Source organism: Leisingera sp. XS_AS12, from assembly GCF_041224635.1.
GTDB lineage: Bacteria > Pseudomonadota > Alphaproteobacteria > Rhodobacterales > Rhodobacteraceae > Leisingera.
Genome location: NZ_JBGFGM010000070.1, coordinates 1 through 109,454, shown reverse-complemented (window position 1 = coordinate 109,454; position 109,454 = coordinate 1). Strand labels below are relative to the sequence as shown.

Sequence of the window (109,454 nt, the reverse complement as noted above, 5' to 3'; positions counted from 1 at the left end):
GCTGCGGGTTCGAGGCTTGATCCACCCGACTTCGGCCGTTTGCGCGACGACAGACACCGCTCGGGGCGAAAAACGCTTGCCCAGCGAGCAAAATCAGGCGATCTTGAAGTCAAGCGGCAGGCCACTTGGGGAATGTCGGTTTACAAGGCTCATCGATGACACGCAGTTACCGTCCTGACCATGTTCTGTCGCGCAGCCCCTGTTGGGTCGGTGTGACCTGATGGTCATGCAGACCGAAATCGCCATCATCGGCGCAGGCGTTGTTGGCCTTGCCATAGCGGAACGGCTGGTCAGCGAAGGGCATGAGGTCGTCTTGATCGACCCAAATCCCGCCGGGTCTGGTGCATCCTATGGAAATGCCGGCACCATCGCTGATTATGCAGTGCTTCCGGTTGGCACGCCCGATGTGTTGCGCAACCTGCCATCGCTGCTGTTTGACCGGAATTCCCCCCTGTCGATCCGTCGCGCCGCCCTTCCCAGCCTTGCCCCTTGGCTGATCCGCTTTGCCTTTCAATCCCTGCCGGGGCCCGCGCGGCGCAACGCTGCGGCCATTGCCGACTTGCTGGCAGATGCGGCCGGGTTATGGGCAGGATTGGCCGACCGTATTGGTGGGCAGGACATCTTGCAAAAGCGGGGCTGCCTTTACGCCTATGAAACGCGCCGGGCCTTTCAATCCGCCAAGGCAGACATGGCCTTTCGGCGCAGTCTGGGCATATCGGTTGATCTGATCGGCCCAAATGACTTGCGGCAACTGGAACCGGGCCTGCCCGAGGTTGAGGGCGGCGCCGCGTTTTTTCCCAATGCCGTCTTCATGTCCGATCCGGGTGAGATGGTGGGCCGATTGGCGCGTGCGGTGGCGGCCCCAGTGCTGCCGCACCGCATCACCCAACTGCGCCGCGTGGCAGGCGGGGTTGAACTGGCTGGCGGCGACTTCCAGTTGAAGGCACGTAAGGTTGTGCTGGCCGCTGGAGCACATGCACGCGATCTGGCGCGGCAGGCCGGGGACCGCATTCCGCTGGACACCGAACGGGGGTATCACGTCGAATGGGATATGGATGTGCCCCGGCTAACCCGTCCAACCTGCCCGACCACACGCGGTTTCTATCTGTGCCCGATGTCCGGTCGCTTGCGGGTCGCAGGCACGGTCGAATTGGGCGGGTTGACCGCACCACCCTCGCCCCATCGGGTGGCCCGGTTGGTCGAAGGCGCGCGCGCCCTGTTTCCCGATCTGCCCGAACCGTCGCGCGATTGGATGGGGTTCCGTCCCAGTTTGCCCGACAGCCTTCCGGTCATCGGGCCGTCACGCGGCGGGGCCGATGTGATCCATGCCTTTGGTCATGGCCATATCGGGCTGACACTTGCCCCCATCACGGCCATGCTTGTGGCGGATGTTCTGGCCGGGCGAACACCTTGCCGCGATATCGCTGCGGTCCGGCCACAGCGTTTCGGGCTTTGATCCGCCCCTGACCCCGGCTAATCAAGGGTAAATACGCAGGAATTCGCGGGAAATCCCTTGCCGCAGAACTTGCCGATCCAACTCCTTATGGGGGAGATCGTGCTTCGCGCGCCGGACCGCCGGCGCGCGAGCAGGAACATGAGCCCGGCGAGAAGGAAGGCTCCGTAGCGCAGCGCCCCCCCACACCCACGGGCTGGCCGTGATCCTGCCTAGGAGGACGGCAGTCACCGCCGCCCCCGGCGCCAGTCGTCGAGGCGGGCATAGATGGTGACTGCGATGCCACAGAGTGCCACCGCGATGAACACCCAGCGCAGAGTGTCGAGATACGGCACCAGCGGCAGGATGGCGGATTGCGTCTCGGCCAGGACGCCCTGTGCCACCTCGACGCCCGCCGCGCCCAGCGTCGCCACGCCCGCCGTGCCACCACCCTTCATCGTGCGGCTGTCGGCCAGCACCTCGCGGGCGGGCGGCGCCTCGGCTGCGAATGCGGTCGCTCGGACCGGGAAACGCTCGCCCCACTGGCGTGCGGGGCCGAGGTCCACATGGATGAACCCCGTTGAGGGAGAAGTTCCAAACCCGCGTTTCTGGGTTCGCCGCCATCACACTATCGAGATAAGCCACAAAATCTTGAGGATCGACGAAGGCGCGCGAGCCCTTCTTGGCTACTGCTTGCACTGTACCGACTTGGCAGTAAAGCGGCGGCAAGGTCAGATTGGGGTCGTTTACGGGAGGGGGCGGAATCTTACGCTAAGGCTTTGGCCAACGATATTCTCCGGTGAGATTGATGTGCTCCCATCCTAGCGGCGAGACATGGACCAGCAGATCAGGTGATAGCAGCTTTCCATCGCGTTTGTGGTTGGCGACGACTTCGCCCAGCTTCATGGTGTTCCAGAAGATGATGATGGCGGCCTGCAAGCCAGTATAGCTGCATGTATAAAGCCCACCACAGCTATGATTAGCCTTTCGTGCGCCGCTCGCGCTTGGCCACGGCCACTGACAATTCCCGTCTAAAAATGCGGATCGAAATCCGCACGCCCCCTTTGCAACCCGTAAAAAGCGCACTATATAGCCCGTGTTCCCTCGTGGAACTATGGACATAAACGCGCTCGTAATAAGCGGATCGGACCCGGGGGCGGTACCCGGCGGCTCCACCAATATCCTTCGTTTGGGGATCATGGGGCCGAAATAGGATCGACGGACGTCTAAAGGAGTTAGCTTTGTCTCGGCTGTCTGCCACCGTTACCGGCGAAAACAGTACAATTGCAAACGACAATCGTGCTCCGGTTGCTCTGGCTGCGTAAGCAGTTCGAGTAATCGAAAACTAAGCCCTTGCGCCTAGCCGCGTAAGGCGGGGTTCGCAGGTACCTGGCAACAGAAACCTGCACTTTCCCCGAACGCGCCAATATTCTGTTCGAGGTATGCCGGACTGCCTCGTCGCGTTATCGTAATTCAGATGTTTTCAATCCGGCCTCGGCACTGTATGGCGACCGCCAAACTGGCAGAAAGCTGTTTGAACTGTGACCTCGCCCATGACCAAGACCGAAATCCTGCAAGCCTGGTACGACCAGGCCTGGAGCCGTGGCGACCTGAGCGATCTGGAGCGTTTTTACACGGCGGACGTCACCGCCACCGGTGTGGTCCCCTCCCTGCCCCTCAATCGCAACGACTTTCAGGATTTTGTGGCAGCTCTGCGCCATCAGGTTAAGCAGATCGCAATCTCGATCACCCAAGCTGTGGAACAGGGCGAGTGGCTGGCCGCACGCATTGAATTCAATGGCTGCTGCGCCGCGACGGACGCTCCCATTCAGACAACGGGACAGGTGATGATCCGGTTCAAGGACGGAAAGATGGCGCAATCCTACGGCCAATTCGACTACATCACCTTGTTCGAGCAGCTGGGACAATTGCCACAGGACACCATTGCCGCCTGTCTGGCGGGTCAGGGGCTGACATGGCGGTAAGAAAATCGACGGATCACGCGCAAAACGACCCCCCGGCGACGCAACGCGCCTTGTTGCTCGCGGCCTCGTTCGACCCTGAGCAGACCGCGAATATGCCGCTCACCGCGGTGATACAGCGCTGGTTCGACGAGGTCTGGTGCAAGGGCAACCTGAAGGCCGTCTCGCAATTCCTGACGCCGGAAACTGAAATCTCCGGTGCCGTGTCCGCGCTTGCAGAACCGGAAACGGAATATGCCGAAGTTGTTGCAGCGGTGCGCAATCTGCTGGGGCCGATCAGGGTCACGATCACCCATGCGATGGAGACAGAGGATTGGGTGTCCGCGCGCCTGATCGCCTCCACCAGCAATCCCGAAGACGGCACCCCCTTTGAAATTTCCGGCCAGGTCATGGCGCGGATCAAAAACGGCAAGATCGTCGAAATGCATTCCAACATGGATTACTTCCACATGTTTGAAATGCTGGGGCAATTGCCGCCGGACGCAATGGCGATCTGCATGACGGGCGAGCGTCTCAAGTAACCGGTACCGCCCGCCCGCTGCACCTCTCTTGACAGCCCCCTGCCCGCGTGGGACGCACGACAGCAGCTTCCGGTGACGGTGCCGGACATCCAGCGAGGCAGGCGCATCATGGTGGCACGGAACCAGGCGGAATCCCCCAACTCCCCCTCCGACAGGGCTTCCACCAATCCCGGCTGGGGCGAAATGCTGCGGGTCTTTGGCCGCATCGGCCTCCTCAGCTTCGGCGGACCCGCCGCGCAAATCGCGCTTATGCACAAGGAACTGGTCGAAGACCGCCCCTGGCTGAGCGAAGACAGCTTCCTGCGCGGCCTGTCCTTTTGCATGCTGCTGCCGGGACCCGAGGCGATGCAACTGGCCACCTACACCGGCTGGCGTATGCGCGGCACGCTCGGCGGACTGTTTGCTGGGCTTTTGTTTGTGATGCCGGGGGCCGTGGTGATCGGCCTGCTGGTCTGGCTTTACGCGCAGTTCGGCACAATGCCAGCGGTTCAGGCCGCGTTCCTGGGCATCAAGGCGGCGGTGGTGATCATCATCCTGCAGGCACTGCGGCGCCTATCGGCAAAGGCGCTGCACAATTCTCTCGACTGGATGCTGGCTGCCGGCGGATTTGCGGCCCTGTTCTTTCTGAACGTACCGTTCCCCCTTGTGGTTCTCGCGGCCGCTGTCATCGGCCTCTTGCGCCGCCCTGCCACCGACGCCGCCTCTGCCGCCACCCCGGCCCCGTTTCGCGCCGCCGCCACGCTGTCCACCGTTGCACTGTGGGGGGCCTTGTGGCTGCTGCCGCTGTTGGCGCTGGAGCTGGCAGGCGCGGATTTCCTGAGCGATCTGGGCTGGTTCTTTGCCAAACTGGCGGTGGTCACCTTTGGCGGTGCCTATGCGGTGCTGGCCTATATCAGCCAGACCGTGGTCAGCCAGTTCGGCTGGATTACCGCCGGGCAGATGATCGACGCGCTTGGCCTGGCCGAAACGACCCCCGGCCCGCTGATCCTCGTGACCCAATTCGTGGCAATGCTGTCCGGCCTCACGAAACAGGGCACCGCCCTTTTCCTCGCAGCCGGTGCCGTCGCGCTCTGGGCGACATTTGTTCCATGCTTCCTGTGGATCTTCGCCGCCGCCCCATACGTCGAGCGTATCGCCACGCACCCGCGGTTGGGACAGGCGCTGAAGGCCGTCACCGCCACTGTCGCCGGTGTCATCCTGAACCTGTCGTTGTGGTTCCTGATCCACGTGGTCTTTGAACAGACGCGGACATTGGAGCATGGGCTGCTGCATCTTCCAGTCCCGGTCTGGAGCAGCGTGGACCCCGTTGCAGCCGCCCTTGTGCTGTTGGCGCCCGCGGTCGGATGGATCTGTCGTGGCAACCTGCCGACGCTTCTGGTGGCGATGGCGGTCGCGGGTCTTGCCCTGGCGCAATTCCCGTTTGCAATCAGCTGACTGCACGGGACTAGCGAGCAATCGGACCGGGGCAAAAAAATCTCCGTCAGCGTCGCAGGCTGCCCTTTTGTTTCCGCCAAAATCTCTTATGCTTAACGCAAAATGAACAAAGGGTGACTGCATGTCCCGTGAAATTGACTATGGCAACCTGATGCATTCTGCGATGCGCGGCCTGATCCGGACCGTGCTGCAGGACGTTTCCGAGAACGGCCTGCCTGGCAACCACCATTTCTTCATCACGTTTGACACCGATCACCCGGACGTGGAACTGGCAGACTGGCTGTCGGACCGTTATCCGGGCGAAATGACGGTCGTCATGCAGCATTGGTTCGACAATCTTGTCGTCGATGAGGATGGCTTCGCGGTCACGCTGAATTTTGGCGACTCGCCCGAGCCGCTCTACATCCCCTATGACGCAATCCGCACCTTCGTGGATCCGTCCGTGGAATTCGGCCTGCGGTTCGAAAGCGCCGAAGACGAGGGCGAGACCCCGACCACACTCCCGGACTCCGAAGCGCCCTTCGAAAGCGAGCCTCCGGCCCCGGCGAGCGAAAAGAAAGACGCCGACGTGGTTTCGCTGGACAGTTTCCGCAAGTAAATCGACCTGCCGCACTTGCTGGGCGTCCCGATGGCGGTGGGCGCCGATGGCCCTGGTCAGACCGGGTCACAGGCAAGTGTGCGCACAGTAACCGGGCACCCACTGCCGCGCCAATGGCGGGCATCGGATCTCGATTGCCGCCACCGGCTGGTTACAGGCGGGTCAGAAATGCCTCTATTTTACGGCGGATTTCGCCGTTCAGCCGGGATACGTAGACCAGATCCAGTCCGCCTTCGGCCAAGGTCCTGTCATATTGCTGGATCTCGTAGTCGCCGTTGGGGTGGATGAACATCGAAAACACCGTCAGCGTGTCGCCGTCGATCCGCCCCCAGACAAAGGGCTCCCCCGCCATCGGGTCCAGCGGCACCGCGTGGCCAAAGACGTTGCGCCGCATCGCCGCCGAAAACACCCCGGATCGGTTGCTGGGCTGAAACTCGATCTCGTAGCTTTTGGTCTTTCTGCGGCCATCGCCTTTTTCCGTGGTCGCAACCCATTTCAGCACGAACCCCTTGGAGGTCTCACGGATCGTGACGCTGATGTCGCGCGGCACTTGCTGTCCGTCAGCAGCCTCGATCTCGACTGATCCCGAATATTCACCCGCGAACTGACCAATCTCGGCTGCGCAGACAGAAATCGGCGCCCAGACCACCACCAGCGCCATTACATGTGCCACGATGCGCAGGCGGATGGCCATGCCACGAGCCTTCAGCCACGAGCGCATGTTTCGAAGGCTCACGCACATCCGGGGGGACCCTGTCAAAGAACGTGGCACGTCAAATCCTTCCTCACCTTCCATAAGATACCCGCCGTTACATATTGCGCAGTGACAGGCATCAAGAACAGGGCTCTGCCCCCGCAGGCCCGATGATTATGCGAGATTTCTGAACATTTCGCAAAATGCGCGCCGCAAGGATCATAGCAGATACTCCCCGACTTGCAGGGGGTGCGATTGCGACAATTGCACTCTATACCTCGCGGGGCAAAACACTATGCTGCGCGCGACTGGCCAATTGCGCCTGTGCAGCGCGCAGGCTAAACGGCATACAGACGCATACAACGAGAGAGGCGACGGATGACCGGCACCCGTACCGAAACCGACAGCTTTGGCCCGCTTGAGGTCCCCGCAGACAAATACTGGGGCGCGCAGACGCAGCGCTCGATCATGAACTTCCCGATCGGCTGGGAAAAACAGCCCGTGGCCATCGTGCGCGCGCTTGGCGTGATCAAGCAGGCCTGCGCCATGGCCAACAAGGCGTCCGGCAAGCTGGACGCAAAGATCGCCGATGCCATCATTCAAGCCGCCAGCGAAGTTGTCGCGGGCAAGTTCGACGACAACTTCCCGCTGGTCGTCTGGCAAACCGGTTCGGGCACCCAGTCCAACATGAACTCGAACGAGGTCATCGCCAACCGCGCGATCGAGATCCTCGGCGGCGAGATTGGCTCCAAAGATCCGGTACACCCGAACGATCACTGCAACATGGGCCAGTCCTCGAACGACACCTTCCCGACCGCGATGCATATCGCCACCGCGATGATGGTGCGCGACGTGCTGGTGCCGGGGCTGACCAAGCTGGCGGAAGGGCTGGAGCGGAAGTCCGAAGAGTTCAAGGACATCATCAAGATCGGCCGCACCCACACTCAGGACGCGACCCCGCTGACGCTGGGCCAGGAGTTCGGCGGCTACGCGCATCAGATCCGCCAGGGGCTGGCACGGGTCGAGGCCGCAATGCCCGGCATCTACGAGCTGGCACAGGGCGGCACCGCGGTGGGCACCGGCCTGAACACCCAGAAGGGCTGGGCCGAAGAAGTGGCCGCCAACATGGCCGAGATCACCGGCCTGCCCTTCGTAACCGCTCCGAACAAGTTCGAAGCGCTGGCAGCGCATGATGCGATGGTGTTCCTGTCGGGCGCGCTCGCGACCATCGCGGGCAGCTGCTACAAGATCGCCAACGACATCCGCTTCCTCGGCTCCGGCCCGCGTTCGGGCCTGGGCGAGCTGATCCTGCCGGAAAACGAGCCGGGCTCCTCGATCATGCCGGGCAAGGTCAACCCGACCCAGGCCGAGGCGCTGACCCAGGTTGCCGCGCATGTCATGGGCAACGACGCGGCCATCAAGTTCGCAGGCTCCCAGGGCCACTTCGAGCTGAACGTCTACAACCCGATGATGGCGTACAACCTGCTGCAGTCGATCCAGCTGCTGGGTGATGCGGCCGACAGCTTTACCGAACGCATGCTGAATGGCATTCAGGCCAATGAGCCGCGCATCGAGAAACTGATGAAGGAAAGCCTGATGCTGGTGACAGCCCTGGCACCGACCATCGGCTACGACAACGCCACCACCGTTGCCAAGACCGCGCACAAGAACGGCACGACGCTGAAAGAAGAAGCGATCAAGCTGGGCTTCGTGGATGAAGCCACCTTTGACGCGGTGGTCCGCCCCGAACAGATGATCGGTCCCAAGGACTGATGGGCAAGCCGGTCAATCTGAACCGGTACAGAAAGACAAAGGCGCGGGCCGAGAAAAAGGCCCGCGCCGACCAGAATGCCGTGGAATTCGGGCGTTCCAAGGCGGAAAAGGATCTGGCCAAGGCGCGCAAGGCGCAGGACGTCCGCCGCCTCGATGGCCACAAGCGTGACGAATGACCGGGCGGCCGAAGAAACACTCGCTCACCCTGCGCGGCCATCGCACATCCGTGTCCTTGGAAGACGAGTTCTGGGACGCTTTCCGAGAAATCGCCGCGCAAGATGACCGTGCGATCAACGACCTGGCGGCTGAAATCGACGAAAGCCGCGGGGACGACTGTGGTCTGGCTTCGGCCATCCGGCTTTTCGTGCTGCGCCGACTGAGAAGCGGTTGAGACCGCGGGACTTCTGATCGTTACCCGCCTTTCCCGCCCCCTCATCTGTGTCCACCAGTTTCTCCGGCTTCTCCCGGCTCAGCGTTCTACAATCTCCAGCCAAATGCCGTTCTTGGACCGGACGGTCAGGTGGGCGGCGGGGATCGGTTCCCGCCCCGCCACGGTGCGAACGCGGAAATGGCGCAGGATCATCGACAGGATCAGCGCGCCCTCCACCATCGCGAACCCCGCCCCCGGGCAGACCCGCGGGCCGGCCGAAAACGGAATATAGGCGTCGCGTTGGCACTGCTTGCCGTTCGGTGTCTCCCACCGGGACGGATCGAAACCATCCGGGTTGTCCCACAGCCGCTCATGCCGGTGCAGGTGCCAGGGACTGAGCACCATCTGCGATCCCGTCGGGACGTCCCGGTTGCGAAAGCGCGCAGGACAGGCCGCCTCGCGCACCATCATCGGCACCGGCGGATAGAGCCGCAGCGCCTCACGAAAGACATCCCGGCTGCGTCGCAGCTTCGACACGGCCGCAAAACTGTCGTCCTCGAGCGCTATGGCCTCCTCCGACAAGACCTCCTGCCATTCGGGATACAGCGCCACGAGGTATAGCGCCCAGGCCAAGGCGGAGGCGCTGGTCTCATGCCCTGCCAGAAAGAAGATCGCCACCTGATCGACCATTTCCGCTGCAACAAACGCCCCCCCGGTCTCGGGATCCCGGGTTGTCATGATCTTGGTTGCAAGATCATCCGGCGCCTGTCCTGCGTGGATCGCATGCATCCGCTCGTCGGTGAGCTGCGCGATCAGCCCCCGAATGACCGCCGCGTTGCGCCGGGTGCCGCGACGAAAGAAGCGCGGCATCCAGCCTGGCAAGCGCACAAAGGCTGCAAGATTCAGGATCGGCTGGCTGCGCTGATAGTCGCGAAACCGGTGGAAGACCTCTGCGGCGACCTCGTGTTCGATGGGGATCGAAAAGAGCGTGCGAAAAATCACATCGGCCGCGACATGCGAAGCCTCGGCCTCGATCTCGACCTGCCCCTGCCGATTGCGCAGCCGTGCCACCATGGCCTCGGCAGCCGCGCGCATCGCCGGGTAGGTGTCCTTCAGCCTGCCACCCTCGAAGGCGGGGTCGATGATGCGGCGCTGACGTTTCCACTCCGCCCCGTTGGTCAGAAACACGGATTGACCCAACAGCGGTTTCAAGCCTTCCGCAATACGGTTCGATTTCGGAAAGTCCTCGGGGCTGTCCTTCAGCAGCCGTTTCACCAGTTCGGGTTCATTGACCAGGAAGCTGCGAAAGAAAGGCGTGCGAAACTCCGCCATCCACGCGCGATACAGGCGGGCCGGCTGCGCCGAAAGGATGTCCTGGCGAAACAGGCGCGCGTACCGCCAGAGCGACACGCGGTCCGCGCGGGCGGCGGGTTTGGGTGGCTGAGGCGCCGTCATCTGGCGGCCACAGAGGTGAACTTCGACACCGGCACCTCGATGCGCGAGCGAGAAGGTTTGCGGCCCTCGAAGCGCTCGGCCAGGGTCAGCGGCCCTGCCGTGATGCGGAAATAGTCGTAGTCACCGGGCTGATCGAAAGCACACAGGTACTGAAAATGCAGCCGAAAGAAACGCCAGCGCAGCTGTTTCCAACGCGCCGGGCTGAGCGTCTGGGTGAAGGCGGCAGAAATCACCAGTGGCCAGCGTTTCGCCTCAGGCGCGACACCGCTTACCGCGACCGGATCGCAGAGCGCAAAGGCGCAGCCATCGCCGGGCGCTGTGACATCGACCCACGTCAGCTCAGGTCGCTGCGACAGATATTGCAGATCGGCGCGCAGGCGCTGCGCGCGTGGCAGGAACGAAACCATCGGCACGACCTGCCCGAGGCTCAGGAACCCCAGGGCCGGGCCATCCTGCGGCCTCCCCGCCCGGAGCACGTCCGCCAGCACGGAGACCCCCACATGCGCGCCGGAGGAATGGCCGACCACCAGCACCTCATCCAGATCGGGGTCCTGCAGTGCGGCAGCGATCCGATCGCCGAACGCAGCCATTCTTTCTTCCATCTGCGGTGCAATCGCGCCCTTGTCGGCGGCAGAATGCGCATAGTCATGCATCAGGTAGTAGGCAAAGAACCTGCCGTCCTGCTTCTTGAACCAGCGTAGCAACACGTACCCTGCCGACAATCCAAGGCACCATCCCAACACCGCACTGGCGGTCCCATGCACCCCTACCGCCCCCGCCAGCGGCCCGATCGTTTGGGCGACGCCCCAAGCCAGCAAAAGCGCAAGCAGTGCCTGCAGCAACAGCATTCCAACAGGATAGAGCGCGGCGATCACCGGCCCCTTGCGCAGCCGCATCAGCCGCCGCAAGGCGCCCGTTGAGATATAGATCCAGGCCGTCTGCAAAAGTTGCCAGTACGTCCCGGGGATTGTCGCGGTCATGCTGTGGCGGACGATGTCCGACCAGACCAGAACCTCGACCTCGGCCGCGGTGACACGGCCATCGATCTCCGCCTGAACGTCCCAGCCGAAACCGCCGGGGCCGCTTTTCCCTTGCACCGCAAGGCGGTAGCCCGAGATCTTCGCCTGAGCGGCACCTTCCTTGCGGTAAAGCTCCCGGTAGCGACGCGGGTGAATAGGGTCATAGCCGGGAATGTAGAACACCCGCCGCCTGCGCACATGTTGCTGAAGGAAGCTGCCTTGATCCACGCCCTGCCCTGAACTCTTTTCGTTGCCCTAACTGCCTGCGCACCAGCCTAGCAGCGGTTTTCGGCAAGAGTAAGGCCCGCAGTGACCCGCGATGGCGCCGCGTCAGCCCAGAACTGCAAGTGCCGGGAACGTCTCCAGCAACCACCATGAAAAGGTGGTGAACAGGCCGGTGACCAGCATCACCCCGACAAACAGCAGCAGCCCGCCCATTGCCTTCTCGATAACACCCATGTGGCGCTTCATCCGGTTCATCAGCACCATCGAGCGGTTGAGGAATATCGCCGCCAGCAAGAACGGCACGCCAAGGCCTGCGGCATAAACGCCGAGCAAAATCGTGCCCCGGCTTACCGAAGCCTCGGAGGCAGCCAGCGACAGGATCGCCCCCAACTGCGGCCCAATGCAGGGGGTCCAGCCAAAGGCAAAGGCGAGCCCCAGGACGTAGGCCCCCAGTGCCGAACCGCCGGATTCGCCCGCCTCCATCCGCGCTTCGCGGTCCAGCAAGGGAATGCGGAAGACCGACAGGAAATGCAGGCCGAAGATGATCACGACAACACCAGAGACCTGGGCAAACAGTTCCTGGTTCTGCAGCACAAAGGCGCCGAAGGCCGAGGCCGTGAAGCCAAGCAGCAAGAACACCGTCGACAGGCCGAGGACAAAGAACAGCGCCGCAATGATCGCCTTGCGCCGGGCGGCCACGGTGCCCTGCATCTCGCCGATGGTCACGCCGCTCATGTAGGCCACATAGGGCGGCACGATCGGCAGCACGCAGGGCGACAGGAAACTGATCACGCCGCCCAGCAGCGCCACCAGCATGGCAGGGAGCAGCCCTGCGTCGATGATCTCGATTCCAAACATGCCCCGACTCTTATTCGAGCAATCGGCCAAGGTCACGCGACCGGTGGTCACATCCTTGTGGACAGCTTGAAACTTCCCGCTTATCTGGACCGCATGAGCGAGATCGAAGAAACCCTGGATGCCATCGGGCTGCTGTGCCCCCTGCCCGTGTTGAAAGCGCGCAAGCGGTTGAAATCCCTGCAGCCGGGTGCGGTTCTGCAAGTTCTGGCGGATGACCCGGCGGCGGTGGTCGACATGCCGCATTTCTGCCACGAGGCAGGGCATGAGTATCTTGGGCAAAAGGACGGCGGGACCCATCAGGTCTACCTGATCCGCAAAGGCGGCTAAAACCACCGCAAAGTCACAAAGTATGATTTGCGACCCGAGGTTCGAAGGCTTTGGGAACCAAACATCTGTGCGTCGACCAGAAGCGTCGCATCCGACGTCTGCGCCAAAACAATAGACCTCAACTATCGGCACAAAAAAGGCAGGCCCGCAGGCCTGCCTCTTTAACTCGACGTGGATCCGTCGACGGTCTAGCGATCAGCTTCCCATCGACCACCAGCCGCGGCGCTTGGGCTTTGGCGGGGTTGCCGGTTCGGCTTCCGCCCCCGCGCCTGCCAGTGCCGGTTCCGGCGCTTTTTCTTCCGCCTCAGGCTTGGCTTCAGGCTCGACGCTCTCAGCCTCAGTCGGAACACTGATGTCTTCTGCAGACGGCTGGAGCTCTTCTTCTGCCGCGGTCACCTCAACGGTTTCCTCGTCCGACGCAGCGGTCTCTACCTGCTCGGTCGCCTCAGGCTCAGCTGCCGTTTCTGCCTGCTCCGCCTCCGCGTCACCCGGCGTATCGCCGACCTCCGCGTCTGCACTGGCCTCTGCGGTTGGCGATGCCGTCGTCAGATCAGCGTCCTCGGCAGTTGCGGCCTCACCTTCCGAAGCCTCTGCAACTTCAGTCACCGGTGCCTCTTGTGCGACTTCCGCCTGCGAAGACGCATCGGCCTCTTCAGCCTGCTCGGACGGTGCGTCCGTAGCCGCCGCCTCGGTCTCAGCTTCGGTCGACTTCGGCTTGGACCTGCGCGACCGGGTCCGGGTGCGTGTCGGCTTTTTCTTTTCCTTCACCTCGTCGGCAGTCTCGCCTTCCGGGGCGGAGGTGTATTCAGCGGCCTGCGTCTCATCTGCAGCTTCCTCAGCGGAGCCCTCGGCCGTGTCGCCAGATTGATCCTGGCTTCCAGCGGCCTGATCGCCATTGCTCGCCTCACCGTTGCCGGACTTGCGGCGACGACGGCGACGACGCTTGCGCTTGGGCTTGTCTTCCTGCGCAGCCTCTTCCGACACCTCGGCCGCGGCTTCAACCACGTCTGCAGGTGCCTCCTCTTCCGCGCTGGAAGCCCCTTCGGCGTCGACCTGATCCATGATCGAGGTATCCACCGACACCACAGGTGCCGTTGCCGCCGGGACGGTGCGCGACGCGGTCTTGAACTTTTCAAGAACGAAGTCAGGGCTGACCAGATGCGGATCGCCTTCGATGCGCACGGACAGGCCGTAACGCGCCTCGATCTGGGCGATATGCTCGCGCTTCTGGTTCATCAGGAAGTTGGCGATGGACACCGGGCAGCGTACCAGCACCTCGCGGGAGCGGCGGCGGGTGCCCTCTTCCTCGATCTGGCGCAGGATCGACAGCGCCATGGAGTCGTCGGATCGGATCAGGCCGGTGCCGTGGCAATGCGGGCACGGCGCGGTGGTCGCCTCGATCATGCCGGGGCGCAGGCGCTGGCGCGACATTTCCATCAGGCCAAAGCCCGAAATCCTGCCTACCTGGATGCGGGCGCGGTCGGTCTTCAGCTTGTCCTTCATGCGCTTTTCGACGGCGGCGTTGTTCTTGCGCTCGTCCATGTCGATGAAGTCGATGACGATCAGACCCGCCAGGTCGCGCAGACGCAGCTGGCGCGCCACTTCTTCGGCAGCCTCCAGGTTGGTCTTGAGCGCGGTTTCCTCGATCGAGCCTTCCTTGGTGGCGCGACCGGAGTTCACGTCGATCGCCACCAGCGCTTCAGTCACGCCGATCACGATGTAGCCGCCGGACTTCAGTTGAACGGTCGGGTTGAACATGCCGGCCAAATAGCTCTCGACCTGATAGCGCGCGAACAGCGGCAGCGCTTCCTGGTAGTGCTTCACGTTCTTCGCGTGGGACGGCATGATCATCTTCATGAAGTCCTTGGCGATGCGGTAGCCGCGTTCGCCCTCGACCAGGACCTCATCGATCTCGCGATTGTAGAGGTCGCGGATCGAGCGTTTGATCAGATCACCCTCTTCATAGATCTTGGCGGGCGCGATGGACTTCAGGGTCAGCTCGCGGATCTGTTCCCAGAGCCGCTGCAGGTATTCATAGTCGCGCTTGATCTCGGCCTTGGTGCGTTTCGCCCCGGCCGTGCGAACGATCAGCCCCGCGCCGGTCGGCACGTCGAGCTCCGTCGCAATATCCTTGAGCTTCTTGCGGTCGGCCGCGTTGGTGATCTTGCGGGAAATGCCACCGCCGCGCGCGGTGTTGGGCATCAGCACGCAATACCGGCCTGCCAATGACAGGTAGGTGGTCAGCGCCGCGCCCTTGTTGCCGCGCTCTTCCTTCACGACCTGCACCAGCAGAACCTGGCGGACCTTGATCACTTCCTGAATCTTGTAGCGACGCGGACGCGGTTTGCGCGGCGGACGGATGTCTTCGCTGTCATCCTCGTCGGCAACGGATTCGATGCTGTCATCCTTGGTGACGGCATCGGCGCGCTGCCCTTCGGCGTCGTCTCCGACTTCTTCCGGGTCGACTACGTCGCCGATGACGTCATCGGCGGCAGGCGCAGCCTTGCCGCGCGACCTCGAGCGGCTACGCGACCGCCCCTTGGGCTTGGCCGCAACGGCCTCTTCGACCTGTGCGTCTTCAGCCGGTGTGTCTTCAGCCGGTGTGTCTTCAGCCTGAGCTTCTTCGCCCTCGGCCTCGTCAACCTGGGGCTCTTCGGCATCCGAAGCCGGGGCACTGTCAGACGCCGCCTTATCCTCGGCTTCGGCGACACTGGCATCGCCAGCCTCTTCGCCCGCCGGGGCGGATGCGTCGGAAGCCGCCTCGGCTTCGGCCGCGTCGGCGGTCTCCGCAGCGGGTGCGCTGTCCTCGCTCGGCGCGTCCACGCCGGTGTCCTCAGGCACCTCCGCCAGCTCCGCGGTCGACTCGTCAGCGGTTTCGGTGCTCTCGGTCAGGTCAATGGTTTCCATCCCGGCGATTTCAGCGCTGTCGCTGTCCGGGGTTTCCACGTCCTTCGTTTCCACCACATCGTCAGACGATGCATTGGCTGCCTTGGAGGCCGGTTTCGAGCGGCGGCTCCGCTTGGGCTTGGCGGGTTTGGTCTCTTCTTCCTCGTCGCGCGCGCGCATCGCCTCGGCATAGGCGCGCTCCTCTTCCATCAGCGCCTCGCGGTCGGCGACGGGGATCTGGTAGTAATCCGGGTGAATTTCGGAAAACGCCAGGAAACCGTGGCGATTGCCGCCATAGTCCACAAACGCCGCCTGCAGCGACGGTTCGACGCGCGTTACCTTGGCGAGGTAGATATTGCCAGCAAGCTGGCGCTTGTTCTCAGACTCAAAGTCGAATTCCTCAACCTTGTTTCCATCCACCACCACAACGCGGGTTTCTTCCGCGTGGGTGGCGTCGATCAGCATTTTCTTGGCCATTGGTCCTTGGTGCATCTACCCTGCGCGCCCGCAGGCCCCTGCTACCAGGTGGCCGCGCGCGTTTTGGGTGATGTCTTGTCAGGGCGATCTCGGACGGCGCGGTGCAGCAGGTGGTCCCGGAAACAATGCCCGGCCTTCCTGCCTCAGTGCTCTTCGCTCTCGCGCGCGTCATCGCGGTTCTTCTCCGGCAGGTGGGTCGTGCCCGGCCCTGCCACATTATCCCTTTGCCGGGTTTCCCGGCTTGGGCGTGAAACTGCCCTCTGCGTCAGAGGGCCAATCGGTCTGACAGTGGTGATCGCGGATTATGCCGGAGGACTACCAAAGTCAGCGAAACTCATCAGAACGGGGCGAACCTCGATGCGGTTCGCAGCCCGTTGGATCAGCATAAGGCCTGTGGATAGGTAATGACAATGGGCATTCGTCACCGGCAGTACTTAAAATGAAAACAGCCCATCCTTACCGGACAGGCTGTTAAAGTTTGCTCAATTTTCGGACCACTCGCCCGGCTACCCCTCCCGATTTGCGAAGCGAAGCAGCCGTGATGCCATCCGGGCGGCAGGCCTCGCGGCTCCCGCGACGCCTAGCCCAGGTAGTCCGACCGCTGCAGGCCGTATTTCGCCATCTTCTCGTTAAGCGTGCGCCGCGGCAGACAAAGCTCTTCCATCACGCTGGCGATAGAGCCCTTGTGACGGCGCATGGTGTTGTCGATCAACATCCGTTCGAACGCCTCGACATACTCCTTCAGAGGCTTGCCCTCGGTGGTCATCACCGGCTGCATCTCCTCGTGATCCGACATCAGAAGCGACGCGATGGTGCCCGAGCCCCGGCGCGATTGCAGAACCGCGCGTTCGGCAATGTTGATAAGCTGCCGGACGTTGCCCGGCCACGGGGCCTGCAACAGCTGTGCCGCCTCCTGGGCGCTCACCTGCGGCGCATCGCAGCCGTATTCATCTGCGAACTGCTCGGACAGGCGGGTAAACAGGGTGAGGATGTCCTCGCCCCGCTGCCGCAGCGGCGGCACGGTGATGCGCAGCGCTGCGAGGCGGTAGAACAGATCCGGGCGCAGGGCATCCTCGCAGGTCTTGCCAGCCTCCTGCAGGTTCGAGATCGCGATGATCCGGGTTTCCGCAGGCGTGCCCTGCTCGTTGATGACGCTCAGCAGGCGCGCCTGAAGGGTTTCCGACAGCGCTTCGATATCCTCCAGCACCAGGGTGCCCCCGCGGGCTTCTTCAATCGCGGGCAACATGCTGTCTTCCGGCTGCATGGGGCCAAACAGGCGTTTGGCCAAGGCATCTTCCTCCAGCGCAGCGCAGGAAATCAGCACGAATTTCTTGCCAGCGCGGCTGCCCACAGCGTGCAGGGCATGGGCCACCAGCGTCTTGCCGGTGCCGGTCTCGCCGTCGATCAGCACGTGGCCGTCGGCCTGGCCCAGATCCAGGATATCCTCGCGCAGACGCTCCATCACCGGGCTCTGGCCGATCAGCTTCTTCATGATCTGCCCGCCATCCGACAGCTCACGGCGCAGGGCACGGTTGTCCATGGTCAGCCGTCGCGCGCTGGTCGCACGTTTGGCCAGCTCCGACATGCGGTCGGGGTTAAAGGGTTTCTCGAGGAAATCGAACGCCCCGACCCGCATCGCTTCCACCGCCATCGGCACATCGCCGTGACCGGTGATCATGATTACCGGCAGCGCCGAGTCGCTGCCCATCAGCTTCTTCAGGAACTGCATGCCATCCATGCCAGGCATCTTGATGTCCGAGATCACGATACCGGGGTAATCGGGTCCCAGCACCTTCAGCGCCTCTTCGGCGCTGGAGAAGGTCTCGGTGTCGTATCCGGACAGCGCCAGCCATTGGCTGATCGACTGCCGCATATCCTGTTCATCATCGACGATCGCGATTTTCATAGCCTGTGCCATGCGCGTCCTCTCTCCATCTTTCTAGGCGCGGTCATTCCGCCGCCTCGATGCCGTCCACCAGGATCGGCAATTGCATCTCAAAAACCGCGCCGCCGTTCTGGCCGTTGCGGGCGGTCAGCCGTCCCCCGAGGTCGTTGACGATCCCCGAAGAGATGGCAAGTCCCAAACCAACCCCATCGCCGGGCTGCTTGGTGGTGTAAAAAGGCTCAAACAGGTTGTCGAAGTCCTTGATGCCCATCCCGTTGTCACGCACCGACAAGGTCGCGGTCTCGCCCGCGGCCAACAGGATCTCCACCTCCGGGTCGTCCACAGACTTGGTGGCGTCCAGGGCGTTTCGCAAGAGGTTGACCATTACCTGCTCCAGCCGCATCCGGTCCCCCATCACCATAACAGGTTCTTCCGGAAGAATGCGGGTGATCTTGACATGGCGCTGACGCAGCTGCGGCTCCATCATCGACAGGCTGGACGCCAGCGCATCCCCAAGATTTACAGGGCTGAACGTGTCTCCGCCCTTGCGCGCATAAGACTTCAGCTGACGGGTGATCGCGCCCATACGCTCAATCAAATCATCAATGCGCCCGAAGGAGGCCAGCGCTTCATCGGGGCGGTTGCGGCTCAGCAGCAACCGGGCACCGGCCAGATAGGTTTTCATCGCGGCAAGCGGTTGATTCAACTCGTGACTGACAGCGGCCGACATCTCGCCCAGGGCGGCCAGTTTCGAACTTTGAGCAAGGCTCTGTTCGGCCACTGCAAGGGTCTTTTGCATGCGTTCTCGCTCGGCAATTTCCCGCTGCAAGCGGGTGTTCAATACGCGAAGCTCTGCCGACTCGCGCTGGAACAGGGCCATCCGCAGCGCCGTCTTGCGGCTCAGGGCATAGAACGCCAGGGCCAGCAGAATGGCGAATCCCATGATTTCCAGCGCCAGCACCGCGTTCACCCGCTCCCGCACGGAGGAGTAGGTGGTGAAGGACGCCATCCGCCATCCCTGGAACGGCACGCGCGTCTCCAGGCGCATCACCGCTTCGCCCTGCAGATAGGCGTCGGGCGGCAGCGCGGTCCAATCGGTGGTTGCCCGGATCGCCCTCTGGATCGCGCCTTCCGGGGTTTGCAGCGTCAGCGCCTCCGCCTCCTTGAGCCCGCGCCAGCGCGCTTCGGTGGCAAGAATGATCGAGCCGGTGCTGTCGCTGACCAGAACCGCATCGGAGATACCCGCCCAGGCGCGCTCGAACTTTTGCAGATCGACCTCGACGACGATGGCCCCCAGCACCCCGGTGGCGTCGATCATGCGGCGTGAATAGGTGAAACGATAGCCGCCGACTTCGCGCGGGATAACGGAGAACACGGTGGATTTTGCCCGCACCGCATCGACGAAATAGGCAGCATTGCGGTGATTTTCGCCCAGCCGGTTGCGGTCGGTGGCCGCCACCGTGCGACCGTCACTGGCCAACAACATGATAGAGGCTGCGCCGATTTCGTCGACGAAGGAAATCAACCGCTGCGTCGACAGCGAAAAATCATTGGATTGCAACGCCGATATCAGTGTCTGATCCCGTGCCAACAGCTGCGGCACGATGGCATGCTGGCGCAGCTCGCTCAGCAAGTTGCCGGAATAGAGCGCCAACCGCAGTTCGGCGCGGTTGCGGGTGCTTTCGGTAAAGCGGTGTGTCAGCGCGCGGTTGGTCGTCCAGACGGTAACCGCCGCCGCGGCCATGAACACCAGCAGCGCAAGCCGCGCGCGCCACGAAATCGTGCGCGATCGGGCCTTGGATCTGGTCTGTTTCAAATCATTGCGCGGGGCGGACATAATCCATACCTATTGCGGCCGCCCCGCCTTCTCAAGTCACGCGGCAGCGACCATGCCCGCCAATGCGCGGAACATTGCTGCCCCGTCGGTGCCGCCATGGCCTTCGTCCGCGGCCCGCTCCGGGTGCGGCATCATGCCCAGAACTCGGCGGTTTTCCGACAGGATCCCCGCGATGTCCGCAACCGAACCGTTGGGGTTGTCTTCATAGGTGAAGGCCACACGATCCTGGTCCTGCAGTGTCTTGATGGTCGCCTCGTCGGCAAAGTAGTTGCCGTCGTGATGGGCGATCGGCACGCCGATAACATCGCCGGCGTTGTACCCTTCGGTAAAGACGCTGTCGGCGGTTGCGACCTTCAGATCCACGGTGCGGCAGATGTACTTCAGCCCGGCGTTGCGCAGCAGCGCGCCCGGCAGTACCCCGGTCTCGGTCAGGATCTGGAACCCGTTGCAGATACCGATGGCGTAACCGCCGCGCTCCGCGTGGTCGACCACGGCCTTGCAAATCGGCGATTGCGCGGCGATGGCGCCGCAGCGCAGGTAGTCCCCATAGGAGAACCCGCCCGGCACGCCGACGATGTCGACGCCTGCGGGCAACGCGCTGTCCTTGTGCCACACCATCGACACGTCGAAACCGGCCTGCTCGAACGCCACCGCCAGATCGCGGTCGCAGTTGGAGCCCGGAAAGACTACTACCGCCGCCTTCATCACTGCATCTCGATGCTGTAGGATTCGATCACGGTGTTGGCCAGCAGCTTCTCGCACATGGCAGTGACATCAGCCTCGGTGGCGCCCTCGGCCAGCTCCAGGTCGATCACCTTGCCCTGGCGCACGCCTTCAACCTTGTCAAAGCCCAAGGCTCCCAGCGCGTGGCGCACTGCCTCGCCCTGCGGATCCAGAACCCCGTTCTTCAGCATCACATGCACCCGTGCCTTCATCGCATCATCCCTCAGGTTTTCGATGGCGAAGCCCATGCGGACTTCATCTTTCCAGTAATAGTCAAAATCCCGCGGCGCGACCGGCGCAGCGGGATCTGTTTCGTTAGTTCACCAGCGTGGGCTTGCCCGGGGCCGGCGGGTTGTTGGGCATGACACCAAGGCGCCGCGCAACCTCCGAATAGGCATCGGTCAAGCTGCCGAGATCGCGCCGGAACACGTCCTTGTCCAGTTTCTGACCGGTCTTGATATCCCACAGGCGGCAGCTGTCGGGGCTGATCTCGTCCGCGACCACCAAGCGCTGGAAGTCACCGTCGTAGATACGACCGATCTCGATCTTGAAGTCGACCAGCCGGATACCGACCGCCAGGAAAACACCGGAGAGGAAGTCGTTGACGCGCAGCGCGAGGCTCAAAATGTCGTCCATGTCCTGCTGGCTGGCCCAGCCGAAGGCCGCGATATGCTCCTCGGTGACCAGCGGATCCCCCAAGGCGTCGTCCTTGTAGCAGTACTCCACGATCGGGCGCGGCAGTTGGGTGCCTTCGTCGATGCCCAGCCGCTTGGAGATGCTGCCCGCCGCGTAGTTGCGCACGATGACTTCCAGCGGCACGATCTCGCAGCTGCGCACCAGCTGCTCGCGCATATTCAACCGTTTCAGGAAGTGGGTCGGCACGCCGATCTGGGCCAGGCCCAGCATGAAAAACTCGCTCAGGATGTTGTTGAGAACCCCCTTGCCTTCGATCACGTCGTGTTTCTCGGCGTTGAAGGCCGTGGCATCATCCTTGAAATACTGCACGATCGTGCCCGGCTCGGGACCTTCATACAGTGTCTTGGCCTTGCCTTCGTAGATTTTCTTGCGACGCGCCATTGCAAACCTTTCGGGGTCAATGCCGGGAATCCGGCCCTGATATGTGCCGCCCTCATAAGCCAAGGGGGCCTTGGCCGCAAGCGCGCTGCATCGTCCTGCCCTTCCACGACTGCGGGAAACACGGAAGGACGGCGACGATGGTAGCCGCAACCGCGGCGCAACACGATATTCTTCTTGCCCTGCGCCCGTTTCAGGCTCCAATCTTATATATGTATATGTGTATACTTGGGTGAACTGGTAGATGAGGAACGGCCATGACGCTATTCGACGAACGTGAACAGGCCTTCGAAGCCAAATTTGTGCATGATGCAGACATGCGGTTTCGGATACAGGCCCGACGCGACAAGCTCCTCGGTCTCTGGGCGGCCGACCTGCTGGGAAAGACCGGGACGGAGGCGACCTCATATGCACAGTCCGTTGTATCCGCCGATCTGGAGGAAGCCGGCCACGAAGACGTCGTGCGCAAGCTGTCCGCAGATCTCGGCTCCCGCGTGAGCGAGGCGCAAATCCGCGCCAAGCTGCTGGAACTTCTGCCGCAAGCTCAGCTTGAGGTCATGCAGGAAGCCGACTGACGGAGACCCGGCCCATTCCCATGCGCGCGAGCGGGCATCCCCCCACCCGTTGCAACAGGCACGAGCCATATCGAAGAGCGCCGCCTGCCGGGCCCGCGGGACGGACGGCGTTCATAATGAAGATGAATAAAATGGAATTGCCCTTGCGGTCCCGTCGTGACACAGGGGCGGGATACCCTTTTACCGCCCGGCCCGCCGGGCCGGTTAACTGATACGGGAAGAGGCCAATGACCAATACTTTCACCAAGCTGCTGGAAACACACGACGTGCTGCTGGCGGATGGCGCGACTGGCACCAATCTGTTTGCCATGGGCCTGCAGTCCGGCGATGCACCCGAGCTGTGGAACGTGAGCGAGCCCAAGAAGATCATGGCGCTCTACCAGGGATCTGTCGACGCAGGCAGCGACCTGTTCCTGACCAACAGCTTTGGCGGCACCGCCGCGCGCCTGAAGCTGCACGATGCACAAAACCGCGTGCGCGAGTTGAACCGTGCGGCCGCGGAGCTGGGGCGCGAAGTCGCCGACAAGGCCGGTCGCCCGATTGCCGTGGCCGGCTCCGTCGGCCCCACCGGTGAAATCTTCGAGCCGGTGGGCGACATGTCCCATGCCGTCGCGGTCGAGATGTTCCACGAACAGGCCGATGCGCTCAAGGAAGGCGGCGTCGACGTCCTGTGGCTGGAGACGATTTCCGCGCCCGAGGAATTCCGCGCCGCGGCCGAGGCTTTCAAGTTGGCCGACATGCCCTGGTGCGGCACCATGAGCTTTGACACCGCCGGGCGTACCATGATGGGCGTGACCTCTGCCGATCTGGCCAAGCTGGTCGAGGAATTCGACAATGCCCCGCTGGCCTTTGGCGCAAACTGCGGCACCGGCGCATCCGACATCCTGCGCACCGTGCTTGGCTTTGCCGCCCAAGGCACCGAGCGCGCCGTTATTTCCAAGGGCAACGCCGGCATCCCCAAGTATGTCGATGGCCATATCCACTATGACGGCACGCCGGAACTGATGGGTGAATATGCCGTGATGGCCCGGGATTCAGGTGCCAAGATCATTGGCGGTTGCTGCGGCACCATGCCGGATCACCTGCGCGCCATGCGCGAAGCACTCGACACCCGGCCGCGCGGCGACCGCCCCGCGTTGGAAAAGATCGTCGAAGTGCTGGGACCGTTCACCTCCGAAAGCGACGGCACCGGAGACGACGACAACACCGGCGGCGAGCGCCGTTCCCGCCGCCGCCGTCGCGCCTGAGGCAGCGCGGCCCACAGAACAAGCGGCACTGCAAACTGCCTGCGGTGCCGCGTTTCTTTCCCGCAGCCCCTCCCCGCCTGCACCTTGCAATCCGGCTTGAGCGCGCTCAGCCGACTTTTGTGGCGGGACACCTAACGCAGGATCTGAAAGTCCTTCAGCTGCGGATCCGGCTCAACCTTTTCCGTTCGCACATCCGTGACCGAGGCCGCTCCCGGGCCACGCCCCATGCGTCTGACCATGTCCGCGACGCTGGCCGCTGGCCCGATCAGCAACGCCCGCACAGATCCATCCGGCTCATTGCGCACCCAACCCGTCAGCCCGTGGCGGAGCGCCTCCGCCCTGGCCCAGGCGCGGAAGGCCACGCCCTGCACGCGTCCGGTCACGCGCGCCTTTACTGCTACGGCAGACATAGCCCACCTTCCTTTCCACTAGTGACGCTGCATCATACCACGATCGGCCCGATTTTTCTGTTCCCGAAGCGTCAAAACAGCGCCAGTTGATCACCGGGCTGCGGCGGTCGGGAAAACAGGTCGCAGCGCAGCGGCGGCGTGCGCTCCTGCAGGCCGAGCCGCTTGCAGGCTGCCTTGAACCGCTGGCCAATCATTTCGGCATACCGCCCCTCGCCGCGCATGCGATGGCCCCAACGCGGATCGTAGTCGCGCCCGCCGTGCATTTCCCGCAACCGCGCCATGATCTTGGCCGCCCGACCCGGGACGTGTTCGGCCAGCCATTCCTGCCACAGCTCCGACACCTCGCGCGGCAGCCGCAGCATGATCCAGCTCGCCGCATCCGCGCCCGCCTCCGCACCGGCCGCCAGCAGCGCCTCCAGTTCATGGTCGGTCAGCCCCGGCACCACCGGCGAGGTCATGATCCGCACCGGCACACCCGCATCCGACAGACGCCGGATCGTTGCCAGCCGCCGGGCAGGCAGCGGCGCGCGCGGCTCCATCCGACGGGAGAGATCCGCATCCAGGGTCGTCACCGACACCCCCACCCGCACCAGCCCCAGGGCCGCCATGGGCGCAAGGATGTCGATGTCGCGTTCCACCAATGTGCCCTTGGTGACGATGGCCACGGGATGATTGAAATCGCGCAGCACCTCCAGGCAGGCGCGCATGATCCCCTGATCGCGTTCGCAGGGCTGGTAGGGATCCGTGTTGGTTCCGATGGCGAGCGTCGCGACCTTGTACTTCTGTGCCGACAATTCTCGCCGTAGCACCTCTGCCGCGTTGGGCCGCGCCACCAGGCGGGTTTCGAAATCCATTCCCGGCGACAACCCCAGGTAGGCATGGCTCGGGCGGGCAAAACAATAGATGCAGCCATGCTCGCACCCCCGATATGGGTTGATGGAGCGGTCAAACGGCAGGTCGGGCGAGCGGTTGTAGGAAATCAGGCTGCGCGCGGTCTCAAGCCTCAACTCGGTGGGAATCACCTCAGGCGCGTCGTCCCGCGACCAGCCGTCATCCACGTCCGCACGCCCCATATCGAACCGGCCTGCCGCATTACTGAGGCTGGCACGCGCTTTGCGGCGCATCGGAACGGTCACATCGATGTCTGTCATGGCCACAATATGCGCCATCAAATAGAACAAATAAAGAACAAATGAATGGAAACGAAGATTTCCATGCAAAATCCGAATTATCAAATCGTCATTTTTGCCTCTATACGTCGGTTCGGACTGTAGCAATGTCGCAAATAATGCAGTCGCATAGCGGCAATCTGTCACAAAAGTTCCAAAACTAGGCCAACACGGGGCGCAGCCCGTCAGCAAGGAATAGGCGCATGTCGGACGAAGAAGACATCATCCTCTCGGAACTCGATGACGAGGAGCTCGTTCAACAGATGTTTGACGACCTCTATGATGGTCTCAAAGAGGAAATCGAAGAAGGTGTGAACATCCTTCTCGAGCGCGGTTGGGCGCCTTACGACATCCTGACGAAGTCCCTGGTGGGTGGCATGACCATCGTCGGCGCCGACTTCCGCGACGGCATTCTGTTCGTCCCCGAGGTGCTGCTGGCCGCAAACGCGATGAAGGGCGGCATGGCCATCCTGAAGCCGCTGCTGGCCGAAACCGGTGCGCCGCGCGTCGGCTCCATGGTAATCGGTACCGTGAAGGGTGACATTCACGACATCGGCAAGAACCTGGTCTCCATGATGATGGAAGGTGCGGGCTTCGAAGTCGTCGATCTCGGCATTAACAACCCGGTCGAAAATTACCTGGAAGCCATTGCCGAGCACAAACCCGACATCCTGGGGATGTCCGCCCTCCTGACCACCACCATGCCCTACATGAAGGTGGTGATCGACACGATGGTGGAGCAGGGCCTGCGCGACGATTACATCGTGCTGGTCGGCGGTGCACCTCTGAACGAAGAGTTCGGCAAGGCCATCGGCGCGGACGGCTACTGCCGCGACGCCGCCGTTGCTGTGGAAATGGCCAAGGAACTGGTCGCCCGCAAGCACAACTCGATGAGCGCCTGATTTGGCACGCAAAGGACGCGCAGCCCGCTTGACCGAGCGGGCTGCCTTCCGCCCGCCGACCGGGCGAACACTTGAGGAAAGCTCCCTCACCGAACAGGGTCTGGCTGCCCCTGAGAAAAAGACTGGCCGCATCCTGCTGATCGCCTGCGGCGCGCTTGCGCGTGAAATCCTTGATATCAAGGATAAAAACGGGCTCGATCACATCGACCTCACCTGCCTGCCTGCCAAGCTGCACCTTTTCCCGGAGCAGATCACCGACGCCATCGAAGGCGCGGTGGCCAAGCATTCAGCGGTCTATGACAAGATCTACGTGGTATACGCCGACTGCGGCACCGGCGGCGCGCTGGAGCGCAAATGCGCCGAGCTGGGCGTCGAAATGGTGGCGGGCCCGCACTGCTATTCCTTCTTCGAGGGCAACGACACCTTTGCCCGACACGCCGAAGAGGGCGAAATCACCGCCTTCTACCTGACCGACTTCCTGGTCAAGCAGTTCGACGCCTTCGTCTGGCGCCCGATGGGCCTCGACAAGAACCCGGAGCTGCGGGACATGGTGTTCGGCAACTACACCAAGCTGGTCTATCAGTCGCAGACCAGCGATCCTGCGCTGGTGGAGAAAGCCCGCCACTGCGCCGAACGCATGGGGCTGGCATTCGAACACCGCCACACCGGCTACGGTGACCTGGAAGCCGCCATAACCCGCTGGGCCGAATAGCCGCCCGCATCTTTCCTGAAGTTCACCGCCAAGCACGAGGGGGTACCCCCCCTCGCCCGGCCTCCTCAGGCCTGCGCCATCGCGGTTTCCCGGATCCGCTCGATCATCGCGCGCAGTCCGTTCGAGCGCTGCGCGGACAGATGGTCGTTCAGCCCCAACCGCCCCAGCTCCGCCTTCGCGTCCACCTGGGGAACCTCGGCGACGGGCAACCCATTGTAGAGACTGCGCAGCACCGCGATCAGTCCCCGCACGATCATCGCGTCACTGTCGCCATCAAAGCGGAAGCGGCCACCCTCGACAACCGCATGCAACCAGACCTGGCTTGCGCAGCCATCGACCTTGGTCGCCGGGACCTTCAGCGCATCCTCCAGCGGCTCCATCGCTTTGCCCAGATCGATCACATGGCGATAACGGTCCTCCCAGTCCTCCATGAACTCGAAGTCTTCCACGATCTCTTCAAAGGCGGCTGCGGCCATTGTCGGTCCATCCTCAGTTGCGGCATTTATCGGGACTGTTCAGCACCTAAGCCCCTGCCCCGGCCTTTTCAACCGCTTTTCAAGCTGCACCCAATCGGGTACTTCCTAACAAACACATTTTGAGTAGGGCGGGACAGATGCAAAAACCCTTGGTTTTGACCTTGGCCGGTGCGCTGGTACTGGCGGGGTGCGGCTGGAAGGAGTCGCGGATCAATCCGGTCAACTGGTTCGGCAGATCGGAACCGGTTGAAGTGGTTGCAGCCGAGGGGACCAACCCGCTGATCCCCGAAGAAAGCCGCAAACGCGGCGTGTTCTCACGGCCCGAAGCGGTGGATCGCAGTGTGCTGGCAAATCAGATCACCGACCTGCAGATCGAGCCCACCCCCACCGGCGCCATCATTCGCGCCACCGCGGTCACCAGCCGACAGGGCGCTTATGACGTCGAGCTGCGCCGCGCAGGTGAAGCGACAGACGGTGTGCTCACTCTGGAATTTCGGGTGACATTCCCGCAGGGGCCGACCCCCGTCGGTCCAGCCGCCACCCGCACGGTTCATGCCGCCCGCAGCCTGTCTTCGCAGGAACTGGCAGCCATTCGCATCGTCAGGGTGAATGGCGCGACGAACGCGCGCGAAAGCCGCCGCCGCTGATGAAAAAACGGCGCCCTGACAACAGGGCGCCGTTTTCCTATTAAGTTTCCGCGTTTTACCTCGACGTGCAGGTCTGCACGCCCGCAGGATATTACAGCTCGACCACCTGCACGGCCTGCCCCTTTGCAGCCAGCGCAATTTGGCCCTCGCACAGCCGCAAGGCATCCTCTCCGAACACCTCACGGCGCCAGCCGCGAAGCGCCCGCACGTCCCGTTGACCGGCAGCGATCGCGTCCAGATCGGTGCTGGGGGCAATCAACTTGGCAGCGACGCCCTCGGCCTCGGTCTTGGCCTTCAGAAGGACCCGCAGAAGGTCGGCCAGCGCCGGGTTCACCTGCATCTTTTCCTTGCTGCGATCAGGCTTCGGATGGTCTTCCGGCGGGCAAGCCACACCCTTGGCGACCGCCGCGAGGATGCCCTCGGCAATCGCGCCCTTGCGGGCTTCACGCAACAGCAGACGGGAGCCGCCAAGCTCGGCCGGGGTGCGCGGCTTGGTCGAGGCCAGCTCCACCAGCGCATCATCCTTGAAGACCCGGTTGCGCGGTACGTTGTTGCTCTGGGCGTATTCCTCGCGGAACGCCGCAAGTTCCCGCACGACCGCCAGGAACTTGCCCGACGTCGTTCTGGTCTTGACCCGCTTCCAGGCTTCCCTGGGCTGGATATCATAGGTCGCAGGGTCGGTCAGAACCTGCAATTCCTCGGCCACCCAATGGGACCGGCCACTCTTTTTCAGCTCGGCTGCAAGGAATTCGTAGATCTTGCGCAGATGGGTCACATCCGCCAGCGCATAGGTCTTTTGCGCCTCACTCAGAGGGCGGCGTGACCAGTCGGTGAAGCGCGAGGTCTTGTCCAACCCCTGCTTGACGATCTTGCGAACCAGGGTCTCGTAGCCTGCTTGCTCGCCAAAGCCGCAGACCATCGCAGCCACCTGGGTGTCGAACAAGGGCTTGGGAAAGACCCCCGCATCGACCCAGAAAATTTCCAGATCCTGCCGGGCCGCGTGAAACACCTTGACCACATTTTCATCTCGGAAGAGATCGTACAGAGGCTCCAGCGAAATCCCCTCCGCCAGAGGGTCCACCAGCACGGCGTCGTTCTCGCCGTCGCCAGAATAGGCCAGCTGGATCAGACACAGCTTGGAGTAATAGGTGCGTTCACGTAGAAACTCAGTATCCACAGTGACATAGGGGTGCTGGGCGGCGTCTTTGCAGAACGCCTGCAATTCTTCGGTTGTGGTCAGAGTTTTCATCAATAACGACTTTTCAATCTCATCTGGGTCGGCATGTGATACGCGCTTGGCCACGGCAATGCAATCAACCCGGCCAATCGCCGCTCAGCCCAGCAGAACCGGCGTTCTGTCACCCGCCGCGTAACGCCGCAGCACCGCGGGATACAGAAGATGTTCCTGCACCAATACACGCGCAGCGAGCGTGTCCGGGGTGTCATCCGATTGCACTGGCACCCTTGCCTGACCGAGGATCGGGCCGTCATCCAGACGCGGTGTGACCTCGTGGACAGTGCAGCCATGCTCGGCGTCACCCGCCTCCAGCGCCCGGGCGTGCGTGTGCAGTCCCTTGTACTTCGGCAGCAACGAGGGATGGATGTTCAGCATCCGCCCTTCGAACTGGGAGACAAAGCCAGCCGTCAAGACCCGCATGAAGCCGGCCAGGCAGACAATGTCGGCTTCCGCCGCCAGGATCGGCTTTACCAGCTCCGCCTCGAATGCCTCGCGATCGCCCTTGAACGGCCGGTGATCCACCACCGCCGTCTTGACCCCTGCGGCGGCGGCCTTGGCCAGCCCGCCCGCATCGGCGTTGTTGGCCAACACCAGGCACGGGCGCGCGGCGTGGTCCCCGGTCATACTTTCCAGCAGCGACACCATGTTGGAGCCGCCGCCGGAAATCAGGATGGCAACCCGCTTGTGGCTCACAGCAGCTTGCCCGCGTAGCGCATGCCCGCGCCCTTGGTGACGGTGCCGAGGCGCACGACATTCTCGCCCTCGTCTTCCAGCACCTTGACCAGCGCATCCGCACGGTCGGCAGAGACCGACAGGATCATGCCGATGCCGCAGTTAAAGGTTTTCAGCATCTCGGCCTCGGCAATACCGCCGGTTTCGGCCATCCATTTGAACACGGGCGGCAGTTCCCACGCGTTCAGATCGATGTCGGCGCCCAGATCCTCGGGCAGCACACGCGGCAGGTTCTCGGTCAGACCGCCGCCCGTGATATGGGCCAGCGCATGCACGCCCCCTGCCCGCACCGCGGCCAGACACTGTTTGACGTACAGGCGCGTCGGCGTCAGCAGCGCCTCGCCCAGCGTGCCCTCGCCAAACGGGCAGTCTGCGTCCCAGCCAAGCCCCGAAACCTCGACCAGCTTACGCACCAGCGAATAGCCGTTGGAGTGTACACCGTCCGAGGCCAGCCCCAGAAGCATATCGCCCTCCGCCACGCCCTCGGGCAGAGCGGTGCCGCGCTCCATCGCGCCCACGGCAAAGCCCGCGAGGTCAAAATCACCTTCCGGGTACATGCCGGGCATTTCAGCCGTCTCGCCGCCGATCAGCGCGCAGCCAGAGCGCACGCAGCCCTCCGCGATGCCTTCGATGATGCGGGCGGCAGTTTCCGTTTCCAGTTTGCCGGTCGCAAAATAGTCGAGGAAGAACAGCGGCTCGGCCCCCTGGCAGACCAGATCATTCACACACATGGCGACCAGGTCGATACCGACGCCATCAACGTGGCCGGTGTCGATGGCAATGCGCAGCTTGGTCCCGACGCCGTCGGTGGCGCCCACGAGAATCGGATCTCTGTAACCTGCGCCCTTCAGATCGAACAGCGCGCCGAACCCACCCAGCCCGCTGGCCACGCCCGGGCGGTTGGTGCGCTTGGCAGCCGGTTTGATCCGGTCGACCAAAGCGTTGCCTGCATCAATGTCCACACCTGCGTCCGCATAGGTCAGGCCGTTCTTGCCGCTGGTCATCATCTGGCTCCTTCAACTGGGTTGCGCAGCCTTTAACGCAAGGCGCGACAGAAGGGAACAAGGGATTGTGCCACCCCCGCAAGGGTCGCATCAGGCCGGGGATGACGCCCTCCCAAGTGACCTAAAAGCCAAAGCGACACCGTCGGTGGTTGACAGGCTTTCCCATGGCACTCCACGCCCCCCCCACAGCGCAAGTCACTTTGTTTCGGTGCCACACCATGCCGACAGTCAGGCCAGCGTCAGCCAGCGGCGGCCTGCCCGCGCTCAATCACCGCTTGACCTCCCGCGCGGCATTCCCTAACCAGCAAGCGTGGCGGGCCTGTAGCTCAACGGTTAGAGCAGAGCGCTCATAACGCTTTGGTTGCAGGTTCGAATCCTGCCGGGCCTACCATTCCACTAAAACCAATTCACCTGGCCGCCGTCTCCGAAGCCTCGGCCTACGAGGGCCGAGACAGCCCGCATCAGCGCGCGATCACGATATCCGCCTGCAGCCCACCAAGTTCGGCACTTTCGCCCAGTCGCAAGGTACCGCCATGCGCACGCGCCGTATCTGCGACGATGGCCAGTCCCAGGCCAACACCGGACCCACGATCCTGATTGCGCGCCGGATCAAGACGCGTGAAAGGTCGCACCGCATCGCCTCGTTGCTCTGCCGGGATGCCGGGACCGTCATCTTCAACCCTGATGCGCATCGAGCGCTCCGTCAGCGTCAGGGAGACCTTTGCCTGTGAGCCGTACCGCACGGCATTGGAGATCAGGTTTTCCACCGCCCGGCGCATCGGCTGCCGCCGGAGCGTGACTTCCCCACCGCCGGACACCTGCGCCAGCACCACCGGTTTCTCCTGCCGTTGCCAGCCAGCCACGATCTCGGCCACGAAGGCTTCGGGATCCAGCTTCTCCGGCTCGCTGACAGCCGCGCCCCGGGTGAAATCCAGAAACGCATCCAGCAGCGCCTGCATTTCCTCGACGTCGCGCAGCATCGGTGCGGCGTCTTCCGGGTCCAGCAACGCCAATTCCAGCTTCATCCGCGTCAGCGGCGTGCGCAGATCGTGGCTGACCCCAGACAGCATCAGCGTGCGCTGTTCGATCTGGCGTTCGATGCGTGCCCGCATATCCAGGAACGCACTGCCCGCCGCGCGGACTTCCAATGCTCCGGCCGGTGAATACGGGACGACGCGCCCGCGACCAAAAGCCTCTGCCGCGTTGGCCAGGCGTTTGATCGGGCGCAATTGATTCCGCATGTAAAGGAATGAAATCAACATCATGACCAGGCCGAACAGCAACATTGTGACAATCAGCTGGTGTGGCGCTGCGGCTGTCAGGCGACGCCGGTCAAGCACCAGCTCTGCCGGACCATGAACGGTGTCGAAATAAACCCGCACGCGGTGTTCGGGGAGGAACTGTATCGCCAGGAAGGCGGGGAACGCCTTGCTCATCTCCTCTCGTACCACCCGGCCGGAAAACTCCGTCAGCCCGAATACGTCCTCGGGCGGCGCCGCACCGGGGGACAGAAACTGCAGCTGCATGTTCAGGGGATGCAGAATGCCCGAGGCCTGCGCCAAAGCAGCCGTACGGTCCGGCGCGGTGTTGAGGACCTGCTGAACCAGCCGCATTTCGCGCAGGATCGTAGCCGTCATCTGCACCGTGACATCTTCGAGATCGCGCTTGATGAACACGACCGATACCACGATTTGCAACGCCACCACCGGCACCACCAGAATCAGCGCGGCACGCGCATAGAGGCTGCGGGGCACGTATCGTTTGAGCCATTGGAAAATCATGGGCAGACCCTATAGGCTGGCAGGAAAATAGAAAAGACGAACCGGAGAAACGCCCTCCGGTATGCCAACAGCAGGATCAGGCCGATGCAGGCAGACGACGAATTCAACCCAACCGTGGGCACCGCAGAGTTTCTGGAACCCGGCCTGCGCCGCATTCTGGCGCCGAATCCATCCCCGATGACGCACCGCGGGACCAACACCTATCTGCTCGGACACACTGATCTGGCGGTTATCGACCCGGGGCCGCTTTCGGAGAGCCACCTGCAGGCGATTCTCGAAGCGGTGCGACCGGAGCAGAGGATCAGCCATATCATCGTCACCCACAGCCATCTGGATCACTCCCCCCTCGCCGCGCCGCTGTCACGGGCATGCGGCGCGCCGGTGCTGGCCTTTGGCGGCCCGCTGGCCGGGCGCAGCGCCGCGATGACGCGCCTGGCCGAAAATGGCCTGATGGGCGGCGGCGAGGGCATGGACGCCGACTTCTGCCCCGACATCACGCTCAGGGATGGCGAGGTCATAAAAGGCTCCGATTGGGAGCTGGAAGTGATCCACACCCCCGGCCACCTCGGCAACCACATCGCCCTTGCATGGGGGGACGCCTGCTTTACCGCTGATCATGTGATGGGCTGGGCAAGCTCTCTGGTGTCTCCGCCGGATGGCGATCTCACCGACTTCATGGCCTCTTGCCGCCGCCTGCGCGCCCGGGATTGGCGTGTCTTTCACCCAGGCCATGGCCGACCGGTCCAAGACCCAGCCAACCGACTTGACTGGTTGATCCAGCACCGCTTGAACCGCGAGGCCGCAATTCTTGGCGCGTTGAAACAGGGGCCAGCGACGGCCTCGGATCTGGCGCGAATGGTCTATACGGACACCCCCGCCGCGCTCCTGAAAGCCGCTGAACGCAATGTTCTTGCCCATCTTGTCGACCTCACAGGACGCGCTCTGGCGCGCCCGAAAGGGGCCCTGACAGCCGATGCTGTTTTCGAGTGCGCCGATCTCTGATTTTTTTGAAAAAACTTGCTCCTCCCCTCTGGACGACCCAGCGAGAGGCCGCTATACGGCACGCACCGTTCCGGCGTAGCTCAGCGGTAGAGCAGTTGACTGTTAATCAATTGGTCGTAGGTTCGATCCCTACCGCCGGAGCCAAAAGTTTCAAGGGCTTAGCGAACCATCGCTAGGCCCTTTTCCTTTTCTGATGCCTGAGCTGTTTCTGCCCTCCGACCTGAAGCGCTGCTCCAAAATCCCGCCATCGCGAGATCGCTGTTTCAACAAAACAGATGTTCAAGAGGTCGCCGCTCCCGATGCCTATGGCCCGGCACCCAACGGTCTTTGGGCTTGGCAAAAAATCTCGCGAAACCCGCAATTTTCCTCTGGACGCCAAAGAATGATAACTCTATATCACGCCTCACATTCCGGCGTAGCTCAGCGGTAGAGCAGTTGACTGTTAATCAATTGGTCGTAGGTTCGATCCCTACCGCCGGAGCCAACCCCTCTTCATTCGGGTTGGAAGAAAAAAACACCCCATCAGCACAAACATTTTGATCGCTCGCCGAAGGAAACGCGCCGTTACGTTCGCGGCATCGGTCCTGACTCGATCTCGTTGAACACCTCTCCCGTTACCATGCCTTCGTTGGCGGACCGCTAAAGGCAGGCAACGCAGTAAAATCCGATACGCCCCCGCCAGAAAGAAAAATGGAAGGCTTTCGCCTTCCATTTTCTGTTTCAGTCTGCGTCTGCGACACCCTTGGCGCGCAGCCGTGCCCGTCTGGCACGGTAGCTGGGCAGCACCACCAGGATCACTGCCAGCCCCAGAAGGCCAACCGTCATCGGCCGCTCGAGGATGAAGCCGAGCCCATCGTAGAGCTGCATCGAGCGGGCGAAGTTGTTCTCCAGCATCGACCCCAGGATGAAACCGATCAGCAGCGGTGCCAGCGGATAGTCGGCAAAGCGCAGCACGGTGGCGCAGATCCCCAGCCCCACCAGGATCAACAGCTCCGTGGCGTTGTTCTGGCCGATATAGGCCCCCATCAGGGTGAAGAACAGGATGAAGGGAATCAGGTAGTTGCGCGGCACCGCCAGAACCTTGGCGATGTAGGGGATCAACGGCAGGTTCAGGATCAGCAGGATCAGGTTGCCCAGATACATCGAGATGATCACCGCCCAGAAGATCTGCGGCTCATCCACCATCAGCCGCGGCCCCGGCGAGACATTCAGCGCGATCAGCGCACCCAAGAGGATCGCCGTGGTGCCGGAGCCGGGAATGCCCAGCGTCAGGAGCGGCACGAAAGACCCGGTGCAGGCGGCATTGTTGGCGCTTTCCGGCGCCGCCAGCCCCTTGACCGAGCCCTTGCCGAACTGCTCCTGCTCTTCCTTGGAGGCGATGTTGCGCTCCACCGCATAGCCCAGGAAGGAGGCGATGGTGGCCCCTGCCCCCGGCAGCACGCCGATCAGGAAGCCCTGGATCGACTGGCGGCCGATTACCGGGGTGATCGCCCTGGCTTCTTCGCGGGTGATGCGCAGGTCCTTGATCTCGTTGCTGCCGCCTTCGGTGTTGGAGCGCGAGGGATCGAGCACCAGGTACATCGCCTCCGGCAGGGCGAACATCGCCATCGCCAGGGTGATGAAGCCAAAGCCGGACTGCAGGTCCATGACGCCCATGGTGAAACGCGGCATGTTGAACAGTGCGCCCTCGCCCACCGTGGCCATGATCAGCCCCAGAAGCGTCATCAACAGCGCCTTGCCCACCTGACCGGAACCGGCGAAGGCGGCAATCGCCGACAGGCCCACAACCATCAACGCGAAATACTCGGCCGAATGGAACAGCAGCGCCACGCTGGCCAGCGCAGGGGCAAAGATCATCAGCAGGATCGCCCCGATTGTGCCACCGGAGAACGAGGCAATGGCGGCAACGGTCAGCGCCTTGCCCGCCTTGCCCTGACGCGCCAGCGGATAGCCGTCGAAGCTGGTCGCCACGGTTGAGGCAACGCCGGGCGCGTTGATCAGGATTGACGATGTCGAACCGCCGAAGATCGCGCCGTAGTAGACACCCGCCAGCAGGATCAGCGCGGCAGAGGGATCACCGATGGAGATCGCAACCGGGATCATAATGGCGATGATCGACATCGGCCCGAGGCCGGGTAGCATGCCGATAAAGGTGCCGATCAGGCAGCCGCCGATCACCATCAACAGGTTTGTAAGAGAGAAGGCCGTTCCCAGGCCAATCATGATACCTTCGAGCATGTCAGCCTCCGTTCATGAAAAATGCGGGCCAGGGGCTCAGGAAAATGCCCAGGACCTCCTGCACCAGATACCAGACCAGACCGGCCGCAGCGGCGGCAACGGGCAGCAGGATGTGCAGCTTGCGTTCGCCCAGCGCAACGGCGCCCAGCACCAGGAAGCCCACGGTCGAGGGCAGGAAGCCCGCCGGACGCAGCAGCAGCGCATAGGCCACCATCAGCCCCAGCAGCATCAGCGCCTGGCCCAGGTTGTAATCCGTCAGGCGGCGGTAGTTGATGTCCATCGGCTTGGGCTCGTCGGCGCCCTTCTCGAACCCCAGCAGGATGAACAGTGCGGCCAGAATGGCCATCACCGACAGGACCTTGGGGAAGGTGCTGGGCCAGATCGGGTTGTGTTTCATGAACGGCGGCAGCCCCGCGTCCATGGTGAAGAAGGCTGCATAGCCATAGGCTAGGCAGATCATCAGGATGACGAGGGCAATCCAGCGGTCGAGTGCCATTTGCGGCTCCTGTGGTGTATGTTTCGATCAGGCGGGGAGCGTAGCCCCCGCCGCGCGGAGCACGCGGCCCCCGGGAGATTTTTCGGCAATAGGAAAGGGTCTGTGAACCATGGCCTGCGGGACGTGCCCCGCGGCGAAGGCTGATGAGCCAAGGGCCGTATACGGGGAAGGCAGTGCCGTTATCCTCGGAAGGGAGGCCCAGGCCTCGCCTTCCTTTTGCTTTCAATACCCCGGGAGCACGAGGGCGATGCCCCCGCATGCCGCGGCAGCGTCGGGATGGGCGCTCAGAGGAAGCCGAGCTGCTTCATCAGATCGCCAATGACCTTTTCCTGCTCCTCGAGGAAGCTGCGGAAATCATCGCCCGAGTTGTGGATGTTGACCCAGCCGTTGCGCGCCCGGACCTCTTCCCACTCGGGGGTGTCATACATTTTGGCCAGCGCCTCCTGATAGGCGGCGAGCTTGTCCTCGGGCAGACCCGGTGCCGCGAAGAAGCCGCGCCAGTTCACGAAGGACGTGTCCAACCCCTGCTCTTTCATGGTCGGTGCGTCCGGATAGCTGTCGACACGCTCATCCGCGGTAACGCCGATGATCTTCACCTCGCCCGCGTTGGCCAGATCGATTGCCTCGGAGAAACCGGTCGACAGGGCTGCGATCTCGCCCGACAGCAGCGCTGCCATCGCCTTGCCGCCCGCGTCGTAGGGGATGTATTTCACCGCCGTCGGATCCTCGCCCGCGGCCTGCATCACCATCGCTGCGACCAGGTGGTCCATGCCGCCCGGAACCGAGCCGCCACCCACGGCCGTGCCGCGCGGGTCTGCCCGATAGGCTTCCAGCAAATCTTCCATCGAATTGATCGGGCTGTCCTTGCCCACAACGATTGCTGCGTAGTCACCGATGGTGCCCGCCACCAGTGTCAGGTCACGGAAGTTCTGCGGAAACACGCCGGTGAGCGAGCGGATCACGATCGGGGTGGAGTTCACCATCAAGGTGCCGTGGTTGCTGTCGGCGTTTTCGATCAGGTAGCCGATTGCCTTGCCACCGCCGCCGCCGGACATGTTTTCATAGGATGCCTTGCCCACCAGTCCGGATTTGGTCAGCGCCTCACCGGTGCCGCGCGCGGTTCCATCCCAGCCGCCGCCAGCGCCGCCGGGGATCAGGAAGTGGATGCTATCAACCACCTGCTCTGCCGCCTTCAGCGGGCTGCCGAATGCCAGTGCCGCCGCCGCGGCGGCCATCGCCACCCGGCGTGTAAGGGTAAATTTCGTCATTATGTCCTCCCATTTGACAAAGCGCGGTTTTGCCGCCCATGACTGAAAGGGAACACAGCAAGCTGACACAAACCTGTCACGGCGCGAAAGGAAAGGATCACCCGGCATGCGGTTTCTTCTGGTCGAGGATAACGAGAGCCTGGCCAGCGCCCTGCTGGACCGGCTGCGCCTGGACGGCCATGTGGTGGACCACGCCGCCGATGTCTCCACCGCGACAGCCTTTGTCGGCACCACGGATTACGATCTGATTTTACTGGATATTATGCTGCCGGATGGCGACGGCCGCAGCTTTCTGAAAGACCATCGCGACCACCGCAAGGAAACCCCGGTGATTGTGCTGACCGCCCGTTCCGAGATTTCCGACCGGGTCGGCATGCTTGATCTGGGCGCCGATGACTACATCACCAAACCATTCGATTTTGCCGAGCTGGAGGCGCGCTGTCGGGCGGTGCTGCGGCGGCGCGGCGGGGTCAGCTCCAACATCCGGCGATTCGGAAATCTGGAATTCGACCCGATGGCCGGCACGCTGACCGTGGCCGGAAAATCCGCCACCCTGCGCAACCGGGAGCTGCGGTTGCTGGAGGTCTTCCTGAACGCTCCAGACCAGATCTTCTCCAAGGCCAAGCTGGTCGATCGGTTGTTTTCCTATGACGAGGACGTCTCGGAGAATGCGATCGAGGTCTATGTCGCGAGGCTGCGCAAGCATCTGGCGGGGTCCTCGGCGCAAATCACCACCGTGCGCGGCCTCGGCTATCGGCTGTCGCTGGAATGAGCGGCACCGTCAATGTCAGCGGCTCGATCCGCCGCCGCCTGCTGCTGCAGCTGGTGGGCAGCGCGGCGCTGCTGGCCGCGCTGTTGTTCTTTGCGGTGCTGGGGTTCGTGCGCAACGTGGCGGAGGAAAGCCACGACCGCATCCTGCTGGCCTCGGCCAGTTCGATCCTCGATTCGGTGTCCGTACAATCCGGCGAAATCACCGCCGACATCCCCTACGCGGCGCTGTCGATGTTGGGAAATGTCAGCGACGACAGGGTCTTTTACCGGATTACCACTGCCGGGCGACTGCTGACGGGCTATGCCGATCTGCCGGTCGGCCGTTCCACCAACCAGGTTGCCCAGCCGCTGTTCCAGACCGCCGAATACAAGGAGGAGAGCATCCGTGTGGTCACTCTGTCGCGGCGACTGGCCGTCAGCGGCGCACCGGTGTTGGTGCAGGTCTCGGTGGCACAAACCCGCACCGGGCAGGACGTGCAGCTCAGCCAGCTGTTCCGCTCGGCGCTTCACCTGGGGGTGGCCTTCTTCCTGCTCGCCTCGGCGCTGGCCTATTGGTCCGCGCAGTCCAGCATCACGCCGCTGCGCGCGCTGACTGCGGCGATTTCGCGGCGCGGCCCAAAGGACCTGCGCCCGGTGACGCGTCCGGTGCCTTCGGAAATGGCCCCGCTGGTGGCGTCGCTGAACACCTTCATCAGCCGCCTGCAGACGTCGCTCAGCCGGTCCGAGGATTTCATCGCCGAGGCCGCCCACCGCGTCCGCACGCCGCTGGCCACCGTACGGACCCAGGCCGAGGTCATGCTGATGCGGGTCGACAAGGAGGCCAACCGGGTGGGTCTGCGCGAGATGATCCGCGCCATCGACGAAAGCTCGCGCGCCGCCGGGCAGCTTCTGGACCACGCTATGGTCTCCTTTCGCACCGACAGCCTGGAGCAGGATGACATCAACCTGACAGATCTGGCCCGCGAGCTGGCCGACAGGCTGCAACCGGTTGCAGAAATGAAGGAAATCACACTGCACTTCGCCGCAGAAACCGATGTTCGCGCCTGCGGCGACGGCATTCTGATCCAGAACGCGGTGCGCAATATCCTCGACAACGCCATCAAGTATTCGCCGCAAGACAGCCAGGTGTGGATCCGGGTGGAAACCCGTGATGGCCTCGCGCGGATCACGGTCGAAGACCAGGCTGGCGGCTTTGGCAAGGAGGACACCGAAGCGCTGACCCAACGCTTTGTGCGGGGCGCCAATGCCCGCGACACCATTGGCTCCGGCCTGGGGCTGACCATCGCCCGCGAGGTTGCAGAGGCACACGCGGGCCAACTCCTTATCAAGAATAGCGAAACAGGAGCAGGCGCATGCGTTACCCTGTGTTTTCCAGCCCCATGAAGCACCTGCAGAAGTTGATGACCTTGGCACCCCAGTTGTTGCTGGCGGTGTTTCTGTTCATCCATGCCCAGCCCGCTCGCAGCTTTGAAATCGAAGAACACCGATGGATCGGCCCGGCGGACGGCGTTCCGCTGCGGGTCATTTCAACCACCGACACGCATATTCTTGCGCCGCTAATCGACAGCTTTCTGCGCCGCAATCCGGGGACCGCGGTGGACTATACCGTGGCCAACAGCAGTCAGGTCATGAAAGCAATCCTGGAGGGCGAGCATCAGTTTGACGTCGCCCTTTCCTCCGCAATGGATCTGCAGACCAAGCTTGCCAATGACGGTTACACAAGGCCCTACCAGTCAGACGCAACCGCACGTATCCCGCCCTGGGGCGAGTGGCGCAGCCATGTCTTTGCGTTTTCGATGGAACCGGCCTCGATCGTCTTTTCCACCAAAGGGTTCGAGGAGCAGGAGGTTCCCCGCACCCGGCAGGATCTGGTCACCCTGCTGCGCGCCAAACCTGAGCGGTTTCGCGGCAAAGTGGGCACCTATGACGTGTCCCTCAGTGGCTTGGGCTACCTGTTTGCCACCCAGGATGCCCGCACGTCGGAAACCTACTGGCGGCTGATGGAGGTGATCGGCAGCTTGCGCCCGCAACTGTTCTGCTGTTCCGCCGCCATGATCGAAAGCGTGGCCGCCGGTGACATTCTGGTCGCCTACAACGTCCTGGGCAGCTATGCCCGGGCGCGCAAGGATCTGGCCGACAAGATCATCGTCGTGGATCCGGTCGATTATACCCATCTGATGATGCGCTCGGCGGTACTGTTGCGCGGTGGCGCTCAGCCAAAACGCGCAGAGGCCTTCGTTGATCACTTGGTAACCGCCGGCTGGTCCCGCCCGCTTGCCGAGGATTTTCCCTTCAGCCCGCCGCCGGAATCCCTGACCGACACCACCAGCGGACATCGCCCCATTCACCTCGGCCCCGGGTTGCTAGTCTATCTCGATGCGCAGAAACGGCGCCGTTTCATGGCGGAGTGGTTCAGCGCCGTGCGCAAGGAGGGAACGCCGCGCTGAGGTGGCAGATAGCGAGACCGGAGTCGGCCACATGCAGACATCTTGGGGTGACAAACCTTGCGCGACGCGATAGAAACAAACCATGAACACTCCGATCTCCAGCATTCGCAACCTTGGCCCGGCATATGAAGAGGCCTGCCGCGCCGCGGGTATCCACTCGGCTGAGGAACTGCGCGAAATCGGTGCCGATGCCGCCTACGCACGCCTGCTTCGCAGTGGCACGCGGCCGCATTTCATCGGTTACTACGCGCTGGTCATGGCCCTGCAGGGACGCCCGTGGAATGACTGCAAGGGCAGAGAAAAAGAAGAGCTGCGCAAACGCTTTGACGCGATCAAGGCCGACGCCCGCCCGCAGCACGACAGCAAATTCCTGGAAGAACTCGACGCCATTGGCGTGCGGGCCAGCGCCGCAGATCTGAAGGCGCTCTGAGCGGCACGTGACTGCCCGCGCCGCGGCCTGTCGCCCTTCTCTCAGCGCCTCTCTCCAGCCAGCCCTGCAGGCCGCCTCTGCCCGGGATGCAACCTTTTGCCGGTTTCAATCGTTGTCCTGACGAGTGCAACGCGAAGCAAGGAGACCCGGCATGGACCTGATCCGTATCATATTCGCCATCATTCTGCCGCCACTTGGCGTGTTCCTCCAAGTGGGTCTGGGCAAACATTTCTGGCTGAACATTCTGCTGACTCTGCTGGGTTACATCCCCGGTATCGTCCATGCGGTCTGGATCATCGCGAGGAGACCTGAACATGTCTGACCTTAGCCCCCTTCAGGAGCGCAAGCTCGAAACCCTGGATCGTCTTGCCCAGCGTATGGATCGCGCCTTCCGTATCCCCGTCTTCGGGGTACGGATTGGCTGGGACAGCATTGCCGGGCTTGTGCCGGGCGTCGGCGACGCTGTCGCCCTGATCCCCGCCGGATACATCCTCTACTCCGGCTACCGCATGGGTGCTTCCGCCCCGATACTGGCGCGGATGGCTGCCAATATCGGTGTCGATGCCCTCATCGGGTCGGTGCCGCTGGTCGGTGACCTGTTCGACGTGGCGTGGAAGGCAAATACTCGTAACACGGCCCTCCTGCGCCGCCACCTCGAGGAAACGCCGCCAAAGGAGCCGCTTCCTAAACGTTTGGGTCGCAAACCCTTTTCCAGCCTCACGCCGCCGCGCGAGCTGAAAATGGCCCCATCGTATGTCGGCATGCACCACCGTGGGAAGCCACGCAATCGTCCGGCTTGGCAGCATCCGCTGAGCCGCACATTGGATCGATGAAAGAAGGGGGCTGACAGCCAAAGCTGCAGCCCCCTCAAACCAGCTGAAATCAGCCAGTGTCTATGGCTTAGCCAACCAGCTCGATGCCGGAGAAGAAGTATGCGATTTCCGCAGCAGCGGTTTCCGGAGCGTCGGAGCCGTGCACGGAGTTCTCGCCAACGGACTCGGCGAACTCGGCACGGATGGTGCCCGGTGCGGCGTCTGCCGGGTTGGTCGCACCCATGACTTCGCGGTTCTTCGCGATGGCGTTTTCACCTTCCAGAACCTGCACGACAACCGGCGCGGAGGACATGAATTCGCACAGTTCGTCGTAGAACGGGCGCTCGGCGTGCACTTCGTAGAACTTGCCAGCCTGTTCCTTGGTCATGTGGATGCGCTTCTGCGCCACGATGCGCAGGCCGGCTTCCTCAAACTTGGCGTTGATCTTGCCGGTCAGGTTGCGGCGGGTTGCATCGGGCTTGATGATCGAGAAAGTGCGTTCCAGAGCCATTTGGCATTCTCCTGATTGATGGGCCTCGGGGGATGTCCCTAGGCCGGAAACTCCGCGCGCCGCCTAACATGGCTTGGCGCGCTTGGGAAGATGTTTTCAGAGCGCGCACACGCACGCGCGTATCCAGGAGCAAGGTTTTCGAGCCGCCCAAGGCGGCAGGCCGATTGACAGCCCCCGACGGCTGCGCCACACCGCTGCTCATGTTACGCATTCAGGACATCACATATTCGGTCGAAGGCCGCCCGCTCATCGAGGGCGCCAGCGCCAATATTCCCACCGGGCACAAGGTCGGTCTGGTCGGGCGCAATGGCACCGGTAAAACCACGCTGTTCCGCATCATCCGGGGCGAGCTGGCGCTGGAATCCGGCAGCATCACCCTGCCCTCCCGCGCCCGCATCGGCGGTGTCGCGCAGGAGGTGCCTTCGTCGGATGTCTCGCTGCTGAATACGGTGCTGGCCGCCGACACCGAGCGCGCCGCACTGCTGGCCGAAGCGGACACCGCCACGGACGCCGGCCGAATTGCCGAGATCCAGACCCGGCTGGCCGACATCGACGCCTGGTCAGCCGAAGCCCGCGCCGCCTCGATCCTGAAGGGGCTGGGATTTGACGATGCCGACCAGCAGCGCCCGTGTTCGGACTTTTCCGGTGGCTGGCGGATGCGGGTGGCCCTCGCAGCGGTGCTGTTTTCCCAACCGGACCTGCTGCTGCTCGACGAGCCCACCAACTACCTGGATCTCGAGGGCGCGCTCTGGCTCGAGAGCTACCTGGCCAAATACCCGCATACGGTGCTGATCGTCAGCCACGACCGGGGCCTCCTGAACCGGGCTGTGGGCGCGATCCTGCATCTGGAAGACAAGAAGCTCACGCTCTACCAGGGCAACTACGATACGTTTGCCGAAACCCGCGCCGCCCGGCTGGCGGTGGCCGAAGCCGAGGCCAAGAAGCAGGAGGCGCGGCGCGCGCACCTGCAAAGTTTTGTCGACCGCTTCCGCTACAAGGCGTCCAAGGCGGTGCAAGCGCAATCGCGGCTCAAGATGATCGCCAAGATGAAGCCGATCACCACCCCGCAAGAAGCCGCCCTGCGCGCCTTCACCTTCCCCGAGCCGGAGGAGATGTCGCCCCCGATCATCCAGATCGAAGGGGGCGTCACCGGGTATGGCGACACCGAGATCCTGAAACGGCTGAACCTGCGCATAGACCAGGACGACCGGATCGCCCTGCTGGGCAAGAACGGTCAGGGCAAATCGACCCTCTCTAAACTTCTCGCGGACCGTCTGCCGCTGATGGCGGGCTCGATGACGCGGTCCTCCAAACTGCGTATCGGCTATTTCGCGCAGCACCAGGTTGATGAGCTGTATGTGGATGAAACCCCGTTGGACCACCTGCGCCGCCTGCGCCCGGAGGAAGCACCGGCCCGGTGGCGCTCTCGGTTGGCGGGTTTCGGCCTTGGGGCTGCCCAGGCAGAGACCGAGGTGCGACGGTTGTCTGGCGGCCAGAAGGCCCGGCTCAGCCTGCTGCTCGCGACGATCGACGCTCCGCATATGCTGATATTGGATGAACCGACCAACCACCTGGACATCGAAAGCCGCGAGGCCCTGGTCGAGGCGCTGACTGCCTACTCTGGCGCCGTCATCCTGGTGAGCCACGACATGCATCTGCTGAGCCTGGTGGCGGATCGGCTGTGGCTGGTCTCCGACGGCACGGTCAAACCATATGACGGCGACCTGGAAAGCTACCGCGCGCTGCTGTTGGCGCGGGACAAACCTGCTCCCAAGGCCGACGCCGAGGCGATCAAGACCGCCAAACCGAAACGGGCTTCCCGCGATCAGCTTCTGGCGCTGCGCGCAGAGGTGCGCAAATCCGAAGCGCGCGTGGAAAAGCTGACCGACATGCGTGAAAAGCTTGACGAAAAGCTGGCCGACCCTAGCCTGTACGAGCCGGGCAAAGCAGCCGACATCGAGACCTGGCAGAAGAAACATGCCGAATGTATCGAGGCGCTGGCCCGGGCGGAGACCCTGTGGATGGACGCCCTTGAAAAGCTGGAGCAGGCCGAGGCGCAATGATCGACACCGCATTCCTGATCACCTCTTTCGTGACCCTGTTCGTCATTGTCGACCCGATCGGGCTGACACCGATTTTCCTGGCGCTGACCCAAGGCATGACCCCGCGCCAACGTCGCAGCATCGCGATCCGCGCCACCGTCATCGCCGCGGTTCTTCTGGCCTTGTTTGCAGCCCTTGGCGAGGCGGTTCTGGGCTTCGTCGGCATCTCCATGCCCGCCTTTCGCATCGCCGGTGGCGTACTTCTGTTCCTGACGGCGCTGGATATGCTGTTTGAACGCCGCAACAAGCGTCGCGAAGATCGCAGTGAAGACGACGACATTGACGACCCTTCGGTCTTTCCCCTCGCGATCCCGCTGATCGCCGGACCCGGCTCGATTGCGACGGTGATCCTGCTGACCGGCCAGAAACCGGGGTTCGCCGGTTTCGCAATGGTCATGGGCGTCGTTGTCTGCGTGCTGGCGATCCTATTGGTGATGTGCCTGTTTTCCGGTCTGTTCGAACGCCTGCTGGGCAAGACCGGCATCACCGTGGTCACCCGGCTTCTGGGCATGCTGCTGGCCGCCCTGTCGGTGCAATTCGTCCTCGACGGACTGCGCGCTTATGGTTTTGCGGCCTAGCACCACCGCCCTGCGCACCTACATAACAGGGGGGAGGTGCCGCGATGGGCGACTATGAAATCGGACGAGTTATCTATCTGGTGATCCTGCTTGTTGCGGTCGGGTCCTGGGTCTTTGTCCAGAACCGCAACTCCCTTGGGAAGGCCGCGCAAATGTTCGCGGTCTGGATCTTCATTTTTCTCGGCGTCATTGCCTCCTATGGGCTGTGGGATGACATCCGCCAGACCGTGCGCCCTCAACAAAGCGTCGCGCAAGAGACTGGCCGCGTCGAAGTGCCACGCTCGCGCGATGGGCACTACTACCTCACACTTGAGGTCAACGGCACGCCGGTCGAGTTCCTGGTCGACACCGGCGCCAGCCAGGTTGTCCTCAATGAGCGCGATGCAGAGCGCGCGGGCATCGACACCAAGGCCCTCGCCTATCTGGGACGCGCGCGGACCGCCAACGGTGAGGTGCGCACCGCCTCGGTCTGGATTGACGAAATTTCACTGGGCGGCATCACTGATCGCAACCTGCGCGTCTGGGTGAACGAGGGCGAGCTGGAGCAATCCCTGCTTGGCATGGGCTATCTGCAACGCTGGTCCAGCATCGAGATCCGCAATGGCGCCTTGGTGCTGACCCGCTGACCGCCGCCAGTCAGCCGCGACTCCACCAGCCGGGTGCGCGTGACAAGCAGACACCTTTGCCTGACGTAGCTGGAGACAAGCGTTGCCACCACCCCGCGGCCATGTAGCGCAAGGTCGGTTCAGCCCTTGCTGGCGGGCGGCAGGATAAAGCCGGTCACCGGATAGACCCGGCCGAGTGCGCCGGGGTTGCTTTCCAGTCGCACGGCGGACCAGTCGTTGTTCTTCGACACATCCACCACTGCCATGTCCAGAGACACCCGGTTCCGACGCCAATTGGCGTGGTTCACCCGAATCCGACGCGGCCCTTCGACCTCGGAGACGACAGCCACGTGACCCAGCGGATTGGACCTTGTGGCAGTGAAGGCCATAACGGCACCGGTATGCGGCGTCTTCTGGCGCTGGTACTGGCCTTTGGCCTGGTTCCACCAGGTTTTTGCATTGCCGTAGATCTCGATCCCGCTGGCGTTGCGGGCGAAAGGTACACACCAGACCCTCTGGCCCTTGGACCGCATCGTCTGCGCCACGTCGACGGCAAAGGTCAGCCGTTCCATGTCCACTTCGGCGCGACTGACCGAGCCGCTCTCCATGTCCGCGCAATTCGCAAGTGTCAGCAACATTGCGCCAGCAACAAATGTCAGGCGCGCTCGCCCAAGAACACCTCGTACCTTCATCCGTCCCTCGTGATCGACTTGTCCCAGCCTTACTGGCAGCAGGCATACTGTGGGTTGCACGCTCACGCGAGCAATTCCTGCACAATTGAAACAATCCCGTGAGGAACCGGCGAAAACTCGCCGACCAATCGGGCGGAGGCGCTATTTTTCCGCCTTTTTCTCCCACCGCCCGCTTTCTTCGGACCAGTATTGGGCAGAACAGCCCGCGTCGGTGAGGGACTTCCACTGAACACGCGCGTGCTGGACGGCGTCCGGATCGGTCCCATCGAAAAGGATGCACACCCGCTGCAGGCTCTGCACCTCTTCCGGGCTGACGGCGGCACCGTCCACCGCCATCACGCAGTCTGGCGCATTTGCCGCCTCGGCGGCCGTGGTCAGCAAAATCGGCTGCAACGCGTCATGAGGGCCACCCGCCAGGCCATGGGGCAGAAAGCTGTCAGCAGGCCCCTGCCACAGGCAATCGTCCAACCAGGCCAGTCGCTCCGGATCGCGCCCGCGCACCGCGATCCGCCATCCGGCGCCGCGGGCCTTGCCCAGCAGCACCGGCAGCGTCTCCTCCAGCGGCGCGCGCGTCAGGTGATAGAAATAGGCAGCCCCCATGCGTGATTATTCCGCCTCGAACTTGTCCGAGACCAGACGGTTCAGCGCCATCACGCCCCAGCCGGTTGCGCCCTTGGGCGCAAAATCGGTGTCCGATTTGACAGAGGCCACACCGGCAATATCCAAGTGAATCCACGGCACACCGTCCTGGATGAAGCGCTGCAGGAACTGCGCCGCGGTAATCGAGCCTGCGGGGCGGCCACCGACATTCTTCATATCGGCGATACGCGATTTCAACTGATCATCGTAGGCCTTGCCCAGGGGCATCCGCCAGGCGCCCTCGCCCTCCGCATTTGCGGCCTTGAGGAAAGCGTTGCACAGGGCATCATCGTTGGAAAACACGCCTGCATTTTCGTGCCCGAGACCGATGATGATGGCACCCGTCAGGGTCGCCAGGTCAATCACGGCCGCAGGCTTGAAACGTTCCTGCGCATACCACAGCACATCACACAGCACCAAGCGCCCCTCGGCGTCGGTGTTGATGATCTCGACCGTGTCGCCCTTCATCGATTTCACCACGTCGCCGGGGCGGATGGCATTGCCCGACGGCATATTTTCGACCAGTCCGACCAGGCCCACGACATTGGCCTTGGCCTTGCGCAGCGCCAGCGCCTTCATGGTGCCGGCAACAACGCCGGCGCCCCCCATGTCCATGGTCATGTCTTCCATGCCACCCGCCGGCTTCAGCGAGATGCCGCCCGTGTCGAACACCACGCCCTTGCCGACCAGCGCCAGCGGCGCGGCATCCTTGGCACCGCCGTTCCACTGCATCACCGCAACCTTGGAGGGGCTGTCGGACCCCTGCCCGACGCTGAGCAATGTGCGCATGCCCAGCTTTTCCAGGTCCGCCTCTTCAAGGATCTCGACCTCCAGGCCAATCGCTTTCATCTCGTCGATCCGACGGGCGAATTCGGTGGTGGTCAGCACATTGGCCGGTTCGTTGACCAGATCGCGTGTCATATGCACGCCCTCGGCCACGGCCAGCAACGGCGCGCAGGTCGCCTCCAAATCGGACGGCACCTTGCTGGCAATCGTCACCTCGGCCCGGGGTGCCTCGTCGGTGGCGGTCTTGTGGCTTTCGAATTCGTAGCCACGCAGGGCGATCCCCAGGGTCAAATCCGCCGCCTTGTTCATGTTTCCGACCATCACCGTCAGCGGCTTACCCGCTGCCACCGAGGCCAGCTTGGCCCCGGCCTTGCGCGCCTCCACCGGGGTCAGCTTGCGCGACAACACCAGCACATCCAAGGCTTCAGCCTGCATCCCGGCGGGCCAGGTAATGGAAACAACCTGCCCGGATTTCACCTTCTTGAAACCGTCCGATTCGATCAGGCGGGCAATGGCGCCCTTGCTCAACCGGTTGGCGGTCCGCGCCGCCTGATCCATGCTGCCCTCGGGCGTGACCAGCACCGCAACACGGCCGGTCATGCCGGACAGGGCCTTGGGGTCATAGTCTGCAAAATGGATCGGGGTGAGGCTGCTCATGCCACGTTCTCCTGCTGGGTCGGTTGCTTGTTGAGCAAACAGCTATCGCGCGCGGTCGCGCTTGACCAGACCTCGCTTCGGCCAGAGCCTGCGCGGATCTCGCATCAACGCCAGAATGCAGTTTTCCCCGCGCAGCAAATCCACTAAGGTCCGGCAAAACAACAATGGCAGGATCTGGGGGGATCGGGTGTCAAGATATGACAGATATGTACTGTCTCAGTACCTGCTGTTCTTCGGCTTCTTCGCGCTGATTCTGGTTGCGGTGTTCTGGGTCAATCGTGCGGTTGTGCTGTTTGACCGGCTCATCGGGAATGGCCAGTCGGCGCTGGTGTTTCTTGAATTCACCGCATTGACCCTGCCCAACCTGATCCGAATGGTGCTGCCGATCGCCGCCTTTGGCGCTTCGGTCTGGGTCACCAACCGCTTGAACAGCGAGAGCGAGCTGACCGTTCTGCGGGCAACGGGCACCAGCCCCTGGCAGATGGCGCGACCGGCTCTGGTGTTTGGCATCATCACGGCGCTCATGATGTCGGCGCTGACCCACTACCTGTTGCCGACCTCGATCAATCAGCTCGAGCGGCGCGAAAGCGAAGTCTCCCGCAACATCACCGCAAAACTGCTGAGCGAAGGGGATTTCCTGCACCCGGCCAACGGGGTGACCTTCTATATCCGCCAGATCGATCCTGACGGCACCTTGAATGACGTGTTCCTGTCGGACCGGCGTGACCCCGAGGTTACCGTCACCTACACCGGCGCGCGTGCCTTCCTGGTCCGGGACGAGGACAGTGCCCACCTCATCATGGTCGAAGGCATGGCGCAGCGTCTGACGCACCGAAACCAGCAGCTGTCAACCACGTTCTTTTCTGATTTTTCATACGATATCAGTGCCTTGGCAAACAAAGCTGAGAGTTCCGCACGCAATATCCGCGCCATCCCCAGCCTGGAACTGCTGCGCAACCGCGCGGAGGTACAGAAAAAGGACGGCCACAGCCCCGGCGCCCAGGCTGAGGAACTACACCTGCGGTTCGCCCGCGCATTGGTCTGTATCGCGGTTACCCTGATTGGTTTCGCCACGCTGATGCTCGGCACGTTCTCGCGGTTTGGCGTCTGGCGTCAGGCGATGCTGGCGTTTGTCATCCTGATCTTCATCGAGGGGCTGCGCGGCGTGGTGTCGGAACCGGTTGTGAAGAACCCCGACTTGTGGCCGCTGATCTATGCGCCGACCGCGTTGGGTCTGGCGCTCGCGCTGGTGTTCCTGATCCTCGCGGGTCGGCCCAAAAGGATCCTCGCCGCGACGCCGGAGGCCGCCGCATGACGCTCGATTTCTACTATGCGCGCCGCTTTGTTCAATGGTTCATGGTGATTGTCGCCGTGCTGATGACGCTGGTGCTGCTGATCGATCTAAACGAGCAAATTCGACGTTTCGATTCGGCCGATCTGAGCATGGCTCAGCTGATCGGCCTTACCCTGTTGAACCTGCCTGCGGCGCTCAGTGAGTTTTTGCCACTGATCATGATCCTCAGCACCATCGTGCTGTTTGTCGGCCTTGCCCGCAGCAGCGAACTGGTGGTGACCCGGGCAATCGGCCGCTCCGGCATCCGGGCCCTGGCCGCGCCGGTTCTCGTGGCCGCGGTGATTGGCGGGCTGGCGGTCAGCACGTTGAACCCGATCGTGGCGGCCACCACCAATCGCTACCAGGACCTGGCGGAGACCTACCGCAATGGCGGCCCCTCGGCGCTGTCGCTGAGCGGCGAGGGATTGTGGCTGCGTCAGGGCGGCAGCCAGGGCCAATCGGTGATCCACGCCAAGGGCTACAGCGGCGACGCTGCCGAGATCACTTTGCACGATGTGTCGATCCACAGTTATGCGCAGGACAGCGGCCCAGTCCGCCGGATCACCGCGGATTCGGCACGGCTGGAAGATGGTGTCTGGATCTTGAAGGATGTCAAATCCTGGCCGCTGGTGGCCGGTCTGAACCCGGAAGGTGGCGCCGTACGGCACGCCGAACTGCGCCTGCCGACGACGCTGACGACCGATCGCATCCGCGACACGCTGGGCACCTCCAGTGGCATCTCAATCTATGATCTGCCCGCCACCATCCGCGAACTCTCGCAGGCTGGCTTCAGCACCAAACGATACGAGGTGCTCTACCAGGCCCAGCTCGCCCGACCGCTGTTCCTGATCGCGATGGTGCTGGTCGGTGCTGCCTTTACCATGCGCCATGCCCGCTTCGGCGGAACCGGACTTGCCGTGTTGATGGCCGTCCTGCTGGGATTCGGGCTTTATTTCATCCGCAATTTCGCGCAAATCCTTGGCGAGAACGGGCAGATCCCGGTGGCCCTTGCGGCCTGGGCGCCCCCCGTTGCCGCGATACTTTTGACTTTGGGACTGCTCCTTCATGCCGAAGACGGGTAATTTGCGCCGCAGGCTGCTGCTTTCCGCCGTGTTGCCCTGGCTGGCGCTCGCTGACGCGCCAGTACAGGCGCAGGCAGTGTCACAGCAGGAGCTGTCCGCGCCTGCAATGCTGGTTGCCGACCAGTTGTTCATTACGCCGGACCGCACGCTGGTCGCCGAAGGCAACGTCGAAGCCTTCCAGGGCGACACCCGGCTCCGCGCCGCAAAGATAACCTTCGACCAAACCACCGGCACCCTCGATATCGAGGGCCCGATCCGCATCGACCAGGGCGATACGATCACCATTCTGGCCAGCGCCGCGGAACTGGACCGCGATCTGCGCAACGGTTTGTTGACCGGCGCGCGCATGGTGTTTCAGCAGCAACTTCAGCTGGCTTCGCTGCAGATGTCGCGTGTCGGCGGGCGCTACACGCAACTGTACAAGACCGCCGCGACCTCCTGTGATGTCTGCGATGACGGGCGCCCTCCGTTGTGGCAGATCCGCGCCGAACGTGTCACCCACGACCAACTCGAACGACAGCTGTATTTCGAAAGCGCCCAGTTTCGGATCCTCGATGTGCCGGTTTTCTATTTCCCGGCCCTGCGCCTGCCTGACCCGTCACTGGATCGGGCCACCGGTTTCCTGATCCCGTCGCTGCGCTCCACCTCCAACCTCGGAACCGGCATCAAGCTGCCGTATTTCTTCACGCTGGGCCCGCACCGTGACCTGACGTTGGCGCCCTATATCTCCTCCAGCACCCGAACGCTGGACCTGCGCTACCGCCAGGCCTTCCGCACCGGGCGGATCGAGTTCAACGGCGCCTATACCCGCGACGATCTCTACCGTGGCGAAGGCCGTGGATATGCCTTCCTCGAGGGGCGCTTTCAGCTGCCGCACGACTATCAGCTCAGCTTCGACTTCAAGACCGTTTCCGACGATGCCTATCTTGCTGACTACGGCCTCCCAGATCTCGACCGCTTGCGGTCTGACATCGTTCTGGAGCGGGCCCGCCGCGATCGTCTTCTGCGCGCATCGCTGACGCACTACAAGACGCTGCGGGACAGCGAAATTCAAAGCGAAATTCCCTCCGGCATCGCCGAGGTCTATTACCAGACCCGCCACCACCCGGCCCTAACAGGCGGCGAGCTGCGGCTGACGTTGCAGGGGCACGGCCACCACCGCAGCTCCAGCCGTGAAGGAACAGAGGAATTCAGTTATGGTCGCGACCTGACCCGGCTGACCGCCGACATCGAGTGGCGCCGCATCTGGCGCCTTGGCTACGGCATCCTGGCCGAGTGGGAAATTGGCGGGGCCGCCGACGCCTTCCGCTCCTTTGACGACGGCTTTTATACCGAAAGACTGACCCGGTTCACGCCGCGCAGCGCGGTAACATTCCGCCTGCCGATGACCCGCCAGGAGGCCTCTGGCGCCACCCAGTATCTGGAGCCCATCCTGCAGATTGGCTGGCGCAATGAAGGCAGCGGTGAGGTCGCCAGTGAAGAGAGCCGTTTCGTCGAATTCGATCAAGGCAACCTGCTGTCTCTGTCCCGCTTTGCGGAGGCGGATGCGCGTGAAGACGGGCTGACGCTGGTGTACGGGGCCAATTGGGCGCGCTATGCCCCCAGCGGCTGGCAGGCCTATGCCACCGCCGGTCATGTTCTGCGCAGCGAAGCTGACCCGCGCTTTACCAAAAGCTCGGGTCTTGGGGGCACGTCCTCGGACCTGCTGCTGGCCGGGCAGATCAAGTTCGGCAAAGGCCTGGCGCTGTCGACACGCGGGCTGTTGAACGGGTCGTTCAATTTCTCCAAGGCTGAGTTGCGCGGCGACTGGACCACCCATCGCTCCAGCCTGTCGGGCACCTATCTCTGGCTGGGCACCGACCCGGACGAAGAACGCGACGAAGAAACCTCGGAACTCTGGCTCGATGGTCGCTATGACCTCAACCCCAACTGGTCGGCCAGCGCCCGCTTGCGATATGATGTATCCGATGCCCGCGCCACCCGCGCAGGGCTTGGGGTGGCCTACAGCAACGAATGCGTGACGGTCGACGTTTCGGTCAACCGCCGCTATACCTCGACAACAAGTGTTGAGCCGACAACGGATTTCGGCTTTACCATCTCGCTGAACGGTTTTTCCGTGAACAGCGGCAGCAAACAGTACAGGCGGTCATGCAGCAAGACGTGAAATCCCGGTTCCCGGCATCCATCCTTTCCCGCGCTTTCAACACCGCAGCCGCGCTGACGCTGGCTGCCGGGCTGGCCTGGACCGGCCTGCCCGCCGCCGCGCAGAACCTGTTTGCCCCGGCGATCACGGTCAACGATGCGGTCATCACCCGCTACGAGCTGGAACAGCGCGCCCGCTTCCAGGCCGCCTTGCGGGTTCCCGGCGATCCGGTGGAGACCGCCCGCAAGGAGCTGATCAACGACCGGCTGAAACTCGAAGTCCTGAAGCAGGCCGGGATCCTGCCCAACGAGGAAGAAATCACCAAGGGCATGGAAGAACTGGCGGGGCGCGCCAACCTGTCCCTGAACGACTTTCTGACGGTGCTGCGCCAGAACGGTGTCGACCCGCAGACGCTGCGTGATTTCACCACCGTGGGCCTTGGCTGGCGCGAATACACCCGAGCCCGCTTCCTGTCCCGCGCCCGCCCCACAGCCGCAGAGATTGACCGCGCCATGGGGCAGGCCGGCAGCGGCACCGTGCAGGTGCTGTTGTCGGAATTCATCGTGCCGCTGACAGAACAGAACGCCGCCCAGGTCGAAGAACTGGTGGAGCACGTCTCCCGCCTCAAAGGGTATGACGCCTTCTCGGCCGCCGCCGCGCAGTATTCTGCCGCCGCCAGCCGCGACGAGGGCGGCCGGTTGCCATGGGTCACGCTGACCAAACTGCCGCCGCAATTGCAGGAAGTGGTACTGGCCCTGAAGCCGGGTGAAATTTCCGAACCGATGCCGCTGCAAGGCGCAATCGCGTTGTTCCAGATGCGCGGCGTGCGCGAAGTCGAAGGGGCAGCCCCCCGCTACACTGCCATCGAATACGCAACCTACTACCTGCCCGGCCCGCGCACGCCCGAAAACCTGGCCAAGGCGCGCAAAGTCGCCCAAAGCGTTGACACCTGCGATGATTTCTACGGGCTGGCGAAGGACCAGGATCCCTCCGTGCTGGAAATCCACAGCCTGCCGCCCGCCGAGATCCCAAATGACATCGCTTTGGAGCTGGCCAAGCTCGACAATGGTGAAACCTCGACCGCGCTGAGCCGCAACAACGGCGAAACCCTGATGGTGCTGATGCTCTGCGGCCGCACTGCGGATCTGGGCGAAGGCGCCACCCGTGAGGCGGTGGCGAATGCGCTGACAGTGCAGCGGATGACCTCGCTGTCTGACAGCTACCTGCAACAGCTGCGTGCGAACGCGCGTATCGAGATCAAATGACCCGCACCGGGCCGATTGCACTCAGCTGCGGCGAACCCGCAGGGATCGGCCCGGAAATCGCCGCCAAGGCGTGGGCGACCTTGCGCGACAGCTGCCCGTTCTTTTGGATCGGCGATCCCCGTCACCTGCCTCCGGGCACCCCCATCCGTGAGATCACCGCGCCGATGGAGGCCCTGTCCGCCTGCACGGATGCAATGCCGGTGCTGCGGCTGCCCTTTCAGGGCAGCGCGGACAAAGGTCAGGCCGACCCCGCAAACGCGGCAGGTGTGATCCGCGCGATCGAGACCGGGGTCCAGCTGGTGCAGGCAGGCGAGGCCGCGGCCCTGTGCACGGCCCCCATCCACAAGAAGGCGTTGATCGACGGCGCCGGTTTTGCCTATCCCGGTCACACGGAGTTTCTGGCAGCACTGGCGGGATGCGAGCGCGTGGTGATGATGCTGGCCAGCGCGCAGCTGCGCGTGGTGCCTGCCACCATCCACATTGCCCTCGCCGATGTACCATCCGTTCTGTCCCCTGCTCTCCTGCGCGAAACCATCGAGATCACCGCGCTCGGCCTGCAACGGCAATTCGGCATCGCAGCCCCACGGATCGCGGTGGCCGGCCTGAACCCCCACGCGGGCGAAGGCGGGGCCATGGGCCATGAAGAACTGGACTGGATCAATGACCTGGTCCGACAGATGCAGTCCGAAGGGCTGGCCGTTACCGGCCCGCATCCCGCCGATACGCTGTTTCACGCCGCCGCCCGCACGCGTTATGACGCCGCGGTCTGCATGTATCATGACCAGGCGCTGATCCCGATCAAGACGCTGGATTTCGATCGCGGCGTCAACGTCACGCTGGGGCTGCCCTTCATCCGGACCTCGCCCGACCACGGCACCGCGTTTGACATTGCGGGCAGCGGCCAGGCCAACCCGACCAGCCTGATCGAAGCATTGAAGCTGGCGCAGGCCATGGCTGCCAGCTCTTGATTCTTTGCCTGCCGGGACATATCCCCAGCCGCAACATCCCCTTCCCGCGCGCCCTGCGCCCTGCCCCAAGGTACCTCAGCCACATGAGCGCAATCGACTCCCTGCCCCCCCTGCGCGAAGTGATCGCGAAGCATCAGCTGTCGGCACGCAAGTCGCTGGGCCAGAATTTTCTCCTGGATCTCAACCTCACCGCCAAGATCGCCCGGCAGGCGGGGGATCTGTCGGGTTGTGACGTGCTGGAGATCGGCCCCGGGCCGGGGGGCCTCACCCGTGGGCTGCTGGCCGAAGGCGCCCGGCGGGTGCTCGCAGTAGAAAAGGACGCCCGCTGCCTGCCCGCGCTGCAGGAAATTGCCGACGCCTATCCGGGCCGGTTTGACGTCATCAATGGTGACGCGTTGGAGATCGACCCGCTGGCGCATCTGACGCCGCCGATCCGCATCGCCGCCAACCTGCCCTACAATGTCGGCACCGAACTGCTGGTGCGCTGGCTGACGCCAAAGGACTGGCCCCCTTTCTGGCAAAGCCTGACATTGATGTTCCAGCGCGAAGTGGCCGAGCGCATCGTCGCCCAGCCCGGCTCAAAGGCGTATGGCCGCCTCGCAATCCTGTCGCAATGGCGTGCCGATGCGCGGATCGTGTTGTCGCTGCCTCCCGGTGCCTTCACCCCACCGCCCAAGGTCTCCAGCGCCGTGGTCCATCTGGATGCCCTGCCCGCGCCACGCTTCGAAGCCGATGCGGCGGTGCTGAACCGCGTTGTCGCCGCCGCCTTCAACCAGCGTCGCAAGATGCTGCGCGCCTCGCTCAAGGGCATTTCTCCCGAGATCGAAGACCTGCTGCATGCGGCGGGCATCCCCCCGACCGAACGGGCAGAGCAAGTCAGCCTCGAAGCCTTCTGCGCGCTGGCACGCCACGTGGCAGCCGCGGCGCAACGCTGATCCCGGATGGCAGGCATGCAGCTCTCCGCCCCAGCCTCTCCGGAGGCAAAGCCGATCTCCCAGCTGTTCCAAACGGCCTTTACCGACGCTGCCACTGCAGAGGAAGGCACTCTGGTGGCAGGTTTGGTGACTGCTTTGCTGGCCGCGCCTGCAGAGGCCCATGTACAGGTCTTCACAGCCCAGCAGGACCAGGCTCTGACGGGCTGTATCCTGTTCTCACCGCTGCATTACCCGCAGGACACACGCCGCGTGGCCCTGCTGTCACCGGTTGCCGTGCATCCAGACTGGCAAGGCAAGGGCGTTGGCTCGGCCCTGATCCGATTTGGTCTGGAACAGTTGCGGCTGGACGGTACAGAAATTGCGGTCACCTACGGCGATCCCGCATACTACGGCCGGTTCGGCTTTCGTCAGGTGACGGCACAAGAGTTGCCGCCGCCGCACCCGCTCAGCCAGCCCGCCGGTTGGCAGGCAATGACAACGGCCGACACCTCAACGGATGCCGCCTCCTTTGCGCCGCTGCAGGGGCCCTGCACGTGCCTCCAGCCGTTCGACGACCCCGCCCTGTGGTAAGCGGAGTTCAGGCCAGACGACCCACTCAAGGCTCACCACCGGTCAAGCCTTTCCCTCACAGTTAAGACCTGCGCCCGTCGCGCGCCATCACGCTGCCCGGGCCGGAGCCAGATAAATAAGACCCCCGCAAGCCTTGGGCTGCGGGGGTCTTTTTATCGAGCGTACAGCCCTGATGTCATGGAGCGCCCAGGCTCGTGGCAATGGGTTTACTCTGCCGCTTCCGCCGGACCGTCCTCGGGCTTGGGCTTGGGTTTCGCCCGGGTGCGCGGCTTCTTGGCCGGCTTGGCCTCTGCGCTGCTGTCGGCAGCGGCCGCGCCGCCCTCGTCGGAGCCCGCCTGCGGCTGCGCGTCGGGCTGCGCTTCGCCCTTGGCGTCGGATTTCGCGTCGGCCTTGGCGGCAGGTTTGCGGGTGCGCGGCTTGCGCTGCGCTGGCTTCTTGGGTTGCGCCTCGGCCGCGGCATCCTCCTGGCCGTGGTTTTCCGGCGTTTCCACCAGACCGCTGCCTTCGCCGTTGCCGTTGTCACCGCGCGGGTCGATCACCTCGGGCTGGGGTGCCGAAGCCGGATCCGCCGGGGCGGCAGCTGCTGCCGCGGCCTCGCGCTCCTGGCGCTCCAGCCGTTCGGCGCGCTCGCGGTCACGCTCAGCCTGGCGTTCGCGGTTCTGACGTTCCTGCTCCTCGCGGCGCGCCTCGATCTCACGCTGCGCCTCGTTGAGCATGCGCAGGTAATGTTCGGCGTGCTGCTGGAAATTCTCGGTCGCAACACGGTCATTGCTCAGCTGGGCGTCACGGGCCAACTGGTTGTATTTATCGATGATCTGCTGCGGGGTTCCGCGCACCTTACCCTCGGGGCCGGAGCTGTCGAACACGCGGTTCACGACATTGGCGCCGTTCGGGCGGTTACGGTTCGACTTGGAACGTGAACGTGATTTGGAAGATCTCATCTGCCTAACGTCAGCCTTGAATTGATGCGCCGCAGACCCAAACATGCGCGCCTCAGCGCCGGATCATCAGCTATTTTGGGCTTGTAGCCGCGGGAACGCCTATAAGGCATTCTCCTCGAGCGGCTTTCTTTGAGTAACCCGTTTTTGGAGCCTCAGACAAGGGGCACAATGGGGTTTTCGGCGTTTTTTCTGACGAAAACCCTATTTATCGCGCTATTTTTCGCTGAAAGGCGGCAAATGCGCGCAGACAACCCGGTCCCGGCCATCAAGGTCCGGCAGAACGGTGATACCGCTCATCCCCGCCTCTTCGAGCAAAGCGCTGACGGCAGCGCCCTGCGTCGGGCCAATTTCCAGCAGAAGCCGCCCACCGGGCTCCAGATGCGCCGCGATACCCGCCGCAATCATCCGATATGCACCCAACCCGTCGCCACCATCGGTCAGCGCGATGTCAGGCTCATGCTCCCGCACCTCCCGCGACAGCCCCTCCATTTCTTCCAGCGCGATATAGGGTGGGTTGGACACGACCAGGTCAAAGCGCCCCTCAACGTCGGAAAACCAATCCGATTGGCGAATGTCCACACGCGCCTCCACCCGGTGCAGGATAGCGTTGGCGCTGGCCTGCAAACAGGCGGCCTCACTGATGTCGACCCCCAGCCCCGTTGCCTCCGGCCGTTCAGCCAGCAGAGTTACAAGGATGCACCCCGACCCCAATCCAAGGTCCAGAACCCGTGTAAAGGGCTGCGCCAGGGCGGCCTCGATCAGGATCTCGGTTTCCGGGCGCGGGTCGAGAACGTCCCGCGACACCTTGAAGCGACGCCCGTAGAACTCCCGTTCCCCCAAGAGGTGCGACACCGGCACGCGGATCGCCCGCAACGAAATCAGCTGTTCATAGCGTTCTGCAACTTCGCTCTCCAGCTCTTCCGGCGCGATCAGCGTGACCCGGCTGGCCTCGATCCGCGCCGCATGCGCAAGCAACAGCCGCGCGTCCCGCGCCGGGTCGGGTACCCCCGCCCCTCGCAACCGTGCCGTTGCCGCCGCCATCGCCTGTGCTGCGGTTTCCGCCATGGTCACTGCCCCATCTCGGCCAGAAGCCGCGCCTGGTTGTCCGCGGTCAGCGCGTCGATCACTTCGTCCAGATCACCGCCCATCACCTGCTCCAGCTTGTAAAGCGTCAGGTTGATGCGGTGATCGGTCATGCGGCCCTGCGGAAAATTGTAGGTACGGATACGCTCAGAACGGTCGCCCGAGCCGACCTGGCTGGCGCGGTCCGCCGAGCGCTCGCTGTCGATCCGCTGCCGCTCGGCATCATAGAGCCGCGCCTTCAGCACCTGCATCGCGATCTCGCGGTTGCGGTGCTGTGATTTTTCCGAGCTCGTCACCACGATACCGGTAGGAAGATGGGTAATCCGCACGGCGGAGTCGGTGGTGTTCACATGCTGCCCACCCGCACCGGAGGACCGCATGGTGTCGATCCGCAGATCATTCGGATCGATTTGAATGTCCACGTCCTCGGCTTCCGGCAGCACCGCCACGGTGGCGGCCGAGGTGTGAATGCGCCCACCGCTTTCGGTCGCGGGCACCCGCTGCACCCGATGGACGCCGGATTCATACTTCAGCCGGGCAAAGACATTCTCGCCCTTGATATGCGCCACGACTTCCTTGATGCCGCCCAGTTCGGTCGCCTGCTCTTCGATGATGTCGAACTTCCAGCCGCGCGCCTCGGCGTAACGCTGGTACATGCGCAGAAGGTCCCCGGCAAACAGCGCCGCCTCGTCGCCGCCGGTGCCGGGGCGGATCTCCAGCATGGCCGGGCGCGCATCGGCCGCATCCTTGGGCAGCAGCGCCAGCTGCAACGCGCGCTCAGCCTCGGGGATCGCGGCCTTCAGCGCCGGGATCTCTTCCTCGGCCAGATCCTTCATGTCCGGATCCCCCAGCATCGCTTCGGCCTCCGCCAGATCGCTCAGCAGCTTGCGGTAGGCGCTCACCTGCTCGGCCACCGGGCGCAGGTCAGAATACTCCTTGGCGAGGGCCGCAATGTCGCCGCCCCCGGTGCCATCCGCCATGGCAGCTTCAAGATACTGAAACCGTTGCAGGATTTGTTCCAGCCGTTCCTCGGGGATCATGGACGCGCCTATTCTTGTTCATGTTTTGGCAGTTGACCCCCATGTGATATGCTAGAGCCATGCGACATGCCAGAGTCCTTATTAGCACAATCTTCATGGGCCTGCCTTCCACAGCCGCGCTGGCGGATGTGACCGGACCGGGTGGCAAAACCATCGACTGCTACTGCACCGATAAATCCGGTGCCCGCGTCGAACTGGGCGAGATGCGCTGCCTGCAGGTGGACGGGCGCATGTTCATGGCGCAGTGCCAGATGTCGCTGAACGTGCCGATGTGGCGCGAGGTGCAAAGCAGCTGCCTGTCGGCCTCGCTGCCCACAGCCCCCTCGGCATCGCCCTCGCCGCCGGAACTGCCGCAGCTCGCGCCCTCTTCGCAGCCAGACCCGCGCCGCCTGTAGCGGGCGGGCAGAAGCTCAGCGGGGATGCCTTGGCTGCTCCCGGCATCCCCGCCCCGTCACTTTAGTCCACGAATGGGGTGGAGCCGTCCCAGACGCCGCTGCTTGCCCTCGGCACCGTTGTCGGCGCGGATGTGGTCGGCGGCTTAGCCACGATGTGGTCCTGGCCTGTGCCCGCGATGGCCGCGGCAGGTCCCCCAGCGGCACATCTGCCCGAAAATATCTTGTAATCCGGTGCGGTTGGCAGGACGGAGACTCGGAAGTCAGCAACCGGACGATTGCCGCACAAGGTGTTCGCGGCGTGGGAGCGGATTTCCTGCTCGGTCCAGTCAGCACCGGAACTACCGCTGAACCGGCCATTCCCGTCATAGTCGAACCGCAGCTCATTGCTCGCGGGGGCACCACCGCAGGCCGCCAACAGCGCGCAACAGGCCAGCGTCAACCCCGGCCCGGTAAACTTCTTGCTCATGGGAAATCCTCTTTATCCAATTAAAACAATGCTCTTGCGACTAGCCTACAGTCACCTCCCAGCGATGGAAAGCCCCGTCATTGCGTCGCGCAGCATCGGGTCAAGGGGGCGCAACCACCGCCCCCCAGCGCGGCTTGCCCTTGACGCGGAATGACGATCTCACGCGGGCCCACGTCCTAAGGGGAGCTCTGATCCCTGACACAGCACCGAAACACAGCCGCTTTCGTCGCGGGGAAGCGCCCGCACCGCGCCATTGCGCGGTGCCACGCCCAACGGTGAGAGGTTTTGCAAGAAACCCGCGAACCGGCGGGAGAACCACCGAGCAGATCAGGGCGCGTCCCACTCCATCTCGGCCAGCCATCGGTTGATGCGCTCGCGGTTGGCCCCCAGGTCAGAGCGGCCAAAGCGCAGGCGCGCGTAGACCTTCAGCAAATCGCCATCCTGCGCAGCCGTGGTGTAATCGGGGAAGCCCAGCACCTGGGTGCGGGTGATATAGGTCACCATGCCATCCTGCGGCCCGCCCGCCAGAACGCTGGTGCGCGGCGCCGAGCTGGCGATCTGGTGGAAACGCTCCAGCCCTCCAGGGCCGGTGCGCACCACGCGGAAGACGCCACCCTGAAACTCCTTATCCTCGGACAGTTCCGGCTGGGTGTTCCAGTCCAGGGGATCGCTCGGCGCCAAGCGGATAAAGCCCAGCACAGCGACAACTGCAGCCAGGGCCAGCCAGACCAGCAGCATCAGTCGCTTCATTGCGCAATCAAGGTCAAGCCCTGCCTCCTCCTCGCGCCCACCGCGGCGGCAGGTCCTGCCCAGCGCCGGTCGCTTACCTCGTCTTCACTCCCGGCAGCACGCACAACAGCTCATACAGCAGGTTGGCGCCAACCAGTGCCGTATTGCCCGAGGGATCATAGGGCGGCGAGACCTCGACCAGGTCACAGCCGACGATATTGATCCCACGCAGCGCACGGATCAGCTCCAGCGCCTGCGGCGTGGTCAGCCCGCCGATTTCAGGCGTGCCGGTGCCCGGCGCATAGGCCGGATCAAGGCTATCGATATCATAAGAGACATAGACCGGCCTATTGCCGATATCGCGACGAATTTCCGCACCCATCTGGTGCAGCGAGCGCCCCCACAACTCCTGCGCCGGGAAATGCTGAAAGCCCCAGCCCTGCGCCTCGGAGAAATCGGTGGCCGCATAGCCGGTGCCACGGATGCCAATCTGATAGGTCTTGTCGGGAACGATCAGCCCTTCCTCGTAGGCGCGGCGGAACACGGTACCGTGGGTTTCGCGCTCGCCGAACATCTCGTCGTTCACATCCGCATGGGCATCGACATGCACCAGCGCCACCGGGCCGTATTTGTCGGCAATGGCGCGCAGGATCGGCAGGGTGATCGAATGATCGCCGCCCATCGCCATCGGGATCACCCCACCCGAGAGAATGGCCTCATAGCTTTCCTGGATGATGCGCAGCGAATCCGGCAGCGAGAAGGTGTTGATCGCCAGATCGCCGATATCGGCCACGTTCAGGCTGTCAAAGGGCGCCGCACCAGTCGCCATGTTGTAGGGGCGCAGCATCGCGCTTTCGGCGCGGATCTGCTTGGGGCCAAAGCGTGTCCCCGACCGCCAGGAGGTGCCGATATCCATCGGCACCCCAAGAACCGCCACGTCCAGACCTTCCAGCGAGGTTGCCTGCGGCAGCCGCATGAAGGTGTTCGGGCCCGAAAACCGCGCCAGGTCATTTCCGCTGATCGGTTGATTGAACTCAGTCATTGTCCCTCATGTTCCAGCCCAGAAGGCAGATGATCTCCATCGCCACATGTGCCCCGGCAATAGCAGTTGCACCCGTGGTGTCAAAGGGGGGAGAGACCTCGACCACGTCGCCCCCCTTGAGATTGATGCCCGCAATGCCACGCAGGATGCGCGCCGCCTGGGCCGAGGTCAGCCCGCCCCAGACCGGCGTGCCGGTGCCGGGCGCATAGGCTGGGTCCAGCCCGTCGATGTCAAAGCTCAGGTAAGCGGGGCGCTCACCGACGATCTCCCTGATCCGCCGCGCGGTCTCATCCGGGCCGATCTCATGCACGGTGGGGGCGTCGATGATGTTCACACCCAGCGTGTCCTCGTTGGTGGTACGGATGCCCACCTGCACCGAGGTCGCCGGATCCACGATGCCCGATTTCACCGCCTTGTAGAACATGGTGCCGTGATCCACGCGGGAGAAATCGTCATCCGCCCAGGTGTCGGTATGGGCATCGAACTGCACCAGCGAGATCGGCCCGTATTTCTCGGCATAGGCCTTCAGGATCGGAAAGCTGATGTAGTGGTCGCCACCCAGCGTGACGGATGCGGTATCGGTCTCCAGGATGCCGCGGATGTGCTGGGTCAGCGTCTCAGGCAGGGCCGGCACATTGGCATAGTCGAACGCCAGGTCGCCATAGTCGACGATTGCCAGCTCGCTCAGCGGATCATAGCCCCAGCCATAGGGCGCATCCGGGCTTTGCAGCGCACTGGCCTCGCGGATCGCCCGCGGTCCCAGCCGGGTGCCGGGGCGGTTGGTGACGGCTTGATCAAATGGCACACCCGTCACCGCGATATCGGCATGGGTCAGGTCCTTGGTATACCGGCGACGCAGGAAGGATAGCGCCCCGCCAAAGGTATTCTCGAACGTCAGCCCTTTCAGGTCATCCCGCGTAAAAGCCTGGTCAACCTGCGTTTTGGCATCTTCCAGCGCCATGTCGTCACCTCTCTGCTGTGAACGCGGCCGGATGGCCGCCAGTAATTTGATCAAATACCGGCTTCCGGCGCGCTTGTCACCTCTCCGCGGCGGCTGCTGTTCAGCTCAGGGGCTGCGCGCGCTCCACCAGCCGGGCAAAGAAGGAGGCACCGATCGGCGCGATCTCATCGTTGAAGTCATACTTGGGGTGATGCAGCCCGGCGCTCTCGCCCTGGCCCAGGAACAGATAGGCACCGGGGCGGGCCTGCAGCATATAGGAGAAATCCTCTGCCCCCATCTCGCGGCCGCCGTCAGGTTCGACATTGTCGGCACCCGAAATTTCACGCGCGACCTCCACGGCGAACCCGGCCTTTTCCGCATCGTTGATGGTCGCCGGGTAGCCGACCTCATACTTGAGCTCCGCTTCGACGCCATAGCTGGCGGCCTGCCCCGCCACGATTTGCTGCATCCGCTGCATCACCATCTTCTGCACCTGCGGATTGAAGGTGCGCACGGTGCCGTTGATGTAGGCGGTGTCGGGGATCACGTTGTCGACGGTGCCGGTGTGGATCTGGGTGACCGAGACCACCAGGTCCTCCAGCGTGTGGTGGTTGCGGCTGACGATGGTCTGGATCGCCTGGGCGATGCCGCAGGCGGCCATCACCGGGTCGCGGGTCTCATGCGGCATGGCGCCGTGACCGCCCTTGCCCTGGATATGGATGTGAAAGGTGTCCACCGCCGCCATCAGCGCGCCCGGCGTGGTCAGGAACTGGCCGACCGGCAGACCCGGCGCATTGTGCAGCGCATAGACCTCGCCGATGTCGAAGCGCTCCATGATGCCTTCCTCGACCATGATGCGGGCCCCGCCAATGGCTTCCTCGGCAGGCTGGAAGATCAGCGCCACGCGGCCGCGGAAGCTGCGCGTCTCCGCCAGGTATTTCGCCGCCCCCAGCAGCATGGTGGTATGGCCGTCATGGCCGCAGGCATGCATGTTGCCCGCATGGGCAGAGGCATAATCGGCACCGGTTTCTTCCGGGATCGGCAGCGCATCCATATCCGCGCGCAGGCCGATGGTCGGCCCCTCACCCTGCCCGTTGATGATCGCCACCATGCCGCTGGTGGCAATGCCCTCGTGCAGCTCGTCCACGCCGATCTCGCGCAGCCGCTCGGCCACAAAGGCCGCGGTCTTGGGCAGGTCCAGCGCCAGTTCCGGGATCTGGTGCAGATGCCGCCGCCAGGTCTTCATTTCATCGGCATAATCGGCAATTCGGTTGACGACCGGCATGGGGGTGGACTCCTGTTCCAGACTCGGGATGATGCATCTGACACTGAACCAAGCTGAGCCGCAATGCCCGAAACTGACCTTATCCACAATGAGACCGCCGGCATCGAACGCCTGCTGGAAATCATGGCGCGCCTGCGCGACCCCAAGACCGGCTGCCCCTGGGATATCGAGCAGGACTTCGCCTCCATCGCTCCCTACACCATTGAAGAGGCTTACGAAGTTGCCGACGCCATCGAACGCGAAGCCTGGGATGAGCTGAAAGGCGAGCTGGGCGACCTTCTGTTCCAGTCGGTCTTTCACGCCCAGATGGCCGCCGAGGCGGGACATTTCACCTTTCAGGACGTGGTCACCACCATGGCCAACAAGATGGTCAGCCGTCACCCGCATGTCTTCGGCGACGAAAGCCGTGAGAAATCCGCCGAACAGCAGACCCGGGACTGGGAGGCAATCAAGGCGGCCGAGCGCGCCGAGAAATCCGAGACCGGCACGCTGGACGGGGTTGCCATCGGCCTGCCCGCCCTCTTGCGCGCCTACAAGCTGCAGAAACGCGCCGCGCGGGTCGGCTTTGACTGGCCCTCGGCCGACAACGTCATCGCCAAGATCCACGAGGAATGCGCCGAGCTGGTCGAGGCCCGCGACAGCCTCTCCCAGGCCGAGGTCGAAGAGGAATTCGGCGACCTTCTCTTCGTGATGGCCAACCTCGGCCGCCATCTGGGAGTGGAGCCCGAAGCCGCCCTGCGCGCCGCCAACGCCAAGTTCACCCGCCGCTTCGAGGGCGTCGAGGCCCGGCTCGCCGCCCGCGGCAAACGCCCCGAGGACAGCGACCTTGCCGAAATGGACGCGCTGTGGGAGGCGGTCAAGGCGGACGAGCGCGGCGAAGCCTGACCCGGCTTTCATCTTTCTTCAAATACTCAAAATCCGGAATCGCAACCCCGCACCGCCGCTGGCAGGAACACCAAGCCCCCGCCCCAGCCAGCCAAGGTGGATCAATCCGCCACCGCGGCCGCACCGATGGATGCCCAATCAACAGCGGAGAGGACCATGAGCCGCAGAAAGATCATCATCGACACCGACCCGGGACAGGACGACGCCGTCGCCATCCTGTTGGCGCTGGCCAGCCCCGAGGAGCTGGACCTGCTGGCCATCACCTGCGTGGCCGGAAATGTCCCGCTGCACCGCACCCAGACCAATGCCCGCATCGTGCTAGAGGCCGCGGGACGCACCGATGTGCCCGTCTACGCCGGCTGCCCTGCGCCGCTGCACCGTCCGCTGGTAACGGCAGAACACGTGCATGGGAAAACAGGCCTCGACGGCCCGGAACTGTGGGAGCCGCAAATGCCACTGGCGGAAGGCTCCGCGGTCGACGCCATCATCGATGCGCTGCGCAGCCACGACCCGGGCACCGTGACGCTTTGCACCCTGGGGCCGCTGACCAACATCGCCGCCGCCTTCAACACCGCCCCTGACATCATCAGCCGCGTGCAGGAAGTGGTGATGATGGGCGGTGCCTATTTCGAGGTCGGCAACATCACCCCCGCGGCCGAATTCAACATCTACGTCGACCCGGAAGCAGCTGAAACCGTGTTCAAATCCGGCGCGCCCATCACCGTGATGCCATTGGACGTGACGCACAAGGTGCTGGCCACCCGCCCGCGCATCGAGGCGATCCGCGCACTGGACAGTCGGGTTGGTCGCTTCACGGCCGAGATGCTGGACTTCTTCGAACGTTTCGACGTGGCAAAATACGGCTCCGAAGGCGGCCCGCTGCATGACCCCTGCGTCATCGCCTGGCTGCTGCGGCCCGAGCTGTTTTCCGGCCGCCACGTCAATGTCGAGGTTGAGACCCGCTCTGATCTCACTCTGGGCATGACCGTCGCCGATTGGTGGCGGGTGACGGACCGGACGCCCAACGCGCTGTTCATCGGCGACGCCGATGCAGACGGCTTCTTCGAGCTGCTGACACTACGGCTGGCGCGGCTATGAGCGCCGCCCTGCATCTCGCCAAGCCCGAGCACCTCGAACAGGTGTTGTCTCTGGTCGCCGCCTTTCACGCCGAAACCGGCCTGGACAGCAGCGATGAGCATCGCCGCGCCGGAATCGCGCCGCTGCTGGAGGGGCACCCCTACGGTGCGGTCTACCTAATCGGCCCCACCCGGGCACCGATCGGCTACATCATCATTACCTTTGGCTGGTCGGTCGAATTCGGCGGCATGGACGGGTTCGTCGACGAGCTCTACATCCGCCCCGCCGTACGCGGACGCGGCATCGCAACCGAGGTTCTGACCGAACTGCCGAAATCACTGGCATCCGCCGGTCTGAGGGCCCTGCATCTGGAAGTGGACCGCACCAATGAAACCGCCCAGCGGCTCTACCTGCGCACCCGGTTCCAGCCGCGCGCCAACTACATCCTGATGACCAAAGACCTCTGAGGGCGCGCCCCTGGCCACGGCGAAACAGGGGGCACAGCGGTTTTCCGCCTATTCCCGCCAGCCGTTCACTTTTTGCGGAACAATTCTCTCACAGCAAGAGTTCTACTGTCATCTGCGGCCCGACAGCGGGCTGCATGAACCTATGCAAATGGAGACTTTACATGACCTTCCGCTGGATCGCCGTTCTTGCAAGCACTGCTACCCTGGGCCTGGGCGCCTGCACCAACATGACGCCGGAACAGCGCACCGTGGCCGGTGTCGCCGGTGGTGCCGCCGCTGGCCTGATTGCCGCCGACGCGCTGAAGGCTGACGACGACTGGAAGCTGATCGCAGCACTTGGTGGCGCCGCTGCCGGCACCATGGTTGCGCAGAACAACCAGACCAAGCAGTGCGCCTATTCCCGCGGTGACGGCACCTACTACACCGCACCGTGCTGATCTGATCGCCCCCGCTGACGCCCTACCCCGGCCCGTTCAGGGCGTCAGCGCCACCGCGTCTTCGGCCTCGCGGTACTTACAGCCCCTGTGGCAAGGCCGTTACCGAAACGATATTCATCCGATGTACCGGATCAGTATCCGAAACCGGAGCGCCGCTGAACGGATAACTCCCGGTGTAACTGCATCCCAAAAGTGCTGAAAGACATGCACAGATTGCGACTGTGCGAAGCGTTCGCATGGTCATGGCCTGTTCCCCTTTCCGGCAACGTCAAAAGCGCTGCACACCGAAAATTTACCATAAAACCACCGCAACCTTCTGTGACCACGGCCACAGAAGGACAGGTTTTTTGGGGCAGCAGCCGCGCGCTCGCGAAAAACCCCGCCAGTTTCCTGACGGGGTCACGGCGGGAGCGAGCCCGCCGACGTCCTTGGGTCCTGCACTTACTTCAGGATGGAACGACCTGCGTATTCCGCAACTTCGCCCAGCATTTCCTCGATGCGGATCAGCTGGTTGTATTTCGCCAACCGGTCCGAGCGGGCCAGCGAGCCGGTCTTGATCTGGCCGCAGTTGGTTGCGACTGCCAGATCGGCAATGGTGGCGTCCTCGGTCTCGCCCGAGCGGTGCGACATCACGTTGGTGTAGCGCGCGCGATGCGCCATATCGACCGCCTTCAGGGTCTCGGTCAGGGTGCCGATCTGGTTCACCTTCACCAGCATCGAGTTAGCGACGCCACGCTCGATACCATCTGCCAGGCGGGCCGGGTTGGTCACGAACAGGTCGTCGCCCACCAGCTGCACCTTGCCGCCGATCTTGTCGGTCAGCAGCTTCCAGCCATCCCAGTCATCTTCGGACATGCCGTCTTCGATGGAGATGATCGGATAGTCGTTGACCAGCGCCGCCAGGTAGTCGGCGTTTTCTTCCGAGGTCAGGGTCTTGCCCTCGCCCGCCAGAACGTACTTGCCGTCCTTGTAGTATTCGGTCGCCGCGCAGTCGAGCGCCAGGTAGATTTCCTCGCCCGGCTTGTAGCCCGCCTTCTCGATCGACTTCAGGATGAAGTCCAGCGCCTCGCGGGAAGAACCGATGTTGGGCGCAAAGCCGCCCTCGTCGCCGATGCCGGTGCTCAGACCCGCCGCCGACAGCTCTTTCTTCAGGGTGTGGAACACTTCGGAGCCCATGCGCACCGCGTCGCGAATGTTTTCCGCGGCCACCGGCATGATCATGAATTCCTGGATGTCGATCGGGTTGTCGGCATGCTCGCCGCCATTGATGATGTTCATCATCGGCACCGGCAGAACACGGGCCGAGGTGCCGCCGATGTAGCGGTACAGCGGCTGCGAGGTGAAATCTGCCGCCGCTTTCGCCACCGCCATGGAGACGCCCAGAATGGCGTTGGCGCCAAGGCGGCCCTTGTTGTCGGTGCCGTCCAGCTCGATCATCGCCTGGTCCACCGCGACCTGCTCGGTCGCGTCAAAGCCCACCAGCTCCTCGGCGATCTCGCCGTTCACAGCGGCCACCGCTTCCAGCACGCCTTTGCCCATGTAGCGGGACGTGTCGCCGTCGCGCTTTTCCACCGCCTCATAGGCGCCGGTCGATGCACCCGAGGGCACCGCGGCGCGGCCCATGGTGCCGTCTTCCAGCACGACGTCGACCTCCACCGTCGGGTTGCCCCGGCTGTCGAGGATTTCGCGGGCGTGAATGTCGATAATGGTGCTCATCTGTCCATCCTTGATTGGGCCAAAAGCGGCGCGTTCCGTTGCCAGCGTCATAGCAGTCGGCGCGGAAAAGTAAACCGCCCTCGTTATCGCTAACGCACCTATTCTCGGGAGTTTAGGGCTAACATTTCACTGTTTGCGCCAACGGCCAGCGCAGGATGGGGATGCGGGCGTCAGGCCGTGGCGCGACCGGCCTGCAACTGCGCCGCCCGCCGCCGGGCCTGGCGCGCCAGCCGCTGTTCGCGCACGAAGGTGTAAAGCCCGGAACCGATGATCAGCGCCGCCCCCGCCAGGGTCAGCGCGTCGGGCCTCTCGCCAAAGACCACCACGCCCACGAGGATCGAGAACAGCAACCGCGTGTAGCGAAACGGTGTCACCGCCGCCGCATCCCCAACCCGCATTGCCACCACGATCCCGTAGTACCCCAGGACGCCGAACAGGCTGCCCCCCAGCAACATGCCCCATTCCACGCCCTCCAGCATCTGGGCATCGCCCGGCGTGAAGGTGAGCAACAAGGCGCCCGCCGGGATCAGCGTGATATAGGCCTGAAAGCTCACGACTGAAGACGGAACCGCGCTGTTCATCGTGCGCGTCAACAAGTCCCGGGCCGCCACGCCCAACACCGCAATCACCACCAGCAGGGCCGCGGGCTCAAATCCGTCCAGCCCCGGTCGGATGATCAACAGCACCCCGGCGAAACCGGTGCAGATCGCCAACCAGCGCCGCCAGCCCACGTCCTCGCCCAGAAATAGCGCCGCCCCCATCGTGATGACCAGCGGCGTCGCCTGGAACACGGCCGCAACCGTGGAAATCTCGACCCGCGCCAGCGCCGTTGCAAAGGCCATGGCCGAAACCATCTCGGTTGCGGCGCGCATCACCGGCTTCACCTGCCAGGCAGCCGGCGCAAACAGCGCCGCCCGCTGGGACTTGGCCAACAGTGCAAAGACCAGCGCGCAGATCATGCCCAGCAGCATCAGGATCTGGCCCACCGGCAGCGAGCCCGACAGGCGCTTGATGAACATGTCCTCAAGCGTGAAGAACGCCATCGACGCGATGACCAGCAGAATGCCATGCAGATTGTTCATTGAAGCGCGCTCCTGTTGCTTGCCGACGGGCGTGCCGGACGTCCGGGGACAAAAGCGACAATTCGGCGGCGCGACAACTCTGATTGCGACAGGCGCCCATGACTTGCTGTGAGGCGTCGCATCACCATTCGTGATGCAACGGCGCATTGTTCATGACCGCAAGCCCCCGGCTCGCGGCATCGCCCGGCGGGCAGTGCCGCTGACCTCAGTCCGCCTTGCGCGGCACCCCGTAAAGTTCCAGCTTGTGCCCGCGCAACTCGTACCCCAGCTTGCGGGCGATCTTTTCCTGCAACTCCTCGATCTCGGGGTCGCAGAACTCGATCACCTCGCCGGTGTTCATGTCGATCAGGTGGTCATGATGTTCGCGATCGGCGTCCTCGTAGCGCGCGCGGCCGTCGCCGAACTCCAGCCGCTCCAGGATGCCGGCTTCCTCGAACAACTTGACGGTCCGGTACACCGTGGCGATCGAGATCGCCGCATCCCGTGCGCTGGCGCGCGCGTAAAGTTCCTCTACGTCCGGGTGGTCGTCGCTGTCCTGCAGCACCCGTGCAATCACCCGGCGCTGGCCGGTCATCCGCAGCCCCTTGGCCTCGCATCGGGCGATTATCGTCTCTCGCATCGGTGTCCTCGCGGTCTTCTGGCCTTTCTCTTTAGCGGATGCGCCCAGCGCCGAAAACAGGCTTTTCGCCCTCATCAACAGTTGACATTCGCCTTATCCACAGCCATCTAGCGCAAAGGCATCCCTCCCTGCCGCGTGAGCAGAGACCAAAACCGGCCGCGCCTATCAGCGCTCAACCAATCGTCCGGGGTCTAGTGATATGCCGCCATTCCCAAAATCACGCGTGGGGATTTCAGAGGCCAGCAGCCTGGCATCCGGCCAGTGCACGCCCGAGGTCCCTGACCCGCAAGATACCACCGCGTTGCGGTGGATCCGGCCCGTGCAATCCGCAGGGCCGTGAAAGGACAATACGTGACTGAATTTTCGACCATGGGGCTGCCCGAGCAGCTCCTCGCCCGGCTCAAGGACATGGGCCTCAACGATCCCACCCCGATCCAGGCCCGCGCCATCCCCCATGCGCTGAACGGCAAGGACGTGCTGGGCCTGGCCCAGACCGGTACCGGCAAAACCGCCGCCTTCGGCGTGCCGCTGGTGGCACGGATGCTGGAATACGGCCGCAAGCCCGCCGCCCATACCGTGCGCGGCCTGGTGCTGGCCCCCACCCGCGAGCTGGCCAACCAGATCGCCGACACCCTGAAGGGGCTGACTGAAGGCACCCCGATGAAGGTCGGCCTGGTGGTCGGCGGCGTTTCCATCAACCCGCAGATCTCCCGCATCGCCAAGGGCACCGACATCCTGGTCGCCACCCCCGGCCGCCTGATCGACATCCTCGACCGCGGCGCGCTGGACCTCGGCTCCTGCGACTTCCTGGTGCTCGACGAGGCCGACCAGATGCTGGACCTCGGCTTCATCCATACCCTGCGCAAGATCGCGGCGCTGATCCCGTCCGAACGCCAGACCATGCTGTTCTCGGCCACCATGCCCAAGCAGATGAACGAGATCGCCAATTCCTACCTGCAACGCCCGGTCCGGATCGAGGTCTCGCCCCCGGGCAAGGCCGCGGACAAGATCACCCAGTCGGTGCACTTCATCGCCAAGGCGGAAAAGCTGAACCTCTTGAAGGAGCTTTTGGACACCCACAAGGACGAGCGCACGCTGGTCTTCGGCCGCACCAAATGGGGTATGGAAAAGCTGATGAAGACCCTGGACAAGGCAGGCTTTGCAGCTGCCGCGATCCACGGCAACAAGAGCCAGGGCCAGCGTGAGCGCGCCCTTGCCGCCTTCAAATCCGGCGACATCAAGGTGCTGGTCGCCACCGATGTGGCCGCCCGCGGTCTCGACATTCCGGATGTGAAGTACGTCTACAACTACGAACTGCCGAACGTGCCGGACGCCTATGTCCACCGCATTGGCCGCACCGCCCGTGCTGGCAAGGACGGCGCCGCCGTGGCCTTCTGCGCCCCGGATGAGATGGATGAGCTGAAGGCGATCCAGAAGGTGATGAAGCTGACCATCCCCGTGGCCTCCGGCCGCGCCTGGGAGGCAATGCCCGATCCCGCGGCCCCCGCCGGTAAACCGGGCGGCAAGCCCGGCGGACGTCGCGGCGGTCCGCGTCGCCGGGGCGGTGGCGGCCAGGGGGGCAACGGTGCCCAGGGCGGCCAGAACGCCAGACCGCAGGGCGCCAAGCCCGGCGGTCAGCGCCGCCGCAGCCAGAAGCAGCGCGCCCGCTGATCGCGCCCCATCCGCCAGCGCCGGGTCAAGGGTCCCGCAGGGACCGCGCGGCACGCGCGGCCTGCCCTTGACGCGGTGCTGGCGGATCACACACTTGCAATGGCGCTGACGGGCAGACCTGCCCGTCAGCGCCTCTCAGCATAAAATCCATGGCCAGATGAGCGGTGCGGAGCGGCGGCAATTGATCCGCAACCCGCCTCCTATGCCCCCCCTTGCGCTGCGCAGCAGCGCCGGGCCCAAGCCTGCCAGGGCGGTTCAGGCGCAGCCTGAAACACCCGCAGGCGCGGGAGCCCCTCTCCCCCGCCCCACACCGCCTTGAACGTTTCACACCGCCTGGAAATCCGCCCAGACCGGCAGATGGTCCGAGGCCACATGCGCCGGCCGTGCGCCATGCACCCCATGCGCCACCGCCTTCAGCCGGTGGCAATGGGCGATGCGGTCCAGCGCGCCCAGCGGCCGCAGCGCCGGAAAGCTGGCCTTGCGCGGCAGGAAGGTCAGGGAGGGCGCGATATGCTCCAGCACCGGCGCGCGGGACCATTCGTTGAAATCCCCCGCCAGCACCACCGCCGCATCATCGGCCTTGGCGGCGCGGGCCAGCGCGCGCATCTGCTCGCGCCGGGCGCGCCCTGTCAGTCCCAGATGCGCACCGATCACCCGCAGCGGTCCCAGCGGCGTATCAAACCGCACCCAGACCGCGCCGCGCGGCTCCAGCCCCGGCAGCGTGATGTGGCCCTTGTCCGTCAACTCGACCGCGCCGCGGTAGAGGACCGCATTGCCGTGCCAGCCTAAGGAGCCAGCACCGCCCAGGTCCGCCGCCTGCCAGCCGGTTTCCTCGACCAGGAACGGCGGCAGTGCCGCAGGCCGCGGCGGCAGCCGCTTGTCGGCCTCCTGCAGGACCGCGACCTGTGCGCCCAGCCGCTCCAGCACCTGCAGGATACGCTCGGGCCGCCGTCGCATGTCCATGCCGACGCATTTCTGAATGTTATAGGTCGCGATCCGCAACCCGTTCCGGGGTGGATGATCCGGCATCTGCGCCCTCCGCTGTCCTGCCGCCAGATTGACCCGTCCAGCGCCGCCTTACAAGCAGATCGCACCGCCTTGGCTGGCCCAGCTCCTGCGGCACCGCTGGACACGGACGGCGTTCCGGTGCAAGTCTGCCGTATGGATCCCACCGCTCAGACAACCGGCCCGAAGACCTGCATCCGAATTACCATCCCGGCCTGAACCGCCGGGCCGGGTCACCCTGTCTGAACACTTTTCTTCCCACCTCTCATACAAAGCCGGCGCACCGCGCCGCACGCGGGGTCCTTCCATGACTTCTTCCCACCCGACTTCCCACCCAACGCTCCACATGTTCTGCGGCAAGATCGCCGCGGGCAAATCCACCCTGGCGGCTCAGCTTGCCCGCCAGCCCGGCACGCTCCTGATCGCCGAGGACCGCTGGCTCGCGGCGCTGTTTGCCGGTCAGCTCCGCACCGGCGCCGATTACCTGCGCTGCAGCGGCCGGCTGCAATCCATCATGGCCCCGCACGTCGCGGCGCTGCTGGACAGCGGCCTGTCGGTGGTGCTGGATTTTGCCGCCAATACGCGCCAGCAGCGGCACTGGCTGCGCGGCCTTGCCAGCCGCAGCGGCCTGCGCCACCAGATGCACGTGCTGCTGCCGCCGGATGCGGTCTGCCTCGCAAGGCTGCGCAGCCGCAACGCAAGCGGGGATCACCCCTTTGCCGCAACCGAGGCGCAGTTCCACCAGTTTGCCAAGCACTTCCAACCGCCCGCGGCGGATGAAGGCTTTGAGCTTGTCTACCACGATCAGCCGGGCTGAGGCGGACCGGCGGCTCAGGTGCCGCAGAAGGTCGCCTGCACCACTTCCTCCGGCGCGGGCGGGCGCTGCAGGTCTGCGTGCTCCGGCTGCTCCTCATAGGGGCGCGCCAACACTGTAGTCAGCCGGTGGAAAGGCGCGAAATCCCCGGCCACCGCACTGGCAATCATCTCCTCGATGCGGTGGTTGCGCGGGATGAAGGCCGGGTTGGTGCGGCGCATCAGCGCCTGCGGGTCCGGCTCTCCCTCCAGCCGAGCCTGCCAGCCTTCGGCCCAGCTGTCGAAGGCCGCCGGATCGGTGAACTGGTCCCGCGCATCGCCCGTGCCCAGCGCCCGGAACGTGTTGGTGAAATCGCTCTGGTTCTGCGCCATCCGCTCCAGCAGGCCGGTGACCAGCTCCAGGTCGCCCGCGCGCGCCGAGGTGATCCCCAGCTTGGCCCGGAACCGCGCCAGCCAGGCCTCCTCCAGGAGCTTCGGCATCGCGTGAACGATCTCGGTGGCTTCCTCGACACCGGCCTGCGGATCTTCCAACTGCTGGATCAGCGCGGTGGCCAGTTGGGCCAGGTTCCACACGGCGATATTGGGCTGGTTGGCATAGGCATAGCGTCCGCCCCGATCGATCGAGGAAAACACCGTATTAGGATGATACACATCCATGAAGGCGCAAGGCCCGTAGTCGATCGTCTCGCCCGAGATGGAGGAGTTGTCCGTATTCATCACCCCGTGGATGAACCCCACCGACATCCAGGCCGAGACCAGCGTCACCTGCGCGTCACGCACCGCCCGCAGCAGCCCCATCGGCCCCTCGGCGTCCGGATAATGGCGGGCAATCGCATACTCCGTCAGCTGCCGCAGGCTGTCGGTGTCGCCGCGCGCGGCAAAGACCTGGAACGTGCCCACCCGCAGATGGCTGGCCGCCACCCGCGTCAGCACCGCACCGGGCAGGCCGCCCTCGCGCCACACGGTCTCGCCCGTGGCCACCGCCGCCAGCGCGCGGGTGGTGGGGATGCGCAAGCTGTGCATCGCCTCGCTTACCACGTATTCACGCAGCACCGGTCCCAGCCAGGCACGCCCGTCGCCGCCCCGCGAATAGGGCGTGCGCCCCGAGCCTTTCAGCTGGATGTCGCGGCGGATGCCGTCGCTCCCCACCACCTCACCCAGCAGGATCGCGCGCCCGTCGCCCAGCTGCGGATTGTAGGTGCCAAACTGGTGCCCGGCATAAAGCTGCGCCAGGGGCTCGGCCCCCTCGGGCACAATGTTGCCGCCAAAGACCTGCGCCATCTCGGCCGCGTCCCCGGCGCTGATGCCCAGCACCGCGGCCAGGTCTTCGTTAAAGGCCAGCAGGTCCGGCGCCTTCACCGGCACCGGCGGCAGTTTGCTGTGGAAGGCCCCAGGCAGGGCGGCGTATGTATTGTCGAACGGGATCATCAGTGTCATGGCCCAAACATATGCCCGGAACCGGGATTTACCAGCACCAAACGGGAGATACTCCAGATGACCGCGGACCAGATCATTGAGCACCTCGGCCTGCAGCAGCACCCCGAGGGCGGCTGGTACAAGGAAACCTGGCGCGCCGAAAATGACGGCCGCCCCACCGGCACCTGCATCTATTTCCTGCTGAAGGGCGATGAGCGCAGCCACTGGCACCGTGTCGATGCGGCCGAGATCTGGCTCTACCACGCCGGAGCACCGCTGGTGCTGTCGATGGCGGCAAGCGATGCAGGCCCGGCACAGGACCATCTGCTGACGCCCGATCTGACCAAGGGCGCACTGCAACTAGTGGTGCCCGAGGGCCACTGGCAGGCCGCCCGCAGCACCGGCGACTACACGCTGGTCAGCTGCACGGTTTCACCCGGTTTCCAGTTCGAAGGCTTTGAGCTGGCAGCGCCCGGTTTCGACATCCCGCGCTGACCTGTCGGCGGGCGCGCGCCCGTTACGCGGACCATGGCGAACTTTTCACAAAGCTCTCGCCCCAGCTGCCGCCTGTCACGCCTCGCCGGGCACGCTGACCACGCCGCCGCCGACGCAGGCGCTGACGCCCGTGGTGCCCGGGGCCGAGGTCGGCAACCCCCGCGCAACCCGCACCGCCAGATGGGCAAAGGCCTGCGCTTCCAGCATGTCACCGTCCAGCCCCACGCCCTCAACCGGCTTCACCGGGCAGTCCAGCGACACCCGCAGCATCTCCATCAACACCGGGTTATGTCGCCCGCCGCCAGTGGCCAGCACCATTTCGGGCGGCTCCGGGCAATGCTCCATCCCCTGCGCCACCCCGGCAGCGCACATCGCCGTCAGCGTGGCTGCGGCATCGGCATCAGACAGTTCCTTGACCAAGGAGACCATCTCGGCAAAATCGTTCCGGTCCAGCGACTTGGGCGGCATTCGCGCGAAATAGGGCTCGGCCAGGAACAGCTCCAGCGCGCCGGTTTCCACGGTGCCAGACCGCGCCACCTTGCCGTCCACGTCCCACGGGATGCCCAGCCGCTCCTGCACCAGATCATTGACCGGCGCATTGGCCGGGCCGGTGTCAAAGGCAATCAGCGCGCCCGCGTCTTCGGGACGTTCAAACCGCGGATCGACATAGGTGAGGTTGCCCACCCCACCGAGGTTCAGAAAGCACAACGGCCGGGTCGCACCGATGTATTTCGCGCAGGCGAAGTGAAAGAACGGCGCCAGCGGCGCGCCCTCCCCGCCCATCGCCACGTCATCGCTGCGGAAATCCCAGACCACGGGCTTGCCCAGCCGTTCTGCCAGCGCCGCGCCGTCGCCCACCTGCAGCGTGCCCTGGCGGCGCGGCGCATGGGCCAGGGTCTGACCGTGAAAACCGATGATCTCGGCCTCGCTGAACCCCGCCAGCACCTCCGCATGGACGCGGTCGCAGACCTCCGCCGCAGCCTCGACCTCCGGCCCGGTCCATTTGCCGAGACCCGCACGCAGCACCTCGCGCTCTGCCGCGGTGTATTCGCGGTAGCGGCTCTTGCCAAAGCTCTGGATGCGCTCGCCGTCGGTCACCACCTCAGCCGCATCCACCCCGTCCAGCGAGGTGCCGCTCATCGCGCCCAAGGCCCGCACCATCCCAGTCTTTGGGCCAGTCCTTGGGCCAGCCTTCGGGCCCGTCTTTGCGCCTGTCCTTGCGCCCGCTCTTGCGATGGCTCTGCCCATCCGCCTGCCCCTTCACAGCCTCCGGGCCTGCCCTGCCCGTTCGCGCGGATACTACCGCGCATAAATTGCCGGGAAAACAGGTTCCAACCCGCGCGGATGCGATTTATAGGGGCTAGGTGCAAACCAAGAGACCGAGGCATGTCATGACCTACACTCCCAAATCGGATTTCATCGCTGTAATGATGGAACGCGGCTATCTGGCCGACTGCACCGATTATCAGGGCCTGGACGAGGCGCTGCTGAAGGGGGTTCAGCCTGCCTATATCGGTTATGACGCCACCGCGCAGTCGCTGCACGTGGGGCACCTGTTGAACATCATGATGCTGCGCTGGCTCCAAAAGACCGGCCACAAACCGATCACCCTGATGGGCGGCGGCACCACCAAGGTGGGCGACCCCTCGTTCCGTTCGGACGAGCGCCCGCTGCTGGGCCCCGAACAGATCGACGCCAATATTGCCGGTATGAAAAAGGTCTTCGCCAATTACCTGACCTACGGCGACGGCGAAAACGACGCCATCATGCTCAACAACGCCGAGTGGCTCGACAATCTGAACTACCTCGAATTCCTGCGCGACATCGGCCGCCATTTCTCGGTGAACCGGATGCTGTCGTTCGAGTCCGTGAAATCGCGCCTCGACCGCGAGCAGTCGCTGTCGTTCCTGGAATTCAACTACATGATCCTGCAGGCCTATGACTTCATGGAGCTGAACCGCCGCTACGGCTGCATCCTGCAGATGGGCGGCTCGGACCAGTGGGGCAACATCGTCAACGGCATCGACCTCACCCGCCGGGTGATCGACCACGAGGTCTACGGCCTCACCTCGCCGCTGCTGACCACCTCGGACGGCCGCAAGATGGGCAAGTCCCAGGGCGGCGCGATCTGGCTCAATGGCGAGATGCTCTCGCCGTATGAGTTCTGGCAGTTCTGGCGCAACACCACCGACGCCGACGTCGGCCGCTTCCTCAAGCTCTATACCGAGCTGCCGGTTGACGAATGCGAGCGCCTTGGCGCGCTGCAAGGCTCCGAGATCAACGAGGGCAAGGTGATCCTCGCCAATGAGGTGACCAAGCTCTTGCACGGTCCCGAGGCCGCGGCGGCAGCCGAAGCCACCGCCCGCGAAGTATTTGAAAAGGGCGGCATCGGTGACGACCTGCCCACGCTGACCCTGTCGCCTGCGGATCTGGGCGACGGCATCTCGATCGTGCAGCTGATCGTGAAGTCGGGGCTGGCGAAATCCGGCAAAGACGCCAAGCGCCTGATCGCCGAGAACGGCGCCAAGCTGGATGACCAGCCGCTGACCGACGCAGGCCTGATGATCGACGCAGGCGCGCTCACGTCGCCGATCAAGCTCAGCGCAGGCAAAAAGCGCCACGCGCTGGTGCAGCTGGCCGACTGAGCCACCGACCTCACCACCCGTCAAAGGGAGCCTTCGGGCTCCCTTTTTTTCATGCTGTTCCAGCCCCTCCCGCCCATTCCAGTGCCATCGCAGATGGAACTTCATGGTTGGGCCGGGCAGCACGCTCCCGCGTGCTGCGGCAGCTCTGCCCTTTCAATGTCTCCGCCCACGGCAACGGACTCAGCGCCCACCCCGCCCAGGCCGGGTCAAGGGCGGCAAAGCCGCCGTGCGCAGCACGGTTCACCCTTGACGCGGCCAGGGCGAACATAAACTGGTACTGGCGCTGATGGGCAGACCTGCCCTTCAGCGCCTCTCAGCGGATCTTCCTGCTGCGCCAGCAGCCCGCCGCGCAGCGGCGCCCGGCCCAAGGCCGTAAAAGATGCTCTGGCGCAGCCAGAACATCTGCGGGCGCGGGAGCCTCTCCCCGCGCAAAGCAGTCACGCAGCGCCACCTAAAACAGCAGCCAATCCGCCAGCGTCAACAGCAGGAAAACCGGCACCGACAATGCCGCCGCCAGCAGCACCGCTGCCGCCCTGGTCACCCGCGGCGCCGGCGCAGACTGGCCCAGAACTTCACTTCGCTTTTTCATCGCTTTATTAACCATCATTTAGGTTTCCAGCGCGTTAATACGGTGCATGTTCGATCGCCCCCCGGAACCCGCCGCAACCACCACCGCACGTCCAGCCGCGCTGCAGCAATCCGCAGAATTTGCCCGCGCCCTCGGCGCCTGCGGCCAGACCCCGCTTTGGCTGGCCGGTACCCTGCATTCCCCCGACGTGCTGGTGCTGCGCCGCCGCTTTGCGGGCGGGCTCCACGCCGCCATGATCAACCGTGCACCAGTTGACGATCTGCCGGGACTTATCGCCCGGTTGCGCGCAACCGGCCTTGGCCGCACGCCACTGATCCTGACCCCCGAAACTGCGCCCCCGGACCTGGCCCACCACGGCGCCGTGCCGCTGATGAGCCCCGCCCATGTTGCCCTGCTGGACCTCACCCCGGATCCGCAGCAGCGCCGCGCCGCGCTGCATCAGAAATGGCGCAACCGGCTGAACCACGCCGCCGCCCAAGGCCTGCGCCTGACCCGCCAGAACATGCCGGACGACCCCGACCACTGGCTGCTCGCCGCCGACAGCGCCCAGCAGGCGGCGCGCGGCTACCGCAGCTGGCCGGTGCCGCTGACGCTGGCCTATGCGCGGCAGAACAAGGGCCGCGCCAAACTGTTCCAGGCCTTCGAGGGCCGCGAGCCCGTCGCCGCCATGCTGATCCTGACCCACGGCAGCGGCGCAAACAGCGCCGCCAGCTATCACATCGCCCATTCCACCGCCCGCGGCCGCCATCTCAGCGCCCATAACCTCCTGATGTGGGAGGCAATGTCCTGGCTCGCCGCCAAGGGCGTCCGCCAGCTCGACCTCGGGCTGATCAACACAGAGGACGCCGCTGGCCTTGCCCGGTTCAAGCTCGGCACCGGCGCGAGCCTGCACCGCCTCGGCGGCACCTGGGCGCTCTGGCCGCCGCTGGGCCGCCTGCTGCGCCCGCTCGCCGCGCTGGACCGACGGCTGATGCAGGCCTAGCGGCAAACCGCCGCGACGTGCCGTCCCGCCCCGCCGCGCCGCTGGACAGGGCCGCCTGCCCCGGATTATATGAACACACGTTCAGATAACCGGGAGGAGACCCGCCCATGAAACTCGCAGACACCGCCGCCGTCATCACCGGCGCCGCCTCCGGCCTCGGCGAGGCCACCGCCCGCCATTTCGCCGAACAAGGCGCGCAGGTCACCATTCTGGACCGCGACGCGGAGCGCGGCCCGCAGGTGGCTAGGGACATCGGCGGCCACTTCGCCCAGACCGATGTCACGGATGAAGCCTCGGTGCAGGCCGCCATCGCCCATGCCGCCGACAAGATGGGCAAGATCACCGCCTGCGTGAACTGTGCCGGCATCGCCATCGGCGCCAAGACCGTGGGCAAGGACGGCCCGCATCCGCTGGACGCCTACAGGCGCACCATCGACATCAACCTTGTCGGCACCTTCAACGTCGCCCGCCTCGCCGCCGCCGAAATCGCCAAGAACGCTCCCGACGCGGACGGCGCCCGCGGCGTCATCATCAACACCGCCTCCATCGCCGCCTTCGACGGCCAAAAGGGCCAGGCCGCCTATGCCGCTTCAAAGGGCGGGGTTGCGGGCATGTGCCTGCCGATGGCGCGCGATCTGGCCTCTCTGGGCATCCGGGTGATGACCATCGCGCCGGGCATCTTCATGACCCCGATGCTGGCCGGCCTGCCCGAAGAGGTGCAGCAGCAGCTCGCCGCCGACGTCCCCAACCCGGCCCGGCTGGGCGATCCGCGCGAATTTGGCCGCCTCGCCGGATTCATCGTCGAAATGGGCTATCTGAATGGCGAGGTCATCCGCATCGACGGCGCCCTGCGCATGCGCTGACGCGCCCACCGCTGGTTGCGGGTCAAGGGCGGCAAAGCCGCCGTGCGCAGCACGGGTTCACCCTTGACGCGCAATCAGCGGCACACACACTCGATATGGCGCCTTGCGGGGCACATTTGCCCCGCAAGCGCTTCTCAGCAGATATCTTCAGCGTTGCGCAGCAACGCCCGGCCCAAGGCTGCACAAAAGTTTTCCGGCGCAGCCGGAACACCTGCGGGCGCGGGAGCGCTGCGCCTGCGCCGACACCCCGCTCACCCTTGAAAGCCAAACTGTTGCGGCAACAGCGCCCGCCGGTGTTGCACGCGCCTGCGCGCCGCCGCCCGCGGATCCGTGCCAATGGTCCGCCAAAGACAAGAAGACAAACGCAAACCCCGGCGCCCGCGACGTTTACCCAGCAGATATGTTTATTGATAAATCACAAAGCCTTACGACAGTGTCTTTGACCCATTGTTTCGCGCGCGAAACAATGGGTCAGCCTTGCTGTCTTACCCGGCCGAGCGACATCAGCCCCCGGCCTTCTCCTCCAAGAGCAGCCATTCTTCCTCGGCCGCGGCCAGCTTTTCCTGCCGTTCGACCAAGGCCTCGGTGGCCTTCTTGAACTTGACCGGCTCGCGGGTGAACAGCTCCGGGTCCGCCATCAGCTCCTGCAGCTTGCCGATCTCCGCCTCCAGCCGCTCGATCTCGCCGGGCAGCGCGTCCAGCCGGTGTTTTTCCTTGAAGCTCAGGCCGTCCTTGGGCTGGCTCTCCTGCTTGGGCTTGGGCTTGGCGGGTTTTGCCTTCTCGGGCTTTGCCTGGCCCTCCAGCGGGCCGCGCTGCGCCAGGTAGTCGCTCCAGCCGCCCGCATAGGCGGTGACCCGGCCATTGCCCTCCATCGCGATGGTGGTGGTGGCCACCCTGTCCAGGAAATCGCGGTCGTGGCTGACCAGCAGCACGGTGCCGTCGTAGCCGTCCAGCAGTTCCTGCAACAGGTCCAGCGTCTCCACGTCCAGATCGTTGGTAGGTTCGTCCAGGACAAGCAGGTTCGAGGACCGCGCCATCAGCCGCGCCAGCAGCAGCCGCGCCTTCTCGCCGCCCGACAAGGACCGCACCGGCGCCCGCGCCTGCCGTTCATCGAACAGGAATTCCTTCAGATAGCCGACCACATGCTTGGGCTGGCCGCGCACCATCACCTGGTCGGCCTTGCCGGAAATCCCCAGCAGCGGGTCCGAGGTCAGGTTCTCCCACAGGCTCGCATCACCATCCAGCTGGTCACGGGTCTGGTCGAACAGCGCAATTTCCAGGTTGGTGCCCAGCTGCACCGCGCCCGCATCCGGCTCTTCCATGCCCAGCAGCATCTTCAGCAGCGTCGTCTTGCCCGCCCCGTTGGGGCCGACAAAGGCCACCCGGTCGCCGCGCTGCACCTTCAGCGAGAAATCCCTGACGATCTCCTTGTCGCCGAAAGCCTTGCTCAGCCCCTCCGCCTCGATCACCTTGCGGCCCGATTTCGGCCCAGCCTCAAGCGCCATCTCGGCGGTGCCCTGCCGCTTGATCTGGCTGGCGCGCTCCGCCTTCAGATCCTGCAAGGCCCGCACCCGGCCCATGTTGCGCTTGCGCCGGGCCGAGATGCCCTCCACTGCCCAGCGGCTTTCCGATTTGATCAGCCGGTTCAGCTTGTGGCGCTGCTGGTCTTCCTCTTCCCAGATCTTGTCGCGCCAGGCCTCGAAATGCTCGAACCCCTTTTCCTGGCGGCGCACCTGGCCGCGGTCCACCCACAGGGTGGCGCGGGTCAAGGCGCGCAGAAACGCCCGGTCGTGGGAGATCAGCACAAAGGCGGCGCGGGTCGATTTCAGCTCCTCCTCCAGCCAGGTGATCGCCTCGATGTCCAGGTGGTTGGTCGGCTCGTCCAGCAGCATCAGGTCCGGCGCCTCGGCCATCAGCTTGGCCAGCGCGGCACGCCGCCGCTCGCCGCCCGAGGCGGTCTCCACCGGCCGCGCCGGGTCGAACTTCAGCCCCTCGCCCGCACGCTCCACCTTGTAAAGCTCGCCCGGCTCCAGCCCGCTGGCGGCGAAATCACCCAGGGTAGCAAACCCCTCCATCTTGGGATCCTGCTCCATGTAGCCGACGGAGCGGCCGGGCGGCACCACGATCGAGCCACTGTCAGCTTCGACAATACCCGCCATCACCTTCATCAAGGTGGATTTACCCGATCCGTTGCGGCCCACCAGCGCCACCCGGTCGCCCGGCTGCACCACCAGATCAAGATCGGCGAAAACCGGATCGCCCCCGAAGGTGAGGGAAATGCCGGACATCTGCAAAAGAGGAATACGTGCCATGACAGGCTGCTACCCCGGCGGCAGAAACGCGTCAACGCCCGCCTTTCATCTTTCCAGAAATACTCAGCCCTGGCCGGCAACGGCCCGCAGCAGCCGCTTGCGCGCGGCGGGAATCGCGTTGATTTCCAGCCCGGTGAACACATGCAGCGTGTTGAGGTCCCGATCCACCACCGCGTGGTCGCTGACCCAGCCCCCCATCAACAGATAGGTCCGCAGCAATGGCGGCATCTGCAGCATCGCCCGCTTCACGTCGGGCCGTCGCTGCGGCCCCGTGGCAAAGCGAAAGACGTCGGGCGCCTTGCAGCCGGCCTGCCAGCGCCCCGGCGCCAGGTGGCGCTGCCGCAACAGCGCAAAGGCATCCAGATAGGGCAGCGGCGTCGTGCCCGCAAAGGACGAGCAGCCGAACAGCAGGCGCACCGCCATGCGGTCGACAAAGGCGGTCATGGCGCCCCAGGCAACCCGCAGAATATCAGGGTCGGACGATTCGGGATGGATGCAGAACCGTCCCATCTCGACCATGCGTCCGGCAAAGCCCTGCAGCGCCGCGAGATCATAGAACTGCGCCGCATAGCTCCGTGCGAGGCCGCTGCCATCTTCCAGCACCAGCAATCGAAAGCAGCAGACCAGCGCGCCGGTGTCGATGTCTTCGACCAGAACATGGGTACAGAGCGCATCATGCGCGTCGCGGTCCGGCTGAGCCGTTTTAAAACACAGGCTGCGCAGGGCCTGCGCCGCGGCGACATCCGCCGCCCCCGCCGCCTGCCGCGCCCGGTAACGCCCCTTGCTCAACGCGATCTGTGGTTCTGCCATCGCGGCCTCCCCGTGCTCCGGCTCAGCCCTTAGCATAGGCGCTGTGACAGCGCGGTGAAGACCTGCGCGCGGGGGCGGTGCAAGCGCGCACCCTGTTTCAGCCGTGTCAGTTGTCGCCGATGAACTGGTCGGGGCTGAAGTTGCCCAGATTGCCCAGCAACTGCCGCAGGAAGGTGGAATCCTGCACGCTCGAGCTGGTCACGCGGCGCTCAAGAGGCACCACCTTGCCGTCTTCGAGGTTGTACCGCTGAATTCCCTGCACAACGCCGGCGGTGTCAAAGCTGATCGCCACCAGATCTCGGGACACCGGCTTGGGCGCTGCGGCGCCATAATGGCGGAACCGGGTCGCGACATAGTAGTAGCCGCTGTCATTCAGCACGCCGGTCGAGGACGGCACGCCAATGGTCTCGGCCACGGAATCCCGCGTGTCGATCCCCGGCACCACCTCGGCCAGCTGATCCGGAGACGGCACGTAGCCATGCTTGCGGTAGGTCGCCGCGCAGGCGCTTAGCGCCACCCCCACGGCCACAAAAACCGCGGTGCGCAGAACAGGTTTAAGATCAAATCCCTTGGCAAACATCATGGCCCCCCGAGCCGCCGCCGCAACCGGCGGCTTGAATACATCTGGCAACCCGATTACCTAATGACCGCTTCCGGTTCAAGAAACGAAAGTTCCCGACCATGACTGACAGCACCGCCCTGCGGGTGGCCGATCTGCCACAGAACGCCCCCACCCCATTCGAGATCACACCGGACAAACCGGCGCTGGATGCCCTGGCGACGGAACTGGGCGTGACCGGACTGCGCAAGCTGCGCTTCACCGGCCAGATCCGCGCCATCGGCAAGGCTGACTGGCAGCTGACCGGCACCCTGGGGGCCACCGTGGTGCAGGACTGCGTCGTGACGCTGGAACCGGTCACCACCCGGATCGACGAGCCGGTGCAGATCACCTACCTTGCGCATTTCGAGACTCCCGACGAGGAAGAAGTCGAGATGCCGGAGGATGACACCACCGAGCCGCTCGGCAGCCATATCGACCCCGCCGCGGTGATGACCGAGGCGCTGGCGCTGCATATCCCAGCCTATCCGCGCAAGGAAGGCGCCAGCCTGGGCGAAGCGGTCTATGCCGAAAAAGGCGTCACGCCGATGCGTGACGAGGACACCCGCCCCTTTGCCGGCCTGGCCGCCTTGCGCGGGCAGCTGGAGCAAAAGGACGACACGCCGGAAGATTGACGCGCATTTTTCGCCGGCAGCTGAATTTCCGGCTGGAACCCTTGCGGGCGCTGCCCTAAAAAACCCCTTGCGCCGACGGAGATTCGCAGTATTTTCGCGCGCTCATCGGAATTTTTGGTTGGACAATGCTAAGGCAGACGCCTAAACGCACGTCAGACTGATCGAACAGAACGCAATCGCGCCGCGGGGCTGCCCCCAAGGCCCAAACAGACAAAGGTTGAGACATGGCCGTCCAACAGAACAAAGTATCCAAATCGCGCCGCAACAACCGCCGCGCGCACGATGCCTTGGTTGCTGCAAACCCGAACGAATGCGGCAACTGCGGCGAGCTGAAACGCCCGCACCACGTGTGCCCCTCCTGCGGCCACTACGACAACAAAGAGATTGTCGCAGCAGCTGACGAGATCGAGATCGACGAGGACGCGGCGTAAGCCACGGACAGGATTTGATGCCAGGCAGGCTTTCGCATGACGGGTAAACCCGATCACATTCAGGCAAAAGCCGGCCGCATCACCATTTCTGTTGACGCCATGGGCGGAGACGCCGGCCCCGCGGTTGTGGTGGCCGGCATTGCCATGTCTGCCGAGAAGAACCCCGATATCGGGTTCATTCTTCACGGTCCCGCCGACCAGCTGAAGCCGCTGGTCGACAAGCGGCGTGCCCTGGATGGCCGGGTCGAGATCCGCGACGTGCGCGATGTGGTCACCATGGAGGACAAGCCCTCCCAGGTGATGCGCAACGGCAAGGGCACCTCGATGTGGTCCGCGCTTGACGCGGTCAAGAATGGTGAAGCCGCCGGTGCCGTATCCTGTGGCAACACCGGCGCGTTGATGGCTCTGTCGATGCTGCGCCTGCGCAAACTGCCAGGCGTCAACCGCCCTGCCATTGCAATTCTCTGGCCGTCGCTGAACCCGCAAGGGTTCAACGTGATGCTGGACGTCGGCGCCGACGTGAAGGCGGATGCCGAGGATCTGCTGCAATACGCGCTGATGGGCACCTCTTACGTGCGCAACTCGATGGACATCGCCTGCCCGCGTGTGGGCCTGCTGAATGTCGGCACCGAGGAGCACAAGGGCCGCGCCGAACTGAAGGAAGCCTACGGGCTGATCGCCGAGAACGCGGCGCGGTCGCAGTTCGAATTCGTGGGCTTTGTCGAAGGCAGCGACATTCCCGGCGACATCGCCGACGTGATCGTCACCGACGGGTTCACCGGCAATGTGGCGATCAAGACCGGCGAAGGCACCGCCACGCTGATGCGCACCGCCCTGCGCGAGGCGTTCCAGTATTCCTTCCTGTCCCGGATTGCCGCGCTGTTGGCGATGACCTCGCTGAAACGCCTGTCGAAACGGCTGGACCCGCGGCGCGTCAACGGCGGCGTGTTCCTGGGCCTGAACGGCACCGTGGTGAAATCCCACGGCGGCGCCGATGCCACCGGAGTTTCGGCTGCCGTGAAACTGGCTTTCCGGCTGGCGCAGCAGGGTTTTGCCGAAAAACTGGCGGCACGGGTTGCATCTGCCGGTGCGCCTCCCCAAGATGACCCGGCTGACCGCGCGCTGCGGGCAGCCACAGATCAAGACTAACAACAAGGCAGGCACCGGATGACGCGACGTGCGGTAGTTGTAGGCACTGGCCACTATCTCCCCGAACGGGTTGTTGAAAACGCGGAATTCGAAGCAATGCCGGAACTGGATACCACGGACGAATGGATCCGTACCCGGTCCGGCATCGAGCGCCGCCATTTCGCCGCCGAGGGTGAGACGACCTCCGACATGGCCGCCAGGGCCGCGGAGGCCGCGCTGGCGGACGCCGGCCTGACAGCCGACGACGTCGATGCCATCGTGGTCGCCACCTCCACCGCCGACCTCACCTTCCCCTCGGCCGCCACCATGGTGCAGGCCAAGCTGGGCATGACCCGCGGCTTTGCCTTTGACGTGCAGGCGGTCTGCGCGGGTTTTGTCTATGCGCTGTCCAACGCCAATGCGCTGCTGGCCTCGGGCCAGGCGGAGCGGGTGCTGGTGATCGGTGCCGAAACCTTCAGCCGCATCATGGACTGGAGCGACCGCTCGACCTGCGTGCTGTTCGGCGATGGCGCCGGTGCGCTGCTGCTGGAAGCCCAGGAGCAAAGCGGCACCAGCGACGACCGCGGCATCCTGTCGACCGACCTCAACTCTGACGGGCGCTACAAGGACCTGCTTTATGTGGATGGCGGCGTGTCGACGCAATCCACCGGCTATCTGCGGATGCAAGGCAACCAGGTGTTCCGCCACGCCGTCGAGAAGCTCGCCTCCACCGCCACGACCGCGCTGGAGCGCGCGGGCCTGGCAGCCGAGGACGTGGACTGGATCGTGCCGCATCAGGCCAACATCCGCATCATCCAGGGCACGGCCAAGAAAATGGGACTGAGCATGGACAACGTGGTGGTAACCGTGCAGGATCACGGCAACACCTCCGCCGCCTCGATCCCGCTGGCCCTCTCCGTCGGCAAGGCGCGCGGCCAGATCAAGCAGGGCGACCTGATCGTGACCGAGGCCATTGGCGGCGGGCTCGCCTGGGGAGCCGTCGTGCTGCGCTGGTAGCAGATCCGCCAGAAAGACCACCCGCAATTCATTGATATTGACAGGGAAATTCTCTGCGCCCTATGCTTTGGGAAACAACGGGGAATGGTATGGGCGAAAAAACACTGACACGAATGGATTTGAGCGAAGCGGTTTTCCGCGAAGTCGGCCTGTCGCGCAATGAAAGCGCGCAGCTGGTGGAAAGCATGCTGCAACATATGTCGGACGCCCTGGTGCGCGGCGAACAGGTGAAGATCTCCTCGTTCGGGACATTCAGCGTAAGGGACAAGTCGGCCCGCGTCGGGCGCAACCCGAAGACTGGCGAAGAGGTGCCGATCCAGCCGCGCCGCGTGCTGACCTTCCGGCCGTCCCACCTGATGAAAGACCGCGTGGCAGAGGGCAACCGTAAGTAACGGGACCAAACAGCCATGTCGAAATCACCGGATGCCTTCCGCACCATCAGCGAAGTTGCGGAATGGCTGGGCGTGCAGGCGCATGTACTGCGCTTCTGGGAGAGCAAGTTCACCCAGGTCAAACCTGTCAAGCGGGCCGGCGGGCGCCGCTACTACCGGCCTGCGGACATGCTGCTGCTGGGCGGCATCCGCAAGCTGCTGCATGATGACGGGCTGAGCATCAAGGACGTGCAGACCTTGCTACGCGACCGCGGCGTGTCCCACGTTGCCGCCCTGTCGCAGCCGCTGGACGGCGAAGACAGCCCGCAGGACGACAGTCCGCGGACGCCCGCGGATCCGCAGCCTGCCGCCGACACTCTGGGCAGCGACTGGCAGGAAAGCATGCAGCTGGCGCAGGAGGCGCAGCCCGCCCCCGTTGCGACCAGCGACAATGTGCTCGGCTTCCCGGCCGCCGCGGCCAAGACCGCCCCGCTCCCGACCTCCGACCCCGCCACGCCCGCGCCCGAGGAGGCAGCGCCTGCGCCGCAGATGCAGATGGACTTCCCCGCCTCGACACAAGAGGCCCCTGCCCCCGAAGCGCCGCCGCATCACGCCGAATCCGAGAGCGAGTTCGAGACCGAGGCGGAGCCGCAAGGAGAGACCGCCGCAGTGTCGGACAGCGAATCGCTGCAGCCATTGGCTGAGGACGCCCGCCCCACCTTCGAAGATCCCGCTTCGCCCGCGGCAGACTCGGCCCCCGAATCCGTTGGGCCGGACACACTGGTGCTGTCTGAACCACCGCAGATCGAAACCGAGATGGCCGACCCGCAACCGGAGGACGCCTTGCTGGCGGCGGCGGACCTTGTACCCGACATGCCACTGGACTTCGGCGACGAGGCGACAGCCCTGCCACCGGAAAGCACGACTGCAGAGGCACAGCCCCAAACGCCAGCACAGGAGCCTGAGACAGAGGACACGGATTCGGCCCCCTTCCCGCCACAGGATCTCGATGAGGCCCGCCGCCAGGTCCAGCCGCTGGACTTCGCCGCCGGCTTCGAGGAGGAGCCGGAACCCGCGGACTTGCCGACCGTCGCGCCCGCTGCCCCGGTTTCCGCCCCCACAGCTGGTGCCGCTGCCAGCGCAAGGCCAGTGGAGCTGCCGCAACTGGATGCTGAACAGCCTTCGACGGAGGACAGCCCGCAACCGGCACCCGCCGCCGCGCCGCAATCTGTGGTGCCCGGCGTGCTGACGCATCTGGCGCAACTGGAACAGCTGCCGCCCCACCTCACCGCGGAGATCGCCGATTGCGCCCAGGCGCTGCGGGCCTGGATCGACGGTCGCTAAATGCAGCCTCCGGCAAAGTTTTCCGCCTGTTTTGGAAAAAACTTTATCGCCCCCTCTTGCCCCTGCCGCGAAAAAGGTTAGAAGGCTCCTCAACGGGCTATGGCGCAGCCTGGTAGCGCGTCCGTCTGGGGGACGGAAGGTCGCAGGTTCGAGTCCTGCTAGCCCGACCATTGAAAAACACCCGGTTGCTTCTGGCGACCGGGTGTTTTCATATCCCGCGGAGGTTTTGCCAATTGCGCGAAACCCTCCGATGGGACAGCATTACCGGAACACCGGTGCGGAGGGAGCAGAAGATGACAGGCGTATTGCCCGGCCAAACCATTGAAAAGATGCTGGAACGTGGTGAGATCATCCTTGATGCTCCCTGCGCGGAAGGCCAGGTCCAACCCGCCAGCCTGGATCTGCGGCTGGGCCGGGTCGCCTACCGCGTGCGCGCCTCTTTCCTCGCAGGACAGGGCAGCAGCGTCTCTGACCGGCTGAGCGAGTTTGAAATGCACCGCATTGACCTAAGCGAGGGTGCGGTGCTGGAGAAGGGCTGCGTCTACGTGGTGCCGCTGATGGAGAGCCTGGCCCTGCCCGACACCGTCTCGGCGGTGGCCAACGCCAAAAGCTCGACCGGGCGCCTCGACCTTCTGACCCGCACCATCACCGACGGCGGCGAGGAATTCGACCGGATCAAGCCGGGTTACAGCGGCCCGCTCTACGCCGAAATCTGCCCGCGGTCGTTCTCGGTGCTGGTGCGGCCGGGCATGCGGCTCAACCAGATCCGGTTCCGCACCGGGCAGGCGGTGCTGTCGGACGCCGAACTGAAGATGCTGCACGCTGGTACGCCACTGGTGGACGGCCCCGCGGTGATCGAGGACGGACTTGGCTTTTCGGTCGATCTGAAGCTGCCCGGCACGGATCTGGTCGGCTACCGCGCCAAGCCGCACACCGGGGTCATCGATCTGGACCGGATCGGCGAATACGATCCGCAGGAGTACTGGGAAGAGGTGCGCACCAAGGATGGCCGCATCATCCTCGATCCCGGTGCCTTTTACATCCTGGTCAGCCGCGAGTCGGTGCATATCCCGCCCGCCTATGCCGCCGAGATGGCCCCCTACCTGGCGATGGTCGGCGAGTTCCGGGTGCATTACGCGGGCTTCTTCGACCCCGGATTCGGCCATGATGCCGCCGGTGGCACCGGATCGCGCGGAGTGCTGGAAGTGCGCTGCCACGAAGCGCCCTTTGTGCTTGAACACGGGCAGGTCGTTGGGCGGCTGGTCTACGAGAAGATGGCCGAGGTGCCGCAGCAGCTCTATGGCGCGGGTATTGCCTCCAACTACCAGGGCCAAGGGCTGAAGCTGTCCAAACACTTCAAGTCCCCAGAATAACCCCTTCACGGTGGCTGCGGCCGCCTGATCCGAAGATCTATTTCGGTCTGCGGCGCTGTTTGAGCCGTGGAATGCCCGAGGCCGTGTCCTCCCGCGCGACATCACGGCGGGCGGCCTGCCCCCGGTTGGAGGCCGCCTTGATCGATGCATTGATGCCCATGTTGACCGCGCGTCGCAGCAGGCGCCGCAGCACCATGTTGACGATCGCATTCAGTGTCATGGCCGATGCCTCCCCTGACGTTCAGAGGCCAGCCTAGCCGCAAAGCTTGGCGATTTCGAGGCATGGCCCCGCCAAACCGGCGGAGGGCCGTTTATTCCTCGAAGAGTTCCGCCTGCTCGTCCGCGGGTTCGTCGTCGTCGGAATCGCCCTGCCCCAGCGGCAAGGAGCCCGGCGGCGGCCGGTTTTCCAGCAGGCCCGCGGCGCGCAGTTCCTTCAGGCCCGGCAGGTCGCGGGCGCTCTCGAGGCCGAAATGATCGAGGAACTCCGGCGTCACCACGAAAGTAACCGGCCGTCCCGGCGTCATCCGACGGCGGCCCAGACGGATCCAGTTCATCTCGAGAAGCTGATCGATGGTGCCCCGCGAAACGGAGACACCGCGAATCTCTTCGATCTCCGCCCGGGTGACCGGCTGGTGATAGGCAACGATCGCCAGCGTCTCGATCGCGGCACGGCTGAGCTTGCGCAGCTCGGTGGTTTCCTTCTGCATCAGGAAGCCAAGGTCCGGCGCGGTGCGGATCGCCCAGGCCTCGCCCAGCCGCACCACCCGCACGCCACGCCCCTCGTAGCGCTTGCGCAGATGCTCCAGCGCCTCGCGCGGGTTGCAGCCCGGCGGCATCCGCCCCTCAAGGTCCCGCAAGGTGACGGGCTCGGCACTGGCAAACAGCACCGCCTCTACCATCCGCTCCTGCTCGGCCATCGGCGGCGCATCGAACAGCGTATCATTCTCGGTCCGCCCGGAAGTGGACGGCCCGTCCATCATCTGATCTTCCATCATTCGTCCTCGTCGAGGCTGCGCAGCTGGATCGGCGCAAATGTTTCGCTCTGGCGCAGCTCGGCCTTGCCTTCCTTGACCAACTGCAGAGAGGCGGCAAAGGTCGCGGCGGTGGCCGAACGGCGCTTGACCGGATCGCTGTGCCAGCCATCGGGCAGATAGCTGATCAGGTCGGTCCAGTCGCCGGCAAAGCCCAAAAGGTGCCGCATCCGGTCCAGCGCCTCCTCCATGGTGAAGACCGAGTCGCGGTCCATCACGAAGGGGCGGAAATCTTCCTTGGTGCGGATGCGGGCATAGGCCTGCATCAGATCCAACAGGTTGGCGGTATAGGTGACGGTCTTGATCCGCGCGACGTTTTCCTCCTCGCCGCGGGCAAAGAAGTCACGCCCCAGGCGGTCGCGCGCCATCAGTTTCGCGGCCGCATCCCGCATCGCCTGCAACCGCTCCAGCTGGAACGCGAGGTGGGCCGCAAGCTCCTCGCCCGAGGGGCCTTCCTCCTCCGGGTCGGGCGGCAGCAGCAGGCGCGATTTCAGGAACGCCAGCCAGGCCGCCATCACCAGGTAGTCGGCCGCGAGCTCGATCCGCAGTTCCTTGGCGCGGTTAACGAAGGTCAGATATTGCTTGGCCAGCTCCAGCACGGAAATGCGGCGCAGGTCGACCTTCTGGGTGCGCGACAGCGTCAAGAGCAGGTCCAGCGGCCCTTCAAAGCCGTCCACATCCACGATCAAGGCCTCGGCCGCCAGCCGTTCCTCTACACTTGGATCCTTCTCTGAAAAGAGTGTCTGCTCAGCCATACACCTGCCCGCCCATGAGGGCGGCAAGTTCGTCTTCGGCGGCCTGAATGTCAAGCTCCGCAGGGGCTTTGCGGGCAGCCAGAGCGGCCTCTGCGCGGTATTGCGCTGCCGCGTTCATCTGCCCGGCCGCCTCCGCCACGGCGCGGCGCTCGGCCAGCGGGGCGTTGCAGAACAGAACCACGTCGCAGCCCGCCGCGATGGTGGCGCGGGCAATGTCTTGCGGCGCGCCGCGCAGCGCCTTCATCGAGATGTCGTCGCTCATCAGCAGGCCGTCAAAGCCGATTGTCTCGCGGATCAGCTGCGTCATCACCGGCGATATGGTGGCCGGGCGCTCGGCGTCATAGGCCTCGTAGACCAGATGCGCGGTCATCGCCATCGGCAGGTCGTTCAACGCCTGAAAGGCCGCGAAATCCGCCTGTTCCAACTCCGCCGCCGGAGCGCTCACCCGCGGCAGGTCCTTGTGGCTGTCGGCAGTGGCGCGGCCATGGCCGGGCAGATGCTTCAGCACCGGCAGCACGCCACCGTCGAGATGCGCCTCTGCCACCGCGCGGCCCAGCCGGGCCACCGCCGCGGCATCGCTGCCATAGCAGCGGTTCTTCAGAAACGGATGCGTCACCGCGCAGGCGACATCGCCCACCGGCGCGCAGTTGCTGTCGATGCCAAGCGCGCGCAGCTCATGCGCGATCAGCCGGTAGCGCAGGTACATCGCCCGCTCTGCCGCCGCCCCGGCCCGCTGCACATGGTCCAGCGGCGGCAGCCAGTCGCGTGCCAGCGGCGCCCGCAGCCGCTGCACCCGTCCGCCCTCCTGGTCGATGGTGATGAGGCAGTCGCGGCCCACCGCCTCGCGGAAGTCATCGCACAGGGCGCGGGTCTGGTCGGCACTTTCGATGTTGCGGGCAAACAGGATGAACCCGAAAGGGTTCGCATCACGGAAAAACGCCTTTTCCTCCGCGCTGAGGCGAAGCCCTTCGGCGTCGAGGATGGTGGCTCCGTAGGTCATGCTGCCTCCTGCTGTGCGGCCCGCCCCCGCCGTGCGGGGCGTCGTCAGCGTGTAGTTACAGGAATGCAGTCCGCATCGCCAGCCACCAGCGCCGAGCAGAACCGGCGGGTGTCCGACAGCCCTTCGAACCCCATCGCCCGCAGCCGGTAGAAGGTGCGACCGCCGCTTTCGGCGCGCTGGATCACCCGCTGCTTGCCTGCCAGGAAATCAGAGAACCGCGCGTAGATCCGATCCCACTCGGCGCGGGCGATCTCGGCGCTTTCATAGGCCCCGAGTTGCGCGAGTCGTGTGCCCGGCGGCAGGGTGGCGGGGTCGACTTCCACCGTGGCGCGGCTGGCGGCAACCGCAGGAGCGGCGGCAGCGGTCCGGGTGATCCGCGCCGGACGGGTCGGCGGGCGCAGGGAACGTTTCACGCCCGGTGCATTCAACAAGGCCGGAGAAATCTTGGCCGCGTCCGCCAGTGCCGGGCGCAGCGGTTCCGGCTGCACGATGGCGGGGGCCGAGGCCGGGGTGGCCGCCGAGAGGCTTTCGGCTTCGGCCGCCAGTTCGGCCACCAGCGCATCGATATCGCCGTTCTGGAAGGAGGCAACCGCGGCCTCGCTGACGCCCGCATCCTCGGAGGGCTGGGCCGTGGCGGCCGCCTGTTGCGCAGAGACCTGCGCCGTCAGCAGTGCTTGCGGCTTGTCGTCCTCGGTCAGTTCGATGGCGGCAGGTGCCAGCGTCAGCCGATCGGCTGGCGCGGCGGCGCTGCCCTGCGCGGCCACGGCATTCACCGCCAGCCCCTGATGGTCGGCCTGGATGCCGCCGGGGTTGGCCGGAGCCTCCCGCATCGGGCCTTCGGCTGCGCGCACCACCGGCACGCCGCTGACATCCCGCATCACCAGCTTGTAGCCCCAGACACCGACCCCGGCGACGAGCGCCACCGATGCCGCAGCGCCCAGCAGCCTGAGCGTCTGCGTCATGCCCGCGCGGGCCTGTCCCGGCGCAGGCGGCACATAGCCGAATTCATCCGGTTCGGCGTAGGTATACTGCGGTTCGGCCCCTGGGCCGGCATATGCCTGTTCGGCGGGATAGCCCTGCGGCGCGTAGCCTTGCGGTTGATATCCCTGCGCGTGATACCCCTGCGGCTGGTAGCCGGGGGCCGGGTTCACCTGCGCCTGATATCCCCCCGCATAGCCCTGCCCGTAGGCACCGCTTGCGGCTGTTTCCTGTTCCTGAACATCACCTTGGGTGAAGGCACGCCCCTGGCCTGCCTGCGCGAAATACGCCATTGTCCGCCTCACTGCCCGGTGCAGCAGCACCCCGTGGGGCGCTGCTTTCCAAGTCTCTTGAACTGCCTCATACCAGCGGAATGTGGAATTTATACCATCGAGAGCTGGCGCCCCCGGTGGTTATCGCATCTCTTCTGCCGGTTTGACGCCAAGAATACCAAGCCCCGCGGAAATGACAACGGAAACGGCCCGCGCCAGAGCCAAATTCGCATGTGTTGCCGATTGGCTGCTCTCGTTAACAAATCGTAAACCTTCCTGCGATTTGCCGAGGTGGTACAGACCGTGCAATTCCGATGCCAGATCATAGAGATAGAAGGCAATCCGGTGCGGTTCGTGGGTGCGTGCGGCAATCTCCACCTGGCGCGGCCATTCGGCCAGCTTCTTGGCCACCGCCAGCTGTGCCGGGTCGGCAATCAGCCCCAGATCGGCCGCCTTCAGCGTCGCATCATCGGCCGCAATGCCCTGCTCGCCCGCCTTGCGCAGGGTCGAGCAGATCCGCGCGTTGGCATATTGCACGTAGAACACCGGGTTGTCCTTGGACTGCTCCAGCGCCTTGTCGAGGTCAAAGTCGAAGCCTTGGTCGTTCTTGCGCGTCAGCAGCATGAAGCGGGTCACATCAGCGCCCACCGCATCAACCACGTCGCGCAGGGTGACGAAGGTGCCCGCGCGCTTGGACATCTTGAATTCTTGACCATCCTTGAACAGCTTGACCAGCTGGCACAGCTTGATGTCCAGCGGCACCTTGCCGTCGGACAGCGCCGACACCGCCGCCTTCATCCGCTTGACGTAACCACCGTGGTCGGCGCCGAAGATGTCGATCAGCTCGTCAAAGCCGCGTTCCACCTTGTCGTAGTGATAGGCGATGTCGGGCGCGAAATAGGTCCAGGAGCCGTCGGATTTCTTCACCGCGCGGTCGACGTCATCGCCGTGGTCGGTGGATTTGAACAGCGTCTGCTCGCGCGGCTCCCAATCATCGGGTTTCTTGCCCTTCGGCGGCTCCAGCACGCCCTGGTAGATCAGCCCCTTGGCTTCGAGCGCGGCCAGCGCGGCCTCGATCTTGCCGGTGCCGTAGAGCGATTTTTCCGAATAGAACACATCCATCTCGATGCCGAGCTGGGCCAGATCCTCGCGGATCAATTCCATCATCGCATCGGTGGAGAATTCGCGCACCTCGGCCAGCCAGACGTCTTCGGGCTGATCGAGATAGGCATCCCCCACTTTATCCTTCAGCGCCTGGCCGACCGGCTTCAGGTAATCGCCGGGATAGGTGCCGTCGGCAAAGGCGATCTCCTGGCCGTGCGCCTCCAGGTAGCGCAGGTAGACGGAGCGCGCCAGCACGTCGACCTGGCCGCCACCATCGTTGATGTAGTATTCGCGCGTCACGTCGTAGCCCGCATAGGCCAGGAGCGAGGCCAGAGCATCGCCGAACACTGCGCCGCGGGTGTGGCCCACGTGCAGCGGGCCGGTCGGGTTGGCGGAGACGTATTCCACGTTCACCCGCTTGCCTGCCCCCATGTCCGAACGGCCGTAATCCGTGCCTGCGTCCAGGACCGATTTCAGCACCCCCTGCCAGATGCCCGGAGCGAGGCGCAGGTTCAGAAAGCCGGGGCCTGCCACCTCGGCCGAGGTGACGCGGTCATCCGCGGCCAATTTGGCCGCCAGCGCCTCGGCGATGTCCCGCGGTTTCATCTTGGCGGGCTTGGCCAGCACCATGGCAGCATTGGTCGCCATGTCCCCATGGGCGGCATCGCGCGGCGGTTCCACCGCGACATTGGCAAAATCGAGGCCTTCCGGCAGCACGCCCTCCGTGGTCATGGCGGTGAGGCTGTCAATCACAAGCGAGCGGATATCGGTAAAGAGGTTCATATCTGGCGTCCCATATGTTCAAAGAGGCGGATACCGAGGGGCAGAGGCAGGGTCAACAGCCTTGCCGCCACTGCGGGCCTCATCCCCGGGTGCGGGACGCAGAATCCATGAGGTCGGACCGGCTTTCGTCACCGCGGGCCACGGCCGTCAGCTGCCGCTGCCCTGCAGCGCAGCCGCCGTGCCCCAGCGCCGGATCCGATAGCTGCGCAGGGCGTCCGTGAAATAGGGGTCCTGCCGGATCAGCCGCTCCACGTCTTGCCGGGTCTCGGCCTCGACGTTCCAGATCGCCCCGGGAAAATCCTGCATCGGACGCATCGCCAGCGCACCGCCGATCTGCAACTCGGGATGTGCCCGCACAAAGGCAATATGCGCTTCGCGCCGCCGCTTCGCGCCGCGCACCCGGTCCATCTCCGGCCTGTCCGTGAATGTGACCGTCCAGCGCGCCATAACGCTTCCCCTTGTTGCAGCCCTCCCTGGGGCTTACCGCCTTGGCGGCACCGCGTCATAGGGCCAGCCGCAAGCCGCGCTTAGGGCCAGATCGGTTGCGCGCCGGTCGCCGACCCGCAGGCGTCACACCTTGACCGGGGTGCCGAACAGCCGCTCGTACTGTTGCAGGGCGAAACGGTCCGTCATGCCGGCAATGTAGTCGGAAACGATGCGCGCACGTGCGACGCGGTCGGGGGCCGCCGCGATTTCCGGCTGCCAGCGCTCCGGCATATGCGCCGGATTGTCCAGGAAATGCGGAAACAGCGCCTCGACCACGCTGGCAACCTTGGCCCGCTTCTCCATCACCGAGGGCGCGCGGTACATGCGGGTGAACAGAAAGCTCCGTACCTCCTTCAGGTCGCGCCACAAGCCCTCCGAGAACGTCACCACCGGTCGCCCGAGCGCCCGCACCTCCTCCACCGACCGCACGCCGCTGTCCGACAGGTTGGCGCGGGCGGTGTCGATCACATCCCCTACCAGAACCCCGAAGAACCGGCGCAGCGCCTCGTGGCGGCGGCGGTTGGCCTCCAGGCCGGGGTAGATCCGATCGACCTCGGCATAACAGGGCCCGATGAGCGGCAAATCGGCGATGTCCGCATCGGTGAACAGCCCGGCGCGCAGCCCGTCCTGAAGGTCGTGGTTGTTATAGGCGATATCATCGGAAAGCGCCGCCACCTGCGCCTCGGCACTGGCGTGGCTGTGCAGCTCGAGGTCTATCTCCGCATTGCACTCGGCCAGCGCCCAGGGCAGTTCCCCCACCACCGGGCCATTATGCTTGGCAATCGCCTCAAGGGTTTCCCAGGTGAGGTTCAAGCCATCGAAGGCGGCGTAGTGACGCTCCAGCCGGGTCACGATGCGGATGGCCTGGGCGTTGTGGTCAAAACCGCCGTAGGGCGCCATCAGCGCATGCAGCGCATCCTCGCCGGTGTGGCCGAAGGGCGTGTGGCCCAGATCATGCGCCAACGCCACCGCCTCGGTCAGCTCCTGGTTCAGCCCCAGCGCGCCGGCAATGGTGCGGCCCACCTGACCCACCTCGATCGAGTGGGTGAGCCGGGTGCGGTAGTTGTCGCCCTCGTGCTCGACGAAAACCTGGGTCTTGTGCTTCAGCCGCCGAAAGGCGCTGGCGTGGATGATGCGGTCGCGGTCACGCTGGTACGGGGACCGAAAAGAGCTTTCTTCCTCGGCGACCTGACGTCCACGGCTGCGCTCCGGCATGGTGGCATATGGTGCATGCATCAGAAATCTTTCCCCCCGAACAGGTTCTACATCTTGCCGCTTTTACTGCACCTTTCTATATAAAGCTTTGCGCTGCAACCTGAGCCTGCGGAGAACGACCATGCAACTGCCCCCCAAAGTGACCGACCGCGCCTTTGCCCGGCTGGCCGAAATCGGCGCCGCTGCACAGGGTCAGGCGCTGCGTATCGCGGTGGAAGGCGGCGGCTGTTCCGGCTTTCAGTACGAGATCGCGCTGGACGAGGCCAAGCCCGACGACCTGGTTCTGGAAGGTCAGGGTGAGAAAGTCGTGGTCGACACGGTGTCGCTGCCCTTCCTGGAAAACGCGGTGATCGATTTCACCGAAGAGCTGATCGGCGCGCGTTTCACCATCGAAAACCCCAACGCCACCTCCAGCTGCGGCTGCGGGACGTCTTTTTCGATGTAAGCGCGGGGCGTCCGGGGCATCTGATGCGATCTCCGGCGGCTCTGACACCCCGCTGACTGACGGCCATTGGCCACACCGCGGGCTGCACTCGCCACCTGTGCCGGGCAGCCTCAGGGATCGGTGCGCAGCCGCGCCGGTCGCGTCGGTTGCGCAGCCGTTTGCGGCCCGCGCGGCGCGAATTGATCCCACACCAGATACAGCCCCGAGCCCACGACAACGAGCCCCCCGACATAGGTGGTCAATGGCGGGTACTCCCCGAACCCGAGCGCGCCAATGACCGCCATCCAGATGAATTGCAAGTTCATCAGCGGCGTGACCGCATAAGAGGCCAGAAGCCGCAGCGCCACCACCAGCAACCAACGGGCCGCAAACAGCAGCAGCGCATAGGCCAGCACCCACCCCACGTCCCCTGCGGACATGGGCTGCCAGACAAAGGGAACCAGCAGGAGCATCAGCAGGCAAAGACACAGATTCGGGTAGAAGACCTGGACAAGCGGTTTCGCCTCGAAACGGCCGATGTAGCGCGCCATGGTCATCGAGAACGTGCCCGCAACCGCCGCCATCAAGGCCAGCAGATGACCGGCCGAGACCGTAGCCAGGCCGCGCGGGAACAGAAACAGCATCCCGGCGAACCCCGCCAGCAGTGCCAGCCAGGCCGCCGGGCGCACCGGCTCGTTCAGCAGCGCGCCCGACATGGCCCCGGCCAGCAATGGCATGAGACCGATGAACACGAAGACTTCTGCAAAGGGCAGCAGCCGGAAGGCCTGAAAAAAGCAAATCGCGGCGATGACCGTTGCGAGGCTGCGCAAGGCCGTCGCACGCGGGCAGCTGGTGGCGAACCCCCGGCGCTGCCCCGGGAGCCGGTCGGCGAGGCGGCACAACAGCACAACGACCGCCCCGGACAAGGCGTAGATCTGCACCGGGCCATAGCCCCCTGCCAGGACCTTGGTTATGCCATCGGCCGAGGCGATCAACCCCGTGTAGATCACCACAAGCAGGGCGCCGAGAAGGCTCTGGGTCCGAACGCGGCTCATGCCGGAGCCGCGTGGCCCGCACGGGCAAAACACTCGAAAAAGCCGTCGAAGTCAGCGCAGCTCTGCTCCGCGGACCTCAGCACCTGCTGCGCCTGCGGCGTCAAGGCGCTCTGGCAGCGGGACTTGATCGACGGCCAGTGTGGCCGCGTTTCGCCTGCCTTGAAAACGGCCTCGGACAAATGTTTCAAAACACTTCCTCCCTGCGGCCCGGAAACGAGCAGCCCACGCGAGACACCACCCCCGCGCGCCCCGGCCTCTCCCCCAGCCGTTGCTGGACCAACAGTTCGCGGCACCGGATGCCGAAAACCACGGCGACCCGAGAGAACCATCAGCCAATTCATCACAAAATACGCGTGATAATCGTCGTTGACACCATAAAACTCGCCTTTTGCGAGTGAAAACTCCGTTAACGCCCGGTCGAGCCAGGCCTCCCACTGCAACGGCGGCGGATGCCCGGCATAGCGCAGGGCGATGCAGATTTCGGCCAGAAGATCCGCATCCTGATCGAGAAAGGCGACCAATCCGGCATATTCCAGACTGGTCTTTACCTGCGCTGGCAGATCCGGGTCCCGTTGCCCGTATTCGGACAGGTAGAAGACGATATGGGTCAGCTCGTAGGCCGCTTTTTTGTTCGGAATGGCAAAGGTTTGCGAGCGCGACGCAAACCCGCGCAGGCGGTCGTCCAATCCTGCATCAGCCAACTGCACGTCGCGGCGCTCCAGCAGGCGGCGGGCCTCGGCCCGTTGCAGGTCGGACAGTTCGGCCTGCACCAATTCCTGCCTCGCCACCCACTGCGCCATTTGCGCGCCGCTCTCCCCCTCCATCCCGAGATCTTCGAGGTCGAGGCAGATGGACAGGATGAACCGGTAATATTGGCGAAAAAAGCTCAGATGCCGCGGAGCTGCAGCGTAAAACGGGGCCAGAACCGCGAGCGAATCATCCGCGAACCGATGCCCCGTGCATTGCAGGATGTTCAGAAGCTCGGCGTTTTCCTTGAGCCAGAACACATCCTCCTCGCGACGGCGGCCCCGCGCGAAAGCCGCGACCAACGCCCGTTGCGGCGACGAACCGCCCCCAATGGACCCGCGCGCAAAGCCCGTGCGGCCTCCATGGAAGGCAGGGCCGGAGGGCTGGACGGAAAGAGGAATGATTTGGGCCATTGGAAACTCGTCGAGCGAGGGGCACCGGCCAGGGTCTTGTCCAGCCAGTGCGCCCGTTATTGAGCAGGAGAGCCGTTTTGACCGCACCTTGGGAGCGTGCCTCGGCGAGCCCTGCGAAATTTGGCAGATGGCGGACATATAGACGGGCCCGCCAAGGCGCAGTTCAGATCAGCTGCCGGAGGAGAAAAGCCCCGTTGCCACACCGGCGTCCATCGCCGCCCCGCTGCCCCGCGCCGCTGGTGACGACCCGGAGGAATAGAGCCCCACCTGGTTGCCGCAGACGGTGTCAGAGAGCCGCGCCGAGGGGGCGGAGCCGGAAGAAAAGCACCCTACGGCCTCGCCAAGGCTGACATCTGCATCCCGTTGCGGCAGGGAGCCGGAGGAGAACATCTCGACCCCGCCCCCTGCGTGCAAATCGGCCAAGGGCAACTCCTCGCTGTGCGAAACGGAAAATTCGGTGAACTTGCGCAGTGCAGACATCGGAAACCTCATGTGTTTGAGACGGTTACCCCACTGACGCTGACATGGCGACCACTCAACAAAAAGTAGAATTTTAACGACAGTAAACAATCCATGATTATACCCACATGAACTTTCACCGACTGTCATTTAGCGGGTCAAAATGATTTCAAACGATCCACAGGCGAGAGATGAAGTTATGCACACGCGACAAAACGCACGTCCTTCGCCGCAAATCGGAAGTTCGCTTTGCAGATGCACAAAGGCAGTTTCCCGAATGCCACACCCGCATGATTCGCAGCGGAGGCTGACCGGCGCGCATTCACCTTGCTCCGGCCCCGCGATTGGGCGATAGATCAGCGCGTGAATACAGCACCATGCGTCGGAGGCAAGCCATGAAAATCGCCACGTTCAACATCAATGGCATCAAGGCCCGCGCGCAGGCGCTGCCGGACTGGCTGGACGAGGCGCAACCCGATGTGGTGGTGCTGCAGGAGATCAAGTCCGTCGACGAGGCCTTTCCGCGCGAGGTGTTCGAGGAACGGGGCTACAACGTGGAGACCCACGGCCAGAAAAGCTTCAACGGCGTCGCCATCCTGTCGAAACTGCCGCTGGAGGACGTGAACCGGGGTTTGCCGGGGGATGATGCCGACGAACAGGCCCGCTGGATCGAAGCCACGGTGGTTGGTCAGCAGGCGATCCGAATCTGCGGCCTTTATCTGCCCAACGGCAACCCGGTTGAACTGGAGGCTGACGGAACCCCGGTGGCGGGCGGCAAATATGCCTACAAGCTGGCCTGGATGGAACGGCTCAAGGCCCGTGCGCAGGCGCTTCTTGATCAGGAGATGCCTGCCCTCATGGCCGGGGATTACAACATCATCCCCCAGCCCGAGGACGCCAAACGCCCTGAAGCCTGGGTCGAGGATGCGCTGCATCGTCCGGAAAGCCGGGCCGCCTATCAGAGGATCCTCAACCTCGGCTTTACCGAGGCGTTCCGGGCGCGCCACCCCGAGCCGGGACACTACTCGTTCTGGGACTACCAGGCCGGGGCGTGGAACCGCAACGACGGTATCCGCATCGACCATTTCCTGCTCACCCCCCAGGCGGCGGACCTGCTGCTGGACTGCCAGATCGACAAGGATGTGCGGGGGCGCGAAAAACCTTCGGACCATGTGCCTGTCTGGGTGGAGCTCGATCTGTAACACAGGGACGCGTCGCGCCTCCGACCGGGGGAACCGGTCCCCAAATTGACGGGGATCGTTGTTCCGACGGAGGGAGACGCAGCGCAGCTTGTATGCGCGCGACCCCGGGCAGCTGTCGGTACGGCGGCCTCAGGCGGTCACGTCATGGCGGTAGATCCAGTCGAACTGCCGCACCATCCGCTCCGGGGCGAACCGCCCTGCCAGTTTCAGCACCTGGTGCGCCGGCCAGTTCAGCGGCGCACGCAGGTGATATTTCCAAGCATTGCGGCTGGCGGTGCGTACGACCTTCTCCGCCCGGTCACGGCGCCGTTGCTGGTACATGGCCAGACCGCTTTCGACCCCCGGGGCCTCGGCCAGCGAGCGCGCCAGCACCCAGGCATCTTCTAGCGCCAGATTGGCCCCCTGCGCCATGAAAGGCAGCGTCGGATGCGCCGCATCGCCGACGATCGCCGCATTGCCCCGGTGCCAGCACTCTGCCACCGGATGGCGGAACAGCCCCCACAGCATCACCTCGTCGACCGCCTCCAGCAACGCCGCGGCGGCCCCGCCGAAGCCGGCGAAAGCGGCCCGCAGGTTCGCCGGGTCATCACGGAACTGCCAGCCTTCCTCGGCCCAGCTGCGGCGCGCCTGCACCGCCACGAGGTTGACCAACCGGCCATCGCGCAGCGGATAGGCCACCAGGTGCCGCCGCGGCCCCATGAAGACCTGCGCCTCGGGCGGCAGGTTCAGGTGATTGGGAACGGTCGCCCGCCAGGCCACCTGCCCCGTGAAGAAAGGCTGATCGCCCCCGTTCAGCGCCGTGCGCATTTTCGAATGAAGACCATCGGCGCCAATCACCACGTCGCCGCCGCATTGCGCGCCATTGCCCAGATGCACCACCGTCCGGGCGCCGACCTCGACCCGCTCGACCTTTTGCAGCAGGCGCACCTGCACCCCCGCGCGGCGCGCGGCGGCTGCCAGAAGGCCGATCAGATCCGACCGGTGCACCATGTAATAGGGCAAGCCAGCGGCATATTGGTCCAGATCCAGTCGCAGCACCTCTGCGCCGCGCCGGTGACTGCGCAACACCACGGCCCGGGCCCGCTGGGAACACCAGGCCAGATCATCCGCCAGATCCAGCGCCCGCAGAACCGCGACCCCGTTGGGGCTGATCTGCAAGCCGGCGCCAACCTCGGTGATCGCGCTGGCCTGTTCCAGCACCGTGACGGACGCCCCAAGCCTGCGCAGCGCCACCGCCGCGGTCAACCCGCCGATGCCGGAGCCGATAATGGTGATCTTGAGGCCTTTGAGTTCCATGAGGGTCCGCCGTGTTGCAAGCCTGCACCAAATGAAACAAAAAACGCCGGAGCAAAAGCCCCCGGCGTTCAGGTTTCTTTCATTTTTGACGCAATTTCGGCCGTTCAGTCGTCGCGATGGACCTTTTCCCGGCGCTCGTGGCGCTCCTGGGCTTCCAGGCTCATGGTTGCGATCGGTCGGGCGTCCAGGCGTTTCAGCGAGATCGGATCACCGGTCACTTCGCAATAGCCGTATTCACCTTCGTCGATACGGCGCAGCGCGGCATCGATCTTGGCAACCAGCTTGCGCTGGCGGTCCCGCGTACGCAGCTCCAGCGCGCGGTCTGTCTCTTCGCTGGCGCGGTCGGCAACATCGGGGATGTTGCGGGTGTTGTCCTGCAGCCCCTCGATCGTGTCGCGGCTGTCGGACAGCAACTCTTCTTTCCAGTTCAATAGCTTACGTCGGAAATACTCAAGCTGCCGTTCGTTCATGAACGGCTCATCTTCGGCCGGGCGGTAGTCGTCCGGCAGAAACACTTCTTGCTTCATTTCGGCTCCTTCGGTCTGGCCCATAATGCTGGTCATAATTTACACCTGAACATTGTGGCTCCCCCTCTGCCGCTGCGTTTATCCCTATCGGGCAGGAATGTCACTACACAATAGTAGTCTGGTTTGGTTAAAAGAAAGGCAACAAGGGGGCCTGCGCCCCGCGATCAGGATCGGAACGGGAAAGATATGAAGTTTCAAGGTACTAAGGAATATGTCGCCACCGACGACCTGAAAGTCGCGGTAAACGCGGCCGTCACGCTGGAGCGCCCGCTGCTGGTCAAGGGGGAACCGGGCACCGGCAAGACCGAGCTGGCCAAACAGGTGGCCTCGGCGCTGGGTATGCAGATGATCGAGTGGAACGTCAAATCCACCACCCGCGCGCAGCAGGGGCTTTACGAATACGACGCCGTCAGCCGGTTGCGCGACAGCCAGCTGGGCGACGAGCGAGTCCATGATGTGAAGAACTACATCAAGAAGGGCAAGCTGTGGCAGGCCTTCGAGGCGGACGAGCGCGTGGTGCTGCTGATCGACGAGATCGACAAGGCCGATATCGAGTTCCCGAACGACCTCTTGCACGAACTCGACAAGATGGAGTTCCACGTCTACGAGACCGGCGAAACCATCCGCGCCAAGCACCGGCCGGTGATCATCATCACCTCCAACAACGAAAAGGAGCTGCCCGACGCGTTCCTGCGCCGCTGCTTCTTCCACTACATCCGCTTTCCGGATGCCGAGACGATGAAGAAGATCGTCGAGGTGCATCACCCCGGCATCAAGGAGGCGCTGCTGACCGCGGCCCTGACCCAGTTCTACGAGATCCGCGAAACCCAGGGGTTGAAGAAGAAGCCCTCGACCTCGGAAGTGATCGACTGGTTGAAACTGTTGCTGGCCGAAGACCTGGGCCCCGAGGACATTGCCCGCAACGGAGCCGATGCGCTGCCGAAACTGCACGGCGCCCTGCTGAAGAACGAGCAGGACGTGCACCTGTTCGAGCGGCTCGCCTTCATGGCGCGCGGGCGGCGCTGAGCGGTGTCATCCGGCGGTGGGCTGTTTTGCTTCAATTTGCCGGTTCCTTGGCCTATCACCAAGACAAGGATGCCAGGCCAACTTCAGCCGGGCCGATAGGAGACGCCTGAGTGCCCGCTGACGCCCCTTTGCAAGCCCGGACCACGCCCCGCCCTGTCAGCAGCCGCCTGATGCGTTTGGGCATGGTCGCCCTGACCGCACTGGCGCTGACGGGATGCGCGCGACCTGGGGCGGAGGCGCCGCCGCCCACCCGCGCAGCTTCTGCGGTGCTGGTCTTGCCCCCGGTAAAGGTGTTCACCCCGCGTCCGCCGTCCGCCCCGCAACGCTCCAACACGGATATCGCCCGCGACTTCCTCGACCTGCACTTCGAGCTGGAGGGCGGTGCCAGCCTGCCCCATTTTTCCCGGTTCGAGAGCCCGATCACCCTGCGGGTAACCGGTGAGCCTGCCCCGGGATTCCGGCGGGAGCTGGCCGCACTGCTGACCCGCTTGCGCAACGAGGCGGGGATCGACATTCACGTTCTTGGCTCAGCAGATGCAGACACGACCGCCCGCATCACCATCGAGTCGGTTTCGCGGACCCAGATCCGGCGCGCGCTGCCAAAGGCCGCGTGTTTCGTGGTGCCAAACGTATCGTCGCTTGCGGAATACCGGCGCAACCGGCGCAACCCGCGGACGCGCTGGTCGCTGTTGCACCAACGCGAGAAGCTGGCCGTTTTCATCCCCAATGACGTCAGCCTGCAAGAGGTCCGCGATTGCCTGCACGAAGAGCTGGCTCAGGCGATCGGACCGCTGAACGACCTCTATCGGCTGCCGGACTCGATCTTCAACGACGACAACGTTCATGCGGTTCTGACCGGGTTTGACATGCTGATCCTGCGGGCCACCTATGCCCCGGAGTTGCGCACCGGCATGACCCGCACCGAAGTCGCCGCGCGACTGCCCGCGATCCTCGCGCGGCTGAATCCGGCAGGTGCCCGGCATGCCACGCTCTGGCTGCCACCGACGCCGCGCGCCTGGATCGACGCGGTCGAACAGGCCCTGGATCCCCACGCCCCCGTGCGCACACGCACCCGCGCCGCAAATGACGCCGCCGCCATCGCCCGTGACCTCGGCTGGCACGACCACCGCCGCGCGCTCAGCCACTATCTCCTCGGGCGCACGCTGCACCCGCGAGAGCCGCTGTTGGCGCGACAGCATTACCTCACGGCCGAAAGCTTCCTGCAGGGCCAACCCGGCACCGCGCTGCATCAGGCAAAACTGGCCGTCCAGCTGGCTGCGCAGGATATCGCCTCGGGCCGGGGCGAGGCCGCACTGGCGCGGCTGGAGCCAGCCTCTGCCACCGCCGCAGCCCATCAAAACGCGGCGCTTTTGTCGACGCTTCTGATGTTGCAGGCCGAGGCGCTTGAGCTCACCGGCCGCATGGTCGAGGCGCGCCGGGTCAGGCTGGACAGCCTTGGATGGGCACGCTACGGCTATGGCGCGGATTGGCAGGTCAAGGCGCGGCTGGAGGACATCGCATCCTTGCGGCCCCTGACGTCCCGCCGTCCTTAGGACGACAGCGACAACAACAGAAGACGGAACATGACATGATCGTAATAGGCGGTTTGCTGCTGGGAGCTCTGCTGGGCGCGTTTAAGGCCCGCAAGCGGGGCGGCAATACATTGGACATGCTGCAATACGGCGCAGTCTATGCCATCGTCTTTGGGATCCTCGGCCTGTTGGCGACGCTGTTGACGCACCGACTGCTGGCCTGACCGGAGCGCGCCGATATGTTCCAGCCCTTCTTTGAAAACCTGCGCAAGGCCGCCATCCCGGTGTCGCTGCGCGAGTATCTGACCTTTCTGGAAGGGATGCGGGCCGGTCTCGTCACCTACGATATCGAAGGCTTCTACTACCTCGCCCGCGCCGCCATGGTGAAGGACGAACGCCACATCGACCGTTTCGACCGCGCCTTTGCCGCCACCTTCGAGGGGCTGGAGGCGATCCCGGCCGAGGCGGTGATGGAGGCCGTCGACATCCCCGAGGACTGGCTGCGCAAGATGGCGGAAAAGCATCTGAGCGCCGAGGAGAAGGCCGAGATCGAGGCTTTGGGCGGCTTCGACAAGCTGATGGAGACGCTGAAGGAGCGCCTCAAGGAACAGCAGGGCCGCCACCAGGGCGGCAACAAGTGGATCGGCACCGCCGGCACCTCCCCCTTTGGCGCCTACGGCTACAACCCCGAGGGCGTGCGCATCGGCCAGGACAAGAGCCGCCACCAGCGCGCCGTGAAGGTCTGGGACAAGCGCGAGTTCAGGAACCTCGACGGCGATGTCGAGCTTGGCACCCGCAACATCAAGGTCGCCCTGAAACGCCTGCGTCGCTGGGTCCGCGAGGGCGCGCAGGAGGAGCTGGACCTCGACGGCACCATCCGCTCCACCGCCGAACACGGCTATCTTGACGTAAAGACCCGGCCCGAGCGGCACAATGCCGTGAAGGTGCTGCTGTTTCTGGACGTGGGCGGCTCGATGGACCCGCATATCCAGGTGGTGGAGGAGCTGTTCTCCGCCGCCCGCGCCGAGTTCAAGCACCTGGAATACTACTACTTCCACAACTGTCTGTACGAAGGCGTCTGGCGCGACAACCGCCGCCGCTGGGCCGAAAAGATCCCCACCCACGAGGTGCTGCGCACCTACGGGCCGGATTACAAATGCATCTTCGTCGGCGATGCCTCGATGAGCCCTTACGAAATCGCCTATGCCGGCGGTGCCAACGAGCACTGGAACGAGGAGGCGGGCCAGGTCTGGCTGCAGCGCGCGCGGGAAGCCTGGAGCGCGAACCTCTGGATCAACCCGGTGCCGGAGAAGTACTGGGACTACACCCAGTCAATCGGCATGATCCGCGAAATCTTCGAGGGTCGCATGGTGCCGATGACGCTGGACGGCCTGGACCGCGGCATGCGCGAGCTGTCGCGCTAAGCCCTCCGCTTGCCCCCCCCTTGTTAGGCCCCTGCCCGGCAACCGGCAGCTACTCCCGCCAAGCCCTCCCGCACCCGCGCCTGCGCTGGCTGACGCCAGCACCGTCTGGCGGCTTTGGGCATGGCCTGGGGGCTTCCCATGGAAAGCCCCAGGAACACCCGAGACCCCCCCCCGCCCCAGGACCCACCACCAAGAACGTACGTCCCCCCCCTCCCCCCCCCGACGGGGAGC

The 109,454-nt window shown here is 64.3% G+C and carries 111 protein-coding genes, 4 tRNA genes, 1 other RNA gene and 1 pseudogene; 60 read left to right on the top strand and 57 right to left on the bottom strand.

Annotation, left to right across the window (positions count from 1 at the left end; translation table 11 throughout):
* Nucleotides 1-220: 220 nt before the first annotated feature.
* On the top strand, nt 221-1,456 hold the full coding sequence (locus AB9K35_RS05550; protein ID WP_369835234.1) for an NAD(P)/FAD-dependent oxidoreductase: 1,236 nt from the start codon (nt 221-223) through the stop codon (nt 1,454-1,456).
* A gap of 224 nt (nt 1,457-1,680) precedes the next feature.
* Here the strand turns inward: AB9K35_RS05550 and AB9K35_RS05545 are convergent.
* Nucleotides 1,681-2,034: pseudogene (locus tag AB9K35_RS05545) on the bottom strand (peptidase M15); the annotation flags it as partial.
* Between the two features lie 169 nt (nt 2,035-2,203).
* The gene (locus tag AB9K35_RS05540) at nt 2,204-2,518 is read right to left on the bottom strand and encodes a Tn3 family transposase (RefSeq protein WP_369924835.1); all 315 of its coding nucleotides are present in this window, start codon (nt 2,516-2,518) and stop codon (nt 2,204-2,206) included.
* Here AB9K35_RS05540 and ssrA point away from each other — a divergent pair.
* The 5 genes from ssrA to AB9K35_RS05515 all read left to right on the top strand — a co-directional run bounded on the left by ssrA (nt 2,492) and on the right by AB9K35_RS05515 (nt 5,967).
* Nucleotides 2,492-2,842, top strand: a transfer-messenger RNA (tmRNA) gene (ssrA, locus tag AB9K35_RS05535). The two genes, AB9K35_RS05540 and ssrA, sit on opposite strands and share 27 nt — an antisense overlap.
* Before the next feature lie 143 nt (nt 2,843-2,985).
* Nucleotides 2,986-3,417, top strand: coding sequence for an ester cyclase (locus AB9K35_RS05530; protein WP_222453359.1), 432 nt, complete (start codon nt 2,986-2,988; stop codon nt 3,415-3,417).
* A complete protein-coding gene (locus AB9K35_RS05525; RefSeq protein ID WP_369924834.1) occupies nt 3,408-3,935 on the top strand; it encodes an ester cyclase in 528 nt (175 codons plus the stop codon). Before AB9K35_RS05530 ends, AB9K35_RS05525 begins: the two co-directional genes overlap by 10 nt.
* A gap of 108 nt (nt 3,936-4,043) precedes the next feature.
* The gene (gene chrA / locus AB9K35_RS05520; protein ID WP_369924833.1) at nt 4,044-5,369 is read left to right on the top strand and encodes a chromate efflux transporter; all 1,326 of its coding nucleotides are present in this window, start codon (nt 4,044-4,046) and stop codon (nt 5,367-5,369) included.
* A gap of 121 nt (nt 5,370-5,490) precedes the next feature.
* On the top strand, nt 5,491-5,967 hold the full coding sequence (locus tag AB9K35_RS05515; RefSeq protein ID WP_369924832.1) for an SspB family protein: 477 nt from the start codon (nt 5,491-5,493) through the stop codon (nt 5,965-5,967).
* A gap of 151 nt (nt 5,968-6,118) precedes the next feature.
* Here the strand turns inward: AB9K35_RS05515 and AB9K35_RS05510 are convergent, their stop codons facing one another.
* Nucleotides 6,119-6,661, bottom strand: a complete 543-nt coding sequence (locus AB9K35_RS05510; protein WP_369924831.1) for a hypothetical protein — start codon at nt 6,659-6,661, stop codon at nt 6,119-6,121.
* A gap of 378 nt (nt 6,662-7,039) precedes the next feature.
* Here AB9K35_RS05510 and fumC point away from each other — a divergent pair, with 378 nt between their 5' ends.
* The 3 genes from fumC to AB9K35_RS05495 are packed head-to-tail and all read left to right on the top strand — an operon-like array spanning nt 7,040 to nt 8,825.
* Nucleotides 7,040-8,434 carry a class II fumarate hydratase gene (gene fumC, locus AB9K35_RS05505; RefSeq protein ID WP_222453364.1) on the top strand — a complete coding sequence of 465 codons (1,395 nt, stop codon included), beginning with the start codon at nt 7,040-7,042 and terminating at the stop codon, nt 8,432-8,434.
* Nucleotides 8,434-8,610, top strand: a complete 177-nt coding sequence (locus AB9K35_RS05500; protein WP_222453365.1) for a DUF4169 family protein — start codon at nt 8,434-8,436, stop codon at nt 8,608-8,610. The genes fumC and AB9K35_RS05500 overlap by 1 nt, the downstream gene beginning before the upstream one ends.
* Nucleotides 8,607-8,825: a ribbon-helix-helix domain-containing protein gene (locus AB9K35_RS05495; protein WP_222453366.1), complete on the top strand. Its 219-nt coding sequence runs from the start codon at nt 8,607-8,609 to the stop codon at nt 8,823-8,825. The genes AB9K35_RS05500 and AB9K35_RS05495 overlap by 4 nt, the downstream gene beginning before the upstream one ends.
* Nucleotides 8,826-8,903: 78 nt before the next feature.
* Here the strand turns inward: AB9K35_RS05495 and AB9K35_RS05490 are convergent, their stop codons facing one another.
* From AB9K35_RS05490 to AB9K35_RS05480, 3 genes are all read right to left on the bottom strand, one after another.
* Complete coding sequence (locus tag AB9K35_RS05490; protein ID WP_369924830.1) at nt 8,904-10,259, bottom strand: cytochrome P450; 1,356 nt, start codon at nt 10,257-10,259, stop codon at nt 8,904-8,906.
* Nucleotides 10,256-11,506, bottom strand: a complete 1,251-nt coding sequence (locus AB9K35_RS05485; RefSeq protein ID WP_369924829.1) for a hypothetical protein — start codon at nt 11,504-11,506, stop codon at nt 10,256-10,258. The genes AB9K35_RS05490 and AB9K35_RS05485 overlap by 4 nt, the downstream gene beginning before the upstream one ends.
* Before the next feature lie 102 nt (nt 11,507-11,608).
* Nucleotides 11,609-12,361 (bottom strand): cytochrome c biogenesis CcdA family protein, encoded by a 753-nt coding sequence (locus AB9K35_RS05480; protein WP_369924828.1) that lies wholly within the window; start codon nt 12,359-12,361, stop codon nt 11,609-11,611.
* A gap of 93 nt (nt 12,362-12,454) precedes the next feature.
* Between AB9K35_RS05480 and AB9K35_RS05475 the strand changes: the two genes are divergently transcribed.
* Nucleotides 12,455-12,688: a sulfurtransferase TusA family protein gene (locus tag AB9K35_RS05475; RefSeq protein ID WP_222453369.1), complete on the top strand. Its 234-nt coding sequence runs from the start codon at nt 12,455-12,457 to the stop codon at nt 12,686-12,688.
* 195 nt (nt 12,689-12,883) lie between these two features.
* Here AB9K35_RS05475 and AB9K35_RS05470 read toward each other — a convergent pair whose 3' ends face one another.
* From AB9K35_RS05470 to purC, 6 genes are all read right to left on the bottom strand, one after another.
* Nucleotides 12,884-16,051 carry an Rne/Rng family ribonuclease gene (locus tag AB9K35_RS05470; RefSeq protein WP_369924827.1) on the bottom strand — a complete coding sequence of 1,056 codons (3,168 nt, stop codon included), beginning with the start codon at nt 16,049-16,051 and terminating at the stop codon, nt 12,884-12,886.
* A 580-nt stretch (nt 16,052-16,631) separates the two neighbouring features.
* Nucleotides 16,632-17,969, bottom strand: coding sequence for a sigma-54 dependent transcriptional regulator (locus tag AB9K35_RS05465; protein ID WP_222453371.1), 1,338 nt, complete (start codon nt 17,967-17,969; stop codon nt 16,632-16,634).
* A gap of 31 nt (nt 17,970-18,000) precedes the next feature.
* Complete coding sequence (locus AB9K35_RS05460) at nt 18,001-19,773, bottom strand: ATP-binding protein (protein ID WP_369924826.1); 1,773 nt, start codon at nt 19,771-19,773, stop codon at nt 18,001-18,003.
* Nucleotides 19,774-19,809: 36 nt separating this feature from the next.
* On the bottom strand, nt 19,810-20,478 hold the full coding sequence (gene purQ, locus AB9K35_RS05455; protein WP_369924825.1) for a phosphoribosylformylglycinamidine synthase subunit PurQ: 669 nt from the start codon (nt 20,476-20,478) through the stop codon (nt 19,810-19,812).
* A complete protein-coding gene (gene purS / locus AB9K35_RS05450) occupies nt 20,478-20,708 on the bottom strand; it encodes a phosphoribosylformylglycinamidine synthase subunit PurS (RefSeq protein ID WP_222453626.1) in 231 nt (76 codons plus the stop codon). The genes purQ and purS overlap by 1 nt, the downstream gene beginning before the upstream one ends.
* A 103-nt stretch (nt 20,709-20,811) precedes the next feature.
* The gene (gene purC / locus AB9K35_RS05445; protein WP_222453374.1) at nt 20,812-21,573 is read right to left on the bottom strand and encodes a phosphoribosylaminoimidazolesuccinocarboxamide synthase; all 762 of its coding nucleotides are present in this window, start codon (nt 21,571-21,573) and stop codon (nt 20,812-20,814) included.
* Nucleotides 21,574-21,827: 254 nt separating this feature from the next.
* Here purC and AB9K35_RS05440 point away from each other — a divergent pair, with 254 nt between their 5' ends.
* Together AB9K35_RS05440 and bmt are read left to right on the top strand one after the other, a co-directional pair.
* Entirely contained in the window at nt 21,828-22,145 is a 318-nt protein-coding gene (locus tag AB9K35_RS05440) for a DUF1476 domain-containing protein (protein WP_369924824.1), read from the top strand.
* 227 nt (nt 22,146-22,372) lie between these two features.
* Nucleotides 22,373-23,392, top strand: a complete 1,020-nt coding sequence (gene bmt, locus AB9K35_RS05435; protein ID WP_369924823.1) for a betaine--homocysteine S-methyltransferase — start codon at nt 22,373-22,375, stop codon at nt 23,390-23,392.
* A 131-nt stretch (nt 23,393-23,523) separates the two neighbouring features.
* On the opposite strand, the gene AB9K35_RS05430 is transcribed toward bmt, so the two are convergent.
* Nucleotides 23,524-23,802: an acylphosphatase gene (locus tag AB9K35_RS05430; protein ID WP_369924822.1), complete on the bottom strand. Its 279-nt coding sequence runs from the start codon at nt 23,800-23,802 to the stop codon at nt 23,524-23,526.
* Nucleotides 23,803-23,873: 71 nt separating this feature from the next.
* Nucleotides 23,874-24,953 (bottom strand): PA0069 family radical SAM protein, encoded by a 1,080-nt coding sequence (locus AB9K35_RS05425; RefSeq protein WP_369924821.1) that lies wholly within the window; start codon nt 24,951-24,953, stop codon nt 23,874-23,876.
* Nucleotides 24,954-25,174: 221 nt separating this feature from the next.
* On the opposite strand from AB9K35_RS05425, the gene AB9K35_RS05420 reads away from it, so the two are divergent.
* Nucleotides 25,175-25,873, top strand: a complete 699-nt coding sequence (locus AB9K35_RS05420; protein ID WP_369924820.1) for a corrinoid protein — start codon at nt 25,175-25,177, stop codon at nt 25,871-25,873.
* A gap of 1 nt (nt 25,874) precedes the next feature.
* A complete protein-coding gene (locus AB9K35_RS05415) occupies nt 25,875-26,585 on the top strand; it encodes a DUF1638 domain-containing protein (protein WP_369924819.1) in 711 nt (236 codons plus the stop codon).
* 65 nt (nt 26,586-26,650) lie between these two features.
* On the opposite strand, the gene AB9K35_RS05410 is transcribed toward AB9K35_RS05415, so the two are convergent.
* Entirely contained in the window at nt 26,651-27,061 is a 411-nt protein-coding gene (locus tag AB9K35_RS05410) for a SufE family protein (protein WP_222453381.1), read from the bottom strand.
* Between the two features lie 137 nt (nt 27,062-27,198).
* Here AB9K35_RS05410 and AB9K35_RS05405 point away from each other — a divergent pair, with 137 nt between their 5' ends.
* Complete coding sequence (locus AB9K35_RS05405; protein ID WP_369924818.1) at nt 27,199-27,708, top strand: hypothetical protein; 510 nt, start codon at nt 27,199-27,201, stop codon at nt 27,706-27,708.
* Between the two features lie 91 nt (nt 27,709-27,799).
* Here AB9K35_RS05405 and rnd read toward each other — a convergent pair whose 3' ends face one another.
* From rnd to purM, 3 genes are all read right to left on the bottom strand, one after another.
* Entirely contained in the window at nt 27,800-28,957 is a 1,158-nt protein-coding gene (gene rnd, locus AB9K35_RS05400; RefSeq protein ID WP_369924817.1) for a ribonuclease D, read from the bottom strand.
* Between the two features lie 84 nt (nt 28,958-29,041).
* A complete protein-coding gene (gene purN / locus AB9K35_RS05395; protein WP_222453384.1) occupies nt 29,042-29,638 on the bottom strand; it encodes a phosphoribosylglycinamide formyltransferase in 597 nt (198 codons plus the stop codon).
* Nucleotides 29,635-30,681, bottom strand: coding sequence for a phosphoribosylformylglycinamidine cyclo-ligase (gene purM, locus AB9K35_RS05390; RefSeq protein ID WP_369924816.1), 1,047 nt, complete (start codon nt 30,679-30,681; stop codon nt 29,635-29,637). Before purM ends, purN begins: the two co-directional genes overlap by 4 nt.
* Nucleotides 30,682-30,996: 315 nt before the next feature.
* Between purM and AB9K35_RS05385 the strand changes: the two genes are divergently transcribed.
* Nucleotides 30,997-31,072, top strand: a tRNA-Ile gene (locus AB9K35_RS05385).
* A gap of 70 nt (nt 31,073-31,142) precedes the next feature.
* Here AB9K35_RS05385 and AB9K35_RS05380 read toward each other — a convergent pair.
* Nucleotides 31,143-32,462 (bottom strand): ATP-binding protein, encoded by a 1,320-nt coding sequence (locus tag AB9K35_RS05380; protein WP_369924815.1) that lies wholly within the window; start codon nt 32,460-32,462, stop codon nt 31,143-31,145.
* 84 nt (nt 32,463-32,546) lie between these two features.
* Here AB9K35_RS05380 and AB9K35_RS05375 point away from each other — a divergent pair, with 84 nt between their 5' ends.
* The 3 genes from AB9K35_RS05375 to AB9K35_RS05365 all read left to right on the top strand — a co-directional run bounded on the left by AB9K35_RS05375 (nt 32,547) and on the right by AB9K35_RS05365 (nt 33,948).
* On the top strand, nt 32,547-33,464 hold the full coding sequence (locus tag AB9K35_RS05375) for an MBL fold metallo-hydrolase (protein ID WP_369924814.1): 918 nt from the start codon (nt 32,547-32,549) through the stop codon (nt 33,462-33,464).
* A 69-nt stretch (nt 33,465-33,533) separates the two neighbouring features.
* Nucleotides 33,534-33,608: transfer RNA gene (locus AB9K35_RS05370), tRNA-Asn, on the top strand.
* Between the two features lie 265 nt (nt 33,609-33,873).
* A tRNA-Asn gene (locus AB9K35_RS05365) sits at nt 33,874-33,948 on the top strand.
* 236 nt (nt 33,949-34,184) lie between these two features.
* On the opposite strand, the gene AB9K35_RS05360 is transcribed toward AB9K35_RS05365, so the two are convergent.
* The 3 genes from AB9K35_RS05360 to AB9K35_RS05350 form a co-directional block, all read right to left on the bottom strand.
* Entirely contained in the window at nt 34,185-35,702 is a 1,518-nt protein-coding gene (locus tag AB9K35_RS05360) for a tripartite tricarboxylate transporter permease (RefSeq protein WP_222453388.1), read from the bottom strand.
* A 1-nt stretch (nt 35,703) separates the two neighbouring features.
* Entirely contained in the window at nt 35,704-36,198 is a 495-nt protein-coding gene (locus AB9K35_RS05355) for a tripartite tricarboxylate transporter TctB family protein (RefSeq protein WP_222453389.1), read from the bottom strand.
* Between the two features lie 284 nt (nt 36,199-36,482).
* Nucleotides 36,483-37,466 carry a tripartite tricarboxylate transporter substrate-binding protein gene (locus AB9K35_RS05350; RefSeq protein ID WP_222453390.1) on the bottom strand — a complete coding sequence of 328 codons (984 nt, stop codon included), beginning with the start codon at nt 37,464-37,466 and terminating at the stop codon, nt 36,483-36,485.
* A 106-nt stretch (nt 37,467-37,572) separates the two neighbouring features.
* On the opposite strand from AB9K35_RS05350, the gene AB9K35_RS05345 reads away from it, so the two are divergent.
* The 6 genes from AB9K35_RS05345 to AB9K35_RS05320 all read left to right on the top strand — a co-directional run bounded on the left by AB9K35_RS05345 (nt 37,573) and on the right by AB9K35_RS05320 (nt 41,947).
* On the top strand, nt 37,573-38,238 hold the full coding sequence (locus tag AB9K35_RS05345) for a response regulator transcription factor (RefSeq protein WP_369924813.1): 666 nt from the start codon (nt 37,573-37,575) through the stop codon (nt 38,236-38,238).
* A complete protein-coding gene (locus AB9K35_RS05340) occupies nt 38,235-39,620 on the top strand; it encodes a sensor histidine kinase (RefSeq protein WP_369924812.1) in 1,386 nt (461 codons plus the stop codon). Before AB9K35_RS05345 ends, AB9K35_RS05340 begins: the two co-directional genes overlap by 4 nt.
* Nucleotides 39,590-40,684 carry an ABC transporter substrate-binding protein gene (locus AB9K35_RS05335; RefSeq protein WP_369924811.1) on the top strand — a complete coding sequence of 365 codons (1,095 nt, stop codon included), beginning with the start codon at nt 39,590-39,592 and terminating at the stop codon, nt 40,682-40,684. Before AB9K35_RS05340 ends, AB9K35_RS05335 begins: the two co-directional genes overlap by 31 nt.
* An 82-nt stretch (nt 40,685-40,766) precedes the next feature.
* On the top strand, nt 40,767-41,114 hold the full coding sequence (locus AB9K35_RS05330; RefSeq protein ID WP_222453394.1) for a TfoX/Sxy family protein: 348 nt from the start codon (nt 40,767-40,769) through the stop codon (nt 41,112-41,114).
* A 151-nt stretch (nt 41,115-41,265) separates the two neighbouring features.
* On the top strand, nt 41,266-41,436 hold the full coding sequence (locus tag AB9K35_RS05325) for a YqaE/Pmp3 family membrane protein (RefSeq protein ID WP_222453395.1): 171 nt from the start codon (nt 41,266-41,268) through the stop codon (nt 41,434-41,436).
* The gene (locus AB9K35_RS05320) at nt 41,429-41,947 is read left to right on the top strand and encodes a DUF4112 domain-containing protein (protein WP_369924810.1); all 519 of its coding nucleotides are present in this window, start codon (nt 41,429-41,431) and stop codon (nt 41,945-41,947) included. The genes AB9K35_RS05325 and AB9K35_RS05320 overlap by 8 nt, the downstream gene beginning before the upstream one ends.
* Before the next feature lie 67 nt (nt 41,948-42,014).
* Here AB9K35_RS05320 and ndk read toward each other — a convergent pair whose 3' ends face one another.
* Nucleotides 42,015-42,437, bottom strand: a complete 423-nt coding sequence (gene ndk / locus AB9K35_RS05315) for a nucleoside-diphosphate kinase (RefSeq protein WP_222453397.1) — start codon at nt 42,435-42,437, stop codon at nt 42,015-42,017.
* Between the two features lie 200 nt (nt 42,438-42,637).
* Between ndk and AB9K35_RS05310 the strand changes: the two genes are divergently transcribed.
* Genes AB9K35_RS05310 through AB9K35_RS05300 form a run of 3 tightly spaced genes read left to right on the top strand, consistent with a single transcriptional unit; the run spans nt 42,638 to nt 45,743 of the window.
* A complete protein-coding gene (locus AB9K35_RS05310) occupies nt 42,638-44,500 on the top strand; it encodes an ABC-F family ATP-binding cassette domain-containing protein (protein WP_369924839.1) in 1,863 nt (620 codons plus the stop codon).
* The gene (locus tag AB9K35_RS05305; protein WP_369924809.1) at nt 44,497-45,117 is read left to right on the top strand and encodes a MarC family protein; all 621 of its coding nucleotides are present in this window, start codon (nt 44,497-44,499) and stop codon (nt 45,115-45,117) included. The genes AB9K35_RS05310 and AB9K35_RS05305 overlap by 4 nt, the downstream gene beginning before the upstream one ends.
* 44 nt (nt 45,118-45,161) lie before the next feature.
* Nucleotides 45,162-45,743 carry a TIGR02281 family clan AA aspartic protease gene (locus AB9K35_RS05300; RefSeq protein WP_222453400.1) on the top strand — a complete coding sequence of 194 codons (582 nt, stop codon included), beginning with the start codon at nt 45,162-45,164 and terminating at the stop codon, nt 45,741-45,743.
* A 119-nt stretch (nt 45,744-45,862) separates the two neighbouring features.
* On the opposite strand, the gene AB9K35_RS05295 is transcribed toward AB9K35_RS05300, so the two are convergent.
* From AB9K35_RS05295 to AB9K35_RS05285, 3 genes are all read right to left on the bottom strand, one after another.
* A complete protein-coding gene (locus AB9K35_RS05295) occupies nt 45,863-46,360 on the bottom strand; it encodes a CHAP domain-containing protein (protein WP_222453401.1) in 498 nt (165 codons plus the stop codon).
* A gap of 195 nt (nt 46,361-46,555) precedes the next feature.
* Nucleotides 46,556-47,014: a DNA polymerase III subunit chi gene (locus AB9K35_RS05290; RefSeq protein WP_222453402.1), complete on the bottom strand. Its 459-nt coding sequence runs from the start codon at nt 47,012-47,014 to the stop codon at nt 46,556-46,558.
* A gap of 6 nt (nt 47,015-47,020) precedes the next feature.
* Nucleotides 47,021-48,496 carry a leucyl aminopeptidase gene (locus tag AB9K35_RS05285; protein WP_369924808.1) on the bottom strand — a complete coding sequence of 492 codons (1,476 nt, stop codon included), beginning with the start codon at nt 48,494-48,496 and terminating at the stop codon, nt 47,021-47,023.
* Nucleotides 48,497-48,683: 187 nt separating this feature from the next.
* Here AB9K35_RS05285 and lptF point away from each other — a divergent pair, with 187 nt between their 5' ends.
* The 7 genes from lptF to AB9K35_RS05250 all read left to right on the top strand — a co-directional run bounded on the left by lptF (nt 48,684) and on the right by AB9K35_RS05250 (nt 56,792).
* Nucleotides 48,684-49,811, top strand: a complete 1,128-nt coding sequence (gene lptF / locus AB9K35_RS05280; protein WP_369924807.1) for an LPS export ABC transporter permease LptF — start codon at nt 48,684-48,686, stop codon at nt 49,809-49,811.
* A complete protein-coding gene (gene lptG / locus AB9K35_RS05275) occupies nt 49,808-50,911 on the top strand; it encodes an LPS export ABC transporter permease LptG (RefSeq protein ID WP_222453405.1) in 1,104 nt (367 codons plus the stop codon). Before lptF ends, lptG begins: the two co-directional genes overlap by 4 nt.
* A complete protein-coding gene (locus tag AB9K35_RS05270; protein ID WP_369924806.1) occupies nt 50,895-53,075 on the top strand; it encodes an LPS-assembly protein LptD in 2,181 nt (726 codons plus the stop codon). Before lptG ends, AB9K35_RS05270 begins: the two co-directional genes overlap by 17 nt.
* On the top strand, nt 53,060-54,319 hold the full coding sequence (locus AB9K35_RS05265; protein ID WP_369924805.1) for a peptidylprolyl isomerase: 1,260 nt from the start codon (nt 53,060-53,062) through the stop codon (nt 54,317-54,319). Before AB9K35_RS05270 ends, AB9K35_RS05265 begins: the two co-directional genes overlap by 16 nt.
* The gene (gene pdxA / locus AB9K35_RS05260; protein ID WP_369924804.1) at nt 54,316-55,287 is read left to right on the top strand and encodes a 4-hydroxythreonine-4-phosphate dehydrogenase PdxA; all 972 of its coding nucleotides are present in this window, start codon (nt 54,316-54,318) and stop codon (nt 55,285-55,287) included. The genes AB9K35_RS05265 and pdxA overlap by 4 nt, the downstream gene beginning before the upstream one ends.
* A gap of 83 nt (nt 55,288-55,370) precedes the next feature.
* Nucleotides 55,371-56,222 (top strand): 16S rRNA (adenine(1518)-N(6)/adenine(1519)-N(6))-dimethyltransferase RsmA, encoded by an 852-nt coding sequence (gene rsmA, locus AB9K35_RS05255; protein ID WP_369924803.1) that lies wholly within the window; start codon nt 55,371-55,373, stop codon nt 56,220-56,222.
* A gap of 15 nt (nt 56,223-56,237) precedes the next feature.
* On the top strand, nt 56,238-56,792 hold the full coding sequence (locus AB9K35_RS05250; protein WP_369924802.1) for a GNAT family N-acetyltransferase: 555 nt from the start codon (nt 56,238-56,240) through the stop codon (nt 56,790-56,792).
* 206 nt (nt 56,793-56,998) lie between these two features.
* Here AB9K35_RS05250 and AB9K35_RS05245 read toward each other — a convergent pair whose 3' ends face one another.
* From AB9K35_RS05245 to prfA, 3 genes are all read right to left on the bottom strand, one after another.
* Complete coding sequence (locus tag AB9K35_RS05245; protein ID WP_222453411.1) at nt 56,999-57,733, bottom strand: DUF4167 domain-containing protein; 735 nt, start codon at nt 57,731-57,733, stop codon at nt 56,999-57,001.
* 213 nt (nt 57,734-57,946) lie between these two features.
* Nucleotides 57,947-58,798, bottom strand: a complete 852-nt coding sequence (gene prmC, locus AB9K35_RS05240) for a peptide chain release factor N(5)-glutamine methyltransferase (RefSeq protein WP_369924801.1) — start codon at nt 58,796-58,798, stop codon at nt 57,947-57,949.
* 2 nt (nt 58,799-58,800) lie between these two features.
* Nucleotides 58,801-59,856, bottom strand: coding sequence for a peptide chain release factor 1 (prfA, locus tag AB9K35_RS05235; RefSeq protein WP_369924800.1), 1,056 nt, complete (start codon nt 59,854-59,856; stop codon nt 58,801-58,803).
* Nucleotides 59,857-59,915: 59 nt separating this feature from the next.
* Here prfA and AB9K35_RS05230 point away from each other — a divergent pair, with 59 nt between their 5' ends.
* Nucleotides 59,916-60,251 carry a hypothetical protein gene (locus tag AB9K35_RS05230; RefSeq protein ID WP_369924799.1) on the top strand — a complete coding sequence of 112 codons (336 nt, stop codon included), beginning with the start codon at nt 59,916-59,918 and terminating at the stop codon, nt 60,249-60,251.
* A 61-nt stretch (nt 60,252-60,312) separates the two neighbouring features.
* Here AB9K35_RS05230 and AB9K35_RS05225 read toward each other — a convergent pair whose 3' ends face one another.
* The 5 genes from AB9K35_RS05225 to AB9K35_RS05205 form a co-directional block, all read right to left on the bottom strand.
* Nucleotides 60,313-60,717 (bottom strand): hypothetical protein, encoded by a 405-nt coding sequence (locus tag AB9K35_RS05225; RefSeq protein ID WP_369924798.1) that lies wholly within the window; start codon nt 60,715-60,717, stop codon nt 60,313-60,315.
* 327 nt (nt 60,718-61,044) lie between these two features.
* Nucleotides 61,045-61,467, bottom strand: coding sequence for a DUF1499 domain-containing protein (locus AB9K35_RS05220; protein WP_222453416.1), 423 nt, complete (start codon nt 61,465-61,467; stop codon nt 61,045-61,047).
* Between the two features lie 73 nt (nt 61,468-61,540).
* The gene (speB, locus tag AB9K35_RS05215; protein ID WP_222453417.1) at nt 61,541-62,488 is read right to left on the bottom strand and encodes an agmatinase; all 948 of its coding nucleotides are present in this window, start codon (nt 62,486-62,488) and stop codon (nt 61,541-61,543) included.
* Nucleotides 62,481-63,449: an agmatinase gene (gene speB / locus AB9K35_RS05210; RefSeq protein ID WP_369924797.1), complete on the bottom strand. Its 969-nt coding sequence runs from the start codon at nt 63,447-63,449 to the stop codon at nt 62,481-62,483. Before speB (AB9K35_RS05210) ends, speB (AB9K35_RS05215) begins: the two co-directional genes overlap by 8 nt.
* Before the next feature lie 100 nt (nt 63,450-63,549).
* Nucleotides 63,550-64,713 carry a M20 aminoacylase family protein gene (locus AB9K35_RS05205; protein ID WP_369924796.1) on the bottom strand — a complete coding sequence of 388 codons (1,164 nt, stop codon included), beginning with the start codon at nt 64,711-64,713 and terminating at the stop codon, nt 63,550-63,552.
* A 63-nt stretch (nt 64,714-64,776) separates the two neighbouring features.
* On the opposite strand from AB9K35_RS05205, the gene mazG reads away from it, so the two are divergent.
* From mazG to AB9K35_RS05185, 4 genes are all read left to right on the top strand, one after another.
* Nucleotides 64,777-65,598 carry a nucleoside triphosphate pyrophosphohydrolase gene (gene mazG, locus AB9K35_RS05200; protein ID WP_369924795.1) on the top strand — a complete coding sequence of 274 codons (822 nt, stop codon included), beginning with the start codon at nt 64,777-64,779 and terminating at the stop codon, nt 65,596-65,598.
* A gap of 156 nt (nt 65,599-65,754) precedes the next feature.
* The gene (locus AB9K35_RS05195) at nt 65,755-66,696 is read left to right on the top strand and encodes a nucleoside hydrolase (protein WP_369924793.1); all 942 of its coding nucleotides are present in this window, start codon (nt 65,755-65,757) and stop codon (nt 66,694-66,696) included.
* Nucleotides 66,693-67,142 carry a GNAT family N-acetyltransferase gene (locus AB9K35_RS05190; protein WP_222453422.1) on the top strand — a complete coding sequence of 150 codons (450 nt, stop codon included), beginning with the start codon at nt 66,693-66,695 and terminating at the stop codon, nt 67,140-67,142. The genes AB9K35_RS05195 and AB9K35_RS05190 overlap by 4 nt, the downstream gene beginning before the upstream one ends.
* A gap of 161 nt (nt 67,143-67,303) precedes the next feature.
* Nucleotides 67,304-67,579, top strand: a complete 276-nt coding sequence (locus tag AB9K35_RS05185; RefSeq protein WP_222453423.1) for a hypothetical protein — start codon at nt 67,304-67,306, stop codon at nt 67,577-67,579.
* A gap of 441 nt (nt 67,580-68,020) precedes the next feature.
* On the opposite strand, the gene eno is transcribed toward AB9K35_RS05185, so the two are convergent.
* From eno to AB9K35_RS05170, 3 genes are all read right to left on the bottom strand, one after another.
* Nucleotides 68,021-69,295, bottom strand: a complete 1,275-nt coding sequence (eno, locus tag AB9K35_RS05180) for a phosphopyruvate hydratase (RefSeq protein WP_222453424.1) — start codon at nt 69,293-69,295, stop codon at nt 68,021-68,023.
* A 170-nt stretch (nt 69,296-69,465) separates the two neighbouring features.
* A complete protein-coding gene (locus AB9K35_RS05175) occupies nt 69,466-70,377 on the bottom strand; it encodes a DMT family transporter (RefSeq protein WP_369924792.1) in 912 nt (303 codons plus the stop codon).
* A 205-nt stretch (nt 70,378-70,582) separates the two neighbouring features.
* Nucleotides 70,583-70,996 carry a Fur family transcriptional regulator gene (locus tag AB9K35_RS05170; protein WP_369924791.1) on the bottom strand — a complete coding sequence of 138 codons (414 nt, stop codon included), beginning with the start codon at nt 70,994-70,996 and terminating at the stop codon, nt 70,583-70,585.
* Between the two features lie 351 nt (nt 70,997-71,347).
* On the opposite strand from AB9K35_RS05170, the gene AB9K35_RS05165 reads away from it, so the two are divergent.
* On the top strand, nt 71,348-72,667 hold the full coding sequence (locus AB9K35_RS05165; RefSeq protein ID WP_369924790.1) for a DEAD/DEAH box helicase: 1,320 nt from the start codon (nt 71,348-71,350) through the stop codon (nt 72,665-72,667).
* Nucleotides 72,668-72,991: 324 nt separating this feature from the next.
* Here AB9K35_RS05165 and AB9K35_RS05160 read toward each other — a convergent pair whose 3' ends face one another.
* Complete coding sequence (locus AB9K35_RS05160) at nt 72,992-73,696, bottom strand: endonuclease/exonuclease/phosphatase family protein (protein WP_369924789.1); 705 nt, start codon at nt 73,694-73,696, stop codon at nt 72,992-72,994.
* Between the two features lie 283 nt (nt 73,697-73,979).
* Between AB9K35_RS05160 and AB9K35_RS05155 the strand changes: the two genes are divergently transcribed.
* Nucleotides 73,980-74,489, top strand: coding sequence for an AAA family ATPase (locus AB9K35_RS05155; RefSeq protein WP_369924788.1), 510 nt, complete (start codon nt 73,980-73,982; stop codon nt 74,487-74,489).
* 14 nt (nt 74,490-74,503) lie between these two features.
* On the opposite strand, the gene AB9K35_RS05150 is transcribed toward AB9K35_RS05155, so the two are convergent.
* The gene (locus AB9K35_RS05150) at nt 74,504-75,922 is read right to left on the bottom strand and encodes a YdiU family protein (protein ID WP_369924787.1); all 1,419 of its coding nucleotides are present in this window, start codon (nt 75,920-75,922) and stop codon (nt 74,504-74,506) included.
* A 57-nt stretch (nt 75,923-75,979) separates the two neighbouring features.
* Here AB9K35_RS05150 and AB9K35_RS05145 point away from each other — a divergent pair, with 57 nt between their 5' ends.
* Entirely contained in the window at nt 75,980-76,396 is a 417-nt protein-coding gene (locus AB9K35_RS05145; protein ID WP_369924786.1) for a cupin domain-containing protein, read from the top strand.
* A gap of 75 nt (nt 76,397-76,471) precedes the next feature.
* Here AB9K35_RS05145 and AB9K35_RS05140 read toward each other — a convergent pair whose 3' ends face one another.
* The gene (locus AB9K35_RS05140; RefSeq protein ID WP_369924785.1) at nt 76,472-77,557 is read right to left on the bottom strand and encodes an anhydro-N-acetylmuramic acid kinase; all 1,086 of its coding nucleotides are present in this window, start codon (nt 77,555-77,557) and stop codon (nt 76,472-76,474) included.
* Between the two features lie 230 nt (nt 77,558-77,787).
* Between AB9K35_RS05140 and tyrS the strand changes: the two genes are divergently transcribed.
* Nucleotides 77,788-79,041 carry a tyrosine--tRNA ligase gene (gene tyrS / locus AB9K35_RS05135; RefSeq protein WP_369924784.1) on the top strand — a complete coding sequence of 418 codons (1,254 nt, stop codon included), beginning with the start codon at nt 77,788-77,790 and terminating at the stop codon, nt 79,039-79,041.
* A gap of 451 nt (nt 79,042-79,492) precedes the next feature.
* Here the strand turns inward: tyrS and AB9K35_RS05130 are convergent, their stop codons facing one another.
* Nucleotides 79,493-79,648, bottom strand: coding sequence for a hypothetical protein (locus tag AB9K35_RS05130; protein WP_369924783.1), 156 nt, complete (start codon nt 79,646-79,648; stop codon nt 79,493-79,495).
* Nucleotides 79,649-79,676: 28 nt separating this feature from the next.
* Between AB9K35_RS05130 and AB9K35_RS05125 the strand changes: the two genes are divergently transcribed.
* Both AB9K35_RS05125 and AB9K35_RS05120 read left to right on the top strand, forming a co-directional pair.
* Nucleotides 79,677-80,612: a GNAT family N-acetyltransferase gene (locus AB9K35_RS05125; RefSeq protein WP_369924782.1), complete on the top strand. Its 936-nt coding sequence runs from the start codon at nt 79,677-79,679 to the stop codon at nt 80,610-80,612.
* Between the two features lie 107 nt (nt 80,613-80,719).
* A complete protein-coding gene (locus AB9K35_RS05120) occupies nt 80,720-81,475 on the top strand; it encodes a 3-hydroxyacyl-CoA dehydrogenase (RefSeq protein ID WP_369924781.1) in 756 nt (251 codons plus the stop codon).
* Between the two features lie 503 nt (nt 81,476-81,978).
* On the opposite strand, the gene AB9K35_RS05115 is transcribed toward AB9K35_RS05120, so the two are convergent.
* The 3 genes from AB9K35_RS05115 to AB9K35_RS05105 all read right to left on the bottom strand — a co-directional run bounded on the left by AB9K35_RS05115 (nt 81,979) and on the right by AB9K35_RS05105 (nt 85,177).
* Nucleotides 81,979-83,763 (bottom strand): ABC-F family ATP-binding cassette domain-containing protein, encoded by a 1,785-nt coding sequence (locus tag AB9K35_RS05115; protein ID WP_369924838.1) that lies wholly within the window; start codon nt 83,761-83,763, stop codon nt 81,979-81,981.
* Between the two features lie 87 nt (nt 83,764-83,850).
* Nucleotides 83,851-84,597, bottom strand: coding sequence for a GNAT family N-acetyltransferase (locus AB9K35_RS05110; protein WP_369924780.1), 747 nt, complete (start codon nt 84,595-84,597; stop codon nt 83,851-83,853).
* 106 nt (nt 84,598-84,703) lie between these two features.
* Nucleotides 84,704-85,177, bottom strand: a complete 474-nt coding sequence (locus tag AB9K35_RS05105; RefSeq protein WP_369924837.1) for an outer membrane protein assembly factor BamE — start codon at nt 85,175-85,177, stop codon at nt 84,704-84,706.
* A 101-nt stretch (nt 85,178-85,278) separates the two neighbouring features.
* Here AB9K35_RS05105 and AB9K35_RS05100 point away from each other — a divergent pair, with 101 nt between their 5' ends.
* From AB9K35_RS05100 to AB9K35_RS05065, 8 genes are all read left to right on the top strand, one after another.
* The gene (locus tag AB9K35_RS05100; RefSeq protein WP_222453440.1) at nt 85,279-85,830 is read left to right on the top strand and encodes a DUF177 domain-containing protein; all 552 of its coding nucleotides are present in this window, start codon (nt 85,279-85,281) and stop codon (nt 85,828-85,830) included.
* 224 nt (nt 85,831-86,054) lie between these two features.
* Nucleotides 86,055-86,261 carry a 50S ribosomal protein L32 gene (rpmF, locus tag AB9K35_RS05095; RefSeq protein ID WP_222453441.1) on the top strand — a complete coding sequence of 69 codons (207 nt, stop codon included), beginning with the start codon at nt 86,055-86,057 and terminating at the stop codon, nt 86,259-86,261.
* A gap of 36 nt (nt 86,262-86,297) precedes the next feature.
* Entirely contained in the window at nt 86,298-87,410 is a 1,113-nt protein-coding gene (gene plsX / locus AB9K35_RS05090; protein WP_369924779.1) for a phosphate acyltransferase PlsX, read from the top strand.
* 18 nt (nt 87,411-87,428) lie between these two features.
* On the top strand, nt 87,429-88,406 hold the full coding sequence (locus AB9K35_RS05085) for a beta-ketoacyl-ACP synthase III (protein WP_222453443.1): 978 nt from the start codon (nt 87,429-87,431) through the stop codon (nt 88,404-88,406).
* A gap of 89 nt (nt 88,407-88,495) precedes the next feature.
* The gene (gene ihfA / locus AB9K35_RS05080; protein ID WP_222453444.1) at nt 88,496-88,798 is read left to right on the top strand and encodes an integration host factor subunit alpha; all 303 of its coding nucleotides are present in this window, start codon (nt 88,496-88,498) and stop codon (nt 88,796-88,798) included.
* Nucleotides 88,799-88,813: 15 nt separating this feature from the next.
* On the top strand, nt 88,814-90,121 hold the full coding sequence (locus AB9K35_RS05075) for a MerR family transcriptional regulator (RefSeq protein ID WP_369924778.1): 1,308 nt from the start codon (nt 88,814-88,816) through the stop codon (nt 90,119-90,121).
* Nucleotides 90,122-90,214: 93 nt separating this feature from the next.
* Nucleotides 90,215-90,291, top strand: a tRNA-Pro gene (locus AB9K35_RS05070).
* Between the two features lie 123 nt (nt 90,292-90,414).
* Nucleotides 90,415-91,494, top strand: a complete 1,080-nt coding sequence (locus AB9K35_RS05065) for a 2'-deoxycytidine 5'-triphosphate deaminase (protein WP_222453446.1) — start codon at nt 90,415-90,417, stop codon at nt 91,492-91,494.
* Between the two features lie 37 nt (nt 91,495-91,531).
* On the opposite strand, the gene AB9K35_RS05060 is transcribed toward AB9K35_RS05065, so the two are convergent.
* From AB9K35_RS05060 to AB9K35_RS05025, 8 genes are all read right to left on the bottom strand, one after another.
* Nucleotides 91,532-91,714 carry a hypothetical protein gene (locus AB9K35_RS05060; RefSeq protein ID WP_369924777.1) on the bottom strand — a complete coding sequence of 61 codons (183 nt, stop codon included), beginning with the start codon at nt 91,712-91,714 and terminating at the stop codon, nt 91,532-91,534.
* A 91-nt stretch (nt 91,715-91,805) separates the two neighbouring features.
* The gene (gene scpB / locus AB9K35_RS05055) at nt 91,806-92,486 is read right to left on the bottom strand and encodes an SMC-Scp complex subunit ScpB (RefSeq protein WP_222453448.1); all 681 of its coding nucleotides are present in this window, start codon (nt 92,484-92,486) and stop codon (nt 91,806-91,808) included.
* Complete coding sequence (locus AB9K35_RS05050; RefSeq protein ID WP_369924776.1) at nt 92,486-93,280, bottom strand: ScpA family protein; 795 nt, start codon at nt 93,278-93,280, stop codon at nt 92,486-92,488. Before AB9K35_RS05050 ends, scpB begins: the two co-directional genes overlap by 1 nt.
* Nucleotides 93,273-94,280 (bottom strand): beta-N-acetylhexosaminidase, encoded by a 1,008-nt coding sequence (gene nagZ / locus AB9K35_RS05045; protein ID WP_369924775.1) that lies wholly within the window; start codon nt 94,278-94,280, stop codon nt 93,273-93,275. The genes AB9K35_RS05050 and nagZ overlap by 8 nt, the downstream gene beginning before the upstream one ends.
* A 44-nt stretch (nt 94,281-94,324) precedes the next feature.
* Nucleotides 94,325-95,551, bottom strand: a complete 1,227-nt coding sequence (locus tag AB9K35_RS05040; RefSeq protein ID WP_369924774.1) for an SPOR domain-containing protein — start codon at nt 95,549-95,551, stop codon at nt 94,325-94,327.
* 120 nt (nt 95,552-95,671) lie between these two features.
* Nucleotides 95,672-97,417, bottom strand: a complete 1,746-nt coding sequence (gene argS, locus AB9K35_RS05035; RefSeq protein WP_369924773.1) for an arginine--tRNA ligase — start codon at nt 97,415-97,417, stop codon at nt 95,672-95,674.
* Between the two features lie 147 nt (nt 97,418-97,564).
* Nucleotides 97,565-97,864 (bottom strand): YciI family protein, encoded by a 300-nt coding sequence (locus AB9K35_RS05030; protein ID WP_369924772.1) that lies wholly within the window; start codon nt 97,862-97,864, stop codon nt 97,565-97,567.
* Between the two features lie 123 nt (nt 97,865-97,987).
* Nucleotides 97,988-99,139 (bottom strand): deoxyguanosinetriphosphate triphosphohydrolase, encoded by a 1,152-nt coding sequence (locus AB9K35_RS05025; protein WP_222453454.1) that lies wholly within the window; start codon nt 99,137-99,139, stop codon nt 97,988-97,990.
* A gap of 100 nt (nt 99,140-99,239) precedes the next feature.
* Between AB9K35_RS05025 and AB9K35_RS05020 the strand changes: the two genes are divergently transcribed.
* Entirely contained in the window at nt 99,240-99,563 is a 324-nt protein-coding gene (locus AB9K35_RS05020) for an iron-sulfur cluster assembly accessory protein (RefSeq protein ID WP_222453455.1), read from the top strand.
* A gap of 110 nt (nt 99,564-99,673) precedes the next feature.
* Here AB9K35_RS05020 and AB9K35_RS05015 read toward each other — a convergent pair whose 3' ends face one another.
* The 3 genes from AB9K35_RS05015 to AB9K35_RS05005 all read right to left on the bottom strand — a co-directional run bounded on the left by AB9K35_RS05015 (nt 99,674) and on the right by AB9K35_RS05005 (nt 102,237).
* Nucleotides 99,674-100,597: a DMT family transporter gene (locus AB9K35_RS05015; protein ID WP_369924771.1), complete on the bottom strand. Its 924-nt coding sequence runs from the start codon at nt 100,595-100,597 to the stop codon at nt 99,674-99,676.
* Entirely contained in the window at nt 100,594-101,757 is a 1,164-nt protein-coding gene (locus tag AB9K35_RS05010) for a hypothetical protein (RefSeq protein WP_369924770.1), read from the bottom strand. The genes AB9K35_RS05015 and AB9K35_RS05010 overlap by 4 nt, the downstream gene beginning before the upstream one ends.
* 168 nt (nt 101,758-101,925) lie before the next feature.
* The gene (locus AB9K35_RS05005; RefSeq protein WP_369924769.1) at nt 101,926-102,237 is read right to left on the bottom strand and encodes a hypothetical protein; all 312 of its coding nucleotides are present in this window, start codon (nt 102,235-102,237) and stop codon (nt 101,926-101,928) included.
* A 374-nt stretch (nt 102,238-102,611) separates the two neighbouring features.
* Between AB9K35_RS05005 and xth the strand changes: the two genes are divergently transcribed.
* The gene (gene xth, locus AB9K35_RS05000) at nt 102,612-103,418 is read left to right on the top strand and encodes an exodeoxyribonuclease III (protein WP_369924768.1); all 807 of its coding nucleotides are present in this window, start codon (nt 102,612-102,614) and stop codon (nt 103,416-103,418) included.
* A gap of 129 nt (nt 103,419-103,547) precedes the next feature.
* Here xth and AB9K35_RS04995 read toward each other — a convergent pair whose 3' ends face one another.
* Together AB9K35_RS04995 and dksA are read right to left on the bottom strand one after the other, a co-directional pair.
* Nucleotides 103,548-104,714 (bottom strand): FAD-dependent monooxygenase, encoded by a 1,167-nt coding sequence (locus AB9K35_RS04995; protein WP_369924767.1) that lies wholly within the window; start codon nt 104,712-104,714, stop codon nt 103,548-103,550.
* A gap of 104 nt (nt 104,715-104,818) precedes the next feature.
* Complete coding sequence (dksA, locus tag AB9K35_RS04990) at nt 104,819-105,241, bottom strand: RNA polymerase-binding protein DksA (RefSeq protein WP_369924836.1); 423 nt, start codon at nt 105,239-105,241, stop codon at nt 104,819-104,821.
* Between the two features lie 186 nt (nt 105,242-105,427).
* Between dksA and AB9K35_RS04985 the strand changes: the two genes are divergently transcribed.
* The 4 genes from AB9K35_RS04985 to AB9K35_RS04970 all read left to right on the top strand — a co-directional run bounded on the left by AB9K35_RS04985 (nt 105,428) and on the right by AB9K35_RS04970 (nt 109,223).
* Complete coding sequence (locus AB9K35_RS04985) at nt 105,428-106,267, top strand: AAA family ATPase (RefSeq protein WP_369924766.1); 840 nt, start codon at nt 105,428-105,430, stop codon at nt 106,265-106,267.
* A gap of 170 nt (nt 106,268-106,437) precedes the next feature.
* The gene (locus tag AB9K35_RS04980; RefSeq protein WP_369924765.1) at nt 106,438-107,820 is read left to right on the top strand and encodes a DUF2927 domain-containing protein; all 1,383 of its coding nucleotides are present in this window, start codon (nt 106,438-106,440) and stop codon (nt 107,818-107,820) included.
* Between the two features lie 35 nt (nt 107,821-107,855).
* Nucleotides 107,856-108,023: a hypothetical protein gene (locus tag AB9K35_RS04975; RefSeq protein WP_369924764.1), complete on the top strand. Its 168-nt coding sequence runs from the start codon at nt 107,856-107,858 to the stop codon at nt 108,021-108,023.
* Nucleotides 108,024-108,038: 15 nt separating this feature from the next.
* Nucleotides 108,039-109,223 carry a VWA domain-containing protein gene (locus AB9K35_RS04970; RefSeq protein ID WP_369924763.1) on the top strand — a complete coding sequence of 395 codons (1,185 nt, stop codon included), beginning with the start codon at nt 108,039-108,041 and terminating at the stop codon, nt 109,221-109,223.
* Nucleotides 109,224-109,454: the final 231 nt, after the last annotated feature.

Bases quoted from the DNA above. Each gene is read 5' to 3' on its own strand.
- AB9K35_RS05550 (WP_369835234.1), top strand. From the start codon at position 221: ATGGTCATGCAGACCGAAATCGCCATCATCGGCGCAGGCGTTGTTGGC.
- AB9K35_RS05530 (WP_222453359.1), top strand. From the start codon at position 2,986: ATGACCAAGACCGAAATCCTGCAAGCCTGGTACGACCAGGCCTGGAGC.
- AB9K35_RS05525 (WP_369924834.1), top strand. From the start codon at position 3,408: ATGGCGGTAAGAAAATCGACGGATCACGCGCAAAACGACCCCCCGGCG.
- chrA (WP_369924833.1), top strand. From the start codon at position 4,044: ATGGTGGCACGGAACCAGGCGGAATCCCCCAACTCCCCCTCCGACAGG.
- AB9K35_RS05515 (WP_369924832.1), top strand. From the start codon at position 5,491: ATGTCCCGTGAAATTGACTATGGCAACCTGATGCATTCTGCGATGCGC.
- AB9K35_RS05510 (WP_369924831.1), bottom strand. From the start codon at position 6,661: ATGGCCATCCGCCTGCGCATCGTGGCACATGTAATGGCGCTGGTGGTG.
- fumC (WP_222453364.1), top strand. From the start codon at position 7,040: ATGACCGGCACCCGTACCGAAACCGACAGCTTTGGCCCGCTTGAGGTC.
- AB9K35_RS05500 (WP_222453365.1), top strand. From the start codon at position 8,434: ATGGGCAAGCCGGTCAATCTGAACCGGTACAGAAAGACAAAGGCGCGG.
- AB9K35_RS05495 (WP_222453366.1), top strand. From the start codon at position 8,607: ATGACCGGGCGGCCGAAGAAACACTCGCTCACCCTGCGCGGCCATCGC.
- AB9K35_RS05490 (WP_369924830.1), bottom strand. From the start codon at position 10,259: ATGACGGCGCCTCAGCCACCCAAACCCGCCGCCCGCGCGGACCGCGTG.
- AB9K35_RS05480 (WP_369924828.1), bottom strand. From the start codon at position 12,361: ATGTTTGGAATCGAGATCATCGACGCAGGGCTGCTCCCTGCCATGCTG.
- AB9K35_RS05475 (WP_222453369.1), top strand. From the start codon at position 12,455: ATGAGCGAGATCGAAGAAACCCTGGATGCCATCGGGCTGCTGTGCCCC.
- AB9K35_RS05470 (WP_369924827.1), bottom strand. From the start codon at position 16,051: ATGGCCAAGAAAATGCTGATCGACGCCACCCACGCGGAAGAAACCCGC.
- AB9K35_RS05465 (WP_222453371.1), bottom strand. From the start codon at position 17,969: ATGGCACAGGCTATGAAAATCGCGATCGTCGATGATGAACAGGATATG.
- AB9K35_RS05460 (WP_369924826.1), bottom strand. From the start codon at position 19,773: ATGTCCGCCCCGCGCAATGATTTGAAACAGACCAGATCCAAGGCCCGA.
- purQ (WP_369924825.1), bottom strand. From the start codon at position 20,478: ATGAAGGCGGCGGTAGTAGTCTTTCCGGGCTCCAACTGCGACCGCGAT.
- purS (WP_222453626.1), bottom strand. From the start codon at position 20,708: ATGAAGGCACGGGTGCATGTGATGCTGAAGAACGGGGTTCTGGATCCG.
- purC (WP_222453374.1), bottom strand. From the start codon at position 21,573: ATGGCGCGTCGCAAGAAAATCTACGAAGGCAAGGCCAAGACACTGTAT.
- AB9K35_RS05440 (WP_369924824.1), top strand. From the start codon at position 21,828: ATGACGCTATTCGACGAACGTGAACAGGCCTTCGAAGCCAAATTTGTG.
- bmt (WP_369924823.1), top strand. From the start codon at position 22,373: ATGACCAATACTTTCACCAAGCTGCTGGAAACACACGACGTGCTGCTG.
- AB9K35_RS05430 (WP_369924822.1), bottom strand. From the start codon at position 23,802: ATGTCTGCCGTAGCAGTAAAGGCGCGCGTGACCGGACGCGTGCAGGGC.
- AB9K35_RS05425 (WP_369924821.1), bottom strand. From the start codon at position 24,953: ATGACAGACATCGATGTGACCGTTCCGATGCGCCGCAAAGCGCGTGCC.
- AB9K35_RS05420 (WP_369924820.1), top strand. From the start codon at position 25,175: ATGTCGGACGAAGAAGACATCATCCTCTCGGAACTCGATGACGAGGAG.
- AB9K35_RS05410 (WP_222453381.1), bottom strand. From the start codon at position 27,061: ATGGCCGCAGCCGCCTTTGAAGAGATCGTGGAAGACTTCGAGTTCATG.
- AB9K35_RS05405 (WP_369924818.1), top strand. From the start codon at position 27,199: ATGCAAAAACCCTTGGTTTTGACCTTGGCCGGTGCGCTGGTACTGGCG.
- rnd (WP_369924817.1), bottom strand. From the start codon at position 28,957: ATGAAAACTCTGACCACAACCGAAGAATTGCAGGCGTTCTGCAAAGAC.
- purM (WP_369924816.1), bottom strand. From the start codon at position 30,681: ATGACCAGCGGCAAGAACGGCCTGACCTATGCGGACGCAGGTGTGGAC.
- AB9K35_RS05380 (WP_369924815.1), bottom strand. From the start codon at position 32,462: ATGATTTTCCAATGGCTCAAACGATACGTGCCCCGCAGCCTCTATGCG.
- AB9K35_RS05375 (WP_369924814.1), top strand. From the start codon at position 32,547: ATGCAGGCAGACGACGAATTCAACCCAACCGTGGGCACCGCAGAGTTT.
- AB9K35_RS05360 (WP_222453388.1), bottom strand. From the start codon at position 35,702: ATGCTCGAAGGTATCATGATTGGCCTGGGAACGGCCTTCTCTCTTACA.
- AB9K35_RS05355 (WP_222453389.1), bottom strand. From the start codon at position 36,198: ATGGCACTCGACCGCTGGATTGCCCTCGTCATCCTGATGATCTGCCTA.
- AB9K35_RS05350 (WP_222453390.1), bottom strand. From the start codon at position 37,466: ATGACGAAATTTACCCTTACACGCCGGGTGGCGATGGCCGCCGCGGCG.
- AB9K35_RS05345 (WP_369924813.1), top strand. From the start codon at position 37,573: ATGCGGTTTCTTCTGGTCGAGGATAACGAGAGCCTGGCCAGCGCCCTG.
- AB9K35_RS05340 (WP_369924812.1), top strand. From the start codon at position 38,235: ATGAGCGGCACCGTCAATGTCAGCGGCTCGATCCGCCGCCGCCTGCTG.
- AB9K35_RS05335 (WP_369924811.1), top strand. From the start codon at position 39,590: ATGCGTTACCCTGTGTTTTCCAGCCCCATGAAGCACCTGCAGAAGTTG.
- AB9K35_RS05330 (WP_222453394.1), top strand. From the start codon at position 40,767: ATGAACACTCCGATCTCCAGCATTCGCAACCTTGGCCCGGCATATGAA.
- AB9K35_RS05325 (WP_222453395.1), top strand. From the start codon at position 41,266: ATGGACCTGATCCGTATCATATTCGCCATCATTCTGCCGCCACTTGGC.
- AB9K35_RS05320 (WP_369924810.1), top strand. From the start codon at position 41,429: ATGTCTGACCTTAGCCCCCTTCAGGAGCGCAAGCTCGAAACCCTGGAT.
- ndk (WP_222453397.1), bottom strand. From the start codon at position 42,437: ATGGCTCTGGAACGCACTTTCTCGATCATCAAGCCCGATGCAACCCGC.
- AB9K35_RS05310 (WP_369924839.1), top strand. From the start codon at position 42,638: ATGTTACGCATTCAGGACATCACATATTCGGTCGAAGGCCGCCCGCTC.
- AB9K35_RS05305 (WP_369924809.1), top strand. From the start codon at position 44,497: ATGATCGACACCGCATTCCTGATCACCTCTTTCGTGACCCTGTTCGTC.
- AB9K35_RS05300 (WP_222453400.1), top strand. From the start codon at position 45,162: ATGGGCGACTATGAAATCGGACGAGTTATCTATCTGGTGATCCTGCTT.
- AB9K35_RS05295 (WP_222453401.1), bottom strand. From the start codon at position 46,360: ATGTTGCTGACACTTGCGAATTGCGCGGACATGGAGAGCGGCTCGGTC.
- AB9K35_RS05290 (WP_222453402.1), bottom strand. From the start codon at position 47,014: ATGGGGGCTGCCTATTTCTATCACCTGACGCGCGCGCCGCTGGAGGAG.
- AB9K35_RS05285 (WP_369924808.1), bottom strand. From the start codon at position 48,496: ATGAGCAGCCTCACCCCGATCCATTTTGCAGACTATGACCCCAAGGCC.
- lptG (WP_222453405.1), top strand. From the start codon at position 49,808: ATGACGCTCGATTTCTACTATGCGCGCCGCTTTGTTCAATGGTTCATG.
- AB9K35_RS05270 (WP_369924806.1), top strand. From the start codon at position 50,895: ATGCCGAAGACGGGTAATTTGCGCCGCAGGCTGCTGCTTTCCGCCGTG.
- AB9K35_RS05265 (WP_369924805.1), top strand. From the start codon at position 53,060: ATGCAGCAAGACGTGAAATCCCGGTTCCCGGCATCCATCCTTTCCCGC.
- pdxA (WP_369924804.1), top strand. From the start codon at position 54,316: ATGACCCGCACCGGGCCGATTGCACTCAGCTGCGGCGAACCCGCAGGG.
- rsmA (WP_369924803.1), top strand. From the start codon at position 55,371: ATGAGCGCAATCGACTCCCTGCCCCCCCTGCGCGAAGTGATCGCGAAG.
- AB9K35_RS05250 (WP_369924802.1), top strand. From the start codon at position 56,238: ATGCAGCTCTCCGCCCCAGCCTCTCCGGAGGCAAAGCCGATCTCCCAG.
- AB9K35_RS05245 (WP_222453411.1), bottom strand. From the start codon at position 57,733: ATGAGATCTTCCAAATCACGTTCACGTTCCAAGTCGAACCGTAACCGC.
- prmC (WP_369924801.1), bottom strand. From the start codon at position 58,798: ATGGCGGAAACCGCAGCACAGGCGATGGCGGCGGCAACGGCACGGTTG.
- prfA (WP_369924800.1), bottom strand. From the start codon at position 59,856: ATGATCCCCGAGGAACGGCTGGAACAAATCCTGCAACGGTTTCAGTAT.
- AB9K35_RS05230 (WP_369924799.1), top strand. From the start codon at position 59,916: ATGCGACATGCCAGAGTCCTTATTAGCACAATCTTCATGGGCCTGCCT.
- AB9K35_RS05225 (WP_369924798.1), bottom strand. From the start codon at position 60,717: ATGAGCAAGAAGTTTACCGGGCCGGGGTTGACGCTGGCCTGTTGCGCG.
- AB9K35_RS05220 (WP_222453416.1), bottom strand. From the start codon at position 61,467: ATGAAGCGACTGATGCTGCTGGTCTGGCTGGCCCTGGCTGCAGTTGTC.
- speB (WP_222453417.1), bottom strand. From the start codon at position 62,488: ATGACTGAGTTCAATCAACCGATCAGCGGAAATGACCTGGCGCGGTTT.
- speB (WP_369924797.1), bottom strand. From the start codon at position 63,449: ATGGCGCTGGAAGATGCCAAAACGCAGGTTGACCAGGCTTTTACGCGG.
- AB9K35_RS05205 (WP_369924796.1), bottom strand. From the start codon at position 64,713: ATGCCGGTCGTCAACCGAATTGCCGATTATGCCGATGAAATGAAGACC.
- mazG (WP_369924795.1), top strand. From the start codon at position 64,777: ATGCCCGAAACTGACCTTATCCACAATGAGACCGCCGGCATCGAACGC.
- AB9K35_RS05195 (WP_369924793.1), top strand. From the start codon at position 65,755: ATGAGCCGCAGAAAGATCATCATCGACACCGACCCGGGACAGGACGAC.
- AB9K35_RS05190 (WP_222453422.1), top strand. From the start codon at position 66,693: ATGAGCGCCGCCCTGCATCTCGCCAAGCCCGAGCACCTCGAACAGGTG.
- AB9K35_RS05185 (WP_222453423.1), top strand. From the start codon at position 67,304: ATGACCTTCCGCTGGATCGCCGTTCTTGCAAGCACTGCTACCCTGGGC.
- eno (WP_222453424.1), bottom strand. From the start codon at position 69,295: ATGAGCACCATTATCGACATTCACGCCCGCGAAATCCTCGACAGCCGG.
- AB9K35_RS05175 (WP_369924792.1), bottom strand. From the start codon at position 70,377: ATGAACAATCTGCATGGCATTCTGCTGGTCATCGCGTCGATGGCGTTC.
- AB9K35_RS05170 (WP_369924791.1), bottom strand. From the start codon at position 70,996: ATGCGAGAGACGATAATCGCCCGATGCGAGGCCAAGGGGCTGCGGATG.
- AB9K35_RS05160 (WP_369924789.1), bottom strand. From the start codon at position 73,696: ATGCCGGATCATCCACCCCGGAACGGGTTGCGGATCGCGACCTATAAC.
- AB9K35_RS05155 (WP_369924788.1), top strand. From the start codon at position 73,980: ATGACTTCTTCCCACCCGACTTCCCACCCAACGCTCCACATGTTCTGC.
- AB9K35_RS05150 (WP_369924787.1), bottom strand. From the start codon at position 75,922: ATGACACTGATGATCCCGTTCGACAATACATACGCCGCCCTGCCTGGG.
- AB9K35_RS05145 (WP_369924786.1), top strand. From the start codon at position 75,980: ATGACCGCGGACCAGATCATTGAGCACCTCGGCCTGCAGCAGCACCCC.
- AB9K35_RS05140 (WP_369924785.1), bottom strand. From the start codon at position 77,557: ATGGTGCGGGCCTTGGGCGCGATGAGCGGCACCTCGCTGGACGGGGTG.
- tyrS (WP_369924784.1), top strand. From the start codon at position 77,788: ATGACCTACACTCCCAAATCGGATTTCATCGCTGTAATGATGGAACGC.
- AB9K35_RS05130 (WP_369924783.1), bottom strand. From the start codon at position 79,648: ATGATGGTTAATAAAGCGATGAAAAAGCGAAGTGAAGTTCTGGGCCAG.
- AB9K35_RS05125 (WP_369924782.1), top strand. From the start codon at position 79,677: ATGTTCGATCGCCCCCCGGAACCCGCCGCAACCACCACCGCACGTCCA.
- AB9K35_RS05120 (WP_369924781.1), top strand. From the start codon at position 80,720: ATGAAACTCGCAGACACCGCCGCCGTCATCACCGGCGCCGCCTCCGGC.
- AB9K35_RS05115 (WP_369924838.1), bottom strand. From the start codon at position 83,763: ATGTCCGGCATTTCCCTCACCTTCGGGGGCGATCCGGTTTTCGCCGAT.
- AB9K35_RS05110 (WP_369924780.1), bottom strand. From the start codon at position 84,597: ATGGCAGAACCACAGATCGCGTTGAGCAAGGGGCGTTACCGGGCGCGG.
- AB9K35_RS05105 (WP_369924837.1), bottom strand. From the start codon at position 85,177: ATGTTTGCCAAGGGATTTGATCTTAAACCTGTTCTGCGCACCGCGGTT.
- AB9K35_RS05100 (WP_222453440.1), top strand. From the start codon at position 85,279: ATGACTGACAGCACCGCCCTGCGGGTGGCCGATCTGCCACAGAACGCC.
- rpmF (WP_222453441.1), top strand. From the start codon at position 86,055: ATGGCCGTCCAACAGAACAAAGTATCCAAATCGCGCCGCAACAACCGC.
- plsX (WP_369924779.1), top strand. From the start codon at position 86,298: ATGACGGGTAAACCCGATCACATTCAGGCAAAAGCCGGCCGCATCACC.
- AB9K35_RS05085 (WP_222453443.1), top strand. From the start codon at position 87,429: ATGACGCGACGTGCGGTAGTTGTAGGCACTGGCCACTATCTCCCCGAA.
- ihfA (WP_222453444.1), top strand. From the start codon at position 88,496: ATGGGCGAAAAAACACTGACACGAATGGATTTGAGCGAAGCGGTTTTC.
- AB9K35_RS05075 (WP_369924778.1), top strand. From the start codon at position 88,814: ATGTCGAAATCACCGGATGCCTTCCGCACCATCAGCGAAGTTGCGGAA.
- AB9K35_RS05065 (WP_222453446.1), top strand. From the start codon at position 90,415: ATGACAGGCGTATTGCCCGGCCAAACCATTGAAAAGATGCTGGAACGT.
- AB9K35_RS05060 (WP_369924777.1), bottom strand. From the start codon at position 91,714: ATGACACTGAATGCGATCGTCAACATGGTGCTGCGGCGCCTGCTGCGA.
- scpB (WP_222453448.1), bottom strand. From the start codon at position 92,486: ATGGAAGATCAGATGATGGACGGGCCGTCCACTTCCGGGCGGACCGAG.
- AB9K35_RS05050 (WP_369924776.1), bottom strand. From the start codon at position 93,280: ATGGCTGAGCAGACACTCTTTTCAGAGAAGGATCCAAGTGTAGAGGAA.
- nagZ (WP_369924775.1), bottom strand. From the start codon at position 94,280: ATGACCTACGGAGCCACCATCCTCGACGCCGAAGGGCTTCGCCTCAGC.
- AB9K35_RS05040 (WP_369924774.1), bottom strand. From the start codon at position 95,551: ATGGCGTATTTCGCGCAGGCAGGCCAGGGGCGTGCCTTCACCCAAGGT.
- argS (WP_369924773.1), bottom strand. From the start codon at position 97,417: ATGAACCTCTTTACCGATATCCGCTCGCTTGTGATTGACAGCCTCACC.
- AB9K35_RS05030 (WP_369924772.1), bottom strand. From the start codon at position 97,864: ATGGCGCGCTGGACGGTCACATTCACGGACAGGCCGGAGATGGACCGG.
- AB9K35_RS05025 (WP_222453454.1), bottom strand. From the start codon at position 99,139: ATGCATGCACCATATGCCACCATGCCGGAGCGCAGCCGTGGACGTCAG.
- AB9K35_RS05020 (WP_222453455.1), top strand. From the start codon at position 99,240: ATGCAACTGCCCCCCAAAGTGACCGACCGCGCCTTTGCCCGGCTGGCC.
- AB9K35_RS05015 (WP_369924771.1), bottom strand. From the start codon at position 100,597: ATGAGCCGCGTTCGGACCCAGAGCCTTCTCGGCGCCCTGCTTGTGGTG.
- AB9K35_RS05010 (WP_369924770.1), bottom strand. From the start codon at position 101,757: ATGGCCCAAATCATTCCTCTTTCCGTCCAGCCCTCCGGCCCTGCCTTC.
- AB9K35_RS05005 (WP_369924769.1), bottom strand. From the start codon at position 102,237: ATGTCTGCACTGCGCAAGTTCACCGAATTTTCCGTTTCGCACAGCGAG.
- xth (WP_369924768.1), top strand. From the start codon at position 102,612: ATGAAAATCGCCACGTTCAACATCAATGGCATCAAGGCCCGCGCGCAG.
- AB9K35_RS04995 (WP_369924767.1), bottom strand. From the start codon at position 104,714: ATGGAACTCAAAGGCCTCAAGATCACCATTATCGGCTCCGGCATCGGC.
- dksA (WP_369924836.1), bottom strand. From the start codon at position 105,241: ATGAAGCAAGAAGTGTTTCTGCCGGACGACTACCGCCCGGCCGAAGAT.
- AB9K35_RS04985 (WP_369924766.1), top strand. From the start codon at position 105,428: ATGAAGTTTCAAGGTACTAAGGAATATGTCGCCACCGACGACCTGAAA.
- AB9K35_RS04980 (WP_369924765.1), top strand. From the start codon at position 106,438: ATGCGTTTGGGCATGGTCGCCCTGACCGCACTGGCGCTGACGGGATGC.
- AB9K35_RS04975 (WP_369924764.1), top strand. From the start codon at position 107,856: ATGATCGTAATAGGCGGTTTGCTGCTGGGAGCTCTGCTGGGCGCGTTT.
- AB9K35_RS04970 (WP_369924763.1), top strand. From the start codon at position 108,039: ATGTTCCAGCCCTTCTTTGAAAACCTGCGCAAGGCCGCCATCCCGGTG.